Source organism: Streptomyces sp. ISL-87, from assembly GCF_018614095.1.
Taxonomy (GTDB): domain Bacteria; phylum Actinomycetota; class Actinomycetes; order Streptomycetales; family Streptomycetaceae; genus Streptomyces.
In genome coordinates this window covers 1-81,090 of sequence record NZ_JAGGOY010000047.1, presented here as the reverse complement: position 1 = coordinate 81,090, position 81,090 = coordinate 1, and the positions used below count along the sequence as shown (strand labels likewise).

Here is an 81,090-nt window from a genome sequence, read left to right as displayed (position 1 = left end):
GAGCAGCACCGTCGCCCCGTACCGCCCCGCAAGCTCCCGCACCGCCGCCAGCCGCCCCGCCTCCACCGACTCCCGCGACGTACCGAGCAGCGCCGCCGCCTCCCCCGCATGCGGCGTCAGCAGCGTCGCCGCCGGCCGGGCACGCAGCACCTCCGGGTCCAGCCCGCGCAAACCGTCCGCGTCCACGAGCACCGGCACTGGCACCGGGTCCGAAAGGACCTCGGCGACTTCCCCGGCCCGCCCCCCCCCCACCCCCGGCCCGACCACCCACGCCTGCACCCGCCCCCGCCCGATCAGCGTCTCCGGGTACCGCGCGAGCACCGCATCCGCCGCCGGCCCTACGTACCGCACCGCGCCCGCGCCGCCCCGCAGCGCCCCCGCCACCGCGAGCACCGCCGCGCCCGGGTACTGCAAGGACCCGGCGACGATCCCGACGACACCCCGCCGGTACTTGTCACTCGACGCCGTCGGCGCCGGCAGCAGCGCCGCCACATCACGGTGCTGCAAAGCCTCCACGGCGACGTCGGCAGCCCCCAGCCCGATGTCCACCAGCCGCACCACGCCCGCCCACGACGCCCCCGGATCAATCAGCAGCCCCGGCTTGTAGGCCCCGAAGGTCACCGTGACATCGGCCCGTACCGCCGCCCCCGCCACCTCCCCGGTGTCCGCGTCCACCCCGCTCGGCAGGTCCACCGCGACCACCACCGCGCCCTCGGGGATCCGCTCCACCAGCGCCGCGGCGGCCGGGCGCAGCCCGCCGCGCCCCCCGATCCCGACGAGCCCGTCCATCACCAGGTCCACGCCCCGCCGCGGAACGGACCGCTCCACCCGGCCGCCCGCCGCGAGCAGCGCCGCCAGGCCGCCGCCGTGGACCCGCGCCGGATCCATTGGCACCGCCGTCACCCCGGCCCCGCGCCGCGCCAGCCGGGCGCCCGCGTACAGCGCGTCCCCGCCGTTGTCCCCCGGTCCGACCAGCAGCACGACCCGCGCCCCGTACACCCTCCCCCGCCGCCGCGTGAGCAGCCCCGCGCACACGGCGGCCAGCCCGGCCGCCGCCCGCTGCATCAGGGCGCCTTCGGGCAGCCGTGCCATCAGCTCGCGCTCGGCGGCCCGTACGGTCTCCACGCTGTAAGCAGTACGCATGGGACCAGCCTGCCCGAAAGGCGGGCCCTACCCCTCGGCAATCACCACGGCGGATGCGACGCCCGCGTCGTGGCTCAGCGAGATGTGCCAGGACTTCACGCCCAGCGCCACCGCCCGCGCCTCGACCGTCCCGGACACCCGCAGCTTCGGCTGCCCGGTGTCCTCGACGTACACCTCGGCGTCGGTCCACAGCATCCCGGCGGGCGCGCCAAGGGCCTTGGCCAGGGCTTCCTTGGCCGCGAACCGGGCGGCGAGCGAGGCGATACCGCGCCGCTCACCGCTCGGCAGCGTCAACTCGGCGTCGACGAACAGTCGTTGCGCCAGATTCGGCGTCCGCTCCAGCGCCGCACCGAACCGGTCGATCTCGGCAACGTCAATCCCCACACCGATAATCACAACACCAAGCCCCTACTCCACCAGGCCGCTACTCCACCGTCACGGACTTGGCGAGATTACGCGGCTGGTCCACCTCGTTGCCCCGCGCCGTCGCCAGCTCGCACGCGAACACCTGCAACGGCACCGTCGCCACCAGCGGCTGAAGCAGCGTCGGCGTCGCCGGGATCCGGATCAGGTGGTCGGCGTACGGCACCACCGCCTGGTCACCCTCCTCGGCGATCACGATGGTCCGCGCCCCGCGCGCCCGGATCTCCTGGATGTTCGACACGATCTTGTCGTGCAGCACCGAACGCCCGCGCGGCGACGGCACGACCACCACCACCGGCAGGTCCTGCTCGATCAGCGCGATCGGCCCGTGCTTGAGCTCGCCCGCCGCGAAGCCCTCGGCGTGCATGTACGCCAGCTCCTTGAGCTTGAGCGCACCCTCCAGCGCCACCGGGTACCCGACATGCCGCCCCAGGAACAGCACGGTGTTCTTGTCCGCCAGCGACCGCGCCAACTCCCGCACCGGTTCCATGGTCTCCAGTACGGTGTCCACGGCCGCGGCGATGTCCGACAGCTCCCGGATCACCGACTCGATCTCGTCGCCCCACTTCGTACCCCGCACCTGCCCGAGGTACAGCGCGACCAGATAGCAGGCCACCAGCTGCGTCAGGAACGCCTTGGTCGAGGCGACGGCCACCTCCGGACCGGCGTGCGTGTACAGCACGGCGTCCGATTCGCGGGGGATCGTCGACCCGTTCGTATTGCAGACGGCCAGCACCTTGGCGCCCTGCTCGCGCGCGTGCCGCAGCGCCATCAGGGTGTCCATGGTCTCGCCGGACTGCGAGATCGCGATCACCAGCGTCCGCTGATCCAGGATCGGGTCGCGGTAGCGGAACTCGCTCGCCAGCTCCGTCTCGCACGGGATGCGGGTCCAGTGCTCGATGGCCAGCTTCGCGATCATGCCCGCGTGGTACGCCGTACCGCACGCCACGATCACGACCTTGTCGACCTCACGGAGTACCGAGGCGGGGATGCGCACCTCGTCCAGGGTCAGCGAGCCGTTCGCGTCGATCCTGCCCAGGAGGGTGTCGGCGACAGCCTTCGGCTGCTCGGCGATCTCCTTGAGCATGAAGTAGTCATAACCCCCCTTCTCGGCCGCCGAGGCGTCCCAGTCCACGTGGTACGCCCGCACGGACGCGGGCGAACCGTCGAAGTTGGTCACCGAGACCCCGTCGCGGCGGAGCTCGACGACCTGATCCTGCCCCAGCTCGATCGCGGACCGGGTGTGGGCGATGAACGCGGCCACGTCCGAGGCGAGGAAGTTCTCACCCTCTCCAACGCCCACCACCAGAGGGGAGTTCCGGCGCGCGCCGACCACCACGTCCGGCTCGTCGGCGTGCACCGCGACCAGCGTGAACGCGCCCTCCAGCCGTCGGCAGACCCGCCGCATCGCCTCCGCCAGCCCCCCGGCCCCGGCCGCCCCGGCCCCAACAGCCCCACTGGCCCCGGCCCCCATGTCCGAGAACTGCTCCGCCAGCAGATGCGCCACGACCTCGGTGTCCGTCTCGGACCCCAGCCGGTGCCCGCGCTCGGCCAGTTCGGCGCGCAGCGCGGCGAAGTTCTCGATGATCCCGTTGTGCACGACGGCCACGCGCCCCGAATTGTCCAGATGCGGGTGCGCGTTGACGTCGGTGGGCCCGCCGTGGGTCGCCCACCGGGTGTGCCCGAGCCCCGTGGAACCGCCCGGCAGCGGGTGCCCGACCAGCTCCTTCTCCAGATTGACCAGCTTGCCTGCCTTCTTCACGGCGGCCAGCGACCCGTCCGCGAGCACCGCGACCCCCGCCGAGTCGTAGCCGCGGTACTCCAGCCGCTTGAGTCCGGCGATGACCACATCGAGCGCCGACTGCGCTCCCACGTAACCCACAATTCCGCACATAGGCCGCAGCGTACGCCGTAGTTGGCCTCCCGCCCGGTACCTGAGCAAGACGAAACCCCGCCCCGGCAAACGCGCCGGAGCGGGGTTGACGCTCACTCCTGGAATTGCCCCCAGAGGGTCCCGCCGAAGGGGTCAGCCGAGCTTCTTGGCCTGCGCGTCGATGACGGCCTTCGGCTGCTCGGCGGTACCGGTCAGGCTCAGGGCGGAGAAGGTCGCCAGGGTGTTGCCCTTGCGCACGACCACGAGCTGCGTCGTGAACTTCTCGCCGTCCGCGTCACCCTCCACGGTGTAGGCGAGCGCCTCGTCCCCGGCGGTGACGGCGGTGCCGGCGGCGACCTTGGTGATCTTGCCGGCCTCGCCGCCCTGGGTGGCGGTGTACCCGCCGGCGCAGGCCGTGCCCGCGGCCTTGAGGCCCGCGAAGGCCTCCTCCGCGCCCTTGCCGTCGTACGACGCGAGGGTGACGGCGGTCGCGGTGGTGCCGAGGGCATCCATCGCGGCCTTCATCTTCTCCTCGGGGCTCGCGTCCGCGGCGGGCTCCTTCGGCTTGCCGACGACCTTGGTCCGCGCGACCCCGCCCGCCTTGCCGAACGGGGTCATGGACTGCGCGTTGACCAGCGGCAGGCAGGCGGGCTTGTCACTGGTGGCCCCGGCCCCGGCGGTGGCCTCGGCGGGCGTGGCCGCCTTGAACTGGTGGTCGGGCAGATCGGCCTGAGCCACGATCAGCCCGCCCAGCTCCGCGTCCGTCTTCGCCTTGGCGGCGGGCGCCGCCGACGCGGCAGCGGCCCCGGCGGACGGCTTGGCGTCCGCCTTGGTGTCCCCCTTGTCGGACCCACAGGCGGTGGCCAGCACGGCCAGGGACACCGCCGAAGCGGTCAGGACGGTACGACGGACAAGTGCGGTACGCACGATGGATCTCCCCCACAACTCACAACTATGATCATCAGCAAATCTACGGGCACATCCGATCACCACACCGCGATTTACCGCCGTGGGCCGCCAATCGTGACCCCGCCGAGATCACAGACCAGAGATCACAGACTCAGAGATCACAGATCCAGAGATCCGAGATCAGATCACAGCGCGAGGCATGCACGTCACGCTCCGCCACCCCGGCCCTGCGCCCCCACGTGACCGACCACACCACCCACAACCGCCGCCGAGCCCCGACAATGGGGCCTGTGATCACTTCGCCGCCACGAAGCACGTCGGACAGCGCAACGGCGCGCGCCGACCGGCCCGAGCGCCCCGCCCCCCGCAGGACGCCCGACGCCTCCCCGTACGTCGACCTCACCCGCGCAGAGTGGAGCGCCCTGCGCGAGCGGACGCCGCTGCCCCTCACCGCCGACGAGGTCGAGCGGCTGCGCGGGCTCGGCGACGTCATCGACCTCGACGAGGTCCGCGACGTCTACCTGCCGCTCTCCCGTCTCCTCAACCTCTACGTCGGCGCCACCAGCAACCTCCGCGGCACCCTGAACACCTTCCTCGGAGACGCCGGCAACGGCCACGGCGCCCAGCAGGGCACCCCCTTCGTGATAGGCGTCGCCGGTTCCGTCGCCGTCGGCAAGTCCACCGTGGCCCGCCTGCTCCAGGCCCTGCTCGCCCGCTGGCCCGAGCACCCCCGCGTGGAGCTGGTCACCACCGACGGCTTCCTCTACCCCATGAAGGAGCTCCAGCGGCGCGGCCTGACCGCCCGCAAGGGCTTCCCGGAGTCGTACGACCGCCGCGCCCTCACCCGGTTCGTCGCCGACATCAAGGCCGGCAAGGACGAGGTCACCGCCCCGGTCTACTCACACCTGATCTACGACATCGTCCCGGGCGAGCAGCTCGTCGTCCGCCGCCCGGACATCCTCATCGTCGAGGGGCTCAACGTCCTCCAGCCGGCCCTGCCCGGCACGGACGGCCGGACCCGCGTCGGTCTCGCCGACTACTTCGACTTCAGCGTGTACGTCGACGCGCGCCCCGAGGACATCGAGCGCTGGTACCTCAACCGGTTCCGGAAGCTGCGCGAGACCGCGTTCCAGAATCCTTTCTCCTACTTCCGCAAGTACACACAGGTCTCCGAGGAGGAGGCCATCGAGTACGCGCAGACCATGTGGCGCACCATCAACAAGCCCAATCTGCTGGAGAACGTGGCCCCCACCCGCGGCCGGGCCACCCTCGTCGTACGCAAGGGCCCGGACCACAAGGTGCAGAAGCTCAGCCTCCGCAAGCTCTGAGCCGCGCACCGGCTAGGGTGCGGCCATGCTGCACCTTCGGTTGATCACCCCGGCCGACCGGACCGAGGCCGCCGTCTCGGTCATCGAATCGACGGTCGGCACCACCCACCTGGTCGTACTGCCGGGTGCCGCCCGCGATCCCCAGGGCGACCTGGTGCTGTGCGACGTTGCCCGGGAGGCGGGCGACGAGCTTCTGCACGGGCTCCAGGAGCTGGGCATCGACAAGGAAGGCTCGATCGCCGTCGAGAACATCGACCTGTCGCTGTCCCGGCGGGCCGACGAAGCCGAGAAGGAGGCCCCTGGCGAGGCCGCCGACGCGGTGCTGTGGGAGCAGCTGACCGAGGCCACCCACGAGGAGTCCACCCTCACCATCACCTATTGCGCGTTCATGATCCTGGCGACCATGATCGCGGCCTGTGGTGTCGCCCTCGACAACGCCATCCTGATCGTGGGCGCGATGGCGGTCGGTCCGGAGTTCGGCCCGCTGGCGGGCGTCTGCACGGGGGTGGTGCAACGACAGCCGCGCCTCGCGCTGCGGTCGCTGAGCGCGCTCCTGATCGGCTTCGCCGTGGCGATCGTGGCCACCACCGTCTTCAGCCTGGGGATGGACGCGATCGGGCAGTTCCACGGGGGGATGCTGGACATGCCCCGCCCCAACACCGGCTTCATCTGGCAGCCGGACCCGTTCTCCTTCGTGGTGTCGCTGCTCGCGGGCGTGGCCGGAGTGCTCTCCCTGACCTCGGCGAAGTCCGGGGCGCTGGTGGGCGTGGCGATCTCGGTGACGACCGTCCCGGCCGGCGCGAACGCTGCCGTGGCCCTCAGTTACGGTGAGTTCGCCCAGATGTGGGGCTCGATGGAACAGCTGCTGCTGAACCTGGGCGGGATCATGCTGGCCGGCGTACTGACCCTGTACGGGCAGAAAGCACTGTGGCGGACCCAGCGGGGCCGCTGGGTCCGCCGGCCGAAGGCCTGAGCGCGCCTGAGCACGCCTGAGCGCGCAGCCCCAAAACCCATCGGCCCCGTCCTCCGGAAGCTTCCGGAGGACGGGGCCGACGTCTTCACACCAGCGCGGGACACTCCCTAGCCGAGTGCCGACTTCACGGCGTCCGCGAGCCGGCCCGCCACCGCGCGGGCCTGCTCGATGTCGGCCGCCTCGACCATCACCCGAACGAGTGGCTCCGTACCGGACGGACGGAGCAGCACCCGGCCGGTGGTGCCCAGCTCGCGCTCGGCGTCGGCCACCGCCGCGGCCAGCTCGGCCGAGGTGTTCACGCGGGACTTGTCCACGTCCGGGACGTTGATCAGGACCTGCGGCAGCCGCTGCATGACCCCGGCCAGCTCGGCCAGGGACCGGCCGGTGGCCGCGACACGGGCGGCCAGCATCAGGCCGGTCAGCGTGCCGTCACCGGTGGTCGCGTGGTCGAGGATGATCACGTGGCCGGACTGCTCGCCGCCGAGCGCGTAGCCGTGCTCCTTCATCGACTCCAGCACGTACCGGTCGCCGACCCCGGTCTGCACGACCTGGATGCCCTCGGCCTCCATGGCCAGCTTGAAGCCCAGGTTGGACATCACGGTGCCGACCACGGTGTTCTCGCGCAGCTGCCCCGCCTCGCGCATGGCCAGCGCCAGCACCGCGAGGATCTGGTCGCCGTCGACCTCCTGGCCGGTGCCGTCCACGGCCAGGCAGCGGTCGGCGTCACCGTCGTGCGCGATGCCCAAGTCGGCCCCGTGCTCGACGACGGCCTGCTTCAGCAGCCCGAGGTGGGTGGAGCCGCAGCCGTCGTTGATGTTCAGGCCGTCGGGCTCGGCACCGATGGTGATGATCTCCGCGCCGGCCCGGGCGAACGCCTCGGGCGAGACGCGGGCGGCGGCGCCGTGCGCCTCGTCCAGGACGACCTTCACGCCGTCGAGGCGGTTGGGCAGGACCCCCATGAGGTGGGCGACGTACTTGTCGAAGCCCTCGTCGTAGTCGGAGACCCGGCCGACGCCGGCGCCGGTGGGCCGGTTCCAGGGAGCGCCCGTGCGGTGCTCGTCGTAGACGCGCTCGATCCGGTCCTCCAGCTCGTCGGCGAGCTTGTGGCCGCCGCGCGCGAAGAACTTGATGCCGTTGTCGGGCATCGCGTTATGGCTCGCGGAGAGCATCACGCCGAGGTCGGCACCCAGCGCGCCGGTGAGATACGCCACCGCCGGGGTGGGCAGCACACCGACGCGCAGGACGTCCACGCCCGCGCTCGCGAGGCCCGCGACGACCGCGGCCTCCAGGAACTCGCCGGACGCGCGGGGGTCGCGGCCGACCACGGCCATCGCCCGATGGCCCGCGAAGGTGCCTGCTTCGGCCAGTACGTGCGCGGCCGCCACGGAGAGGCCGAGCGCGAGCTCAGCCGTCAGATCCGCGTTGGCAACGCCTCGTACACCGTCCGTCCCGAAGAGTCGTCCCACTGTTGGTCCTCCCGAGTTCACTCTTTGTCGATGCGCAGTCCATGAACGGTCCACGACCGCTGTGACAGGTATGTGCCGCTTGTGGCGGTAAACGAACCGCCCCGACAGCACGGAGAGTGCTGCCGGGGCGGTTTCGTTGCAGAACAGCAGGCGCAGATTAACGCTTGCTGTACTGCGGAGCCTTACGGGCCTTCTTGAGACCGGCCTTCTTGCGCTCGACCGCACGGTCGTCGCGGGAGAGGAAGCCGGCCTTCTTCAGCGCCGGGCGGTTGTTGTCGACGTCCGCCTCGTTCAGCGCACGGGCCACGCCGAGGCGCAGGGCGCCGGCCTGGCCGGAGACGCCGCCACCCGCGATGCGGGCGATGATGTCGTAGCGGTTGTCGAGCTCGAGCAGCTTGAACGGCTCGTTGACTTCCTGCTGGTGCACCTTGTTGGGGAAGTAGTCCTCAAGGGTGCGACCGTTGATCTTCCACTTGCCGGTGCCCGGAACGATCCGGACGCGGGCGATGGCGTTCTTGCGACGGCCCAGGCCGGCGGCCGGCTGGGGGTCGCCGAAGCGACCGGCAAGGGACTCGGAGGTGTAGTCGCCCTCGACGACGACCTCAGACTCGGTGCTGTACTCCTCGACGTTGCCCTCGAACTCGTCGACGGGGGTCGTCTCGGCGGTGGTCTCGGCCACGATGCTCCTCAGAATTTTCTACGTCTTAGGGGGTGGCCGGAACTACTGCGCGACCTGGGTGATCTCGAACGCCACCGGCTGCTGCGCAGCGTGCGGGTGGTTCTCGCCCGAGTAGACCTTCAGCTTCGAGAGCATCTGACGGCCCAGGGTGTTCTTGGGGAGCATGCCCTTGACGGCCTTCTCGACGGCCTTCTCCGGGTTGTTCGCCAGGAGGTCGTCGTAGCGGACCGAGCGGAGGCCGCCCGGGTAGCCCGAGTGGCGGTACGCCATCTTCTGGGACGCCTTGTTGCCGGACAGGTGAACCTTGTCGGCGTTGACGATGATGACGAAGTCGCCCATGTCCATGTGGGGGGCGTAAGTCGGCTTGTGCTTGCCCCGCAGGAGGGCAGCGGCCTGGGTCGCCAGACGGCCGAGGACAACGTCCTGGGCGTCGATGACGAGCCACTGGCGCGAGATGTCGCCGGGCTTGGGGCTGTACGTACGCACGCGTATGCCTTCGCTTCTTCAGTGGTGGTATCCCATAGGGCGCAAGCCCCGCGGGAAGGGTCCTGACAGGGTCACCACGGACGATCACGACAGCCCTCGTTCACATCGGGGACGCAACCCGTGTGAACCGCTGGTTATCGGCCCGGTGGACCGGCGTAAGGCCCTTTCACGTGAGAATGAGCAAGCCAATACGCATAACAAACCAGCAGAATACCCAAGAAGACCCGTACGGGTCAAAACGCGGTCCGCGATGCCGATTCTGCTGGCGTCGCGGCGCACTCCGGTTCGGTCCTGGGTGGGGACCCCGCAGTTGTTACGGGCTCTAGAGTAACCCGACCGGAGCGCAGCGCACGACGCGCCAGCAGAATCGCGAGCCCGCACAGGGTGGCGCAGTCCTTGAAGGCGCGCCGCTTGTGGGCCAGCTCCGAGGGCCACGGGATCAAGGCCACCTGGGGCGTCAGCGCCAGCCAGAACCAGGGCGAGCGCGGCATCGAGCCCGGCCGGACCGCCGAGGCCAGCAGCAGCGGCAGCACCACGAGCAGGTAGTGGTCGAAGGACGGCCGCGAGACCAGGAATGCGGCGAGCATCACCATGCAGGCCGTCTCTACCAGCCGCAGTTCGCCCTGGTCGCCGTCGTCTGTCCGCCGCCACCGCGCCCACGCCCCCCACAGCCCGGCCCCGGCCCCGGCGAACGCCACCAGCACGGCCAGCGGCTCCGGCACCCCCAGCCGCGGCAGCACCGCGATCGGCGAGGCGTCCCACGGCAGCGCGTAGGAGTCCTGGCCCTGGAACAGGAACGGCAGGGTCTTGGTGAAGAACAGCGACGGGCTCGGCATCATCAGCGCGCCGGCCAGCGAGGTCCCCAGCGGCACCAGCACGGCCGCGGCCAGCCCCCGCCACTGCCGGGCCAGCAGGAACAGCAGCCCGATCGGCACCAGCATCGGCTTGCAGGCGATGGCCAGCCCGACCACCAGCCCGGCCGCGCCCCACGCCCTGCGGTGCGCGAGCAGCAGCGCCACCGGCAGCGCGGCCGCCGAGATGGCCGTCCAGTTCCCGATCAGCACGAGGTTCACGTACGGCTTGTAGGCGAGGGCCAGGACCGCGAAACCGCCGACCGCCAGGCGCGAGCGCAGCGGCACCGAGAACAGCCGCAGCGCGGCCAGCCAGCCGGCGCCCAGCAGCCCGGACATCCCGACCGGCAGCAGCCACCTCAGGGCCGTCTGCGGAAGCATCGCCTCCGGGACCGCCATGAGCACCGCGCTCGGCAGGTACAGGAAGCGCTTGTCCTCGTACGGCGAGCCGCCCGCCAGCAGTGTCTGCGCCGCCTTGACCACGAAGGCGTTGTCCGAGCCCCAGTTCTCCCGCAGGCTCGTGGACACGGCGATCCCGAGGAGGACCGCGAGGGAGACGGCCTTCCAGGACCGGGGCGCCGGCTTCAGCAGCCAGCCGACCAGCCGGTTGCGGGAGCCCGGCTCGGCGGCGCCGGACGGGTTGCCCCATTTCATGAGCCAGATGCTAGGCCGCAGCCCCACAGCGCCTCTCCCCTCGGCCCGCCGGGAGGCGGTCTCCCCCGGCGCTTGCGTCTCAGCGCTTCCGTCTCAGCGCCTGCATCTCAGCGCTTCCGTCTCAGCGCTTGCGCTCCACACGGCGCTCGTCCCAGACCGGTTCCTGAGTCTCTCGCACAACACCGTCCGAACCGAAGACCAGGTAACGGTCAAATGTGCGCGCGAACCAGCGATCGTGCGTGACGCACAGCACAGTGCCCTCGTACGCCTCCAGCCCGTCCTGCAAGGCCTCCGCCGACTCCAGGTCCAGGTTGTCCGTCGGCTCGTCCAGCAGCAGCGCCGTGGTCCCGGCCAGCTCCAGCAGCAGGATCTGGAAGCGCGCCTGCTGGCCGCCCGAGAGCTTCTCGAACGGCTGGTCGCCCTGGCGCTCCAGCTCGTAGCGGCGCAGCACGGCCATCGCGGCGCCCCGGTCCTTCGCGCTCTCCGTCCACAGGATGTCGACGAGCGTGCGGCCGAACAGCTCCGGGTGGGCGTGGGTCTGCGCGAAATGCCCGGGCAGCACCCGTGCGCCCAGCTTCCAGGTACCGGTGTGCTTGACGTCCTCGCCCGCCATCAGCCGCAGGAAGTGCGACTTCCCCGAGCCGTTCGAGCCGAGTACGGCGACCCGCTCCCCGTAGAAGACCTCCAGCGAGAAGGGCTTCATCAGGCCGGTCAGCTCAAGGTTCTCGACGGTCAGCGCGCGTACGCCCGTACGGCCGCCCTTGAGCCGCATCCGGATGTCCTGCTCCCGCGGCGGCTCTGGCGGAGGTCCCGCCTCCTCGAACTTCTGGAAGCGGGTCTGCATCGCCCGGTAGCGCGAGGCCATGTCGGGGCTGCTCGCCGCCTGGTTGCGCAGCCGCAGCACCAGCGCCTTCAGGCGGGCGTGCTCCTCGTCCCAGCGGCGCTTGAGCTCCTCGAAGCGCGCGAAGCGCTCCTTGCGGGCGTCGTGGTACGTGTCGAAGCCCGCGCCGTGCACCCATACGTCGGTGCCCATCGGGCTCGGCTCCAGGCTGATGATCTTCTCGGCGGCGCGGGACAGCAGCTCGCGGTCGTGCGAGACGAACAGCACCGTCTTGCGGGTGGCCTTCAGCTGGTCCTCCAGCCACCGCTTGCCCGGGACGTCCAGGTAGTTGTCCGGCTCGTCGAGGAGCAGCACCTCGTCGGGCCCGCGCAGCAGCGCCTCCAGGACGAGCCGCTTCTGCTCACCGCCGGAGAGCGTGCGCACCTCGCGGAACTGCGCGGTGTCGTACGGGATCGCCAGCGCGGCCATGGTGCAGACGTCCCACAGGGTCTCCGCCTCGTACCCCTGGACGTCGGCCCAGTCGCTGAGCGCCTGGGCGTAGGCCATCTGGGCGGATTCGTCGTCCACCGTCATGATCAGGTGCTCGGCCCGGTCGACGGCCTTCGCGGCCTCCCGGATCCGCGGCTGGGCCACGGAAACCAGTAGGTCACGCACGGTCGTCTCGTCCCGTACCGAGCCCACGAACTGCGACATCACGCCGAGCCCGCCGCTCACGGTGACCCCGCCGCCGTGCGGCTGGAGGTCACCGGAGATCAGCTTCAGCAGGGTGGTCTTGCCGGCCCCGTTCGCCCCGACCAGGGCGACCACCGAGCCCTCCCCCACCCGGAAGGAGACGTCGGGGAGCAGGACCCGCCCGTCGGGAAGGTAGTACTCCAGGTGGCTGGCTTCGAGATGTCCCATGCGAGGCATTCAACAGCCCCGCACGGGACCCGCCCAAACGGATTCCCCCGAAGTCGCCCACCGGGGAATAACAACCGCACAACGATCACGAGGCCCGGGCGGGAGCCCGTCAGCAGCAGCCCGCCCCCGGCAGCGTCCGCATGTTCCGCGCCTCCTTGCTGCGCGCGGCCAGCAGCTCGTCCGTTGGGTAGCCGACCTCCTCCAGCGTCAGCCCGTGAGGCTTCACGACGTGCACCGAGGAGTCCCGTACGCCCGCGGCCAGCACCTGGCCGGGCCACTCCACCGGCCGGTGGCCGTCGCCGACGTGCAGCAGCGCGCCGACCAGCGAGCGGACCATGTTGTGGCAGAACGCGTCGGCGCGGACGGTCGCGGTGATGATCCCGTCCTCGGCCCGCTCCCAGCTGAGCTGCTGGAGCGTACGGATGGTCGTGGCACCCTCGCGCTGCTTGCAGTACGCGGCGAAGTCGTGCTCGCCGAGCAGCGCGGTGGCGGCCTGGTTCATGGCGTCCACGTCCAGCGGCCACTGGTGCCACAGCACGTGCCCGCGGCGCAGCGGGTCGACCCCGGCCCGATGGTCGCCGACGCGGTAGGCGTAGCGGCGCCAGATCGCCGAGAACCGCGCGTTGAAGCCCTCGGGGGCCTCGGCCGCCTTCCACACCCGTACGTCGTGCGGCAGCCGTCCGGCCAGGCGGCGCAGCAGCTTGTCCTGGTGCTCGGCCCACACCTCGTCGGCCAGGTCGAACTGCGCGACCTGCCCGCGCGCGTGCACGCCGGCGTCGGTCCGCCCGGCCACGGTCAGCTCGACCGGGTACGGAAGCCGCATCACAGTCTGCAGGGCCGATTCCAGCTCGCCCTGCACGGTCCGCAGCACGCGCTGCTTCGCCCAGCCGGAGAATTCCTTGCCGTCGTACGACAGGTCCAGCCGCACCCGGACGTGCCCGGGCTCCACCTCGTCACTCACGTGACAGATCCTCTCAGACATGCAGAACGGGCCCGCCCCGGAAAGGGGCGGGCCCGTTCAGAGCCGATCAAGCAAGCGAGATCCCGGAGGATCAGGCCTCCTTGGTCTCCTCGGCGGGGGTCTCGACAGCCTCCGCCTCCTTGACCGCACGCTTGGTGGCGGCCTCGGCCTCACCAGTGGCCTGCTGGGCGACCGTCAGGGCCTCGACCAGCTCGATGACCGCCATCGGGGCGTTGTCGCCACGACGGTTGCCGATCTTGGTGATGCGCGTGTAACCACCGGGGCGGTTCTCGTAGCGCGGGGCGATCTCGGTGAACAGCGTGTGCACGATGCTCTTGTCCGTGATCGTCTGCAGCACCAGGCGACGGTTGTGGATGTCGCCCTTCTTGGCCTTGGTGACCAGACGCTCGGCGTAGGGACGCAGGCGACGGGCCTTGGCCTCGGTGGTGGTGATGCGGCCGTGCTCGAAGAGCGCCTTCGCGAGGTTCGCGAGAAGGTGCTTCTCGTGCGCGGCGCTGCCGCCCAGACGGGCACCCTTTGCGGGACGCGGCATGGTGTTACTCCTTCATATCTGCACCGGCCGTGTCAGGTACCGGTGTCAGTTCCCCCGAGGCGGATGCCGCGGGAAAGTTTCATCAGGGCCCTGGCGGGCCCGGGCGAATCAAGCCCGGCCGGCGATTGAGGCCAAGGACCTCAGCCGCCGGCGACGGGAAGAATCAGTACTGCTGGGTCTCGACGTTGCGATCCCCTGGGCCGGAGCCCAGCCGACTAGTACTGCTCGGTCTCGACGAAACCGGCGTCCGCGTCGTCGTCGGCGCCGAAGGCGTCGGCGGCGGCGGTCGGGTCGAATCCGGGCGGGCTGTCCTTGAGGGCCAGGCCCATGCCGGCCAGCTTCGCCTTGACCTCGTCGATCGACTTCGCACCGAAGTTGCGGATGTCGAGCAGGTCGGCCTCGGAGCGGGCGACGAGCTCACCCACGGAGTGGATGCCCTCGCGCTTGAGGCAGTTGTACGAGCGGACCGTGAGCTCGAGCTCCTCGATCGGCAGCGCCAGATCGGCGGCCAGGGCGGCGTCCGTCGGGGACGGGCCCATGTCGATGCCCTCGGCGTCGATGTTGAGCTCGCGGGCCAGACCGAACAGCTCGACCAGGGTCTTACCGGCGGACGCCATGGCGTCACGCGGGCGCATGGCCTGCTTGGTCTCGACGTCGACGATCAGCTTGTCGAAGTCGGTGCGCTGCTCGACTCGGGTCGCCTCGACCTTGTAGGTGACCTTGAGGACCGGGCTGTAGATGGAGTCGATCGGGATGCGACCGATCTCCTGGCCCAGCTGCTTGTTCTGGACGGCGGAGACGTAGCCGCGACCGCGCTCGACGGTCAGCTCCATCTCCAGCTTGCCCTTGCCGTTGAGCGTGGCGAGGACCAGGTCCGGGTTGTGCACCTCGACACCGGCCGGGGGCGCGATGTCGGCAGCGGTGACCAGGCCGGGACCCTGCTTGCGCAGGTACATCACGACCGGCTCGTCGTGCTCCGAGGAGACGACCAGCTGCTTGATGTTCAGGATGATGTCGGTGACGTCTTCCTTGACACCCGGCACGGTGGTGAACTCGTGCAGGACGCCGTCCACGCGGATGCTGGTGACAGCGGCACCCGGGATCGAGGACAGGAGCGTACGGCGCAGGGAGTTACCGAGGGTGTAGCCGAAGCCCGGCTCCAGCGGCTCGATCACGAACCGCGAGCGGTACTCGTCGACGACCTCTTCGGTCAGCGAAGGACGCTGAGCGATAAGCATGTCTGTGTTCCTTCATTCGTGGACGCCCACTATTTGACGCCCGACGGGTACAGCACTTACAGCAAGGGTACGGGCGGCACGTCCCCCCGAAGGGGTTCGTACCGCCCGGACACTCAAAGACGCACAGGCGTCCGCTGCGTCAGACGCGGCGGCGCTTCGGCGGGCGGCAGCCGTTGTGCGGGGTGGGGGTGACGTCCTGGATCGAGCCGACCTCGAGGCCGGTGGCCTGGAGGGAGCGGATCGCGGTCTCGCGGCCGGAGCCCGGACCCTTGACGAAGACGTCAACCTTGCGCATGCCGTGCTCCTGCGCGCGGCGGGCGGCCGACTCGGCGGCCATCTGCGCGGCGAAGGGGGTGGACTTGCGCGAGCCCTTGAAGCCGACGTGGCCGGCGGAGGCCCAGGAGATCACGTTGCCCGAGGGGTCGGTGATCGAAACGATGGTGTTGTTGAACGTGCTCTTGATGTGGGCGTGCCCGTGAGCGACGTTCTTCTTTTCCTTGCGGCGCACCTTCTTGGCAGCGCCCTGACGACCCTTGGGGGGCATCTAAATCTCCTACGGGAGGTGGTCGGTCCTACAGCGCAAGACCGCTGAACAGGACTACTTCTTGCCCGGCTTCTTCTTACCGGCGATCGCGCGACGCGGACCCTTGCGGGTACGGGCGTTCGTGCTGGTGCGCTGGCCGTGCACGGGCAGGCCACGACGGTGACGAATGCCCTGGTAGCACTGGATCTCCACCTTGCGGCGGATGTCGGCCTGGATCTCGCGGCGGAGGTCACCCTCGGTGCGGAGGTTGGCGTCCACGTACTCGCGGATCTTGACCAGGTCCTCTTCGGCCAGGTCACGAACGCGGGTGTTCGGGTTCACACCGGTGGCCTCAAGGATTTCCTTGGACCGGGTGCGACCGACACCGAAGACGTAGGTAAGTGCGATCTCCACACGCTTTTCGCGCGGGATGTCAACACCGGAAACGCGTGCCATTCAATGGCTCCTGTGTGTTCGGGGGTCTTCCGCAGTGCCACTCCCGACCGCCGACCACGCCTGATGGGTGGTGGTACGTCCGAGTCCCCGGCCCCCGCCGGAGGTGCCGCCGGCCCCGTTCAGGGCTGGGCGGGCTCTGCGTATGTACGTTTTTCTTACGTCGCGCGAAGAACTGCGTAGTGCAGGTCGGTCGGCGTGCGTCAGCCCTGGCGCTGCTTGTGGCGCAGGTTGTCGCAGATGACCATGACCCGACCGTGACGGCGGATCACCTTGCACTTGTCGCAGATCTTCTTGACGCTCGGCTTGACCTTCATGTTGGTGAGGTTCTCCGGGTCAGTGCCACCACCCGCGCCAGGACAAGACGCCCCAGACGGAGTGAAGACAAGATCTACTTGTATCGGTAGACGATCCGGCCACGCGTCAGGTCGTACGGGGAAAGCTCCACCACAACCCGGTCATCAGGGAGGATTCGGATGTAGTGCATCCGCATCTTGCCGCTGATGTGCGCGAGGACCTTGTGACCGTTCTGGAGTTCCACCTTGAACATCGCGTTCGGGAGGGACTCGATCACGGTGCCCTCGATTTCGATGGCACCTTGCTTCTTGGCCACGCTTCGCCTTTCGAATCGGCTACCTTGATCGGCTACGCGCCCATGCAGGGCATGGAAATGCACGAGAGCCGACGAGTCAGTCTACGTCAGGGCACCCAGAAAGACGAATCCGGAAAGTTTGCCCCAGAGTGTAGATCACTACGCCAGCGGATCCGGCGCGGTGGTCACCCCGTACTCCGCCAGCTTCGCCTTGCCGCAGTCCGGACTGGTCAGGACGATGGGCCCGGCCTCGGTCAGGGCGATGGAGTGCTCCCAGTGCGAGGACCAGGTGCCGTCCGTCGTGATGACCGTCCAGTCGTCCGCCAGGACCTCCGTCTGGGCGGTGCCCAGGGAGACCATCGGCTCGATCGCCAGGCAGACGCCCGGGACCAGCTTGATCCCCTTGCCCCGCTTGCGCGAGACGTAGTTCAGCAGGTGCGGGTCCATGTGCATCTCGGACCCGATGCCGTGGCCGCCGTAGTCCTCGATGATCCCGTACTTGCCGGTGGAGGGACGGGGCTGGCGGCGGATGTACTGCTCGATCGCCTTGGAGATGTCCACGAGGCGGTTGCCGAGCTTCATGGCGGCGATGCCGGCCCACATGGACTCCTCGGTCACCCGGGAGAGCTCCAGCAGCTCAGGCGCGTGCCCAGTGCCCACGAAGGCGGTGTACGCGGCGTCGCCGTGCCAGCCGTCCACGATCGCGCCGGCGTCGATCGAGATGATGTCGCCGTCCTTGAGGACCGTCTTGTCGTCCGGGATGCCGTGGACGACGACCTCGTTCACCGAGGTGCAGATGGTCGCGGGGAAGCCGCCGTACCCGAGGAAGTTCGACTTGGCCCCCGCGTCGGCGATGACCTTCCGGGCCACCATGTCCAGATCCCGCGTCGTGGCGCCCGGAACGGCCGCCTCACGGGTCGCCGTGTGGATCGCGGCGACGACCAACCCTGCCTCGCGCATCTTCGCGATCTGCTCGGGGGTCTTGATCTGGACCATGGAGAGTGCCTGCCCTTCTCTGCGGCTAAACCGCCGCCGCTCTCGCGGAGGTGCTTGCTCTCCGCTGTGGTTCCTCAATTATTGGCTGAGGTCGTCACCATCCGCGTCACGCAGACGGCCGCGGCGTCCTGGGACACCGCGGCCGTACCTGCACAACAGGGGTACTACTCGGTACTACTTCTTGAGGGCGTCCATCGCGCGCTGCGTGACGTCCTTGACCTCGCCGAGGGCGGGGATGGTCGACACAAGACCCTGGGCCTTGTAGTAGTCGATGATCGGCTCGGTCTCCGTGTGGTAGACGGCCAGCCGGTTGCGGACCGTCGCCTCCGAGTCATCGCCGCGCTGGTACAGCTCGCCGCCGCAGACGTCGCAGACGCCGTCGGCCTTCGGCGGGGCGTACGTGACGTGGAAGACGTGCGCGGAGTCCTTGCGGCAGATCCGGCGGCCGGCGATGCGCTTGACCACCTCGTCCTCCTCGACCTCCAGGTCGAGGACGGCATCCAGGCTCAGGCCGGCGGCCTTGAGGATGTCGTCGAGCGCCTCGGCCTGCGAGAGGTTGCGCGGGAAGCCGTCAAGCAGGAAGCCGTTCGCGGCGTCCGGCTGCTCCATCCGGTCCTTGGCCATACCGATGGTGACCGAGTCGGGGACGAGCTCACCGGCGTCCATGTACGACTTCGCGCTCTTGCCGAGCTCGGTGCCCTGGCTGATGTTGGCGCGGAAGAGGTCACCCGTGGAGATGTGCGGGATCGACAGGTTCTTGGCAAGGAACGCGGCCTGCGTTCCCTTGCCCGCACCGGGAGGCCCGACGAGGACGATTCGCATCAGCGGAGGAACCCTTCGTAATTGCGCTGCTGGAGCTGGCTCTCGATCTGCTTCACGGTCTCCAGACCCACACCCACGATGATCAGGATGCTCGTCCCACCGAAGGGGAAGTTCTGGTTCGCGCCGAAGCCCGCCAACGCCATCGTCGGCACAAGAGCGATGAGACCCAGGTACAGCGACCCCGGCCAGGTGATCCGGTTGAGCACGTAGCTCAGGTACTCGGCGGTAGGCCGGCCGGCGCGGATGCCCGGGATGAACCCACCATACTTCTTCATGTTGTCTGCAACTTCCTCGGGGTTGAACGAAATCGCCACGTAGAAGAACGCGAAGAAAACGATCAGGAGGAAGTAGGCGGCGATGTAGTACGGGTGGTCGCCCTTGACGAAGTGCTTGTTGATCCAGGTCGCCCAGCCGGCGGTCGAACCGCTGAACTGAACGATCAGCGCCGGGATGTACAGCAGCGACGAGGCGAAGATGACGGGGATCACACCCGCCTGGTTCACCTTGAGCGGGATGTAGGTCGACGTGCCGCCGTACGCACGGCGACCGATCATGCGCTTCGCGTACTGGACCGGAATCCGGCGTTGCGCCTGCTCGACGAAGACCACCAGGGCGACCATCGCGAGGCCGACCAGGATGACCACGCCGAACTCGACCCAGCCGTCCGCGATCTTGCCCTGGAGCTTGATCCGCCACATGGCTCCGATGAAGCCGGCGGCAATCGAGATGAACATCAGGATCGACATGCCGTTGCCGATGCCGCGGTCGGTGACGAGCTCACCGAGCCACATGACGACACAGGTACCGGCGGTCATGGTGATCACCATGGTGATCATGGTGAAGATCGAACGGTCCGGCACGATCTGCTGGGCGGCCGAGCAAGACGGGAAGAGCGCGCCGGTCTTGGCGGTGGCCACAAGGCCGGTGCCCTGAAGAATCGCGAGCGCGACCGTCAGATAGCGCGTGTACTGAGTGATCTTCGCCGTGCCGGACTGACCCTCTTTTTTGAGGTTCTCCAGCTTCGGGATGACCACGGTCAGCAGCTGCAGGATGATGCTCGCCGTGATGTACGGCATGATGCCGAGCGCGAAGATCGTGATCTGCAGCAGCGCACCGCCGCTGAACATGTTGACCAGGCCGAAGAGTCCGCCGTTCTGGCCGGATGCCTGGTCTACACAGATCTGTACGGCCTTGTAGCTCACGCCGGGTACCGGGATGTGGGACCCGAGCCGGAACAGCACGATGATGCCGAGCGTGAAGAGCAGCTTCTTGCGCAGGTCGGGCGTCTTGAACGCCCGGGCGAACGCGGTGAGCACGGTGCCTCCTGCGACCCCCGCGCTACTGCGTCAGAGGTGACGGTCTGAGGGATCGACGAATACGTACAAGCAAAGGTGCAGGCCACCTTACCGGCGACTGCGCCCCCCGTGGAACGACCAACCGGGGATGCCCCATATGTGAGGCATCCCCGGTCGGGTTTCAGCTATTAATCACTGAGTTTCGTCTTAGACGAGCTCGGTGACAGTGCCGCCGGCAGCGGCAATCTTCTCCTTGGCGGAGGCGGAAACGGCGTCAACCGAAACCGTCAGCGCCACGGAGATCTCGCCCTGGCCCAGGACCTTGACGAGGCTGTTCTTGCGAACCGCGCCCTTGGCGACCAGGTCGGCCACCGTGACTTCTCCACCCTCGGGGTAGAGCGCGCCGAGCTTGTCCAGGTTGACAACCTGGAACTCGGTGCGGAACGGGTTCTTGAAGCCCTTGAGCTTCGGCAGGCGCATGTGGAGGGGCATCTGCCCGCCCTCGAAGCGCTGCGGGATCTGGTAGCGGGCCTTCTGGCCCTTCGTACCACGACCGGCCGTCTTACCCTTCGACGCCTCACCACGACCGACACGGGTCTTCGCGGTCTTGGCACCGGGGGCGGGACGGAGGTTGTGGGCCTTCAGCGGGCTGTTCTCAGCCATGTTAGTCAACCTCCTCAACCGTCACGAGGTGGCGGACGGTGTGAACCATTCCGCGGAACTCGGGGCGGTCCTCCTTGACGACCACGTCGTTCAGGCGCTTGAGCCCGAGCGAACGCAGAGTGTCGCGGTGGTTCTGCTTGCTGCCGATGTACGACTTCGTCTGCGTGATCTTGAGGCGAGCCATTACGCACCCGCCCCAGCACGTGCACGAAGCAGGGCCGCGGGGGCGACGTCCTCGAGGGGCAGACCGCGGCGAGCCGCGATCTCCTCGGGACGCTGCAGGCCCTTGAGGGCCGCCACGGTCGCGTGCACGATGTTGATCGCGTTCGAAGAGCCGAGCGACTTCGACAGGATGTCGTGAACGCCGGCGCACTCCAGAACGGCGCGCACCGGGCCACCGGCGATAACACCGGTACCGGGGGAAGCCGGTTTCAGGAGCACGACGCCAGCGGCACGCTCGCCCGTGATCGGGTGAGGGATCGTGCCCTGGATGCGCGGAACCTTGAAGAAGCTCTTCTTGGCTTCCTCGACACCCTTGGCGATGGCCGCGGGAACTTCCTTGGCCTTGCCGTAACCGACACCTACAGTGCCGTCACCGTCGCCCACCACGACCAGCGCGGTGAAGCTGAAGCGGCGACCACCCTTGACAACCTTGGCGACGCGGTTGATCGCGACAACGCGCTCAACGTAAGCGGTCTTCTCGGCGGCAGGGCCACCCTCGCGACCCTTCCGGTCCCGCCGCTCGCCGCCACCGGCACCGCTTCCGCGGCGCTGGGGTCCAGCCATTGGATTACCTCTCTCTGTTACGTCCGTGAGTCCCGGAACCGGGGCTTAGAACTTCAGCCCGGCTTCGCGGGCGGCGTCAGCCAGAGCGGCAATGCGCCCGGCGTATCGGTTGCCACCGCGGTCGAACACGACGGTCTCGACACCCGCAGCCTTGGCACGCTCGGCGACGAGTGCGCCGACGGCCTTGGCCTGGGCGCTCTTGTCGCCTTCGCCACCGCGGATCGAGGTGTCCAGGGTCGACGCGGACGCCAGGGTGTGACCCTGGAGGTCGTCGATGACCTGAGCAACGATGTTGCGGTTGGAACGCGTCACGACGAGGCGCGGACGCTCCGCCGTACCCGAGACGTTCTTGCGGATGCGGATGTGGCGGCGAGCCTTGGCAGCGCGCTTGTACGCGTCGCCCTTGGCGATCTTCACACCGTATGCCATGGCTACTTACCAGCCTTTCCGACCTTGCGGCGGATGACTTCGCCGGCGTACTTGACACCCTTGGCCTTGTACGGGTCGGGCTTCCGCAGCTTGCGGATGTTGGCGGCGACCTCGCCGACCTTCTGCTTGTCGATGCCCTCGACCGAGAACTTGGTGGGCGACTCGACCTTGAAGGAGATGCCCTCGGGCGCCTCGATCAGGATCGGGTGGCTGTAACCAAGCTGGAACTCCAGGTCGGAGCCCTTCGCGGCGACGCGGTAACCGACACCGCTGATCTCGAGAGCCTTGACGTATCCCGTGGTCACACCGGTGATCATGTTCGCCACCAGCGTGCGGGACAGGCCGTGCAGGGCCTTGTTCTGACGCTCGTCGTTCGGGCGGGTGACGTTCAGAACGCCGTCCTCACCCTTGACGATCTCGATCGGCGCGGCGACGGTGTGCGAGAGGGAACCCTTGGGGCCCTTCACCGCGACCGTGCGGCCATCGATGGTGACGTCCACACCGGCGGGAACCTGGATGGGGAGCTTGCCGATTCGCGACATTGCTTTTCCTCCGTTCCCGACTACCAGACGTAGGCGAGGACTTCCCCACCTACGCCCTTCTTGCCTGCCTGCTGTCCGGTGAGGAGACCGTGGGACGTGGAGATGATCGCCACGCCCAGGCCGCCGAGCACCTTCGGCAGGTTGGTGGACTTCGCGTACACACGCAGACCGGGCTTCGAGATCCGCTTGATGCCCGCGATGGAGCGCTCACGGTTCGGCCCGAACTTCAGCTCGAGGACGAGGTTCTTGCCGACCTCGGCGTCCTCGACCTTCCAGCCGGTGATGAAACCCTCCTGCTTGAGGATCTCTGCGATGTGCGACTTGATCTTGCTGTGCGGCATCACGACGGTGTCGTGGTACGCCGAGTTAGCGTTACGCAGACGAGTGAGCATGTCTGCGATCGGGTCAGTCATGGTCATGAAGTGGCCTTCGGCCTCTCTCGCCGGGGTTTCCTGTATGCGCCATCCCTCTCCCCACTCAGTGGCGGGACGGGTGCGGTGCGGGGACCTACGGCGTAGTAAGTCGTTATGGGCGGCGGACGCCCAACCACACAAGCCTAAGGCATGCGGGGCCGGGCATCCGCCGACCAGATGCTTACCGAGAGTCTCTGGTACTTCCCAAGTCCCGAAGGACGAGGGGGAGTTACCAGGAGCTCTTGGTCACGCCCGGCAGCTCGCCACGGTGAGCCATCTCACGAAGGCACACGCGGCACAGGCCGAACTTGCGGTACACGGAGTGGGGACGACCGCAGCGCTGGCAGCGGGTGTACGCACGCACACCGAACTTGGGCTTGCGGGCAGCCTTCGCGATGAGAGCCTTCTTCGCCATCTCGCTTACGCCTCCTTGAAGGGGAAGCCGAGGTGACGAAGGAGCGCGCGGCCCTCAGCGTCGTTGGTCGCCGTGGTGACCACGGTGATGTCCATACCCCGGGTACGGTCGATCTTGTCCTGGTCGATCTCGTGGAACATGACCTGCTCCGTGAGACCGAAGGTGTAGTTGCCACGGCCGTCGAACTGCTTCGGCGACAGACCACGGAAGTCACGGATACGCGGCAGCGCGAGCGACAGCGTACGGTCCAGGAACTCCCACATGCGGTCACCACGGAGGGTGACGTGGCAGCCGATCGGCTGACCCTCGCGCAGCTTGAACTGCGCGATGGACTTGCGGGCCTTCGTGACGGCCGGCTTCTGACCGGTGATCGTCGTCAGGTCCTTGATGGCGCCGTCGATCAGCTTGGAGTCGCGGGCGGCGTCGCCCACACCCATGTTGACCACGATCTTCACGAGACCGGGGATCTGCATGACGTTCTCGTAGGAGAACTCCTCACGCAGCTTGCCCGCGATGTCCTCGCGGTACTTCGTCTTGAGACGCGGAGTGGTAGCCATCAGATGTCCTCACCCGTCCGCTTGGCAACGCGGATCTTGTTGCCCTCGTCGTCGAAGCGGTAGCCGACGCGGGTGACGACCTTCTTGCCGTCCTTCTCCACAACCAGCTGAACGTTGCTCACGTGGACCGGGGCCTCGGTGATCACAATGCCGCCGGCCTGGTTCTGCGCAGCCTTGGTGTGCTTCTTGACCCGGTTGACACCCTCGACGAGGACGCGGTTGTCAGCGGGGAAGGCAACGATGACCTTGCCCTGCTTGCCCTTGTCCTTACCGGTGATGACCTGAACCAGGTCGCCCTTCTTGATCTTCATGCTTACAGCACCTCCGGCGCGAGCGAGATGATCTTCATGAACTTCTTCTCGCGCAGCTCACGGCCCACGGGGCCGAAGATACGGGTGCCACGAGGGTCGCCGTCGTTCTTGAGAATGACAGCGGCGTTCTCGTCGAAGCGGATGTACGAGCCGTCCTGGCGGCGGCGCTCCTTGACGGTGCGAACGATGACCGCCTTGACGACGTCACCCTTCTTCACGTTGCCACCGGGGATCGCGTCCTTGACGGTGGCGACGATGACGTCACCGATGCCCGCGTAGCGGCGACCGGAACCACCGAGAACACGGATGCAAAGGATCTCCTTGGCACCAGTGTTGTCGGCGACACGCAGTCGCGACTCCTGCTGGATCACGTCTATCTCCTGATTGTCTGCCGGTTCCCGGCGGGGGCTTCACTCCGAAGAGCGGCAGCCCCCACCGAGCCTGGCGGAACGAACCTGAGGGAAACCCCTCAGGCCTTGACTATTGGAATTCGCTTGCGCGAATTTCCTTACTTGGCCTTCTCGAGGATCTCGACGATGCGCCAGCGCTTGCTCGCCGACAGCGGACGCGTCTCCATGATGAGGACGCGGTCGCCGACGCCGGCAGCGTTCTGCTCGTCGTGAGCCTTGAGCTTGTTCGTACGGCGGATGACCTTGCCGTACAGGGCGTGCTTCACGCGGTCCTCAACGGCGACGACGACGGTCTTGTCCATCTTGTCGCTGACGACCAGACCCTCACGGGTCTTGCGGAAACCGCGCTCGGTCTTCTCAGTCACATTCTTCTCGCTCATCAGGCGCTCTCCACCGACTCGATACCGAGCTCACGCTCGTGCATCAGGGTGTAGATGCGAGCGATGTCCTTACGGACGGACTTGAGCCGGCCGTTGTTCTCCAGCTGACCCGTGGCCGCCTGGAAGCGCAGCTTGAACAGCTCTTCCTTGGCCTCGCGCAGCTTGCCAACGAGCTCCTCGTTGCCGAGCTCACGCAGCTCGGACGCCTTGGTTCCCGTCGCCATCACGACTCACCTGCCTCGCGCCGAACAATCCGGCACTTCATCGGAAGCTTGTGAGCAGCGCGGGTGAGCGCCTCACGAGCAATCTTCTCGTTCGGGTAGGACAGCTCGAACATGACCCGACCCGGGTGCACGTTGGCGATCCACCACTCGGGAGAACCCTTACCGGAACCCATGCGGGTCTCGGCAGGCTTCTTCGTGAGCGGGCGGTCCGGGTAGATGTTGATCCAGACCTTGCCGCCACGCTTGATGTGGCGGGTCATCGCGATACGAGCCGCCTCGATCTGGCGGTTCGTCACGTACGCCGGGGTCAGCGCCTGGATGCCGTACTCGCCGAACGAGACCTCAGTACCGCCCTTGGCCATACCGCGGCGCTTGGGGTGGTGCTGCTTGCGGTGCTTGACCCTACGAGGGATCAGCATGTCGGTCAGGCCTCCGTTCCGGTGCTCTCGGCCGGAGCGGCGGCGGGAGCGTCGGCCTTGGGGGCCTCGGCACCAGCAGCCTGCTGCGGCTTGCGGCCACCACGGCCGCCGCGCTCGCCACCACGGCCACCACGGCCGGCGGGACGGTCGCCAGCGCCCTGCGCGCCACGGGCCGGGCGGTTACCCGCACGGGCCGCAGCGTTCTCGGCGCGAACCTCGGCGATGTTCTTGACGTCGCCCTTGTAGATCCAGACCTTCACGCCGATACGGCCGAAGGTGGTCTTGGCCTCGAAGAAGCCGTAGTCCACGTTCGCGCGCAGCGTGTGCAGCGGCACACGACCCTCGCGGTAGAACTCGGACCGGGACATCTCGGCGCCGCCGAGACGGCCGCCACACTGGATCTTGATGCCCTTGGCGCCGGCCTTCATCGTGCCCTGCATGCTCTTACGCATGGCGCGACGGAAGGAGACGCGGGAGGAGAGCTGCTCGGCAACGGCCTGGGCAACCAGCTGAGCGTCAAGCTCGGGGTTCTTGACCTCGAGGATGTTCAGCTGGACCTGCTTGCCCGTGAGCTTCTCGAGGTCACCGCGGATGCGGTCGGCCTCGGCGCCACGGCGGCCGATGACGATGCCCGGACGAGCGGTGTGGATGTCCACACGCACGCGGTCACGGGTGCGCTCGATCTCAACCTTCGAGATGCCGGCGCGCTCCATGCCGGACGTCATCATCCGACGGATGGCGACGTCTTCCTTGACGTAGTCCTTGTACAGCTTGTCGGCGTACCAACGCGACTTGAAGTCGGTGGTGATGCCGAGCCGGAACCCGTGCGGGTTTACCTTCTGGCCCATTACCGGGAACCTTCCTTGCTGCTGACGACCACGGTGATGTGGCTGGTCCGCTTGCGGATCCGGTAGGCACGGCCCTGCGCACGCGGACGGAACCGCTTCAGGGTCGGGCCCTCGTCCACGAACGCCTCGCTGATGACCAGCGTGGAGGCGTCCGGGTGGTTGTAGTTGTGTGCGGCATTGGCAATGGCGCTGTCAAGCACCTTGCCAACCGGCACGCTCGCGGCCTGCGGGGCGAAACGCAGGACCGCCTGAGCCTCCGTGGCATCCATGCCACGGATAAGGTCCACCACTCGGCGGGCCTTCATGGGCGTGACGCGGATGTACCGCGCCTGGGCCCTGGCTTCCATGGTTGTCCCTTCGGTGTAAGTCATAGTCGTTACCACCCCGCCTTTAGCGGCGCTTCGACTTCCGGTCGTCCTTGACGTGGCCGCGGAAGGTGCGAGTCGGCGAGAACTCGCCGAGCTTGTGGCCGACCATCGACTCGGTGACGAACACCGGGACGTGGGTCTTGCCGTTGTGCACCGCGATGGTGTGACCCAGCATGCTGGGGATGATCATCGAGCGACGGGACCAGGTCTTGATGACGTTCTTGGTGCCGGCTTCGTTCTGGACGTCCACCTTCTTTACGAGGTGGTCGTCGACGAAGGGCCCCTTCTTGAGACTGCGCGGCATCTAAACCCGCTCCTAGCGCTTCTTGTTCGTCTTGCGGCGGCGGACGATGTACTTGCTCGAAGCCTTCTTCGGCGAGCGAGTACGACCCTCCTTCTGACCCCACGGGGAGACCGGGTGGCGACCACCACTGGTCTTGCCCTCACCACCACCGTGCGGGTGGTCAACCGGGTTCATCGCGACACCGCGGACGGACGGGCGAACGCCCTTCCAGCGCATGCGGCCGGCCTTGCCCCAGTTGATGTTCGACTGCTCGGCGTTGCCGACCTCACCGACGGTCGCGCGGCAGCGCGCGTCGACCAGGCGGATCTCACCGGAAGGCATACGAAGGTGGGCCATCGTGCCCTCCTTCGCGAGCAGCTGCACGGAGGCACCCGCGGAACGGGCGAACTTCGCGCCACCACCGGGACGGAGCTCGATCGCGTGGATCGTGGTACCGACCGGGATGTTGCGGAGGGCCAGGTTGTTACCGGGCTTGATGTCGGCCGTGGGGCCGTTCTCAATCCGGTCGCCCTGGTTCAGACCGCGGGGAGCGATGATGTAGCGCTTCTCGCCGTCCGCGTAGTGCAGGAGCGCGATGCGCGCGGTGCGGTTGGGGTCGTACTCGATGTGCGCGACCTTGGCCGGCACGCCGTCCTTGTCGTGACGACGGAAGTCGATCACGCGGTAGGCGCGCTTGTGTCCACCACCCTGGTGGCGAACGGTGATCCGACCGGTGTTGTTACGGCCGCCCTTGCTGTGCAGCGGGCGAACCAGCGACTTCTCCGGCGTGGACCGCGTGATCTCGACAAAGTCGGCGACGCTGGAGCCACGACGGCCCGGGGTCGTCGGCTTGTACTTGCGGATACCCATTTCTCAGTCCTCGTCCGATTCCGGACGACTCAGGACTCCGTTAGGAGGCCTGGCCGCCGAAGATGTCGATTCGGTCGCCCTCAGCGAGGGTCACGATGGCGCGCTTGGTGTTGGCACGCTTGCCGAAACCGGTCTTGGTGCGCTTGCGCTTACCCTGACGGTTGATCGTGTTGACCCCGGTGACCTTGACCGAGAAGACCGCCTCGACGGCCTGCTTGATCTGGGTCTTGTTGGCGCCGGGCGCGACGATGAACGTGTACTTGTTCTCGTCCAGCAGCGCGTAGCTCTTCTCCGAGACAACCGGCTTGATCAGCAGGTCGCGCGGGTCAGTGAAGGTCTTGCTGGTAACGGTCGCCTCAGACATCAGGCGTCGCTCCCTTCGGTCTCATCGTTCCGGCCAGAAGGCGCGCCAGACACGAAGGACTCGAAAGCGGCCTGAGTGAAGACCACGTCGTCAGAGACGATCACGTCGTACGTGTTCAGCTGGCCCGGCTCCAGGATGTGAACCTGGGGCAGGTTGCGGGCGGACAGCCACGCGGCCTCGTCGGCGCGCTCGACGACCAGGAGCAGGTTCTTGCGCTCCGAGATCTTGCCGAACAGCGTCTTGGCGGCCTTCGTGGAGGCGGCACCCTCGACCACGCCGGTGACGACGTGGATGCGGGAGTGACGCGCACGGTCCGAGAGGGCACCGCGGAGGGCGGCGGCCTTCATCTTCTTCGGGGTCCGCTGGGAGTAGTCACGCGGCTGCGGGCCGTGGACGACGCCACCGCCGACGAACTGCGGCGCACGGGTCGAACCCTGGCGCGCGCGGCCGGTGCCCTTCTGGCGGTACGGCTTGCGGCCACCACCACGGACTTCGCCACGACGCTTGGTCTTGTGCGTGCCCTGACGGGCAGCTGCCAGCTGAGCGACAACGACCTGGTGGATCAGCGGAACGCTGGTCTTCGCGTCGAAGATCTCCGAGGGGAGCTCGACGGTACCGGCCTTGTCGCCTGCCGGCGAAAGGATGTCAATGGTGCTCATTACCTCAAGCCCCCTTGGCCGCGGTACGGACCAGGACGAGGCCGCCGTTCGGACCGGGGACCGCACCCTTAATGAGGAGCAGACCCTTCTCCGCGTCAACCGCGTGGATGGTCAGGTTCTGGGTGGTGACGCGCTCGTTGCCCATACGACCGGCCATGCGCATGCCCTTGAAGACACGCCCAGGGGTGGCGCAGCCACCGATCGAACCGGGGGAGCGGTGCTTGCGCTGCACACCGTGACCGGCGCCGAGGCCCCGGAAGTTGTGCCGCTTCATGACACCGGCGAAGCCCTTGCCCTTGCTGTTGCCCGTGACGTCAACCTTGACGCCGGACTCGAACACCTCAGCAGTGATCTCCTGGCCGAGCGTGTACTCGCTGGCGTCGGAGGTGCGGAGCTCCACCAGGTGGCGGCGGGGGGTCACGTCGGCCTTGGCGAAGTGGCCCTTGAGGGGCTTGTTCACCTTGCGCGGGTCGATCTCGCCGAAGGCGATCTGGACCGACTCGTAGCCGTCGATGTCGTTCGTACGGACCTGGGTAACGACGCAGGGCCCGGCCTTGACAACGGTCACCGGGACGACACGGTTGTTCTCGTCCCAGACCTGGGTCATGCCGAGCTTCTCGCCCAGGACGCCCTTGATCTGCTTTGCCATCTTCTCGACGCCTCTCAGAGCTTGATCTCGATGTCAACGCCGGCCGGAAGGTCCAGGCGCATCAGCGAGTCAACGGTCTTGGGCGTCGGGTCGAGGATGTCGATCAGGCGCTTGTGCGTGCGCATCTCGAAGTGCTCGCGCGAGTCCTTGTACTTGTGCGGCGACTTGATGACGCAGTACACGTTCTTCTCAGTGGGCAGCGGCACCGGGCCCGCGACCGACGCACCAGTGCGCGTCACCGTCTCGACGATCTTCTTCGCCGACGAATCGATGACCTCGTGGTCGTAGGCCTTGAGCCGGATGCGGATCTTCTGTCCCGCCATGGCTACTCCGTAGTCCTGTCTGTTGTGGAAACGCTCTGGCTCCCGGGTGGCTGTGGATCTCTCCACCGCTTCCCTCCGACCCACGCGGTCGGGCGTGTCGCACTCCCTCTACAGAAAATTCCCATACGGAAATTCCCTCATCCAAGGGGGTGCGGTCCCAGGACCGCGCTTCGGGGGAGAAACACCCACCGGGTGCCTGGTCGGCGCCCTGCTGACACTTCCCAGAAGATTCCCGTACGTCCGCCCCCATTGCTGCCCCGAGGGACAGATAGAGGCGACGAGTACTGTGGGACTCGCTTCCGGTCCTCCCGGCGGGAGGCGCGCAGCATCGGCACTCAACCGAGCAACTTGAGTAGTCTGCCATACAAGACACGTACTGCGCCAATCGGGCGCAGAACAATACCCCGCCGCGCGGACACGTCAAACTGCGCCATCCCCCGGTATCCCATGCGGGGCCTCACCAGGACCGCACCACGACCCGCGCCACGGTCCGGCAGCCTTCTCCGGCGCCAACGATCACCTGAACGTCCGGTTCGCCCACGAGGACGGCCTCACCACCCACACGGCTTCCTTCGGCGACCGCACGCAGTACGTGATCACTGACCGCACGCGGATCACCACGAAAGCCGGCCCCACCGACGCGACGACGCGCTCCGAGTGCGAGCGGTACACCGGTACAGCCGCCGCCTCCTGCCCTGTACGGATCCCCTGGGCCGCAGGGTCCGCCCGTCGTACGACGAGGACGGCCGCCCGACCTCGTCGACCCGCCCGGACGCCCGCGTCTCGCGGGCGGAGTACGAGGCCCTGGGCCTGCCGACCCTCGTCCTGCACCCGGACGGCACAACGGCCCCCCAGACATACGACGCCCAGGGCAGCCCGCACCTCCCTGACGGGCCCGTCAGGCGCCACGAACCGATTCGCCCACGCCGCACGCGGTCACCTGGCATCCCTGACGAACACCCTCGGCCACACGACCTCCGGAACCGGCCGGCCGGTCTGGGCGCGACGACGACGTCCACCCGCGACGCCTTGGGCCGCCCGATCGCCATCACCGACCCCGACAGCACCCCGCGCCCTGGAGCGTGGAGGGCCGCCTCCTGCGCCGTGACGCGGTGGGCGGTGTGACGCTCTCCCGGTACGGCGACGTCGCTCTCCTCGTCGCCCTAACGGGCCCGGACGTCGCCCGTCACACCTTCACCCACGACACGGAGCTCCGCCTGACGGAGGTCACCAACCCCCAATGCCTGAACTGGAGTTAGCCTACGATCCGGCGGGCCATCCGGCCTCGGGGGAACGGACTACGACGCCCGCGTCCTACGACGCGGCGGGCTCACTGACCTCTTACACGAACACGCTGGGCGAGGCCGTCTCCTACGCCCGCAACGTGCTCGGCCAGGTCCTCCGCAAGACGACGTCCGCCGGCTCCACGACGTACGCACCGCCCCAGACCGGCCGCACCAGCGCCGCGGCGAGCGCTACCGCGCCGACCGCTACCTGCCCGGCATCGACGACTCCGCACCTTCACCCTCGACGCGGCGGCCCGCGTCACCGCTGTCGACGCAGAAAGGCGTGAGATGACACTCCCCTCCAGCAGGGTTCTACATTTCATCCGGCAGGCCACGGATCTGAATGCCGAACAGCGCCAGACCGCCGCAGACGAAGTGACAGATTGGGTCAGCGGCTGCTCGCCGGCAGTTGGGGGACTCCTGGCGGGCGTACTAACCGTATGCGCAGCTCAGGAGACGGACAGTGGCGCTCTGGAAGCCCAGCTGAACGCCCTGCTACAGCTCTCAGAGTTTCTCGATTCCGACATCGCCGCATACCTGAGAGGAGTCGATGCGAGCTCGCATCCAGGCGGACTCGGCGACTACCTTCACGACCTCCTGAACGACTAGCGCACTGGTCCTTCGGAGAAAGGAAAAACTCGCCGATTGTGCCGACACGCAGCCCGCGCCGCCGACCGCGGTGCGGCTGTCCGTGTATCAGGTCGCGAAGAGTTCCGCAGATGAGCTGGTGTGCGTCGCGGCGAGCTTCACCGGCGAGGCGCAGGTCGGAATGGTGTTCCGGGCCGTCGGCGTGCCAGGGGTCGAGGTGCGGCTGACCGCGCTCCGCTGGTATCCGCCCCGGCCGGAGACCAGGCGTCGTGCGCCCCTCGCCAAGGTCACCCTCGTCGGCGACGGGGCCGGGCGGATCGGTCGCAAAGAGCTGCTCGTCGGCGGCCCCGGCGGCTGAGTCCACCGGGTCGCGGGGGCCGCGATGCGGTGGGGCGGCCCCCCGATCCGGTGCCATCCACGTCAACGTCCGCCACAGCCGGTGCTTCACCGTGGTCCCCCATACGTCTAACCCCACCGCGCCCAAAGGACCCTGCCAAACCCCTCCAGCCTCCCGTCGGGGGGCCGTCGCTCACATGGGTGAACTACGCCAACTGGGCTGGCTTGGTGGGGGGTTGTCTGGCATACGCTCGCCGCGACAACTCCAGACATACCTCGGCCCCCGGCGGGACTCGCAATCCCGACCGAGGGCCTAGCCAGCAAGGAAGACACAACCTTCCCGATGGATAGCCCGAAGATTAGCGTGCTCTCGTGCGCCTCGGTTCGGAACCAGGCTGACGGCAACCACCTCGCCCAGCACGCCGAGCTCTCGCTCGTCGCCATCGGGCTCGCGGTGTACATCCAGTCGCTGCCGACCGGCACCCGCATCGGCATCAAGGACCTCGCAGGCCGCTTCCCCGAGAGCGAGCACCGCATCGCCCGCGCCCTGCGCGAGCTGGAGGTGCACGGGTACCTGGAGCGGACCCGCGTACGGCTCCCCGGCGGGCAGGTCGTCACCCGGACCGTGTCCTACAACCGCCCCGGCCGCCTCCCCGTGGACGACGAACCGCCCCCGGCGCGGCCACCGGCACCGCCGCCGACGGCGACGACCGCTCCGCCGAATCCGATGTCGCAGACGTCACCGGCGCCACCCATGCCACCGACGCCGCCTCGGGCGGGCCGGGCGCCGCTGCCCCGGCCCGTGAACCCCGACAACCACTGGCGCCGGGCCGCCGCGATCACCGTCCTCGGCGACCTGCGCCGTCTCGACTCCCGCCTCGTCCTCGGGCAGCAGGACATCGACCGCCTCGCGCCCGCCGTGGAGGCCTGGCTGGAGCGCGGGGTCAGCCCGGGTGCCGTCGGGGCCGCCCTCACCGCGAATCTCCCGTCACCGCCCCGCAACCCCGCCGGGCTGGTCGCCCACCGGCTCACCGAGCAGCTGCCGCCCGCCCTGCCCGCCACACCGCGCGCACCCGCCTACGTACCGCCCCATCCCTTCCAGACCTGCGAGGCCGAGTCCTGCGGCCTGGCCTTCCGCTCCCCCGCCCCAGGGCTCTGTGGGGGCTGCCGGGAAGCCGCCGCCTGACGACAAAGGGCCCCTCCCCCGCCGCCGAGGCGACAAGGGAGGGGCCCTTCTGTCAAACATGGTGCCCGCTCGCGCGAGCTACCAGGTCAGAGCACGAAATTACTTCGTGATCTTGGTGACCTGGCCGGCGCCCACGGTACGACCACCCTCACGGATGGCGAACTTCAGGCCCTCCTCCATGGCGACCGGCTGGATCAGCGCGACCGTCATCTCGGTGTTGTCGCCCGGCATGACCATCTCCGTGCCGGCCGGCAGGGTGACAACACCCGTGACGTCCGTGGTACGGAAGTAGAACTGCGGGCGGTAGTTGTTGAAGAACGGGGTGTGACGGCCACCCTCGTCCTTCGACAGGATGTAGGCCTGGGCCTCGAACTCGGTGTGCGGCGTGACCGAACCGGGCTTGATGATGACCTGGCCGCGCTCGACGTCCTCGCGCTTGATGCCACGGAGGAGCAGACCGACGTTCTCGCCCGCCTGGCCCTCGTCGAGCAGCTTGCGGAACATCTCGATACCGGTGACCGTGGTGGTGGTCTTGGTCTCCTTGATACCGATGATGTCGACGGTCTCGTTGACCTTCAGGACACCACGCTCGATACGACCGGTGACGACGGTGCCACGACCGGTGATGGTGAAGACGTCCTCGACGGGCATGAGGAACGGCATCTCGGTGTCACGCGGGGGGGTCGGGATGTAGTCATCCACGGCCTTCATGAGGCCGAGGAGCTTCTCGCCCCACTCCTTGTCGCCCTCGAGCGCCTTGAGCGCCGAGACCTGGACGACCGGCAGGTCGTCGCCCGGGAAGTCGTACTCGGAGAGGAGCTCACGGACCTCGAGCTCAACGAGCTCCAGGATCTCCTCGTCGTCCACCATGTCGGCCTTGTTCAGGGCGACAACGATGGAGGGAACGCCGACCTGGCGGGCCAGGAGCACGTGCTCCTTGGTCTGCGGCATCGGGCCGTCGGTGGCGGCGACCACGAGGATGGCACCGTCCATCTGTGCGGCACCGGTGATCATGTTCTTGATGTAGTCCGCGTGACCCGGGCAGTCGACGTGGGCGTAGTGACGCGCCTCGGTCTGGTACTCGACGTGCGCGATGGAGATGGTGATACCGCGCTGGCGCTCCTCAGGAGCCTTGTCGATCTGGTCGAAGGCCGAGGCCTCGTTCAGGTCCGGGTACGCGTCATGCAGCACCTTGGTAATGGCGGCCGTGAGGGTCGTCTTACCGTGGTCAATGTGACCGATGGTGCCGATGTTGACGTGCGGCTTAGTCCGCTCGAACTTCGCCTTCGCCACGGGGGTCCTCCTGGAGAGTGGTTCTGTACGCCTTACAGATCGGCGCCAGGTGATCTTTGCTGGAAAGCCGGCCGGTCCCCGGGGCAACGGGAGCGTGGCTCCTGTTGCCCCAGAGGCTGCCGGTGACAAGCCTAAAGCGTGTACTCGGAAGAGTTACTCGCCCTTGGCCTTCGCGATGATCTCCTCAGCGACGTTCCGGGGAACCTCGGCGTAGGAGTCGAACTGCATCGAGTAGCTGGCGCGACCCGAGGTCTTGCTGCGGAGGTCTCCGACGTAGCCGAACATCTCCGAAAGGGGCACGAGGCCCTTCACGACGCGAGCGCCGTGACGCTCTTCCATGGCCTGAATCTGGCCACGGCGAGAGTTGATGTCGCCGATGACATCGCCCATGTAGTCCTCGGGCGTGGTGACCTCAACGGCCATCATCGGCTCAAGGAGCACGGGGGACGCCTTGCGCGCGGCCTCCTTGAAGGCCTGCGAACCGGCGATCTTGAACGCGAGCTCGGAGGAGTCGACCTCGTGGTAGCCACCGTCGAGAAGGATGACGCGGACGCCAGTCATCTCGTAGCCGGCCAGGATGCCGAACTGCATGGCCTCCTGCGCACCCGCGTCGACCGAAGGGATGTACTCCTTCGGGATGCGGCCACCGGTGACCTTGTTCACGAACTCGTACGCCGGACCATCGGCGTCCGTGATCGGCTCGATCGCGATCTGCACCTTGGCGAACTGACCGGTACCACCGGTCTGCTTCTTGTGGGTGTAGTCGTGACGCTCGACGGCCTTGCGGATCGTCTCGCGGTAAGCGACCTGCGGCTTGCCGACGTTGGCCTCGACCTTGAACTCGCGCTTCATACGGTCGACCAGCACCTCAAGGTGCAGTTCGCCCATACCGCCGAGGATGGTCTGGCCGGTCTCCTCGTCCGAGTGAACGTGGAAGGAGGGGTCCTCCTCCGCGAGACGCTGGATGGCAACACCCAGCTTCTCCTGGTCACCCTTGGACTTGGGCTCAATGGCGACCTGGATGACCGGAGCCGGGAAGTCCATGGACTCCAGGATCACGGGCTGCTTGTCGTCACACAGCGTCTCACCGGTGGTGGTCTGCTTCAGGCCCATGACGGCGACGATGTCACCGGCGCCCACCGCGGCGATCTCTTCACGCTTGTTGGCGTGCATGCGGTAGATCTTGCCGATGCGCTCCTTCTTGCCCTTGACGGAGTTCAGCACCGCAGTGCCGGCCTCCAGGCGGCCCGAGTAAACCCGGACGAAGGTGAGCTTGCCGAGGTGCGGGTCGCTCATGATCTTGAACGCCAGCGCCGCGAGCGGCTCCTCGTCGGAAGGCTTGCGCTTCACGACGACCTCGGCGTCCTTGACGTCGTGGCCCTCAATGGCCTCGATGTCCAGGGGCGACGGCAGGTAGCGGACGACAGCGTCGAGCAGGGGCTGAACGCCCTTGTTCTTGAACGCCGTACCACAGAACACCGCGGTGATCGTGGGCTCGCCCTTGCCCTTGCCGGAGTTCAGGATGATGCGACGGACGGCGGCGTGCAGCTGCTCCACGGACGGCTCGTCGCCGTTCAGGAAGAGCTCCATGATCTCGTCGTCGTTCTCGGCAACGGTCTCGACCAGCTTGCCGCGCCACTCTTCAGCGGCCTCGGTGTGCGTGGCCGGGATGTCGACGATGTCGTACATCTCGCCCTTGGTCGCCTCGGCGGACCAGACGAACGCCTTCATGGTGACCAGGTCGACAACGCCCTGGAAGTCCATCTCGGCACCGATGGGGAGCTGCATGACGATCGGAACCGCACCGAGGCGGTCCTTGATCATGTCGACGCAGCGGTGGAACTCGGCGCCGGTACGGTCGAGCTTGTTGACGAAGCAGATGCGCGGCACGCCGTAGCGGTCCGCCTGACGCCAAACAGTCTCGGACTGCGGCTCCACACCGGCGACACCGTCGAACACGGTGACGGCACCGTCGAGGACGCGGAGCGAACGCTCCACCTCGACCGTGAAGTCAACGTGACCCGGGGTGTCGATGATGTTGATGGTGTGGTCGACGTCCTCGAGCGGCCAGTGGCAGGTCGTCGCGGCGGACGTGATCGTGATGCCGCGCTCCTGCTCCTGCTCCATCCAGTCCATCGTGGCAGCGCCGTCGTGGACTTCACCGATCTTGTAAGACACACCGGTGTAGAACAGGATCCGCTCGGTGGTGGTCGTCTTGCCCGCGTCGATGTGAGCCATGATGCCGATGTTGCGCACCTTGGCCAGGTCAAGCGAAGTGGTAGCCATAAGGCTTCGGTCTTCTCTCGGTCTCGATGTGGGGTTGGACTACCAGCGGTAGTGCGCGAAGGCCTTGTTGGACTCGGCCATCTTGTGCGTGTCCTCGCGCTTCTTGACGGCAGCGCCAAGACCGTTGGAGGCGTCGAGCAGCTCGTTCATGAGGCGCTCGGTCATGGTCTTCTCGCGGCGGGCGCGGGAGTAACCCACGAGCCAGCGCAGCGCGAGGGTCGACTGGCGACCCGGCTTGACCTCAACCGGCACCTGGTAGGTCGCGCCACCGACACGGCGGGACTTGACCTCGAGGGACGGCTTGACGTTCTCGAGCGCGCGCTTCAGCGTGATGACCGGGTCGTTGCCGGTCTTCTCGCGGAGGCCTTCCATGGCGCCGTAAACGATGCGCTCAGCGGTGGAGCGCTTGCCGTTCAGGAGGATCTTGTTGATGAGCGAGGTCACCAGAGGAGATGCGTAGACCGGGTCGATGATGACCGGGCGCTTCGGGGCGGGGCCCTTACGAGGCATTCTTACTTCTCCTTCTTGGCGCCGTAGCGGCTGCGGGCCTGCTTGCGGTTCTTGACAGCCTGGGTGTCAAGCGCACCGCGGATGATCTTGTAACGAACACCCGGCAGGTCCTTCACACGGCCACCACGCACGAGCACGATCGAGTGCTCCTGCAGGTTGTGTCCCTCACCCGGAATGTAAGCGGTGACCTCGATGCCAGAGGTCAGACGCACACGCGCGACCTTACGCAGCGCCGAGTTCGGCTTCTTCGGGGTGGTCGTGAACACACGCGTGCAGACGCCGCGACGCTGGGGCGAAGCCTCAAGCGCGGGGGTCTTTGTCTTCTCGACCTTGTCCTGCCGGCCCTTACGGACCAGCTGCTGGATCGTAGGCACTACTTCTCCGGTTTCTGTGTGCCGTGTAGTGAAGCTAACCTGGAACATTTGCCGACCCACGCGGTCGGGTGTGTCGGATCCGGCGGACCTCCGCGCAAGCACGGAAACGCATGGATCGCGGTGGCCGATGCGGCTCTAGTGCGGTTGATGGACACGCACGGGAGCCCAGGCACACCCCAGGCACAAGGTCTGAGCGTACCTACCGCATCCACTCCGGTCAAAACAAAAGCCCTGCCACGGCAACCACCACCGATGCGCGGCGGAGCCGCAGGCCAGGCGCCGCAGGGCCGAAGGGCGGTCCGACGCCCCTCGGCCACCCCGGAGCGGCAGCGCGGATGTGCGGAAGTCGCTCACATGTGGTACGGACACCAGCGCGACCGACACTCCGCGACCCCCGGCCTGGCGCCTCGGAGCACTACACTGCCTCAGCAATTCGGCCCAAACTGCACGAGCATCGGGGAGCGGGACATTGGGGACGGTCGCTTCTGGCACCTCGGAGACCTCTGGCGCCTCGGGCGGCTCTGGCAGCTCGGGCGGCTCTGGCGCATCGGGCGGCTCTGGCAGCCCCGGCCCCTCCGACACCTCGGAGCCGGTGACGGACAGCCCGCCCGCCCCCGCCGGGCGCCGGCCCTCCCGCCTCTACGGGCCCCTGCTCGCCTTCCTCATCACCTCGGGCGCCTTCTGCGCGGCCTGGGTGGCCCGCGGCACGTTCCCCTTCGGCGACACCGGCCGGGCCGTCAACGACCAGGCCAACCAGTACGTGCCCTTCCACCGCGCCCTGTGGGACCTGGTCCACGGCCAGGCCGCCGGCGACCTGCTCTTCACCTGGCGGGGCGGCTTCGGCCAGCAGTTCCTGTCCGACTACTACACGTACCTCGGCAACCCCTTCTCCTGGCTGGCCGTGCTGGTCCCGCGCGCCCACGTGGACCTCGCCGTCTTCGCGCTCACCCCGGTCACGATGGGCACCGCCGCCGCCCTCATGACGGTGTACCTCGGCAAGCTGCAACCCGGCCCCTGGTGGCAGCGCGGCGTCCTCGGCGCCTGCTACGGCCTGTGCGGCTGGGCGCTCAGCGACGCCTCGTACATCCCCATGTGGCTGTGGGGCCTGGTCGCCCTCCCCCTGCTCGGCATCGCCGTCGAGTGGTGCCTGGAGGGCCGCCGCTGGCCGGGCGCGGCGCTGTTCGTGGCGCTCGCCTGGTACGGGAACTTCTACACCGCGATGATGGCCACGATGGCCGCCTGCGTGCTGCTCGGGATCCGCCTGGCGACCCGGGACATGACCGGCCCGGAGCGCCTGCGCGCACTCTGGCGGGCCTCGACGGCCGCCGTGACGGGGGTCCTGCTCACCCTGCCCCTCCTCCTGCCGTCGTTCCTGTCCAGCGGGGCCGCCCAGCCGACCAAGGCCGCCGCCTTCGACCCGGTGCGGCTGGATGTCTTCCTCGCCGGGATGCTCCCCGCCACCCACCTGTGGGGCGGCCGGCCGCGGCTGTACGTGGCCTCGCTGGGGCTGATCCTGGCCGGCTCCTTCGTCTTCAACACGGCGATCGCGCGGAAGACCCGGCTGGTGTGGGCGGCGGCGACGCTGCTGGTGGCCGCCTCGTTCCAGTTCCCGCCGACCCAGTACCTGTGGCACGGGCTCGCCGTCCCCAACGGCAATCCGTACCGCGAGGCCTTCGTGTTCAGCGGCATGGTGGTGATCCTCGCCTGGCTGGCGCTGGCCAACCGGCCGCGCCCGCTCCACCTCGCGCTCACGGCGGGGCTCCTGCTCGCGGCCACCTTCGCGCTCCGCCACACCGACGACTTCGGCGGCTGGACCTGGCCCGCCGTCCTCGGCGGCGGCGCGGTCTCCCTCCTGGCCCTGCTCCTGCTCTCCCTGGCCGGCAAGCACCGGGCGCTGGTCCCCGTAGCGGCCGTGCTCATGGTGGGAGTGGTCTTCGCCGAGTCCACCGCCGCCGCGGCCAACGCGGACGCCCGGCGGGCCCGGGAACGCTGGGCGCAGCCTGCCGTCACCTCGAACCAGTCGATCACCCGCCACTTCGAAGCGGTCCGAGGCGTGGACGGCTGGCCCGCATACCGGACGGACTCGGGCGCGCCGCAGACCTCGTACAACGACGCCCTGGCCCTGCGCGCGGAGGGCCCGCAGTACTACAGCAGCTACCTGCCGCAGGCCACGTACCAGGCCCTGGAGCCCCTCGGCTACGGCTACAAGAACGACGGCCGGACCTTCTTCGGCGCCGACAACCCGGTCCTGGACGCCCTCTTCTCGATCGGCGCCCGGGTCCGCCCGGGGACCGCCCCGAACAGCTGGACCACCTCCCGCTTCCCCGCCCCACCCCTGGTCACGGTCCGCTCGCAGCCCTTCACCTCCCCCAACCCGGCCGCCAGCGTCTACGCCCGCCAGGAGAACGCCCTGGGCGCCACCGTCTACCAGGTCCCGCGGGTCACCCGCGGGGGCACCGCCACCGAGCAGGCCTACGGGGCCCGGTGCACGCCCGGCTCCGAGGCGTACTGGTACTCCCCCGCCCTCTACGGCACGGCCCTCTCCGCCGGCACCCGGCACCGCCTGGAGGACCGCATGACGGGCGTCCTGAAGCTGGGCCCCGTCCCCGCCTCGGGCAGGGTCGACGTCACCGTCAGGACCAAGAGCCGCGGCCACGCCCCCGACCACCCCATCGGCTGCCTGGACCGCACGAAGCTCGACGCGCAGATCGCCCACCTCACCGCCACCGGAGCCACCTCCGTCAGGGCAGGCGGCCACACCATCGAGGCCACCCTCCCCCGCGGCGCCACGGGCACCGCGGTCTTCGCCATGACGGACATCCCCGGCTGGCACTGCTCGGCCCCGCTGCGCGGCTTCCACGGCCTGGTCGCCATGGACATCCCCTCCGACGGCGGCACCCTCACCTGCACCTTCACCCCGAAGGGCCTCACCCCGGGCCTCGCGGCCGCCACCCTCGCCCTCCTGGCCCTCGCCTCGGCCACGGCCAGGTCCTTGGCCACCGCCCTGCGCCGCCGCCGGCGCGCCTGACGACCCGTACCGCAGGCCAGGGGCGTGGCCCGGGCCACTCAGAACACGAAGAAGCCCCCCGCCGCTCCTCTCGGAGCTGCGGGGGGCTTCCTCTTACGAGCTTTAGCCGTTGTACGGGCCGTAGTCGTAGTCCTCCAGCGGGACAGCCTGGCCGGAGCCGGTGCCGAAGGGCGAGTAGTCGATGTCGTCGTAGCCGACGGCCGAGTACATCGCGGCCTTGGCTTCCTCGGTCGGCTCGACCCGGATGTTGCGGTAGCGGGCGAGGCCCGTACCGGCCGGGATGAGCTTACCGATGATGACGTTCTCCTTGAGGCCGATCAGGGAGTCCGACTTGGCGTTGATCGCCGCGTCGGTCAGGACCCTGGTCGTCTCCTGGAAGGACGCCGCCGACAGCCACGACTCGGTGGCCAGCGAGGCCTTGGTGATACCCATCAGCTGCGGACGGCCGGAGGCGGGGTGACCGCCCTCGGTGACCACACGACGGTTCTCGGTCTCGAACTTCGAGCGCTCGACGAGCTCGCCCGGCAGGAGCTCCGCGTCGCCGGACTCGATGATCGTCACGCGGCGCAGCATCTGCCGGATGATGATCTCGATGTGCTTGTCGTGGATCGACACGCCCTGCGAGTTGTAGACCTTCTGGACTTCGCCGACCAGGTGGACCTGGACCGCACGCTGGCCGAGGATGCGCAGCACGTCGTGCGGGTTGGTGGCACCCATGGTGAGCTTCTGGCCCACCTCGACGTGGTCGCCCTCGTGCACGATGACCTTGGCGCGCTTGGAGATCGGGAACGCCGTCTCCTCGCTGCCGTCGTCGGGCGTGATGACGATCTTCTTCGTCTTCTCGGTCTCCTCGATCCGCACGCGGCCGGCGGCCTCGGAGATCGGGGCGACACCCTTCGGGGTACGGGCCTCGAAGAGCTCGACGACACGCGGCAGACCCTGCGTGATGTCGTCACCGGCCACACCACCGGTGTGGAAGGTACGCATCGTCAGCTGGGTACCGGGCTCACCGATGGACTGGGCGGCGATGATGCCGACCGCCTCACCGATGTCGACCAGCTTGCCGGTGGCCAGGGAGCGGCCGTAGCAGAAGGCACAGGTGCCGACCGCGGACTCACAGGTCAGGACCGAGCGGGTCTTGACCTCCTCGACGCCGTTCGCGATGAGGGCGTCGATGAGCACGTCACCGAGGTCCACGTTGGCCGGCGCGATGACCTTGCCGTCGATGACGACGTCCTCGGCCAGCATGCGGGCGTAGATGGAGGTCTCGACGTCGTCAGCCTTGCGCAGAACGCCGGCCTCGTCCTTGACACCGATCTTCAGCTTCAGGCCGCGCTCGGTACCGCAGTCCTCCTCGCGGATGATCACGTCCTGCGAGACGTCCACCAGACGACGGGTCAGGTAACCCGAGTCGGCGGTACGCAGGGCGGTGTCCGCCAGACCCTTACGGGCACCGTGCGTGGAGATGAAGTACTCCAGAACGGTGAGGCCCTCACGGAAGGACGCCTTGATCGGACGCGGGATGGTCTCGTTCTTCGCGTTCGACACCAGACCACGCATACCGGCGATCTGTCGCATCTGCATCATGTTTCCTCGGGCACCCGAGTCAACCATCATGAAGATGGGGTTCGTCTTGGGGAAGTTCGCGTTCATCGCCTCGGCAACCTCATTGGTCGCCTTGGTCCAGATCGCGATGAGCTCCTGCGTGCGCTCGTCCTTGGTGATCAGACCGCGCTCGTACTGCTTCTGGACCTTCTCGTCCATCGCCTCGTAGCCCGCGACGATGGCCTTCTTGGCCTCGGGCACGACGACGTCGGAGATGGCCACGGTGACGCCCGAACGGGTCGCCCAGTGGAAGCCGGCCGCCTTCAGGTTGTCGAGCGTCGCCGCCACGATGACCTTGGGGTAGCGCTCCGCCAGGTCGTTGACGATCTCGGAGAGCTGCTTCTTGCCCACCGAGTAGTCGACGAACGGGTAGTCCTCGGGCAGCAGCTCGTTGAAGAGCGCACGACCCAGCGTGGTCTTCAGACGGAAGCTGTCGCCCGGCTGGAACTCTCGCTCCCCGACGCCGTCGTCCCCACTCTCGGCGACCGGCGGCACCCAGCCACGCGGCGGGATGGTGCCCACCGGGAAGCGGATGTCGACGGACGACTGCAGCGCGAGCTCGCCGGCGTCGAACGCCATGATCGCCTCGGCCGTGGAGCCGAACGCACGGCCCTCGCCCTTGACGTCGCGGAGCTCACCGTCGGTGGTCAGGAAGAACAGACCGAGGACCATGTCCTGGGTCGGCATCGTGACCGGACGGCCGTCGGCGGGCTTGAGGATGTTGTTCGAGGACAGCATCAGGATGCGGGCCTCGGCCTGCGCCTCTGCCGAAAGCGGCAGGTGCACGGCCATCTGGTCACCGTCGAAGTCCGCGTTGAACGCGGTGCAGACGAGCGGGTGGATCTGGATGGCCTTGCCTTCGACCAGCTGGGGCTCGAAGGCCTGGATGCCGAGGCGGTGCAGCGTGGGCGCACGGTTCAGCAGAACCGGGTGCTCGGCGATGACCTCTTCGAGCACGTCGTAGACGACCGTGCGGCCGCGCTCGACCATCCGCTTGGCGCTCTTGATGTTCTGCGCGTGGTTCAGGTCGACCAGGCGCTTCATCACGAACGGCTTGAAGAGCTCCAGCGCCATGGCCTTGGGCAGACCACACTGGTGCAGCTTCAGCTGCGGACCGACGACGATCACGGAACGCGCGGAGTAGTCCACACGCTTACCGAGAAGGTTCTGACGGAATCGACCCTGCTTACCCTTCAGCATGTCGCTGAGGGACTTCAGCGGACGGTTGCCGGGGCCCGTGACCGGGCGACCACGACGGCCGTTGTCGAAGAGGGCGTCGACCGCCTCCTGGAGCATCCGCTTCTCGTTGTTCACGATGATCTCGGGGGCACCGAGGTCGAGCAGACGCTTCAGACGGTTGTTGCGGTTGATCACGCGGCGGTACAGGTCGTTCAGGTCGGAGGTCGCGAAGCGGCCACCGTCCAGCTGCACCATCGGACGCAGGTCCGGCGGGATCACCGGCACGCAGTCCAGAACCATGCCCTTGGGCTTGTTGCTGGTCTGCAGGAACGCGGAGACGACCTTGAGGCGCTTGAGCGCACGGGTCTTCTTCTGGCCCTTGCCGGTACGGATGATCTCGCGGAGGCGCTCGGCCTCCTCCTCGAGGTCGAAGGACTCCAGGCGCTTCTGCAGCGCCGCGGCACCCATGCAACCGTCGAAGTACGTACCGAAGCGGTCGCGCAGCTCGCGGTAGAGCAGCTCGTCGCCCTCGAGGTCCTGGACCTTGAGGTTCTTGAAGCGCGCCCAGACCTCGTCGAGGCGGTCGATCTCGCGCTGGGCGCGGTCACGGAGCTGCTTCATCTCGCGCTCGGCACCTTCGCGCACCTTGCGGCGTACGTCGGCCTTCGCGCCCTCGGCCTCAAGCTCGGCCAGGTCGGTCTCGAGCTTCTTTGCACGGCCTTCGAGGTCCGCGTCACGGCGGTTCTCGATCTGCTGGCGCTCGACGGAGACGTGCGCCTCCAGCGACGGGAGGTCGCGGGTGCGGCGCTCGTCGTCCACGAACGTGATCATGTACGCGGCGAAGTAGATGACCTTCTCGAGGTCCTTCGGCGCGAGGTCCAGCAGGTAGCCGAGGCGCGACGGGACGCCCTTGAAGTACCAGATGTGGGTAACGGGAGCGGCAAGCTCGATGTGGCCCATCCGCTCACGACGCACCTTGGCGCGCGTGACCTCGACGCCACAGCGCTCGCAGATGATGCCCTTGAAGCGGACACGCTTGTACTTACCGCAGTAGCACTCCCAGTCCCGGGTCGGACCGAAGATCTTCTCGCAGAAGAGTCCGTCCTTCTCGGGCTTGAGGGTGCGGTAGTTGATGGTCTCCGGCTTCTTGACCTCGCCGTGCGACCAGGTTCGGATGTCGTCCGCGGTGGCAAGGCCGATCCGCAGCTCGTCGAAGAAGTTGACGTCGAGCACTGTGCGTCAATCCCTCTTTCGGGGTCGAGTCTCAATCATGGTCTGAACGGTCCCGGGGATGACGGGGGGCTCTTGAGCGAGCCCCCCGCCAGGCCCGTCAGACCTCTTCGACGCTGCTCGGCTCACGCCGGGACAGGTCGATACCGAGCTCCTCCGCCGCGCGGAAGACGTCCTCGTCGGTGTCGCGCATCTCGATGGACATGCCGTCCGAGGACAGCACCTCCACGTTGAGGCAGAGCGACTGCATTTCCTTGATGAGCACCTTGAAGGACTCGGGAATGCCCGGCTCAGGGATGTTCTCGCCCTTGACGATGGCCTCGTAGACCTTCACGCGGCCGGTGACGTCATCGGACTTGATGGTCAGCAGCTCCTGGAGGGCGTAAGCGGCGCCATAAGCCTCAAGCGCCCACACCTCCATCTCACCGAAGCGCTGGCCACCGAACTGCGCCTTACCACCCAGCGGCTGCTGCGTGATCATCGAGTACGGACCGGTCGACCGAGCGTGGAGCTTGTCGTCGACCAGGTGGTGGAGCTTCAGGATGTACATGTACCCGATCGAGATCGGGTCCGGGAACGGCTCGCCGGAGCGGCCGTCGAACAGACGCGCCTTGCCGGACGGGAGGACCAGGCGGTCACCGTCGCGGTTCGGGATGGTGTGCTCGAAGAGGCCGGCGAGCTCATCCTCGCGCGCACCGTCGAACACGGGGGTGGCGACGTTGGTACCGGGCGCGACCTTGTCGGCGCCGATGACCTTCAGCCGCTCGGCCCATTCCTCGCCGAGGCCGGAGACGTCCCAGCCGCGGCTGGCGAGCCAGCCGAGGTGGATCTCCAGGACCTGTCCCGGGTTCATTCGGGACGGGACACCCAGCGGGTTCAGGATGATGTCGACCGGCGTGCCGTCCTCAAGGAAGGGCATGTCCTCGATCGGAAGGATCTTGGAGATGACACCCTTGTTGCCGTGGCGGCCGGCGAGCTTGTCACCGTCGGTGATCTTGCGCTTCTGGGCGACGTAGACGCGGACCAGCTGGTTCACGCCCGGAGGAAGCTCGTCGCCCTCCTCGCGGTCGAAGACGCGGACACCGATGACCTTGCCGATCTCACCGTGAGGAACCTTGAGCGAGGTGTCACGCACCTCGCGGGCCTTCTCACCGAAGATCGCGCGGAGCAGGCGCTCCTCCGGGGTCAGCTCGGTCTCACCCTTGGGCGTGACCTTGCCGACCAAGACGTCGCCGGCGACGACGTCCGCACCGATGCGGATGATGCCGCGCTCGTCGAGGTCCGCGAGGACCTCCTCGGAGACGTTCGGGATGTCCCGGGTGATCTCCTCGGGGCCGAGCTTGGTGTCACGGGCGTCGACCTCGTGCTCCTCGATGTGGATCGAGGAGAGGACGTCGTCCTGCACGAGGCGCTGCGACAGGATGATCGCGTCCTCGTAGTTGTGACCTTCCCACGGCATAAACGCGACGAGCAGGTTCTTGCCGAGGGCCATCTCGCCCTCTTCGGTCGCCGGTCCGTCGGCGAGGACCTGGGACTCGACGATCCGGTCACCCTCGTTGACGATGACCTTCTGGTTGACCGAGGTGCCCTGGTTCGAGCGGGAGAACTTGGCGACGCGGTACGTGGTGTACGTGCCGTCGTCGTTGGCGACGGTGACGTAGTCGGCCGAGACCTCCTGGACGACACCGTCCTTCTCCGCACGGATCGAGTCACCGGCGTCGACCGCACAGCGGTACTCCATGCCGGTGCCGACGAGCGGGGCCTCCGCCTTGATGAGCGGAACGGCCTGGCGCATCATGTTCGCGCCCATGAGGGCACGGTTGGCGTCGTCGTGCTCCAGGAAGGGGATCATCGCGGTCGCGACGGACACCATCTGGCGCGGGGAGACGTCCATGTAGTCGACGTCGTCGCCGGCGATGTAGTCGATCTCGCCGCCACGACGGCGGACCAGTACGCGGTTCTCGGTGAAGCGCATGTCGTCGGACAGGCCGGCGTTGGCCTGGGCGATGACGAAGCGGTCTTCCTCGTCGGCGGTCAGGTAGTCGACCTCGTCGGTGACGACACCGTCGATGACCTTGCGGTACGGGGTCTCGACGAAGCCGAACGCGTTGACGCGGCCGTAGGAGGCGAGCGAGCCGATCAGACCGATGTTCGGGCCTTCAGGGGTCTCGATCGGGCACATGCGGCCGTAGTGCGACGGGTGAACGTCACGGACCTCGAAGCCGGCCCGCTCACGGGACAGACCGCCGGGGCCCAGCGCCGAAAGGCGGCGCTTGTGGGTCAGACCCGACAGCGGGTTGTTCTGGTCCATGAACTGCGACAGCTGGCTGGTGCCGAAGAACTCCTTGATGGAGGCGACGACCGGCCGGATGTTGATCAGGGTCTGCGGCGTGATGGCCTCGACGTCCTGAGTCGTCATGCGCTCGCGGACGACGCGCTCCATACGAGCCAGACCCGTGCGGACCTGGTTCTGGATGAGCTCGCCGACGTTGCGCAGACGACGGTTGCCGAAGTGGTCGATGTCATCGGTCTCGACCACGATCGAACGGCCGGACTCGCCGGTCGTCTCGGTCTCGCCGGCGTGCAGCTTGACCAGGTACTTGATCGTCGCGATGACGTCGTCGGTGGTGAGCACGCCGGCGTCGAGCGGCTCGTCGGCGCCGAGCTTCTTGTTCACCTTGTAGCGGCCGACCTTGGCGAGGTCGTAGCGCTTCGGGTTGAAGTAGAGGTTCTCGAGCAGCGTCTGAGCGGCCTCGCGGGTCGGCGGCTCGCCCGGGCGCAGCTTGCGGTAGATGTCGAGCAGCGCGTCGTCCTGGCCCTGGGTGTGGTCCTTCTCCAGGGTGGCGCGCATGGACTCGTACTCGCCGAACTCCTCGAGGATCTGCTCGGTGGTCCAGCCGAGAGCCTTCAGGAGAACGGTGACGGACTGCTTGCGCTTGCGGTCGATGCGGACACCGACCATGTCGCGCTTGTCGATCTCCATCTCCAGCCAGGCACCCCGGGACGGGATGATCTTGGCGGCGAAGATGTCCTTGTCGGACGTCTTGTCGATGGAGGAGTCGAAGTAGACACCAGGGGAGCGGACAAGCTGCGACACGACGACACGCTCGGTGCCGTTGATGACGAAGGTGCCCTTGTTGGTCATGAGCGGGAAATCGCCCATGAAGACCGTCTGAGACTTGATCTCTCCGGTCTCGTTGTTCGTAAACTCGGCGGTGACGAACAGCGGCGCCGCGAACGTGAAGTCGCGGTCCTTGCACTCGTCGACCGAGTTCTTCGCCGGCTCGAAACGGTGGTCGCGGAACGTCAGCGACATCGACCCGGAGAAGTCCTCGATCGGCGAGATCTCCTCGAAGATCTCTTCCAGACCGGACTTGGTGGGGACGTCCTGTCCACTCTCAAGCGCCGACTCGACGCGAGACTTCCAGGCAGCATTGCCGAGAAGCCAGTCAAAGCTCTCGGTCTGCAGCGCCAGGAGGTTCGGAACCTCGAGGGGCTCCTTGATCTTTGCAAAGGAGATGCGCAGCGGGGCAGTGCTGGCACCGGTGTTCGTATTGGTCGAGGCGTTGCGCGAGGCGGCCAAGAGGGGGTCCTTCCGAGGGCTCGGACTCACTACGCGCGTACCGGTCCCAGCCGACACAGAAGACAGGCGCTCCCGATCTGGTCAAAAAGTCCAGGTCGGGGCGGATCAATCAAGTGTGCTCAAGCGTGGGCATGTCCCTGGCGACGGGCAGGGGACAGCTAACAGGCAGCGCAAAGGGTCAGTGTAGCCACTTGGCTCACTGATGTCCAGACCAGGTTTCCGGAAACCGGCAACAGGCCTTCCCCAGTCGTTTAAAACCCAACCCTGCATCCAACGCTGTCCAACGCTGCGGCCCTCGTGCTGCGGTCCTCGCACACAGAGCGCGTATCAGTACTGCCCTCTTCGTAGTCGTTCCATGCCTCGGATCTCCCGATCCGAGCCTCGGATCCCGGACCGCCCGGGGGCGATCTCACGACGGGTCTGAGAATTGCGCGCCGCGTGCCGTTCGTCAAGGCCCCCTGCTCCGAGCGGATCATCTCCAGACCCAGCTTCGGGACAACGAAGATCACCCTACTCCCCAACGAGACCAGGGCAAGTCAGGCACTCCGGGTACGCCAAAGGGCGACCACCCTTACGGGTGATCGCCCTTCGAAGAGGCCTCAGAGAGCCTCAGAGGTGTTACTTGACCTCGACGCCAGCGCCAGCGGCCTTGAGGGCCTCGGCAGCCTTGTCAGCGGCCTCCTTGGCGACCTTCTCGAGGACCGGCTTCGGGGCGCCGTCCACGAGGTCCTTGGCCTCCTTGAGGCCCAGGGAGGTCAGCTCACGCACGACCTTGATGACCTGGATCTTCTTGTCGCCGGCACCGGTGAGGATGACGTCGAACTCGTCCTGCTCCTCAGCGGCCTCGGGGGCGGCGCCGCCACCGACGGGGCCCGCAACGGCGACGGCCGCGGCGGCGGTGACGTCGAACTTGTCCTCGAACGCCTTCACGAACTCGGAGAGCTCGATGAGGGTCATCTCCTCGAACTGGGCGAGGAGGTCGTCCTGAGAGAGCTTCGCCATGATGGGCGATCCTTCCACTAAATCGGCAGGTGCCGGATGTATATAGAGGCGGGCGTAACGGCCCGCTACGACCCACGCACTAGGCGGCGTGGATCAATGCGCGAGCCGAATTACTCGGCACCGCCCTGCTCGGCGAGCTTGACGCGAAGCGCTTCCGCGGTGCGGACGAACTTCGACGGCAGCGCCTGGAAGAGCGAGGCAGCCTGAGACTGCTTGCCCTTGAACGCGCCGGCCAGCTTGCTGAGCAGAACCTCGCGGGACTCGAGGTCCGCAAGCTTCTTGATCTCATCGGCGGTGAGCGCCTTACCATCAAGGACACCCGCCTTGATGATGAGGTTCGGGTTGTCCTTGGCGAAGTCACGCAGGCTCTTCGCCGACTCCACCGGGTCACCGGTGATGAAGGCGACCGCGGTCGGACCAGCGAAGTGCTCGTCCAGCGCGGTGATCCCGGCCTGGTTGGCCGCAATCTTGGTCAGCGTGTTCTTCACCACGGCGTACTGGGCGTTCTCACCGAGAGAGCGACGCAGCGTCTTGAGCTGCGCCACGGTGAGACCCCGGTACTCGGTCAGCACGGCGGCGTTCGAGCTCTGGAACGCGTCCGTGAGCTCGGCTACCGCGGCAGCCTTGTTGGGCGTCGGCATAGTGCGTCGGCCTCCTTCCGGGTGATGAGGACCGCTCAGAAGGGGCTGACATACAAAACGCCCCGGCGCAGGCGCCAGGGCGTAGCTCAACCGGATGAAATCCGGGAACTTTCCACAGTCACCTACGCGGGTCGTCCGTAGTCAGCGGATCCTTCGGCCACCGCACCCTCGCGGGCACGGCAACGACCAGCGGTCTTTGGCTTCTGGGGAAGAGTACGTGAACGTCGCCGCATCAGGCAAATCGGTCAGTCGGGGCGGGCCGGTCAGGCTCCCGCGCCGCCGTCCTTGAGCTTGCCCAGCATCCCGAAGAGGTCGAAGGTCTCGTCGTCCGCCGGGGTCTCCACGGTGGCCGCCGCGCCGTAGTCCGAGTAGGAGGCGTCCATGGTCATGGCGCCCTGGGGGGTGTCCATGCCCACCTTCATACGGACCGGGTAGCCGTCCTTGTTGACCCAGACGTCCATGTCGTAGCCCTTGATGCCGGACTTCTTCATGTTGTCGGCCAGCTGCTTGCGCTCGTCCTCCGGCATGAGCTTGGCGGACTCGTTGGCGGCGAGTACCTGCTCGAAGGTCAGGGTGCCCCGGTAGTGGTCGGCGTCCACGCCCTCGGCCTTCTCGGAACCCACCTGCTTCAGGTTCGGCGAGTCGAGCAGGAGGGCGAGCTGCTTGGCCGGGTCCTGGCTCTGGTTCATGCCGCTCAGACCGTTCATGCCGCCGAGGCCGTTCTTGCCCTCGGCGCCGGCCGCCTCCATGGCCGCGTTGAGGTCCAGCTTCATCCAGCGCTTGCCGTCCATGTCCGCGGCGTTCTCGGCGCCCATGTCCATGTACATGACGTTCTTGGACATGATCGCGCGCATGGACTCGGGCGTCCCGGGCACCGCCGACTTGGAGAACTGGCCCTTCACCGTGACGTCCATGACGGCCGGGTCCCAGCCCTGCACACCGGTCATCTCCACGGTGCCGCCGTCGAGCGCGGAGGGCTCCTTGATCGTCATGCGGACTTTGACCGATTTCGCGGCCGAGGTCTTCTTGTAGGCCGCCGTGAGCGCCTCCGCGGCCTTGCCGTCCGCCACGGGCCGGGCCGGCTCCGCGGACGCCCCCGCGGCCTTGCCCGCGCCGTCCTTCTTGCCGCTCTCGTCCTTCTTGCCGCTCTCGCATGCCGTGGCCCCACCCACGAGCAGTACGGCCGCCAGCGCGGCACCGACGGTCTTCTTCTTGTACGTGATCATGGATCCCCACCCCTTTGGTAATCGATCGCAAACGGGCCCCTCGCCACCCTGTGAAGGGGGCGAGGGGCCCGTTCAGCCACTCAGTGAGCCATCAGGCTCAGACAGCAGCCGGGTCTTCCTCGACGAGGAGGTTCCGGGTGCGGTTGGAGTCCAGCTGGATGCCGGGACCCATCGTGGTGCTCAGGGCGGCCTTCTTGATGTAGCGGCCCTTCGCGGCGGACGGCTTCAGACGGAGGATCTCGTCCAGGGCCGCGCCGTAGTTCTCGACCAGCTTCTCATCGGAGAAGGAGACCTTGCCGATGATGAAGTGCAGGTTCGAGTGCTTGTCGACGCGGAACTCGATCTTGCCACCCTTGATCTCGGTGACAGCCTTCGCGACGTCCATCGTGACGGTGCCGGTCTTCGGGTTCGGCATGAGGCCACGGGGACCGAGCACGCGGCCGAGGCGGCCGACCTTGCCCATGAGGTCCGGGGTGGCCACAACGGCGTCGAACTCGTTCAGGCGGTTGCCCTTGGCGATCTCGTTGATCAGCTCGTCGTCGCCGACAATGTCGGCGCCGGCGGCTTCCGCGGCCGCAGCACGGTCACCGGTCGCGAAGACCAGGACCCGGGCGGTCTTGCCGGTGCCGTGCGGGAGGTTCACGGTGCCACGGACCATCTGGTCGGCCTTGCGCGGGTCGACACCCAGGCGGAAGGCGACCTCGACGGTGCTGTCGAACTTGGTCGCGGAGGTCTCCTTGGCGAGACGGACGGCCTCGAGCGGGGCGTACAGCTTCTCCCGGTCGATCTTGGCGTCCGCAGCGCGGAGAGTCTTGCTGCGCTTCACTTCTGCTCCTGTGTTTTGGCTTCAGGCATGGAGTCGTGGTGCGGACCAGCGCTTGGCCCTACCACTGGTGGTGCTGGGGTGGCTGGATCAGCCTTCGACGGTGACGCCCATCGAGCGCGCGGTGCCAGAGATGATCTTCATGGCGGCGTCGATGTCGTTGGCGTTCAGGTCGGGCATCTTCAGCTCGGCGATCTCGCGGACCTGGGCGCCGCTGAGCTTGGCGACCTTGGTCTTGTGCGGCTCGCCGGAGCCCTTCTCGATGCCCGCGGCCTTCAGGATGAGGCGCGCGGCCGGCGGAGTCTTGGTGATGAAGGTGAAGGAGCGGTCGTCGTAGACCGTGATCTCCACCGGCACGACCATGCCACGCTGCGACTCGGTCGCGGCGTTGTAGGCCTTGCAGAACTCCATGATGTTGACGCCGTGCTGACCGAGCGCGGGGCCGACCGGCGGAGCCGGGTTCGCCGCACCGGCCTTGATCTGGAGCTTGATAAGCCCCGTGACCTTCTTCTTCTTGGGAGGCATTGCTCTCTCCGGGTCCTAGTGAGAGTTTTTCGCCGCCAATCCAGTCATCCGGATGGAGGCATACCGCACCACGATAACGGGTATCGGAGCGGGGCTAAAAACCGAGCAGGTCAGACCGCCCTTTGCGGGGCGATCTGACCTGTCCGGAAGCTCTGGATCAGAAGATCCGATCAGATGATCTGGATCAGTTCTTCTGGATCTGGTCGAAGCTGAGCTCGACCGGGGTCTCGCGGCCGAAGATCTCGACGAGACCCTTGACCTTCTTCGAGTCCGGGTTGATCTCGTTGATGGTCGCCTGGAGCGTCGCGAACGGACCGTCGGTGACGGTGACCGAGTCGCCGACCTCGAAGTCCAGGACCTCGATGGTGCGCTTGACGGCGGGCGCGGGCAGGCCGGCCTCTTCCGCGGCGGCCTTGGCGGCCTTCTCCTGCGCCTCCGGGGCGAGCATCTTGACGATCTCGTCCAGCGTCAGCGGGTACGGGTCGTACGCGTTCCCGACGAAGCCGGTGACGCCAGGCGTGTTGCGGACGACGCCCCAGGACTCGTTCGTCAGATCCATGCGGACGAGAACGTAACCGGGCAGCTTGTTCTGCCGGACGTTCTTGCGCTCGCCGTTCTTGATCTGGACGATCTCTTCCTCGGGCACCTCGGCCTGGTAGATGAACTCCTCGACGTTCAGCGAGACGGCGCGCTGCTCCAGGTTCGCCTTCACGCGCTTCTCGTAGCCCGCGTAGGTGTGGATCACGTACCACTCGCCGGGGAGGAGGCGCAGCTCGTCGCGCAGGGCCTCGATGGGGTCGACGGGCTCGGCGGGCTCGACCGGGGCGGCCTCTTCGGCCTCCTCGTCGGTGTCGGTGTCGGCATCGGCCTCGGCGGCGGCCTCGACGTCAGCGGCCTCGGCCACCTCGTCGTCAGCAGCCTCGTCGTCGGGGGCCTCGACCTCGGCGTCGTCCTCGGCCTCAACGTCGGCGTCAGCGTCGGCGTCGTCCTGGACGTGCAGCGCGGCCTGTTCGGCGGCGACACCCGCCTTGGCGTCGGCGCGCTCGGCTTCGTCGGGGTCCACAGCGTCTGCAGCCTCGACGATGTCGAGCTCGTCCTCGACGGACTCGACGGAGTCGCGGCTCACGTTCAGGTTCGGGTCAGACACGGTGGCTGCTTCTTCCTGGATACAAAAGGTGGTCGAACATGCGAAAACGGGCGGCACCCATCAAGGCGCCGCCCTCCGCGGGGATCAGCCGAAGACGAACTTGATGGCTTCCTGGAACCCATAGTCAATCACGGTCACCAGACCGATCATGATGACGACGAAGACAATCACCACGGTGGTGTACGTCGTGAGCTGGTTGCGGGTCGGCCAGACAACCTTGCGGAGTTCCGCGACGATCTGGCGGTAGAACAGCGCGAGGCGGCCCAGAGGACCCTTCTTGCCGCGCTTGCCGCCCTTGCGGGCCTTCTTCTCGCGAGTATCGTCCTCGGCGTCAGGCATGTCGATGGAGCCCAGGGCGTCCGTCACGTCTCTCACCTGAATCCGGGTCGTGGCCGTAGCCGCGCCCGGTTGCGCCGCACGGCGTTGCATCGAAGTACGTACCTGCGCACACGTCCGAGAAGGAGTGTGGAGCAGGGCCGGAGGGACTCGAACCCCCAACCGCTGGTTTTGGAGACCAGTGCTCTACCAATTGAGCTACGACCCTTTGCGTTCCCCAACCTACCGCATCCGAGCGAGTGCACGGAGTGCTCACGCTCTGGGGCGGTCGGCGAGGACCAACGACAGGTGAGTGTACGTGTTCCAGGCCCTGACGTCGAACAGAACCCGTCCGGGAGCCGTCCGGGACCCGTCCGGAACTCGTCCGGCACCGATCCGGACGCATCCGCACCGCATCCGCACCTCATCCGCACGGCATCCGTATGCGTTCCGTCATTCGTTCCGTCCGGTAACTGAAACGGTGTGCGGCGCTTCTGGGGCGTCTGGGACGATTGGCCGCATGACCTCTGCAACGCCTTCCTCCGAGCGCCGGGTGTCCGCCCGTATCGGCGCCATTTCCGAGTCCGCCACCCTCGCCATCGACGCCAAGGCCAAGGCGCTCAAGGCCGCCGGGCGCCCGGTGATCGGCTTCGCCGCGGGCGAGCCCGACTTCCCGACCCCGGACTACATCGTCGAGGCCGCGGTCGAGGCCTGCCGCAACCCCAAGTTCCACCGCTACACGCCGGCCGGCGGCCTGCCGGAGCTCAAGGCCGCGATCGCCGCGAAGACGCTGCGCGACTCCGGCTACGAGGTCGACGCGTCGCAGGTCCTGGTGACCAACGGCGGCAAGCAGGCGATCTACGAGGCGTTCGCGGCCATCCTCGACCCGGGCGACGAGGTCATCGTCCCGGCCCCTTACTGGACCACGTACCCGGAGTCGATCCGTCTCGCCGGCGGTGTCCCGGTCGAGGTCGTCGCCGACGAGCACAGCAACTACCGCGTCTCCGTCGAGCAGCTGGAGGCGGCGCGCACCGAGCGGACGAAGGTCGTCCTGTTCGTCTCCCCGTCCAACCCGACGGGCGCGGTGTACACCGAGGCCGAGACCGAGGCGATCGGCCGCTGGGCCGTCGAGCACGGGCTGTGGGTCCTGACGGACGAGATCTACGAGCACCTGGTCTACGGCGACGCGACCGCCGTGTCCCTGCCGTCGGTCCTGCCCGAGCTGCGCGACAAGTGCATCGTGGTCAACGGCGTCGCCAAGACGTACGCGATGACCGGCTGGCGGGTGGGCTGGATCATCGGCCCGAAGGACGTCGTCAAGGCCGCGACCAACCTGCAGTCGCACGCCACGTCCAACGTGTCCAACGTGGCCCAGGTCGCGGCCCTGGCCGCCGTCTCCGGCAACCTGGACGCGGTCGCGGACATGCGGACCGCCTTCGACCGCCGCCGCCAGACGATGGTGCGGATGCTCAACGAGATCGACGGCGTCTTCTGCCCGACCCCCGAGGGCGCGTTCTACGCGTACCCGTCGGTCAAGGAACTGCTGGGCAAGGAGATCCGCGGCAAGCGCCCGGCGACCTCCATCGAGCTCGCCGCCCTGATCCTGGACGAGGCCGAGGTCGCGGTCGTCCCGGGCGAGGCCTTCGGCACCCCGGGCTACCTGCGCCTCTCGTACGCCCTGGGCGACCAGGACCTGGTGGAGGGCGTGTCCCGCATCCAGAAGCTCCTGGCGGAGGCCAAGGCCTAGGCCAAGGCCTTGGCGGCCGGCGGAACGGATCCGGAGCGGCGTCACCCTGCGGGGGTGACGCCGCTCCGGCGTTTCCCGCATGGCCCGTTCCTGCGTTCGGGGCGGCGCCCGATCGGGAAACACCCTCCCGCCGCGCCCGCACATACGGCAGGATCACCAGATGGAGCACGTACGCGATCTCACGCTTCTGCCGAAGGCCCACCTCCACCTGCACTTCACCGGATCGATGCGACCGTCGACCCTGCTGGAGCTCGCCGACAAGTACGGCGTGCGCCTGCCCGACGCGCTGACGGGCGGCGAGCCCCCACGGCTCCGCGCCACCGACGAGCGAGGCTGGTTCCGCTTCCAGCGGCTCTACGACGCCGCCCGCTCGTGTCTGCGCGAGCCCGACGACATCCGCCGCCTGGTCCGCGAGGCCGCCGAGGAGGACGTCCGGGACGGCAGCGCCTGGCTGGAGATCCAGGTGGATCCCACCTCCTACGCTCCCCTGCTCGGCGGGATCATCCCGGCCGTCGAGATCATCCTGGACGCCGTGGACGCCGCGTCCAGGGAGACCGGCCTCGGGATGCGGGTGCTGATCGCCGCCAACCGCATGAAGCACCCCCTGGACGCCCGCACCCTGGCCCGCCTCGCCGTCCGCTACGCCGACCGCGGTGTCGTCGGCTTCGGGCTCTCCAACGACGAGCGCCGCGGCATGGCCCGCGACTTCGACCGGGCCTTCGCCATCGCCCGCGAGGGCGGCCTGCTCGCGGCTCCGCACGGCGGCGAGCTCACCGGGCCGTCCTCCGTCCGGGACTGCCTCGACGATCTGCACGCCGCCCGCATCGGGCACGGCGTACGGGCCGCCGAGGACCCCCGCCTGCTCAAGCGGCTCGCGGACCGGCAGGTCACCTGCGAGGTCTGCCCGGCTTCCAACGTCGCGCTCGGGGTGTACGAGCGGCCCGAGGACGTCCCGCTGCGCACGCTCTTCGAGGCCGGGGTGCCGATGGCGCTGGGCGCGGACGACCCGCTGTTGTTCGGGTCCCGGCTGGCGGCCCAGTACGAGATCGCCCGCCGCCACCACGCCTTCACGGACGCGGAGCTCGCCGAGCTGGCACGCCAGTCGGTGCGCGGTTCGGCGGCGCCGGACGACGTACAGGCCAAAATGCTGGCCGGGATCGACCACTGGCTCAGTTCATGACCCTCAGTTCATGAGCGTCAGTCCATGGCTCAGTCCATGGCTCAGTTCATGACCCTCAGTTCATGGGCCTCAGTTCATGGGCCTCAGCGGGTGAGCCGCAGGTCGCCCTCGTGGCAGTCGGCCCGTACCCGGTCGCCGTCCGCGAAGCCGATCTCCAGGTGGGTGCGCCCGGTCTCCGGTACGGCGAATTCGGCGACGGTGGCCACGGTGTCGCCGAGGTGCCGCAGGAAGGCGTGGTCGCCGAGGTCCTCGCCGACCTCGATCCGGCCCCACTCCCCCATGTCGTACGGCTCGTGCGGCGCGGCGGATTCGACGATGAGGCACGAGTCGGAGCCGGTGGTGATCCGGGTGGAGTCACCCTCGCTGTCGATCAGCCAGACGTCGAGCGGGGCCTCGGAGCGTTCACCTTCGTAGATGTGCCAGGAGGCGACGACGCTGCTGATCGTGCGCCCCACCAGGCGGGTGGGGTCCGTACCGGCCCCGTGCAGGGGACAGAGCATGGCGGCCGGGACTCCTTCAGATGCTGACGCCGACCGTCACCGGCTCGTTGACAAGGGTGACGCCGAAGGCCGCGTGGACGCCCGCCACGACCTCGCGGGCCAGGGCGAGGAGGTCTTCAGTGGTGGCCTCGCCGCGGTTGGTGAGGGCGAGCGTGTGCTTGGTGGAGATGCGTGCGGGGCCGGTGCCGTAGCCCTTGGTGAAACCGGCCTTGTCGATCAGCCAGGCCGCGCTGGTCTTCGTACGGCCGTCGCCGGCGGGGTATGCGGGCGGGGCGGTGTCGTGGCCGAGGCGGTCCTGGACGCGGGCGAGGAAGGCGGCGTAGGCCTCGTCGCCGAGGATCGGGTTGTGGAAGAACGAGCCGGCCGACCAGGTGTCGTGGTCGGCGGGGTCGAGGACCATGCCCTTGCCGGCGCGCAGGCGGAGCACCGTCTCGCGGGCGGTGGCGGCCGGGACCCGGTCACCGGCCTCGACACCGAGGGCGCGGGCGGTCTCGGGGTACTTGATCGGCGCGGACAGTCCGCCCGCGTCCTCCAGGGCGAAGCGGACGCGGAGGACGACGTACCGCTCGGGCTGGTGCTTGAAGAGGCTGTTGCGGTACGTGAACGCGCACTCGGCGGCGGTCAGCGTGACCGTCTCGCGCAGGGTGCGGTCGTACGCGACGACCTCGGTGATGGTTTCGCAGACCTCCTGGCCGTACGCCCCGACGTTCTGGATCGGGGTCGCACCGGCGGAGCCGGGGATTCCGGCGAGGCACTCGATGCCGGCGAGGCCCGCCTCGACGGTGCGGGCGACGGCGTCGCTCCAGTTCTCGCCGGCGGCGAGCTCCAGGGTGGTGCCGGTGAGGGTGAAGCCGGTGGTCGTGATGCGCAGGGCCGTACCGTCGAAGCCGCGGTCGCCGATGACCAGGTTGCTGCCGCCGCCGATGACCAGGAGCGGGGTGCCGCTCTCGTCCGCGGCGCGGACGGCGGCGACCACCTCGGCGTCGGTGGTCGCGGTGACCAGGCGGCTGGCGGGGCCACCGAGGCGGAAGGTGGTCAGGGGGGCGAGGGGGGCGTCGTGGAGTTCCTGCACGTGGACAAGAGTACGGTCCGTGCCCCTCGCATCCCTGCGGGGCCACGGACCGTACTCGCTTGTCCCCCGTGCGGTGGGGCTCAGTAGCTCTGCTTCTGTTCGGCGAGGCGGCGCTCGGCCTCGGCCCAGGAGATGGGGAGCTCGCTCGCCGGGACGGTCCAGAAGGTGAAGGCGGATTCCCTCATGTAGGCGCTGGCGGCGCGGGAGCTCGAACGGTGCGGCTCGCTGCGGGCGAAGCGGTAGAGGGCGTCACGGTCCTCCCAGGCGGAGAGGGTGAGGAAGGTGCGGCTGAAGACGCGGGCCCGGAGGGCGACGCCGTGGGCGCCGGGGGCCTTGCGGATCTGGCCGATGATGCCGGGGGCCTTGAGGAAGAACTTGAAGGCTCCGGGGAGGGTGGCGGTCTCGAAGCGGGAGGCCATGACGTAGACCTCGGCGTCGGGGGCGGCCTGGGTGGGTGTGGACCAGGGGATGTCGGGCACGGCGAGCACTCCTCACGGACGGGTCACACGAACAGTCGAACGGTAAGGGCTGAATCGGCTCTTCGGGTAGTACATATGCGGGTGGGATCAGCCTGCGGCGGGAACCTTCTCCACGTTCTGCGGGTGCACGGCCCTGTCGGCGGCGGTGGCGGTGGCGGTGGCGGCTACGGCTACCGGCGAGGTCTTCGGCTTGCGGGGCAGCAGAAGGGCCAGTCCGGCGGCGAGGGCGACGGCGACCGCGCCGATCCACAGCGCGGGGACGGTCCCGTCGGTGAAGGCCTGGGGGGTCTCGTAGCCGCCCTGGGAGGAGAAGACCGAGGCCAGGACCGCGACGCCGAGGGCGCCGCCGACCTCGCGCAGGGCGTTGTTGGTGCCGGAGGCCTTGCCCTGGTCGGCGGGGCTCACAGTGGACATCAGGGCGTTGGAGGCGGGGGCGAAGTAGAGCCCCATGCCGATGCCGCTGAGGATCAGCGCGGGCAGCTGGGCGGCGTACGAGACGTCGGCGGCCAGGATCACCGCGAACCAGCCGAGGCCCACGGCCTGGAGGGCGAGGCCGGCGGCGACGACAGGGCGGCTGCCGATCCGGTCGGAGAGGATGCCGGCGATGGGGGCGACGATCATCGGCATTCCGGTCCAGGGGAGCATGCGCAGTCCGGCCTGGGTGGGCGAGTAGCCGGCGACGCCCTGCAGGAACTGGCTGAGCAGGAAGATCGAGCCGAACATGCCGAGGAACATCAGCAGGCTGGCCATGTTGATCCCGAGGAAGCCGCGGTCGCGGAAGAGCCGCATGGGCAGCACGGGGTTGGCGTTGTTGAAGCCGTGGTGGATGAAGCCGCCGACGAGCGCGCCGCCGACGATGAGGCCGGTGAGGACGGGGGCGCTGGTCCAGCCGTGTGCGTTGGCGTTGACCAGGGCGTAGACGATCCCGAAGAGGCCGCCGCTGATGAGCAGCGTGCCGGGGACGTCGAGACGCGCATTCGGGGCGGTGGACTCGGCCAGCCGGAGCCGGGCGAGCGGGATCAGAGCCAGGCCGACGGGGACGTTGAGCCAGAAGATCCACTGCCAGGAGATGTGCTCGGTGAGCGTGCCGCCGATGAGGGGGCCGCTGGCGACGGCGAGGCCGGTGACGGCTCCGTAGATGCCGAGGGCCATGCCGCGGCGGGCGGCGGGAACGGCGACGGTGAGCAGGGTGAGGGTGAGCGGCATCATGATCGCGGCGCCGACGCCCTGGACGGCGCGGGCGGCGATGAGCTCGTTGATGCCGGGCGAGAGGGCGGCCGCAGCGGAGGCGCCGGTGAAGATCGCGAGGCCGGTTATGAAGAGCCGGCGGCGGCCGAAGCGGTCACCGAGGGCCGCGCCGAACATCAGGAGCACGGCGAAGGTGAGGGTGTAGGCGTTCACCGTCCATTCGAGGTCCTCCAGCTTGCCGCCGAGGTCGGCGCGGATGGCGGGGAGGGCGGTGGTGACGACGAGGTTGTCGAGGGCCGCCATGAAGCTGGCGGCGCCGGTGAGGATGAGGGCCCAGACGGCGGGGCCGCGGAGTTTGGGGTTGCTGTCGGTGTTGCTGCTTCTGCTGCTGTTGCTGTCTTGCGTGGTCACGATGCCCCCCTGGGGGTTGTTAGTTATTGCTGACTAACTTTCGTGGACAGAAGAACGCGCCGCACATTGCCGGTCGAGCAGGTGGCGATCGGCGACGGGTTACGTCGAAACGGGGACCGGTTGCTGGATGGCGACGGCCGACGGGCTCTACTTCTCCAGGCGCCCCTTGACCCGGGCAGAGGGATACAGGCCTTCCCAGACGCGGTGGCCGGGCGGGAAGCCCATGGCGGAGAGCGTGTTGATCAGCATCCCGTACGCCATGAAGGTCGTGGTTTCGTCCACATCGCCGCCGAGGGGCACGTGAACGGTGTCCCACAACTCCATCCAGCCGGCCCGGACGAGCTCGCCGAGCTCGTGATCCCCGGCGGCCTCGGCGGCGGCGACGGTGACGTACATCTGAAGCTGCATCTGGAGCATCTCGGGCTCCTCGGCGATCATCCGGGTGTACGCGTTCGCGATGGCGTGCGCGGCTTCCTCGCCGTGCAGCCCTTCGGCGGCGGCGGCGAAGACATCGCAGGAGTTCTGCAGACACCGGGCGGCGGCGGCGAGGAAGATCGCCTGCTTGTTCGGGAAGAGGCGGAAGAGGTAGGGCTGCGAGACACCGACACGCTTGGCGATCGCCTCGGTGGAGGTCCCGTAGTACCCACCGCGAGCGAACTCGTGCATCGCCGCGCGGATGACGCTCTCGCGTCGCTCGTCTGCGCTCATCCTTGCCATGCCTCCAAGTTAGTGGCCAATCACTAACCCCGCAACCCCTACCTACCTCGCACCGGGCTGCCGAGATGGCGGGGGCGGGGGACGAGGCGGGCCTGCGCCGCTGCCATGGCGGTGCGGTGCCGGTGCCGCCGTGCCAGAGGGCCGCCGGTCTGCTGGCCCAGGGCCGGAGGCCGGAGGCCGGAGGCCGGAGGCCGGAGCCGGGGCCGGAGCCGGAGCCGGGGCCGGAGCCCGAGGCCGTTGCCGGGGCCGGGACGGGTGCCAGGGGGCCCACCGGTGTGCGGGCCTGGAGCCCGAGAGCCGGAGCCGGGGCCGGAGCCAGTGCCGGCCGGGACGGGTGCTGGCCGTTGCTGGGCGGTGCTGACGCTGGGCCAGTGCTGGCCCCATGTCGGTAATGGCGCTGTGCTGCTGGCCGCTACCCGGTGCTGGGGTCGGCGTTGGCACCCGTTCCGGCCGGCGTTGCCCCATACCCATGTCGCTCCCGGCACCGGCCGACGCGCGGCCCGGGGAGCCCCTGGAACCGGACAGGGCGCCCCGAGACTGGCCGGACGGGCGGCCCATCCCCCGGCGCGGAGCCGGGCCCGACCGCCGGGGCGAGCCAAGGACAAGCCCCCGGGGCAGAGTCGGGGTCCGACCGCCAGGGCGAGCCAAGGACAAGCCCCCGGGGCAGAGCCGGAACCCGACCGCCAGGGCAAGCCAAGGACAAACCCCCGAGGCGGAGCCGGGCCCGACCGCCAAGGCGAGCCAAGGAGGGGCCCCGCGGGGGAGCCGGGGTCCGGCGGCCGAGGGCAAGGCCCGGCCGTCGGGGCGAGGGAGGGCGTGGGCCCACCCACCGGACGCGGGCCCACCCCCGGACCCGGGGCCCGCCCACCGGCAGGGGGCCCGCCCACCGGCAGGGGGCCCGGCCACCGGCAGGGGGCCCGGCCAGCGGCAGGGGTCAGGCCAGTTGGACGATTGCGCGGGACATGCCCAGGACCTTCTGGCCGGCGCTCGTGGCCGTCAGGTCCACGCGGACGCGGTTGTCGTCCAGCTTGGCCGCGATCTTCCCCGACACCTCGATCCGCGCGCCCTCGTCGTCGTTCGGGACCACGACCGGCTTGGTGAAGCGCACGCCGTACTCCACGACCGCGCCCGGGTCGCCCACCCAGTCGGTCACCACGCGGACCGCCTCGGCCATGGTGAACATGCCGTGCGCGATCACGTCCGGCAGCCCGACCTCCTTGGCGAACTTCTCGTTCCAGTGGATCGGGTTGAAGTCACCCGACGCACCGGCGTACCGCACGAGCGTGGCGCGCGTCACCGGGAAGGACCCCGACGGCAGCTCGGTGCCGACCTCGACATCGGCGTACTGGATCTGCGCAGTCATCTCAGGCCTCCTCGGGGGCGCGGGACACGAGCTTCGTCCACGCCGTCACCACGTGCTCGCCGGTCTCGTCGTGGACCTCGCCGCGGATGTCGATGATGTCGTTGCCGGCCATCGACTTCACGGCTTCGATCGTGGAGGTCACCGAGAGCCGGTCACCGGCGCGCACCGGGCGGGAGTACGCGAACTTCTGGTCGCCGTGGACGACTCGGCTGTAGTCCAGACCCAGCTGAGGGTCCGCGACGACCTGGCCCGCGGCGGCGAAAGTGATCGCGAACACAAAAGTCGGCGGAGCAATCACATCCAGGTGTCCGAACGCCTTGGCCGCCTCAGGGTCGGTGTAGACGGGATTGGCGTCACCCACCGCGACCGCGAATTCGCGGATCTTCTCCCTGCCGACCTCGTACGGATCGGTGGGCGGGTAGCTCCGCCCCACGAAGGACTGGTCGAGCGCCATGGCTCACTACCTCCTGTAGAAGGAACACGAAAAACACAAAGACGGGCACGGAAACGACACAAGGCCGCCCCCCGATGAAGGGGACGACCTCATGACGGTGCCTGTATTCGAGACTTCGCTGGGGTCAGCGGGTCTCGCGGTGCGCGGTGTGCGACTTGCAGCGCGGGCAGTGCTTCTTCATCTCAAGACGGTCCGGGTCGTTACGCCGGTTCTTCTTGGTGATGTAGTTCCGCTCCTTGCACTCCACGCAGGCCAGCGTGATCTTCGGGCGGACGTCGGTGGCAGCCACGTGAGTGCTCCTTGGACGGACTATTGGACGGATGAACGCATAAAAGAGTAGCCGATCGGGAGACCGACCCCGCAATCGGCTACTGTGTGTAGCGGCGACCGGACTTGAACCGGTGACACAGCGATTATGAGCCGCTTGCTCTACCGACTGAGCTACGCCGCTTTGATGTGATCGGCTCCCCACCCGAGGGTGGGGAACTTCTCTCACCAGAGCCCCAATGCGGAATCGAACCGCAGACCTTCTCCTTACCATGGAGACGCTCTACCGACTGAGCTATTGGGGCGAGCGAGGAAGACATTACACGGTTGCCCGCCCATCGCCCAAATCCTTTGCGGGGACCGGGCTCGGAGGGGGTGCGCCCGGGATTCTTGATCACTGGGTGAGGCACTCGCGAGGCACTTCCGGCCGAGTCACCGGCAGTTTGTGGGCGGGCTCACACCCGGACGCGTGGGTGGCGCGCCCCTGGGTGACGCCCCCTGGGTCACACCCAGCTCACAGGCGCACTCACGCCCCGTCAGGCGGTCGGGCGCGCGCCGGAGCGCGTGGGCACCACACCGGTACGACTATTGCGCTCTTCCCTGAAGCGGGCAGCCCCGCGCCCTAGGCTCTGAGCACGCTGCGTGATCTTGGGCCGTGGGCCGCGGGCCACGGCTACGGCCACGGCCACCGCCACCGCCACCGCCCAGGAACCGCCCGAGCCACCGCAGGAGCGCGCGATGTCCGACAGCCAACCGCAGCAGCCGTCCCACTCCCCGCGTGGCGGCCGCGGCGAGGGCGGCGCCGATGGCCCCGAGCGCGATCCCGCCCACGGCCCCTGCGCCACCCACAGTCCTGGTCACAACCCCGCTCACGGCCTTGGTCACACCCCTGGTCACACCCCTGCCCACAACCCTGGTCACAGCCCCACCCGCGGCCCCGGCCCCGCCCACCCCCGCCCGGTCGGCAGCGGGTACGCGGCCGCCGCCGAGGCCACCACCCTGCTGCTCGCCGGGGCCCGCCTCACCGACGGCCGTACCGTCGACGTCCGGCTCAGCGGCGGCCGGATCCAGGCCGTCGGCACCGCGGGCAGCCTGCCCGCGCCCGCCCTGTCCCGCGTGGACCTCAGCGGCTACCTGCTGCTCCCCGCCCCCGCCGAGCCGCACGCCCACGGGGACACCGCCTTGACGGCGGACGGCGAGGGGCCGGTCTCGTACACCCCCGACGAGGTCCAGCGCCGGGCCACCGAGGCGGCCCTGCTCCAGCTCGGCCACGGAGCCACCGCCGTCCGGTCCCACGTGCGGATCGGCGACATGCACGGCCTCGGTCCCATGGAGGCCGTGCTCCAGGCCCGCCGCTCGCTGCGCGGGCTCACCGACCTGACGACCGTGGCCGTACCGCGGCTGCTGACCGGCGTGGCCGGCGCGGACGGGCTCGCCATGCTGAGGGACGCGGTCAAAATGGGCGCCTCCGTGATCGGCGGCTGCCCCGACCTGGACCCCGACCCGACCGGCTTCCTCGAAGCCGTCCTGGAACTCGCCTCCGAACACGGCTGCCCAGTGGATCTGCACACGGACGGTGACGATCCGGCCCGCCTGGCCCGGCTCGCGGCGATGGCCGGCGGACTGCGCCCCGGGGTGGCTATCGGCCCCTGCGGCGGCCTGGCGCGGCTGCCGCTCGACGCGGCGAACCGGGCCGCCGACCAGCTGGCCGCAGCCGGGGTACGGGTGACCTGCCTGCCCCAGGGCGACTGCGCGGCCCTGGAGCGCCGCGGCCTGCGCACCGCGCCCGTACGCCTCCTGCGCGCGGCCGGGGTCCGGGTCGCGGCCGGCAGCGGGGCGCTAAGGGACGCCGGGAATCCGGTCGGCCGCGGGGACCCGCTCGAAGCCGCGTACCTCCTGGCCTCCCAGGGCGGGCTCCGGGCCGCCGAGGCGTACGAGTCGGTCAGCGCCGCCGCCCGCGAGGCCATGGGCCTGCCCGAGGTACGGGTGGAGGCGGGCTTCCCGGCCGAGCTGCTCGCCGTACGCGGAGACCGGATCGCAGCTGTGCTGTCCCTGGCCTACAGCCGGATCGTGATTCACCGGGGGAGGGTGGTAGCCCGTACGAGCGCGGTACGGGAGTACTGCGACTCGGCCGTGGCGGTGGCCCTGGACCTGCCCCGACAGGGCCGTACGGAGCCCGGACCCTGAACGTTCGCCGGGTGTTCGCGGGCGTGGGAGCCCGGCTCGTCGTACGGTCGGGACATGCGCATCGTCATCGCGGGTGGACACGGTCAGATCGCGCTGCGGCTGGAGCGGCTGCTCTCCGCACGCGGGTACGAGGTCGCGGGCATCATCCGCGATCCGGCACAAGGCGACGACCTCAGGGAGGCGGGCGCCGAGCCGGTGCTCTGCGACCTGGAGTCGGCGTCGGTCGAGCATGTGGCGGGGATCCTTCAGGGCGCGGACGCGGCGGTGTTCGCGGCCGGCGCGGGGCCCGGCAGCGGCATCGCGCGCAAGGACACGGTGGACCGGGGCGCGGCGGTGCTGTTCGCCGACGCGTCCGAACGGGCCCGCGTACGGCGCTTCCTGATGGTCTCTTCGATGGGCGCGGACGCCTGGCACGAGGGCGATGACGTGTTCGACGCCTACCTGCGGGCGAAGGGCGAGGCGGACGACCACGTCCGTACCCGCCTGGGCCTGGAGTGGACGGTGCTGCGCCCGGGCTCGCTGGTCGACGACGCCGGTACGGGCCTGGTCCGGCTGGAGGCCCGCACGGGGCGCGGGGCGATCGCGCGCGACGATGTGGCGGCGGTACTGGCGGAGCTGATCGAGACTCCGGCGACAGCCGGTCTGACCCTGGAGCTCGTCTCCGGATCCATCCCGGTCGCGGTGGCCGTCAAGGACGTGGCGGGCAACTGAGCGCATCCGGGGCGGGCTGGACGGACCGAGCCGGGCCGGCCCGCTGAGTCACGGTCAGAACTCCGCGCTCACCTTGTCGTCGGACCGCCCGACCGAGTCCTGCTGGTACTGCGCCTCGTACGCCTGCCGGATCCGCTCGATGCGCACGCTGCGGTCCTCGGCCTCCTTCTCGGGGTAGAGGAGCACCACCTCGTACGAGGTCTCGCGGACGGACTTGCCGTCCTGCCCGCGCCACTGCCCGTAGCCGTCGTGGACGGTCAGCCCCTCGGGGAAGGCGGGGGTGATCTCGCGGTCCAGGAACCGCATGAACTCATCCTCCCCGATCGGGGGCCTGCCGTCGGGGCGCGCGGTGCCGAAGTACAGCCGGGTCTCCTCGTACGCCTCCCCCACATGGCTGTGCAGTGCCGCCCCCACCAGGGCCGGGAGCCCGGCGCCGAGCAGGGCGAGCAGTACTCCGCCCCCTACCTTGCTGCGCGTGTCAGAAGTCCAGTTCACGCCGGATGAACGACCGAATGCCCTCATTGGTACGGGCTGACCGCCCGATAGGGTCACAACGAAATCGACCGCAGGGGACGGTCGCACGAGGTGCCGGGGTGGGGCATGGGCGACGGTGATTGGCGCATCGACGAGGCGGAGGGCGGCCGGCTGGCCGCCCGGTGGTGGCAGTGGGCGCTGTCCGCGCCGGAGGACCGGAGCCCGGTCAGCGACACCACGGGGAGGTACGCCGACTGGCGGCAGCCCGAGGATCTCTGGTTCCTCGCGGGCACGTACGGCGGACGGGTGGTGCGGCGGTGCGGCATCCCCGCGGGCCGGCCGGTGTTCTTCCCGGTCCTGAACACCGAGCGCAAGGCGGTGCCGTTCGTGACCAGGCCGTGGCGGCTGGACGTGGAGCGGGCGGAGGCGGACCTGAACGGCTCGCCGCTGTCGCTGAGCGAGTTCTCCTCGAAGCCGTTCCCCGTCATGGGGATACCCCGGATCGCCTGGGGGCTGTGGTGCGGCCTCAGTCCACTCCCGGCGGGCCAGTTCGTGCTGGAGATCAAGGCGGCGGCCAAGGACGGCTTCTGGGTCGACACGACGTACCACCTGTCGGTGGAGTGACGCATGCGAGAAGACCCCCGTCACTGCGTTTCCGCAGTAACGGGGGTCTCACATCGCGTGGCGGCGCCAGGATTCGAACCTGGGTAGGCTAAGCCGACGGATTTACAGTCCGCTCCCATTGGCCACTCGGGCACACCGCCATGGGATGTCGCCGGTGAGGCCGCTTTGGGGCGGTGCTCTGTGGCAACGACGTAAACGATACCTGATGGCCGGGGGTGCTTCGCCACCGGATTGATCAGCGCTCCCGGCGGGCGCGGTGGCTAGGCTTTGTCGAGCGGTCCGGGGATGTCCGGCCGCACCCTCCGGGGCACACCACAGCCGACTTCAAGGAGCCACAGCACATGGCCGACTCCAGTTTCGACATCGTCTCGAAGGTCGAGCGGCAGGAGGTCGACAACGCCCTCAACCAGGCCGCCAAGGAACTCTCGCAGCGCTTCGACTTCAAGGGCACGGGCGCGTCGATCGCCTGGTCCGGCGAGAAGATCCTGATGGAGGCGAACTCCGAGGAGCGCGTCAAGGCCATCCTCGACGTGTTCGAGACCAAGCTGATCAAGCGCGGGATCTCGCTCAAGGCGCTGGACGCCGGCGAGCCGCAGCTGTCCGGCAAGGAGTACAAGATCTTCGCCACCATCGAGGAGGGCATCTCCCAGGAGAACGCCAAGAAGGTCGCGAAGATCATCCGGGACGAGGGCCCCAAGGGCGTCAAGGCGCAGGTCCAGGGCGAGGAGCTGCGCGTCAGCTCCAAGAGCCGCGACGACCTCCAGGCCATCCAGCAGCTCCTCAAGGGCAAGGACCTGGACTTCGCCATCCAGTTCGTGAACTACCGCTGACCAGCGACTCCAACCTGCGCATACGCCCGTAGGGCGACCCTCTCAGGGCACAACGGGGGCAGATCGCCGAGGACCGCCTCGACGGCTGCCCTCGTTGCGTCCCGGCCGTCCGGCCACGGATCTCCGGGCCGGCCCTTCCCCAGGGCGAATGGTGCGAGGTCGGCGCTCGGATGGTGTGTGCGGGGCGTGCGCGGCGCACGCCCCTCCCCGGCCCCCTGTGGTCACTAGGCGTGGGCGGATGCGCCCAGCACGCTGGTGCCATCCATCACCGCGTGGCAGGGGGTTCTCGCATGCCTGGGGCCGGCAATTTCCACGAAGACTTCGGAGCGTCCGTCGTCGTCGCACTGGTGGCGCTACCGCTCTGTGTCGGGGTGGCCGTCGCCTCCGGGGTGCCGGCCGAGCTGGGGATCGTCACCGGGGTGGCCGGGGGGGCTGGTCACCGGGTGGTTCCGGGGGAGCTCGCTCCAGGTCAGCGGGCCGGCCGCGGGGCTCACCGTGCTCGTCTACGAGGCGGTACGGGCGCACGGTCTGCCGGCGCTCGGGGTGCTGGTGCTGGCCGCGGGGGTCGTGCAGCTGGGCATGGGCGTCCTGCGGCTCGGGAGATGGTTCCGGGCGATCTCCGTCGCCGTCGTACACGGGATGCTGGCCGGGATCGGGCTCGTACTGATCGCCGGACAGCTGTACGCCCTGGGGGGTGTGCAGGCGCCGGGCAAGACCTTGGAGAAACTCGGCGGAGTGGCCTCGCTCGGCGGGGGCCGACTGGGCCGCCGTCGCTCTCGGGGCCGGGAGTTGTGCGTCCGCGTCGTGGGGAACGCCAGCTTCCTGCGGCTGCCCAAGCTCCTGGACACCCTCGACGCACTGCCTCACGGGCCATCGGTACGGCTCGATCTGAGCGGGCTGCGTCATCTCGACCATGCCTGCCTGACCGCCCTCGACGGGTGGGAGCGGCAGCGCTCGCCGCTCCCCGGACGGGAAGGCGTCATCTAGGCCGGTTACCCTCCGCCCGTGAACACAGAGCTGAAGCGCACCCTGGGAGTCTTCGACGCGGTCGTCGTGGGACTGGGGGCGATGGTCGGAGCGGGTATTTTCGCCTCGCTCGCCCCGGCGGCACGCGCGGCCGGCGGGGCGCTCCTGGCGGCTCTCGCGCTGGCGGCACTGGTGGCCTACTGCAACGCGCACTCCTCGGCGCGGCTGGCCGCCCGCTATCCGGCCTCCGGCGGGACCTACGTGTACGGGCGCGAGCGGCTCGGGCCCTTCTGGGGGTACTTGGCGGGCTGGGGCTTCGTGGTCGGCAAGACCGCCTCCTGCGCGGCGATGGCGCTCACCGTCGGAGCCTACGTGTGGCCCGGGCAGCAGCATGCGGTGGCCGTCGCGGCGGTGGTGGCGCTGACCGCCGCGAACTACGGCGGCATGCAGAAGTCGGCCCGGATCGCCCGGGTGATCGTGGCGGCGGTGCTGGCGGTGCTGGCCGGGGTCGTCGTGGTGTGCCTGTCCTCCGGCGCGGCCGACGCCGGGCGGCTCGGTGGCTCGGACTGGGGCGGCGCGGGGCTGTTGCAGGGCGCGGGGCTGCTCTTCTTCGCCTTCGCGGGCTACGCGCGGATCACCACCCTGGGTGAGGAGGTGCGTGATCCGGAGCGCACGATCCCGCGGGCGGTGCCGCTCGCCCTGGGGATCGCCCTGCTGGTGTACGCCGCTGTAGCGGTGGCGGCGCTGTCGGTGCTGGGCTCCGACGGTCTGGCGGGGTCCACTGCTCCGCTGGCCGACGCCGTGCGTGCGGCCGGTTGGCCCGGCCTGACCCCTGTGGTCCGGGTCGGGGCGGCTCTGGCCGCGCTGGGCTCGCTGCTCGCCCTTGTGCTCGGGGTGTCGCGGACCACCCTGGCGATGGCCCGGGACGGCCACCTGCCGCGCGCGCTGGCCGCCGTACATCCCCGGTATCAGGTGCCGCACCATGCGGAGCTGGCTGTGGGTGCGGTGGTGGCGGTTCTCGCGGCCACCAGTGATCTGCGGGGCGCGATCGGTTTCTCCTCGTTCGGCGTGCTGGCCTACTACGCGATCGCGAACGTCTCTGCGTGGACTCTCGATTCAGGTGTCAAGGGCCGGGCCGTGGCAGCGGTCGGGCTGTCCGGCTGTGTGGTGCTGGCCTGCGCGCTGCCGTTCGCGTCGGCGGTCGCGGGGGCGGCGGTGCTGGCGCTGGGCGCGGTGGCCTACGGGGTACGGAGGCGGCTCACACCCGGGATCTGAAGCCGGCCCAGGGCGTCAGCTCCAGGTCGTACTCCTCCCCCGCGCCGGAGTCCTCGCAGTACCAGGCGGTGCCGCCGAGCCAGCCGCGCAGCCAGTCGGCGAGGCTCCGGGCCTCGATGGACCAGGCGAGCTCCGGCGCCCCCGGATTCGGGTCGAACAGCAGGACTTGGGCGGTGTCCGACTGACAGTCGACGCAGGCGTACACCCCGCAGCCGTGGTCGGCTATCGGCAGCACGCCGGCCGGCCAGCGCCAGCCTGAGGCGCGCATGCGCTCGTAGGCGGCGATGCTTTCGGGCAGCGGCATCAGCCCGCCCTCCGGCCCGAGCCCGCTCACCCCGACGCGGGTGTGGAGACCGGCGAGCAGCGGGGGCAGGGCGAAGCCGAGTATGCACGCGGCCCGGGCCGGCTCCTCGGCCTCCAGCGGGGCCGGCAGGGGCTTTCCGTGCCCCTGCGCGGAGTTGCGTACGCGGTGTGCGACTTGCTCCAGCAACTGCTCGGTCTCGTTCATGCGTTCATAGTGGACGACCCCACTGACAATCGCCCTGACCTGCGCGAACCGTCCGAACCAGCCGAACCGTCCGAACCGTCCGAACCAGCCGAACCGTCCGAACCGTCCGAACCAGCCGAACCGGCTGAACCGGTCAGGCCAGGACGATCTCGACGTGCCGCTCGGCCTCGCCCCCCAGGGCGAACCGCGTCACCGAGAGGCGAACGGCGCGTCCGTCGGGACGATTTCGCGGCCCAGCGGGAGCAGCGAGAGAGGGACCATCTTGAAGTTGGCGATGCCGAAGGGGATGCCGATGATCGTGACGCAGAGGGCGATGCCGGTGACGATGTGGCTGAGGGCCAGCCACCAGCCCGCCAGGATCAGCCACAGGACGTTGCCGATACAGGAGGCGGCGCCCGCGTCGCGGCGCTCGACCGTGGTGTAGCCGAAGGGCCAGAGGGCGTACACCGCGATGCGGAAGGCGGCGATGCCGAAGGGGATGCCGATGATGGTGATGCAGAGGAGCACACCCGCCAGGCAGTACCCCAGGAACAGCCAAACGCCGCTGAGTACGAGCCATATGACGTTCAGGATTGTTTTCACTGCGCGTGGCCTGCCATCTGTTCGAGCCGGGCGATGCGCTCGGCCATCGGGGGGTGAGTCGAGAACATCTTAGAAACGCCTGCGCCGGGGCGGAACGGATTGGCGATCATCATGTGGCTCGCCGTCTCCAGTCGGGGCTCGGGGGGCAGCGGGAGCTGCTTGATGCCGGCGTCGAGCTTGCGCAGGGCGCTGGCCAGGGCGAGCGGGTCGCCGGTGAGCTGGGCGCCGGACGCGTCGGCCTCGTACTCGCGCGAGCGGCTGATGGCGAGCTGGATCACCGACGCGGCCAGCGGACCGAGGATCATGATCAGCAGCATGCCGAGGAGACCGGGGCCTTCGTCGTCGTCGGACCGGCCCACCGGGATCAGCCAGGCGAAGTTCACCAGGAACATGATCACGGAGGCGAGGGCTCCGGCGACCGACGAGATCAGGATGTCTCGGTTGTAGACATGGCTCAACTCGTGGCCGATGACGCCGCGCAGCTCGCGCTCGTCGAGGATGCGCAGGATGCCCTCGGTGCAGCAGACCGCGGCGTTGCGCGGATTGCGGCCGGTGGCGAAGGCGTTGGGGGCCTCGGTCGGCGAGATGTAGAGCCGGGGCATGGGCTGGCGCGCGGACGTGGAGAGCTCGCGCACCATGCGGTAGAGCGCGGGCGCCTCGAACTCGCTGACGGGGCGGGCGCGCATCGCGCGTAGAGCCAGCTTGTCGCTGTTCCAGTACGCGTACGCGTTCGTCCCGAGGGCGATGAGAACGGCGACGATCAGGCCGCCCCGACCGAAGAAGCTTCCGATGAGGATGATGAGTGCGGACAGCCCGCCCAGGAGTACGGCGGTCTTCAGCCCGTTGTGCCGGCGGTGCACGGTACGCCCTCCAAATGGTGCGGCAGGGGACCCCCCGTCAAGCATCTGAGGATCTGAGGATCTGAGGGTCTGCGGTCCAGTGGACCCTCCCTTCCTGGTCAACGCGAGGTGACCGCGTCTGGTTCCCAGGGCGTGCCGGGGCCGCCGCCCCTGTCGCGGGGGCGGCGGGGCGGCGGCAGCGTTACTCCGTACGGGTAAGGGCTACTGCGGGAAGAGGCTGCCCGCGGTGAAGCGCATGACCAGCTGGGGGGCGCCGGAGAGCACCAGCGCGGTGGCGGCGGTGAGCACGATCGCCGCGGTGACCGGCCACGGGGAGGTCGTACGGGCGGCCTCGCCCGAGGCCTCTGCCACGCCCTCCTCCGGTGCCCGGAAGAGCAGGGCCGTCCACCGCAGGTAGTAGTACAGGGCGATGACGACGTTGACCGCCATGACCACGGCCAGCCAGCCCAGGCCCGCGTCGACGGCGGCCTTGAAGACGGTGACCTTGGCGAAGAGGCCGATGAGGCCCGGCGGCAGTCCGGCCAGGCAGAGCAGGAAGAAGGCCAGCGAGAGAGCGGCGGCGGGGCGCTGCGCGTAGAGGCCGCGGTAGTCGCTGATCCGGTGCAGCGGCTTCGTACGGGCGACCAGCGCGGCCACGGCGAAGGCTCCGAGGTTCACGGCGCCGTACATGAGCGCGTAGGCGACGGTGGAGCCGATCTGGTCGCGCTCGGAGTACGCGGCCGCCGCGATCGGGACCAGCAGATAGCCGGCCTGGCCGACCGAGGACCAGGCCAGCAGCCGTACCGCGCTGTTCGTGCGGTCCGCGGACTGGCGCAGCGCGGCGGTGTTGCCCAGCGTCATGGTGAGCGCGGCGAGGACGGCGAGGGCGGGGCCCCAGATCTCCGAGTACGCCGGGAAGGCGATCACCGTGACGAGGATGAGGCCGGTGAAGCCGACAGCCTTGCCGATCACCGACAGGTAGCCGGCGATGGGCAGGGGCGCGCCGACGTAGGTGTCCGGGACCCAGAAGTGGAAGGGGACGGCGGCCGTCTTGAAGGCGAAGCCGACGAGGGTGAGCGCGACTCCCGCCATCGCGAGGGTGTCGAGCTGCCCGGGGACGTCTTCGAGCCGGTCGGCGACCTGGGTGAGGTGCAGGGAGCCGGTGGCGGCGTAGACGAAGCTGACGCCGAGGAGCGAGACGGCGGTGGCGGTGACGGAGGAGAGGAAGAACTTGAGGGCGGCCTCGGAGGAGAGCCGGTCGCCGCGGCGCATGCCGACGAGCGCGAAGGCGGGCAGCGAGGCGACTTCGAGGGCGACGATCAGGGTCGCGAGGTCGCGGGAGGCGGGCAGCAGGGCCGCGCCGGCGGCGGAGGAGAGCAGCAGGAACCAGTACTCGCCGGGCGGCATGCGCAGGTCGCTGACGGCGGTGACCGACAGCAGGGCGGTGACCAGGGCGCCGGCCAGCACCAGGAACTGGATGACCAGCGCGAAGTGGTCTGCGGTGTAGCTGCACGCGCCGGGGTCGCCGGTGAGGCAGAAGGTGGCACGGTCGCCGGCGCGCAGCGGCAGCAGGGTGGCGGTCGCGGCGGCCAGGCCGGCTACGGAGATCCAGCCGAGCAGCGGCTTGCGCTTCTCCGGTACGAAGAGGTCGGCGAGCAGCACGGCCAGGCCCACGGTGGCGGCGATGACCACGGGCGCGATGGCGAGCCAGTCGACGGACTGGACCAGGTTCGGGGTCTCGGCCGGAGCGGCGGAAACGCCCGACGCGGCGGAAACGGCCGAAAGGGCGGACAGGACCGTCATGAGGTGCCTCCGGCGAGGAGCTTCTGGACGGCCGGGTCGGTGAGGCCGAGGAGGACTGCGGGCCACAGGCCGGCGAGGACGGTGAGGGCGGCGAGCGGGGTCCAGGCGGCGAACTCGTAGTGCTGGATGTCCGCGAGGGCGCCGGTGGCAGCGCTCTGGGCCTTCGGGTCGCCCATACACACGCGCCGTACGACGATCAGAAGATAGGCGGCGGTGAGCAGCGTGCCGAACGCGCCGAAGGCCATGTACGTGAGGAAGGCGGGCCGGGACAGGCCCTCGGCCGGCTCGAACGCGCCGAACAGCGCCAGCATCTCGCCCCAGAAGCCGGCCAGGCCGGGCAGGCCGAGGGAGGCGACGGCCGCGAAGGCGAGGAGCGCGCCGAGGCGGGGGGCGCGGCCGTAGAGGGCGGCGCCGGTGGCCCCGGCGAGGGTGTCCAGGTCGGCGGTGCCGTAACGGTCCTTGAGGGCGCCGACCAGGAAGAAGAGGAGGCCGGTGATCAGGCCGTGGGCGATGTTGGCGAAGAGCGCGCCGTTGACGCCGGTGGGGGTCATGGACGCGATGCCGAGGAGCACGAAGCCCATGTGGCCGACGGAGGAGTACGCGATGAGGCGCTTGAGGTCGCCCTTGTTGCCCTTCCGCGCCAGCGAGAGGCAGGCGAGGGACCCGTAGACGATGCCGACGGCGGCGAAGGCGCCCAGGTACGGGGCGAAGGTGGCCATGCCGTCGGGGGTGACGGGGAGCAGGATGCGGACGAACCCGTACGTGCCCATCTTGAGCAGGACGCCGGCGAGCAGGACGGATCCGACGGTGGGCGCGGCGGTGTGCGCGTCCGGGAGCCAGCTGTGCAGCGGCCACATCGGGGTCTTCACGGCGAGGCCGATACCGATGGCCAGAACGGCCAGGATCTGGGTGGTGTGGGTCAGTTCGCGGCCATTGTCAGAGGCGAGTGCCACCATGTCGAATGTGCCGCTGTTCAGTCCGATCAGCAGCAGACCGAGCAGCATGACCACGGATCCGAGGAGCGTGTAGAGGATGAACCTCCAGGCGGCGGCCTGCCGCTGAGCACCGCCCCAGCGGGCGATGAGGAAGTACATCGGGATGAGGACCATCTCGAAGGCGAGGAAGAACAGCAGCAGATCGAGGACGGCGAAGGTCGCGAGGGTGCCGGACTCGAGTACGAGGAGCAGCGCGACGAAGGCCTTCGGGGAAGGGCCTTCGGGGAGCTTGAAGTAGCTGTAGAGCGCGCAGAGGAAGAACAGCAGCGCGGTCATCAGGAGGAGGGGGAGCGAGATGCCGTCGATGCCGAGGTGGATCCGGACGTTCAGCGCCTGGATCCAGCTGATGTCCGTCGTCGCCTGGAAGCGGGACGGGGCGTCGTGGTCGAAGCCCAGGGCGAGGGCGATGGCCGCGGCGAGGATCACTCCGGTCACGGTGACGCCGTGGCGCAGCACGGCCTGTTCGGGGCTGCGGCCCTTGAGCCCGGGCGGGGCCGGCAGGAGGGCCGCGACGGCGCCGAGGAGCGGTGCGGCCACGATGAACGCCAGAAGGAACTGCATCACGGACGGGCTGATATCAATCACGGCTGACTCACGGCTCACGATCCGGCGTTGACGTTGGCGAGGGCGGCGGTGGCGATCGCCAGGACCACGGCGCCGGCGAGCAGGGCGCTCAGGTAGCTCTGCACGTTGCCGGTCTGGGCGCGGCGCACGAGGCTGCCGAGCAGCCGGGGGCCGATGCCCGCTCCTTGGACGTACGCCTCCACGACCTCGCGGTCGAGGAAGCGGACGAGGCCGGCCGCGGCCCGGACGGGGCGGACGAAGAGCCGGTCGTAGACGGCATCGAGGTGGAATCCGTCGGCCGCGTGGCGGTACAGCGGGCCGAGGAGGGCGCGACCGGGGTCGGGCGCGGGGCCGGCCGGGACGGCGGGGTGGTCGTGGGTGACCTCGGCGACCTCGGGGGTCTCGGCGGCGGACTCCGCGGCGGCGACGGACGCGGGAACTCCGATGCCGTCCTTGGCCGCGGCGCGCTGCCACAGGGCGTAGGTGAGCATCACGCCGATGGCCGCCGCGCCGGTGCCGAGGATCGAGGTGGTCAGTGTGGGGCTGAGTTCCTTGCCGTCGAACCAGTCGGCGAGCGGGCCCGCGGCGAGGCCGAAGGCAACCGACGGGATCGCCAGCAGCCACAGCACGCCGGTCATGGCGAGGGGCTCCTTGCCGTGGTCGGGGGCGGCGGCGCCCCGGCCGCGGAAGGCCATCAGCCACAGCCGGGTGGCGTAGGCGGCGGTGAGCAGGGCGGTCAGCACACCGGCGACCAGCACCAGCCAGCCGGCCGCGCTGGGCGCCGAATCCGAGTGGCCGCCGGCGGCGTGCTCGGCGGCGACGAGGACGGCTTCCTTGGAGAAGAAGCCGGCGAAGGGCGGGATCGCGGCGAGCGCGAGGAGTCCGACCGTCATGGTCCAGAAGGCGTCGGGGATGCGCTTGGCCAGGCCGTCCATACGGGACATGGCAGCCAGGGAGTTCGTACCGGCGGCGTGGATGATCACGCCCGCACCGAGGAACAGCAGCGCCTTGAAGGCGCCGTGGGAGAGGAGGTGGAAGACGGCGGCCCCACGGTCGCCGACGGCCAGGGCCCCGGTCATGTAGCCGAGCTGGCCGATCGTGGAGTAGGCGAGCACGCGCTTGATGTCGTCCTGGGCCAGGGCGGCGAGGCCCGAGCCGACCATCGTCGTGGCCGCCATGACGGCCATGACCACCAGCGCGACCTGGGAGGCCGCGAAGACCGGGAGGAGGCGGGCGATGAAGTAGACACCGGCGGCGACCATCGTCGCTGCGTGGATCAGCGCGGAGACCGGAGTGGGGCCCGCCATGGCGTCCGGAAGCCAGGTCTGCAGCGGGAACTGCGCGGACTTGCCGGCGACTCCGGCGAGCAGGAGCAGCGCGATCAGCGTCGGGTGGTCGAGCCCGCCCGAGGCGACGGTGCCGAGGATCTTGGTGATCTGGAACGAGCCGGCGTCCGTGGCGAGCGCGAACAGGCCGATGAGGAAGGGGACGTCGCCGAGCTTGGTGACGAGGAAGGCCTTCAGGGAGGCGGAGCGGGCCGCCTCGGTCTCCCAGTAGTGGCCGACCAGGAAGTACGAGCAGATGCCCATGATCTCCCAGCCGACCAGCAGCACCATCAGGTCGCCGGAGTAGACGACGAGCAGCATGGCGGAGGTGAACAGTGAGACCAGAGCGGCATACGACGGGTAGCGCGGGTCCTCGCGCAGGTACGCCGTCGAGTAGAGCTGTACGCAGGTGGCGACGACCCCGACCAGGACGGCTACCACGACGGCGAAGCCGTCCAGGTCGAGGGAGAGCTCGATCGGCACCGAGCCGGTCGGGGTCAGTTCGGTCGCGGTCTCGATCGCCGGGCCACCTCCCTGGCGGACGGCGACGAACACGGCCAGTACGGCTGCGGCCAGCGTCGGGAGGACGGCGAGCGGCCGGACGAAACCGGGGGCGGCGCGGCCGAAGAGCAGCCCCGTCAGCGCACCCAGGAAGGGGAGGAGGGGAACGAGGACGGCGAGGGTCGTGGTGCTCACGCGGTGACCTCGCTGGGGGTGTTCGGGGCGGCCGTGGCGGTCGGGGCGGTCGGGGCGGGCTCGTGGCCTTCGGCGGTGTCGCGCAGCCGGTCGACGTCGGAGGTGCCTCGGTTGCGGTACACCATCAGCACGATCGCGAGGCCGATGCCGATCTCGGCGGCGGCGATGGCGATGGTGAAGAGGGTGAGGGCCTGGCCGGCGTGCAGGGTGTCGCGCAGCCAGACGTCGAAAGCCACCAGGTTGAGGTTGACGGCGTTGAGCATCAGCTCGACGGACATCAGCACCAGGATGGCGTTGCGGCGGGCGAGCACTCCGTACAGGCCCGTGCAGAAGAGGAGCGCCGCGAGCACGGCGGGGTAGGCGAGGTGCATCAGCGCTGCCCCTTGTCGCTGGTGTCGGTGTTGGCCGGGTCGTTCCTGCGGGAGAGCACGATGGCGCCGATCAGGGCCGCGAGGAGGAGGACGGAGAGCGCCTCGAAGGGCAGTACCCAGTGCTGGAAGAGGATCTCGCCGGAGACCTTCGTGGAGCCCTGGGCGGGGCCGTCGAGATCGATCCAGGTGGTGCGGAAGGCGTCGACGACGACCCAGACGAGCGCGCCGGCCGCGGCGGTGGCGACACCGAGCGCGACCCAGCGGTTGTGGGAGTCGGCGTCCGGGGAGCGGCCGATGGGGGCCTTGGTGAGCATCAGCCCGAAGAGGAGGAGGACGACCACGGAACCGAGGTAGATCAGTACCTGGACCCAGGCGATGAACTCGGCGGTCAGCAGCAGGTACTCGACGGCGATGCCGCCGAGCGCGACGACCAGCCAGAGGGCGGCGTGCACGAGCTGCTTGGTGGTGACGGTGATTGCGGCCGCGCCGAGGGTGGCGAGGCCGACGAGGACGAAGGCGATCTCGACGCCGGTCGGCGAGAGGAAGCCGTGGCCGTGGCCGTGGCCTTGGGCGGCGGCTGCGAGCTGGGCGGCGTACATCAGGCGGTGCCTCCCGCGGGGGCCTCGGGGGTACCGGTTCCGGGTGTGCCGTCTGTGCCGTCTGTGCCGGGGGCTCCAGGCGTGCCCGGCACGGCCGGGGGCGACGGCGTGCCCGGGGTGGCCGGATCGGTACCCGGCTTACCCGCGGTGTCCGGCATACCCGGGGTGTCCGGCTTACCCGGCGTGGCCGGCGTGGCCGGCGTGCCCGGGGCCGTCGGCGACCCCGGGGTGGACGGCGTGCCCGGATCGGCCGGGGTGCCCGGATCGGCCGGGGTGCCCGGGGTGTCCGGCTTACCCGGCGTGGCCGGATCGGCCGGTGTACCCGGCTTACCCGGGGTGTCCGGCTTACCCGGCGTACCCGAGGTGCCCGGGGTGGCGGGCGCGCCCGGATCGGCCGGGGCCGTCGGCGTGCCCGGCGTGCCCGGATCGGCCGGGGTACCCGGGGCCGGGGTGGCGGGCGCGCCCGGCGTGCCCGGGGTGGCCGGGGCGGCCGGGGTGGCCGGGGTGGCGGGCGCGCCCGGCGTGCCCGGGGTGGACGGCGTGCCCGTGGCCGGGGTGGGGGCGGGGGGTGTGGTGGCTGTGGCGGCTGCGGCCTTTTCGGCGGACTTGCGGGCGGCGGTGAGTTCCTTGGGTTCCTCGGCGGCCGGGTCCAGGGCGGGCGGGGCCGGCACGGTCCACATCCACTCGCGCAGCTTGTCGCGCTCGTGGGTGAGTTCGAGGATGTCGGTCTCCGCGTACTCGAACTCCGGCGACCAGAAGAGGGCGTCGAAGGGGCACACCTCGATGCAGATGCCGCAGTACATGCAGAGGGAGAAGTCGATGGCGAACCGGTCGAGGACGTTGCGGCTGCGCTCGCGGCCGCCCGGGGCGGCGGCCGGGACCGTCTCCTTGTGGGAGTCGATGTAGATGCACCAGTCGGGGCACTCGCGGGCGCACAGCATGCAGACCGTGCAGTTCTCCTCGAACAGGCCGATGACCCCGCGGGAGCGGGGCGGGAGCTCGGGCTGGACCTCGGGGTACTGGGCGGTGTGGGAGCGCTTCGTCATCGTGCGCAGGGTGACGGCCAGACCCTTGGCGAGGCCGGAGCCGGGGATGGGGGGCATTACTGGATCGCCACCTTCACGATGCCGGTGAGCGCGATCTGGGCGAGCGCGAGCGGGATGAGTACGGTCCAGGACAGCTTCTGGAGCTGGTCCTCGCGGAGCCGGGGGTAGCTCACGCGGAGCCAGATCACGACGAAGGCGAGGATGGCGGTCTTGAGGAGGGTCCAGACCCAGCCGTCGGCGACGGGGCCGTGCCAGCCGCCGAGGAAGAGGACGGTGGTGAGGGCGCAGAGGACGACGATGCCGGCGTATTCGGCGAGCAGGAACAGCGCGAAGCGCAGGCCGGTGTACTCGGTGTACGCGCCGAAGATGATCTCGGAGTCGGCGACGGGCATGTCGAAGGGGGGCCGCTGGAGTTCGGCGAGGCCGGCGGTGAAGAAGACGAGCGCGCCGGTGATCTGCCAGGGCAGCCACCACCACTGGAAGGCCCCGATGATGCCGGGGAGCGAGACGGTCCCGGCGGCCATGGCGACCGAGGCGGCGGCGAGCAGCATGGGGAGCTCGTAGGCGAGCAGCTGCGCTGCGGTACGGAGGCCGCCGAGCATGGAGAACTTGTTGGCGGAGGCCCAGCCGGCCATCAGGCTGCCGAGCACTCCGATGCCCATGACGGCGAGGACGAAGAACAGCCCGGCGTCGATGACCTGCCCGACCGCGCCTTCGCCGGGGCCGATGGGGACGGCGATGAGGACGAGGAGGTACGGGAGGAGGGCGACGGCGGGGGCGAGCTGGAAGATACGGCGGTCGGCGTTGGCCGGGACGATGTCTTCCTTCTGCGCGAACTTCACGCCGTCGGCGACGAGCTGGGCCCAGCCGTGGAAGCCGCCGGCGTACATGGGGCCGAGGCGGCCCTGCATGTGGGCCATCACCTTGTGCTCGGTCTGCCCGACGACGAGCGGGAGCACGAGGAACACGGCGAAGACGACGATCAGCCGCAGGGCGACGTCGAGGACGTCGTTCACGCGTCGCCTCCGTTGTCGGGGGTGGTCGGGTCGGGTTCAGGGGCCGGTTCGCCTGCGGCGGGCTTGGGAGGCGTGGCCGATTCGCCTGCGGCGGGCTCGGCGGGCTCGGCCGGTGGGGCGGGCTCCCCCTCCTCCTCGAAGGCAGGCTTCGGGTTGTGCCAGGGGGCGTCCGCGCTACGGGGTGCCGTGCGGCGGGGTCGCGGCGCTTCGGGTTCCGCCGATGGGGTGGGCCCGCCTGCCGATTCGGCATCCGCCGGGGCGGCCGG

Annotated in this window: 86 protein-coding genes, 4 tRNA genes and 3 pseudogenes; 16 read left to right on the top strand and 77 right to left on the bottom strand. The window is 69.0% G+C overall.

Annotated elements, in window-relative coordinates; genetic code table 11:
• From J7I97_RS19150 to J7I97_RS19135, 4 genes are all read right to left on the bottom strand, one after another.
• Positions 1 to 1,143 (bottom strand): NAD(P)H-hydrate epimerase (locus J7I97_RS19150; protein WP_214936460.1); only part of this gene is annotated, 1,143 nt, incomplete at its 3' end.
• A gap of 27 nt (positions 1,144 to 1,170) precedes the next feature.
• Positions 1,171 to 1,539, bottom strand: a complete 369-nt coding sequence (locus J7I97_RS19145) for a holo-ACP synthase (RefSeq protein WP_214936458.1) — start codon at positions 1,537 to 1,539, stop codon at positions 1,171 to 1,173.
• Between the two features lie 28 nt (positions 1,540 to 1,567).
• Positions 1,568 to 3,460: a glutamine--fructose-6-phosphate transaminase (isomerizing) gene (glmS, locus tag J7I97_RS19140; RefSeq protein WP_214936456.1), complete on the bottom strand. Its 1,893-nt coding sequence runs from the start codon at positions 3,458 to 3,460 to the stop codon at positions 1,568 to 1,570.
• 132 nt (positions 3,461 to 3,592) lie between these two features.
• Positions 3,593 to 4,366, bottom strand: a complete 774-nt coding sequence (locus J7I97_RS19135) for a hypothetical protein (RefSeq protein ID WP_214936454.1) — start codon at positions 4,364 to 4,366, stop codon at positions 3,593 to 3,595.
• Positions 4,367 to 4,629: 263 nt separating this feature from the next.
• On the opposite strand from J7I97_RS19135, the gene coaA reads away from it, so the two are divergent.
• Positions 4,630 to 5,676, top strand: coding sequence for a type I pantothenate kinase (coaA, locus tag J7I97_RS19130; protein WP_214936452.1), 1,047 nt, complete (start codon positions 4,630 to 4,632; stop codon positions 5,674 to 5,676).
• 25 nt (positions 5,677 to 5,701) lie between these two features.
• On the top strand, positions 5,702 to 6,649 hold the full coding sequence (locus tag J7I97_RS19125; protein ID WP_214936450.1) for a DUF389 domain-containing protein: 948 nt from the start codon (positions 5,702 to 5,704) through the stop codon (positions 6,647 to 6,649).
• Positions 6,650 to 6,756: 107 nt separating this feature from the next.
• On the opposite strand, the gene glmM is transcribed toward J7I97_RS19125, so the two are convergent.
• From glmM to rpsJ, 36 genes are all read right to left on the bottom strand, one after another.
• A complete protein-coding gene (glmM, locus tag J7I97_RS19120) occupies positions 6,757 to 8,115 on the bottom strand; it encodes a phosphoglucosamine mutase (RefSeq protein ID WP_214936448.1) in 1,359 nt (452 codons plus the stop codon).
• A gap of 157 nt (positions 8,116 to 8,272) precedes the next feature.
• Entirely contained in the window at positions 8,273 to 8,794 is a 522-nt protein-coding gene (gene rpsI / locus J7I97_RS19115; protein WP_214936446.1) for a 30S ribosomal protein S9, read from the bottom strand.
• 42 nt (positions 8,795 to 8,836) lie between these two features.
• Entirely contained in the window at positions 8,837 to 9,280 is a 444-nt protein-coding gene (gene rplM / locus J7I97_RS19110; protein ID WP_214936444.1) for a 50S ribosomal protein L13, read from the bottom strand.
• A 233-nt stretch (positions 9,281 to 9,513) separates the two neighbouring features.
• A complete protein-coding gene (locus tag J7I97_RS19105; protein ID WP_251049677.1) occupies positions 9,514 to 10,785 on the bottom strand; it encodes a glycosyltransferase family 87 protein in 1,272 nt (423 codons plus the stop codon).
• 121 nt (positions 10,786 to 10,906) lie between these two features.
• Positions 10,907 to 12,526: an ABC-F family ATP-binding cassette domain-containing protein gene (locus tag J7I97_RS19100; RefSeq protein ID WP_374195494.1), complete on the bottom strand. Its 1,620-nt coding sequence runs from the start codon at positions 12,524 to 12,526 to the stop codon at positions 10,907 to 10,909.
• Between the two features lie 109 nt (positions 12,527 to 12,635).
• Complete coding sequence (gene truA, locus J7I97_RS19095; RefSeq protein WP_214936438.1) at positions 12,636 to 13,487, bottom strand: tRNA pseudouridine(38-40) synthase TruA; 852 nt, start codon at positions 13,485 to 13,487, stop codon at positions 12,636 to 12,638.
• 91 nt (positions 13,488 to 13,578) lie between these two features.
• A complete protein-coding gene (rplQ, locus tag J7I97_RS19090) occupies positions 13,579 to 14,040 on the bottom strand; it encodes a 50S ribosomal protein L17 (RefSeq protein ID WP_030154710.1) in 462 nt (153 codons plus the stop codon).
• Positions 14,041 to 14,255: 215 nt separating this feature from the next.
• Entirely contained in the window at positions 14,256 to 15,278 is a 1,023-nt protein-coding gene (locus J7I97_RS19085; protein WP_008739666.1) for a DNA-directed RNA polymerase subunit alpha, read from the bottom strand.
• Positions 15,279 to 15,417: 139 nt separating this feature from the next.
• Entirely contained in the window at positions 15,418 to 15,822 is a 405-nt protein-coding gene (gene rpsK, locus J7I97_RS19080; protein ID WP_003956432.1) for a 30S ribosomal protein S11, read from the bottom strand.
• A 54-nt stretch (positions 15,823 to 15,876) separates the two neighbouring features.
• Positions 15,877 to 16,257 (bottom strand): 30S ribosomal protein S13, encoded by a 381-nt coding sequence (rpsM, locus tag J7I97_RS19075; RefSeq protein WP_214936437.1) that lies wholly within the window; start codon positions 16,255 to 16,257, stop codon positions 15,877 to 15,879.
• Between the two features lie 200 nt (positions 16,258 to 16,457).
• On the bottom strand, positions 16,458 to 16,571 hold the full coding sequence (gene rpmJ, locus J7I97_RS19070) for a 50S ribosomal protein L36 (protein ID WP_003956441.1): 114 nt from the start codon (positions 16,569 to 16,571) through the stop codon (positions 16,458 to 16,460).
• A 74-nt stretch (positions 16,572 to 16,645) separates the two neighbouring features.
• Complete coding sequence (gene infA, locus J7I97_RS19065) at positions 16,646 to 16,867, bottom strand: translation initiation factor IF-1 (RefSeq protein ID WP_003956442.1); 222 nt, start codon at positions 16,865 to 16,867, stop codon at positions 16,646 to 16,648.
• A 138-nt stretch (positions 16,868 to 17,005) separates the two neighbouring features.
• Positions 17,006 to 17,842 carry a type I methionyl aminopeptidase gene (map, locus tag J7I97_RS19060; protein ID WP_214936435.1) on the bottom strand — a complete coding sequence of 279 codons (837 nt, stop codon included), beginning with the start codon at positions 17,840 to 17,842 and terminating at the stop codon, positions 17,006 to 17,008.
• Positions 17,843 to 18,016: 174 nt separating this feature from the next.
• Positions 18,017 to 18,664 carry an adenylate kinase gene (locus J7I97_RS19055; RefSeq protein WP_214936433.1) on the bottom strand — a complete coding sequence of 216 codons (648 nt, stop codon included), beginning with the start codon at positions 18,662 to 18,664 and terminating at the stop codon, positions 18,017 to 18,019.
• Positions 18,664 to 19,980 (bottom strand): preprotein translocase subunit SecY, encoded by a 1,317-nt coding sequence (gene secY / locus J7I97_RS19050; RefSeq protein ID WP_214936431.1) that lies wholly within the window; start codon positions 19,978 to 19,980, stop codon positions 18,664 to 18,666. Before secY ends, J7I97_RS19055 begins: the two co-directional genes overlap by 1 nt.
• Before the next feature lie 186 nt (positions 19,981 to 20,166).
• Positions 20,167 to 20,622 (bottom strand): 50S ribosomal protein L15, encoded by a 456-nt coding sequence (gene rplO / locus J7I97_RS19045; RefSeq protein WP_030154704.1) that lies wholly within the window; start codon positions 20,620 to 20,622, stop codon positions 20,167 to 20,169.
• A 1-nt stretch (position 20,623) separates the two neighbouring features.
• A complete protein-coding gene (rpmD, locus tag J7I97_RS19040; RefSeq protein WP_005313525.1) occupies positions 20,624 to 20,806 on the bottom strand; it encodes a 50S ribosomal protein L30 in 183 nt (60 codons plus the stop codon).
• Positions 20,806 to 21,408: a 30S ribosomal protein S5 gene (rpsE, locus tag J7I97_RS19035; RefSeq protein WP_214936429.1), complete on the bottom strand. Its 603-nt coding sequence runs from the start codon at positions 21,406 to 21,408 to the stop codon at positions 20,806 to 20,808. Before rpsE ends, rpmD begins: the two co-directional genes overlap by 1 nt.
• A gap of 45 nt (positions 21,409 to 21,453) precedes the next feature.
• Positions 21,454 to 21,837 (bottom strand): 50S ribosomal protein L18, encoded by a 384-nt coding sequence (rplR, locus tag J7I97_RS19030; RefSeq protein ID WP_214936427.1) that lies wholly within the window; start codon positions 21,835 to 21,837, stop codon positions 21,454 to 21,456.
• A 2-nt stretch (positions 21,838 to 21,839) separates the two neighbouring features.
• Positions 21,840 to 22,379, bottom strand: coding sequence for a 50S ribosomal protein L6 (gene rplF, locus J7I97_RS19025; RefSeq protein ID WP_214936425.1), 540 nt, complete (start codon positions 22,377 to 22,379; stop codon positions 21,840 to 21,842).
• A gap of 20 nt (positions 22,380 to 22,399) precedes the next feature.
• Positions 22,400 to 22,798 (bottom strand): 30S ribosomal protein S8, encoded by a 399-nt coding sequence (gene rpsH / locus J7I97_RS19020; protein WP_007265911.1) that lies wholly within the window; start codon positions 22,796 to 22,798, stop codon positions 22,400 to 22,402.
• A 223-nt stretch (positions 22,799 to 23,021) separates the two neighbouring features.
• Positions 23,022 to 23,207, bottom strand: coding sequence for a type Z 30S ribosomal protein S14 (locus tag J7I97_RS19015; RefSeq protein WP_003956452.1), 186 nt, complete (start codon positions 23,205 to 23,207; stop codon positions 23,022 to 23,024).
• Positions 23,208 to 23,212: 5 nt separating this feature from the next.
• Entirely contained in the window at positions 23,213 to 23,764 is a 552-nt protein-coding gene (rplE, locus tag J7I97_RS19010; protein ID WP_030008469.1) for a 50S ribosomal protein L5, read from the bottom strand.
• On the bottom strand, positions 23,764 to 24,075 hold the full coding sequence (rplX, locus tag J7I97_RS19005) for a 50S ribosomal protein L24 (protein WP_030008468.1): 312 nt from the start codon (positions 24,073 to 24,075) through the stop codon (positions 23,764 to 23,766). Before rplX ends, rplE begins: the two co-directional genes overlap by 1 nt.
• A 2-nt stretch (positions 24,076 to 24,077) precedes the next feature.
• The gene (gene rplN, locus J7I97_RS19000) at positions 24,078 to 24,446 is read right to left on the bottom strand and encodes a 50S ribosomal protein L14 (protein WP_003956455.1); all 369 of its coding nucleotides are present in this window, start codon (positions 24,444 to 24,446) and stop codon (positions 24,078 to 24,080) included.
• 137 nt (positions 24,447 to 24,583) lie between these two features.
• Complete coding sequence (gene rpsQ, locus J7I97_RS18995; protein ID WP_079429300.1) at positions 24,584 to 24,865, bottom strand: 30S ribosomal protein S17; 282 nt, start codon at positions 24,863 to 24,865, stop codon at positions 24,584 to 24,586.
• Positions 24,865 to 25,089 (bottom strand): 50S ribosomal protein L29, encoded by a 225-nt coding sequence (gene rpmC / locus J7I97_RS18990; RefSeq protein ID WP_214936423.1) that lies wholly within the window; start codon positions 25,087 to 25,089, stop codon positions 24,865 to 24,867. Before rpmC ends, rpsQ begins: the two co-directional genes overlap by 1 nt.
• On the bottom strand, positions 25,089 to 25,508 hold the full coding sequence (gene rplP / locus J7I97_RS18985) for a 50S ribosomal protein L16 (RefSeq protein WP_030026326.1): 420 nt from the start codon (positions 25,506 to 25,508) through the stop codon (positions 25,089 to 25,091). The genes rpmC and rplP overlap by 1 nt, the downstream gene beginning before the upstream one ends.
• 5 nt (positions 25,509 to 25,513) lie before the next feature.
• Positions 25,514 to 26,356 (bottom strand): 30S ribosomal protein S3, encoded by an 843-nt coding sequence (gene rpsC / locus J7I97_RS18980; protein WP_008739710.1) that lies wholly within the window; start codon positions 26,354 to 26,356, stop codon positions 25,514 to 25,516.
• The gene (gene rplV / locus J7I97_RS18975; protein ID WP_037792011.1) at positions 26,356 to 26,703 is read right to left on the bottom strand and encodes a 50S ribosomal protein L22; all 348 of its coding nucleotides are present in this window, start codon (positions 26,701 to 26,703) and stop codon (positions 26,356 to 26,358) included. Before rplV ends, rpsC begins: the two co-directional genes overlap by 1 nt.
• Before the next feature lie 43 nt (positions 26,704 to 26,746).
• Entirely contained in the window at positions 26,747 to 27,028 is a 282-nt protein-coding gene (rpsS, locus tag J7I97_RS18970; protein ID WP_008739713.1) for a 30S ribosomal protein S19, read from the bottom strand.
• 12 nt (positions 27,029 to 27,040) lie between these two features.
• The gene (rplB, locus tag J7I97_RS18965) at positions 27,041 to 27,877 is read right to left on the bottom strand and encodes a 50S ribosomal protein L2 (protein WP_030154695.1); all 837 of its coding nucleotides are present in this window, start codon (positions 27,875 to 27,877) and stop codon (positions 27,041 to 27,043) included.
• Positions 27,878 to 27,917: 40 nt separating this feature from the next.
• Positions 27,918 to 28,241 (bottom strand): 50S ribosomal protein L23, encoded by a 324-nt coding sequence (rplW, locus tag J7I97_RS18960; RefSeq protein ID WP_037792012.1) that lies wholly within the window; start codon positions 28,239 to 28,241, stop codon positions 27,918 to 27,920.
• Complete coding sequence (gene rplD, locus J7I97_RS18955; RefSeq protein ID WP_214936421.1) at positions 28,241 to 28,900, bottom strand: 50S ribosomal protein L4; 660 nt, start codon at positions 28,898 to 28,900, stop codon at positions 28,241 to 28,243. The genes rplW and rplD overlap by 1 nt, the downstream gene beginning before the upstream one ends.
• 4 nt (positions 28,901 to 28,904) lie before the next feature.
• Positions 28,905 to 29,549 (bottom strand): 50S ribosomal protein L3, encoded by a 645-nt coding sequence (gene rplC / locus J7I97_RS18950; protein WP_007265899.1) that lies wholly within the window; start codon positions 29,547 to 29,549, stop codon positions 28,905 to 28,907.
• 14 nt (positions 29,550 to 29,563) lie between these two features.
• Complete coding sequence (gene rpsJ, locus J7I97_RS18945; protein WP_003948644.1) at positions 29,564 to 29,872, bottom strand: 30S ribosomal protein S10; 309 nt, start codon at positions 29,870 to 29,872, stop codon at positions 29,564 to 29,566.
• Between the two features lie 657 nt (positions 29,873 to 30,529).
• On the opposite strand from rpsJ, the gene J7I97_RS40345 reads away from it, so the two are divergent.
• The 5 genes from J7I97_RS40345 to J7I97_RS18920 all read left to right on the top strand — a co-directional run bounded on the left by J7I97_RS40345 (position 30,530) and on the right by J7I97_RS18920 (position 33,268).
• Positions 30,530 to 30,997: an RHS repeat domain-containing protein gene (locus J7I97_RS40345; RefSeq protein WP_214936419.1), complete on the top strand. Its 468-nt coding sequence runs from the start codon at positions 30,530 to 30,532 to the stop codon at positions 30,995 to 30,997.
• Entirely contained in the window at positions 30,955 to 31,131 is a 177-nt protein-coding gene (locus J7I97_RS18935) for a hypothetical protein (RefSeq protein ID WP_214936464.1), read from the top strand. The genes J7I97_RS40345 and J7I97_RS18935 overlap by 43 nt, the downstream gene beginning before the upstream one ends.
• Positions 31,113 to 31,445, top strand: a complete 333-nt coding sequence (locus J7I97_RS40340; protein WP_214936417.1) for an RHS repeat domain-containing protein — start codon at positions 31,113 to 31,115, stop codon at positions 31,443 to 31,445. The genes J7I97_RS18935 and J7I97_RS40340 overlap by 19 nt, the downstream gene beginning before the upstream one ends.
• Positions 31,446 to 31,849: 404 nt before the next feature.
• Positions 31,850 to 32,104: a hypothetical protein gene (locus J7I97_RS18925; protein ID WP_214936415.1), complete on the top strand. Its 255-nt coding sequence runs from the start codon at positions 31,850 to 31,852 to the stop codon at positions 32,102 to 32,104.
• 321 nt (positions 32,105 to 32,425) lie between these two features.
• Positions 32,426 to 33,268, top strand: coding sequence for a helix-turn-helix domain-containing protein (locus J7I97_RS18920; protein WP_214936413.1), 843 nt, complete (start codon positions 32,426 to 32,428; stop codon positions 33,266 to 33,268).
• Between the two features lie 99 nt (positions 33,269 to 33,367).
• Here J7I97_RS18920 and tuf read toward each other — a convergent pair whose 3' ends face one another.
• The 4 genes from tuf to rpsL form a co-directional block, all read right to left on the bottom strand.
• Complete coding sequence (gene tuf / locus J7I97_RS18915) at positions 33,368 to 34,561, bottom strand: elongation factor Tu (protein ID WP_214936411.1); 1,194 nt, start codon at positions 34,559 to 34,561, stop codon at positions 33,368 to 33,370.
• Positions 34,562 to 34,714: 153 nt separating this feature from the next.
• On the bottom strand, positions 34,715 to 36,847 hold the full coding sequence (fusA, locus tag J7I97_RS18910) for an elongation factor G (RefSeq protein ID WP_214936409.1): 2,133 nt from the start codon (positions 36,845 to 36,847) through the stop codon (positions 34,715 to 34,717).
• A 39-nt stretch (positions 36,848 to 36,886) separates the two neighbouring features.
• Positions 36,887 to 37,357, bottom strand: a complete 471-nt coding sequence (rpsG, locus tag J7I97_RS18905; protein WP_007265894.1) for a 30S ribosomal protein S7 — start codon at positions 37,355 to 37,357, stop codon at positions 36,887 to 36,889.
• A 2-nt stretch (positions 37,358 to 37,359) separates the two neighbouring features.
• Positions 37,360 to 37,731 carry a 30S ribosomal protein S12 gene (gene rpsL / locus J7I97_RS18900; RefSeq protein WP_007265893.1) on the bottom strand — a complete coding sequence of 124 codons (372 nt, stop codon included), beginning with the start codon at positions 37,729 to 37,731 and terminating at the stop codon, positions 37,360 to 37,362.
• A gap of 592 nt (positions 37,732 to 38,323) precedes the next feature.
• Between rpsL and J7I97_RS18895 the strand changes: the two genes are divergently transcribed.
• Positions 38,324 to 40,759 carry a YfhO family protein gene (locus tag J7I97_RS18895; RefSeq protein WP_214936407.1) on the top strand — a complete coding sequence of 812 codons (2,436 nt, stop codon included), beginning with the start codon at positions 38,324 to 38,326 and terminating at the stop codon, positions 40,757 to 40,759.
• A gap of 102 nt (positions 40,760 to 40,861) precedes the next feature.
• On the opposite strand, the gene J7I97_RS18890 is transcribed toward J7I97_RS18895, so the two are convergent.
• From J7I97_RS18890 to J7I97_RS18845, 10 genes are all read right to left on the bottom strand, one after another.
• Positions 40,862 to 44,776, bottom strand: coding sequence for a DNA-directed RNA polymerase subunit beta' (locus tag J7I97_RS18890; protein WP_214936405.1), 3,915 nt, complete (start codon positions 44,774 to 44,776; stop codon positions 40,862 to 40,864).
• A 97-nt stretch (positions 44,777 to 44,873) separates the two neighbouring features.
• A complete protein-coding gene (gene rpoB, locus J7I97_RS18885; protein WP_214936403.1) occupies positions 44,874 to 48,356 on the bottom strand; it encodes a DNA-directed RNA polymerase subunit beta in 3,483 nt (1,160 codons plus the stop codon).
• 618 nt (positions 48,357 to 48,974) lie between these two features.
• A complete protein-coding gene (gene rplL / locus J7I97_RS18880; RefSeq protein WP_214936401.1) occupies positions 48,975 to 49,358 on the bottom strand; it encodes a 50S ribosomal protein L7/L12 in 384 nt (127 codons plus the stop codon).
• 110 nt (positions 49,359 to 49,468) lie between these two features.
• Complete coding sequence (gene rplJ / locus J7I97_RS18875) at positions 49,469 to 49,999, bottom strand: 50S ribosomal protein L10 (RefSeq protein ID WP_214936399.1); 531 nt, start codon at positions 49,997 to 49,999, stop codon at positions 49,469 to 49,471.
• A 263-nt stretch (positions 50,000 to 50,262) separates the two neighbouring features.
• Positions 50,263 to 51,225 carry a hypothetical protein gene (locus tag J7I97_RS18870; RefSeq protein WP_214936397.1) on the bottom strand — a complete coding sequence of 321 codons (963 nt, stop codon included), beginning with the start codon at positions 51,223 to 51,225 and terminating at the stop codon, positions 50,263 to 50,265.
• Positions 51,226 to 51,322: 97 nt separating this feature from the next.
• The gene (gene rplA, locus J7I97_RS18865; protein ID WP_214936395.1) at positions 51,323 to 52,051 is read right to left on the bottom strand and encodes a 50S ribosomal protein L1; all 729 of its coding nucleotides are present in this window, start codon (positions 52,049 to 52,051) and stop codon (positions 51,323 to 51,325) included.
• 87 nt (positions 52,052 to 52,138) lie between these two features.
• A complete protein-coding gene (gene rplK, locus J7I97_RS18860; protein ID WP_214936393.1) occupies positions 52,139 to 52,573 on the bottom strand; it encodes a 50S ribosomal protein L11 in 435 nt (144 codons plus the stop codon).
• Positions 52,574 to 52,757: 184 nt separating this feature from the next.
• A complete protein-coding gene (nusG, locus tag J7I97_RS18855; protein WP_214936391.1) occupies positions 52,758 to 53,720 on the bottom strand; it encodes a transcription termination/antitermination protein NusG in 963 nt (320 codons plus the stop codon).
• An 84-nt stretch (positions 53,721 to 53,804) separates the two neighbouring features.
• Positions 53,805 to 54,086, bottom strand: coding sequence for a preprotein translocase subunit SecE (gene secE / locus J7I97_RS18850; RefSeq protein WP_030298162.1), 282 nt, complete (start codon positions 54,084 to 54,086; stop codon positions 53,805 to 53,807).
• A 105-nt stretch (positions 54,087 to 54,191) separates the two neighbouring features.
• A tRNA-Trp gene (locus J7I97_RS18845) sits at positions 54,192 to 54,264 on the bottom strand.
• Positions 54,265 to 54,555: 291 nt separating this feature from the next.
• Here J7I97_RS18845 and J7I97_RS18840 point away from each other — a divergent pair.
• Positions 54,556 to 55,782 (top strand): pyridoxal phosphate-dependent aminotransferase, encoded by a 1,227-nt coding sequence (locus tag J7I97_RS18840; RefSeq protein WP_214936389.1) that lies wholly within the window; start codon positions 54,556 to 54,558, stop codon positions 55,780 to 55,782.
• A 160-nt stretch (positions 55,783 to 55,942) separates the two neighbouring features.
• On the top strand, positions 55,943 to 56,962 hold the full coding sequence (locus J7I97_RS18835; RefSeq protein ID WP_214936387.1) for an adenosine deaminase: 1,020 nt from the start codon (positions 55,943 to 55,945) through the stop codon (positions 56,960 to 56,962).
• A gap of 83 nt (positions 56,963 to 57,045) precedes the next feature.
• On the opposite strand, the gene J7I97_RS18830 is transcribed toward J7I97_RS18835, so the two are convergent.
• The 10 genes from J7I97_RS18830 to J7I97_RS18785 form a co-directional block, all read right to left on the bottom strand.
• A complete protein-coding gene (locus J7I97_RS18830; protein WP_214936385.1) occupies positions 57,046 to 57,462 on the bottom strand; it encodes a hypothetical protein in 417 nt (138 codons plus the stop codon).
• Between the two features lie 16 nt (positions 57,463 to 57,478).
• Positions 57,479 to 58,618, bottom strand: a complete 1,140-nt coding sequence (locus J7I97_RS18825) for a UDP-N-acetylmuramate dehydrogenase (RefSeq protein ID WP_285441009.1) — start codon at positions 58,616 to 58,618, stop codon at positions 57,479 to 57,481.
• Positions 58,615 to 59,013, bottom strand: coding sequence for a DUF3291 domain-containing protein (locus tag J7I97_RS18820; RefSeq protein ID WP_214936382.1), 399 nt, complete (start codon positions 59,011 to 59,013; stop codon positions 58,615 to 58,617). The genes J7I97_RS18825 and J7I97_RS18820 overlap by 4 nt, the downstream gene beginning before the upstream one ends.
• An 87-nt stretch (positions 59,014 to 59,100) precedes the next feature.
• Positions 59,101 to 60,612 (bottom strand): MFS transporter, encoded by a 1,512-nt coding sequence (locus tag J7I97_RS18815; RefSeq protein ID WP_214936380.1) that lies wholly within the window; start codon positions 60,610 to 60,612, stop codon positions 59,101 to 59,103.
• 147 nt (positions 60,613 to 60,759) lie between these two features.
• Entirely contained in the window at positions 60,760 to 61,329 is a 570-nt protein-coding gene (locus J7I97_RS18810) for a TetR/AcrR family transcriptional regulator (RefSeq protein ID WP_214936378.1), read from the bottom strand.
• A 934-nt stretch (positions 61,330 to 62,263) separates the two neighbouring features.
• Positions 62,264 to 62,692: a MaoC family dehydratase gene (locus tag J7I97_RS18805; RefSeq protein WP_214936377.1), complete on the bottom strand. Its 429-nt coding sequence runs from the start codon at positions 62,690 to 62,692 to the stop codon at positions 62,264 to 62,266.
• A gap of 1 nt (position 62,693) precedes the next feature.
• Positions 62,694 to 63,146, bottom strand: a complete 453-nt coding sequence (locus J7I97_RS18800; RefSeq protein WP_214936375.1) for a MaoC family dehydratase N-terminal domain-containing protein — start codon at positions 63,144 to 63,146, stop codon at positions 62,694 to 62,696.
• 124 nt (positions 63,147 to 63,270) lie between these two features.
• Positions 63,271 to 63,435: a 50S ribosomal protein L33 gene (gene rpmG, locus J7I97_RS18795; RefSeq protein ID WP_030986111.1), complete on the bottom strand. Its 165-nt coding sequence runs from the start codon at positions 63,433 to 63,435 to the stop codon at positions 63,271 to 63,273.
• A gap of 89 nt (positions 63,436 to 63,524) precedes the next feature.
• Positions 63,525 to 63,597: transfer RNA gene (locus J7I97_RS18790), tRNA-Met, on the bottom strand.
• 48 nt (positions 63,598 to 63,645) lie between these two features.
• A tRNA-Thr gene (locus tag J7I97_RS18785) sits at positions 63,646 to 63,718 on the bottom strand.
• Positions 63,719 to 64,151: 433 nt separating this feature from the next.
• On the opposite strand from J7I97_RS18785, the gene J7I97_RS18780 reads away from it, so the two are divergent.
• Positions 64,152 to 65,600 carry an amidohydrolase family protein gene (locus J7I97_RS18780; RefSeq protein ID WP_251058946.1) on the top strand — a complete coding sequence of 483 codons (1,449 nt, stop codon included), beginning with the start codon at positions 64,152 to 64,154 and terminating at the stop codon, positions 65,598 to 65,600.
• A 54-nt stretch (positions 65,601 to 65,654) separates the two neighbouring features.
• Positions 65,655 to 66,311 (top strand): SDR family oxidoreductase, encoded by a 657-nt coding sequence (locus J7I97_RS18775; protein ID WP_214936373.1) that lies wholly within the window; start codon positions 65,655 to 65,657, stop codon positions 66,309 to 66,311.
• Between the two features lie 54 nt (positions 66,312 to 66,365).
• Here the strand turns inward: J7I97_RS18775 and J7I97_RS18770 are convergent, their stop codons facing one another.
• On the bottom strand, positions 66,366 to 66,806 hold the full coding sequence (locus J7I97_RS18770) for a DUF3574 domain-containing protein (protein ID WP_308366067.1): 441 nt from the start codon (positions 66,804 to 66,806) through the stop codon (positions 66,366 to 66,368).
• 105 nt (positions 66,807 to 66,911) lie between these two features.
• On the opposite strand from J7I97_RS18770, the gene J7I97_RS18765 reads away from it, so the two are divergent.
• Entirely contained in the window at positions 66,912 to 67,409 is a 498-nt protein-coding gene (locus J7I97_RS18765; RefSeq protein WP_214936369.1) for a hypothetical protein, read from the top strand.
• A 58-nt stretch (positions 67,410 to 67,467) separates the two neighbouring features.
• On the opposite strand, the gene J7I97_RS18760 is transcribed toward J7I97_RS18765, so the two are convergent.
• Positions 67,468 to 67,549, bottom strand: a tRNA-Tyr gene (locus J7I97_RS18760).
• Between the two features lie 201 nt (positions 67,550 to 67,750).
• Here J7I97_RS18760 and J7I97_RS18755 point away from each other — a divergent pair.
• From J7I97_RS18755 to J7I97_RS18745, 3 genes and pseudogenes are all read left to right on the top strand, one after another.
• The gene (locus J7I97_RS18755) at positions 67,751 to 68,239 is read left to right on the top strand and encodes a YajQ family cyclic di-GMP-binding protein (protein WP_214936367.1); all 489 of its coding nucleotides are present in this window, start codon (positions 67,751 to 67,753) and stop codon (positions 68,237 to 68,239) included.
• A gap of 290 nt (positions 68,240 to 68,529) precedes the next feature.
• Positions 68,530 to 68,986, top strand: a pseudogene (locus tag J7I97_RS38605) (SulP family inorganic anion transporter); the annotation flags it as partial.
• 258 nt (positions 68,987 to 69,244) lie between these two features.
• The gene (locus J7I97_RS18745) at positions 69,245 to 70,480 is read left to right on the top strand and encodes an APC family permease (RefSeq protein ID WP_214936365.1); all 1,236 of its coding nucleotides are present in this window, start codon (positions 69,245 to 69,247) and stop codon (positions 70,478 to 70,480) included.
• Here J7I97_RS18745 and J7I97_RS18740 read toward each other — a convergent pair.
• The 11 genes and pseudogenes from J7I97_RS18740 to J7I97_RS18690 form a co-directional block, all read right to left on the bottom strand.
• Positions 70,464 to 70,988 (bottom strand): SMI1/KNR4 family protein, encoded by a 525-nt coding sequence (locus J7I97_RS18740; RefSeq protein ID WP_214936363.1) that lies wholly within the window; start codon positions 70,986 to 70,988, stop codon positions 70,464 to 70,466. The two genes, J7I97_RS18745 and J7I97_RS18740, sit on opposite strands and share 17 nt — an antisense overlap.
• Before the next feature lie 189 nt (positions 70,989 to 71,177).
• A complete protein-coding gene (locus J7I97_RS18735) occupies positions 71,178 to 71,570 on the bottom strand; it encodes a YccF domain-containing protein (RefSeq protein ID WP_214936361.1) in 393 nt (130 codons plus the stop codon).
• Positions 71,567 to 72,430, bottom strand: a complete 864-nt coding sequence (gene htpX / locus J7I97_RS18730) for a zinc metalloprotease HtpX (protein WP_214936359.1) — start codon at positions 72,428 to 72,430, stop codon at positions 71,567 to 71,569. The genes J7I97_RS18735 and htpX overlap by 4 nt, the downstream gene beginning before the upstream one ends.
• 201 nt (positions 72,431 to 72,631) lie before the next feature.
• Complete coding sequence (locus tag J7I97_RS18725) at positions 72,632 to 74,212, bottom strand: NADH-quinone oxidoreductase subunit N (RefSeq protein ID WP_214936357.1); 1,581 nt, start codon at positions 74,210 to 74,212, stop codon at positions 72,632 to 72,634.
• The gene (locus J7I97_RS18720; protein ID WP_214936355.1) at positions 74,209 to 75,768 is read right to left on the bottom strand and encodes a NuoM family protein; all 1,560 of its coding nucleotides are present in this window, start codon (positions 75,766 to 75,768) and stop codon (positions 74,209 to 74,211) included. Before J7I97_RS18720 ends, J7I97_RS18725 begins: the two co-directional genes overlap by 4 nt.
• A gap of 38 nt (positions 75,769 to 75,806) precedes the next feature.
• Positions 75,807 to 77,792 carry an NADH-quinone oxidoreductase subunit L gene (locus J7I97_RS18715; RefSeq protein WP_214936353.1) on the bottom strand — a complete coding sequence of 662 codons (1,986 nt, stop codon included), beginning with the start codon at positions 77,790 to 77,792 and terminating at the stop codon, positions 75,807 to 75,809.
• The gene (gene nuoK / locus J7I97_RS18710; protein ID WP_214936351.1) at positions 77,789 to 78,163 is read right to left on the bottom strand and encodes an NADH-quinone oxidoreductase subunit NuoK; all 375 of its coding nucleotides are present in this window, start codon (positions 78,161 to 78,163) and stop codon (positions 77,789 to 77,791) included. The genes J7I97_RS18715 and nuoK overlap by 4 nt, the downstream gene beginning before the upstream one ends.
• The gene (locus J7I97_RS18705; RefSeq protein ID WP_214936349.1) at positions 78,163 to 78,762 is read right to left on the bottom strand and encodes an NADH-quinone oxidoreductase subunit J; all 600 of its coding nucleotides are present in this window, start codon (positions 78,760 to 78,762) and stop codon (positions 78,163 to 78,165) included. The genes nuoK and J7I97_RS18705 overlap by 1 nt, the downstream gene beginning before the upstream one ends.
• A 574-nt stretch (positions 78,763 to 79,336) precedes the next feature.
• Positions 79,337 to 79,865 (bottom strand): annotated as a pseudogene (locus J7I97_RS18700) (NADH-quinone oxidoreductase subunit I); the annotation flags it as partial.
• Positions 79,865 to 80,824: a complex I subunit 1 family protein gene (locus J7I97_RS18695; RefSeq protein WP_214936347.1), complete on the bottom strand. Its 960-nt coding sequence runs from the start codon at positions 80,822 to 80,824 to the stop codon at positions 79,865 to 79,867. The gene J7I97_RS18695 and the pseudogene J7I97_RS18700, both read right to left, overlap by 1 nt.
• Positions 80,821 to 81,090 (bottom strand): annotated as a pseudogene (locus J7I97_RS18690) (NADH-quinone oxidoreductase subunit C); the annotation flags it as partial. The pseudogene J7I97_RS18690 and the gene J7I97_RS18695, both read right to left, overlap by 4 nt.

Bases quoted from the DNA above. Each gene is read 5' to 3' on its own strand.
- rplK (WP_214936393.1), bottom strand. From the start codon at position 52,573: ATGCCTCCCAAGAAGAAGAAGGTCACGGGGCTTATCAAGCTCCAGATC.
- rplQ (WP_030154710.1), bottom strand. From the start codon at position 14,040: ATGCCGCGTCCCGCAAAGGGTGCCCGTCTGGGCGGCAGCGCCGCGCAC.
- J7I97_RS19125 (WP_214936450.1), top strand. From the start codon at position 5,702: ATGCTGCACCTTCGGTTGATCACCCCGGCCGACCGGACCGAGGCCGCC.
- rpsC (WP_008739710.1), bottom strand. From the start codon at position 26,356: ATGGGCCAGAAGGTAAACCCGCACGGGTTCCGGCTCGGCATCACCACC.
- rpsE (WP_214936429.1), bottom strand. From the start codon at position 21,408: ATGGCTGGACCCCAGCGCCGCGGAAGCGGTGCCGGTGGCGGCGAGCGG.
- J7I97_RS19105 (WP_251049677.1), bottom strand. From the start codon at position 10,785: ATGAAATGGGGCAACCCGTCCGGCGCCGCCGAGCCGGGCTCCCGCAAC.
- J7I97_RS18840 (WP_214936389.1), top strand. From the start codon at position 54,556: ATGACCTCTGCAACGCCTTCCTCCGAGCGCCGGGTGTCCGCCCGTATC.
- rpsS (WP_008739713.1), bottom strand. From the start codon at position 27,028: ATGCCGCGCAGTCTCAAGAAGGGGCCCTTCGTCGACGACCACCTCGTA.
- rplP (WP_030026326.1), bottom strand. From the start codon at position 25,508: ATGCTGATCCCTCGTAGGGTCAAGCACCGCAAGCAGCACCACCCCAAG.
- J7I97_RS18720 (WP_214936355.1), bottom strand. From the start codon at position 75,768: ATGCAGTTCCTTCTGGCGTTCATCGTGGCCGCACCGCTCCTCGGCGCC.
- coaA (WP_214936452.1), top strand. From the start codon at position 4,630: ATGGGGCCTGTGATCACTTCGCCGCCACGAAGCACGTCGGACAGCGCA.
- rplL (WP_214936401.1), bottom strand. From the start codon at position 49,358: ATGGCGAAGCTCTCTCAGGACGACCTCCTCGCCCAGTTCGAGGAGATG.
- rplO (WP_030154704.1), bottom strand. From the start codon at position 20,622: ATGGCTGAGAACAGCCCGCTGAAGGCCCACAACCTCCGTCCCGCCCCC.
- rpsH (WP_007265911.1), bottom strand. From the start codon at position 22,798: ATGACCATGACTGACCCGATCGCAGACATGCTCACTCGTCTGCGTAAC.
- J7I97_RS18810 (WP_214936378.1), bottom strand. From the start codon at position 61,329: ATGGCAAGGATGAGCGCAGACGAGCGACGCGAGAGCGTCATCCGCGCG.
- rpmJ (WP_003956441.1), bottom strand. From the start codon at position 16,571: ATGAAGGTCAAGCCGAGCGTCAAGAAGATCTGCGACAAGTGCAAGGTG.
- J7I97_RS19085 (WP_008739666.1), bottom strand. From the start codon at position 15,278: ATGCTTATCGCTCAGCGTCCTTCGCTGACCGAAGAGGTCGTCGACGAG.
- J7I97_RS40340 (WP_214936417.1), top strand. From the start codon at position 31,113: ATGCCTGAACTGGAGTTAGCCTACGATCCGGCGGGCCATCCGGCCTCG.
- rplR (WP_214936427.1), bottom strand. From the start codon at position 21,837: ATGGCATACGGTGTGAAGATCGCCAAGGGCGACGCGTACAAGCGCGCT.
- rpsJ (WP_003948644.1), bottom strand. From the start codon at position 29,872: ATGGCGGGACAGAAGATCCGCATCCGGCTCAAGGCCTACGACCACGAG.
- J7I97_RS18835 (WP_214936387.1), top strand. From the start codon at position 55,943: ATGGAGCACGTACGCGATCTCACGCTTCTGCCGAAGGCCCACCTCCAC.
- rplX (WP_030008468.1), bottom strand. From the start codon at position 24,075: ATGAAGATCAAGAAGGGCGACCTGGTTCAGGTCATCACCGGTAAGGAC.
- rpsK (WP_003956432.1), bottom strand. From the start codon at position 15,822: ATGCCCCCCAAGGGTCGTCAGGGCGCTGCCAAGAAGGTGCGCCGCAAG.
- J7I97_RS18725 (WP_214936357.1), bottom strand. From the start codon at position 74,212: ATGACGGTCCTGTCCGCCCTTTCGGCCGTTTCCGCCGCGTCGGGCGTT.
- J7I97_RS18920 (WP_214936413.1), top strand. From the start codon at position 32,426: ATGGATAGCCCGAAGATTAGCGTGCTCTCGTGCGCCTCGGTTCGGAAC.
- glmS (WP_214936456.1), bottom strand. From the start codon at position 3,460: ATGTGCGGAATTGTGGGTTACGTGGGAGCGCAGTCGGCGCTCGATGTG.
- rpsQ (WP_079429300.1), bottom strand. From the start codon at position 24,865: ATGAGCGAGAAGAATGTGACTGAGAAGACCGAGCGCGGTTTCCGCAAG.
- J7I97_RS18870 (WP_214936397.1), bottom strand. From the start codon at position 51,225: ATGATCACGTACAAGAAGAAGACCGTCGGTGCCGCGCTGGCGGCCGTA.
- J7I97_RS18800 (WP_214936375.1), bottom strand. From the start codon at position 63,146: ATGGCGCTCGACCAGTCCTTCGTGGGGCGGAGCTACCCGCCCACCGAT.
- J7I97_RS19100 (WP_374195494.1), bottom strand. From the start codon at position 12,526: ATGGGACATCTCGAAGCCAGCCACCTGGAGTACTACCTTCCCGACGGG.
- J7I97_RS18740 (WP_214936363.1), bottom strand. From the start codon at position 70,988: ATGAACGAGACCGAGCAGTTGCTGGAGCAAGTCGCACACCGCGTACGC.
- J7I97_RS18805 (WP_214936377.1), bottom strand. From the start codon at position 62,692: ATGACTGCGCAGATCCAGTACGCCGATGTCGAGGTCGGCACCGAGCTG.
- rplB (WP_030154695.1), bottom strand. From the start codon at position 27,877: ATGGGTATCCGCAAGTACAAGCCGACGACCCCGGGCCGTCGTGGCTCC.
- rplF (WP_214936425.1), bottom strand. From the start codon at position 22,379: ATGTCGCGAATCGGCAAGCTCCCCATCCAGGTTCCCGCCGGTGTGGAC.
- J7I97_RS19055 (WP_214936433.1), bottom strand. From the start codon at position 18,664: ATGCGAATCGTCCTCGTCGGGCCTCCCGGTGCGGGCAAGGGAACGCAG.
- rpmD (WP_005313525.1), bottom strand. From the start codon at position 20,806: ATGGCTCGCCTCAAGATCACGCAGACGAAGTCGTACATCGGCAGCAAG.
- rpsM (WP_214936437.1), bottom strand. From the start codon at position 16,257: ATGGCACGCGTTTCCGGTGTTGACATCCCGCGCGAAAAGCGTGTGGAG.
- map (WP_214936435.1), bottom strand. From the start codon at position 17,842: ATGGTCCAGATCAAGACCCCCGAGCAGATCGCGAAGATGCGCGAGGCA.
- J7I97_RS18765 (WP_214936369.1), top strand. From the start codon at position 66,912: ATGGGCGACGGTGATTGGCGCATCGACGAGGCGGAGGGCGGCCGGCTG.
- nuoK (WP_214936351.1), bottom strand. From the start codon at position 78,163: ATGCACCTCGCCTACCCCGCCGTGCTCGCGGCGCTCCTCTTCTGCACG.
- rplC (WP_007265899.1), bottom strand. From the start codon at position 29,549: ATGGCAAAGCAGATCAAGGGCGTCCTGGGCGAGAAGCTCGGCATGACC.
- rpsG (WP_007265894.1), bottom strand. From the start codon at position 37,357: ATGCCTCGTAAGGGCCCCGCCCCGAAGCGCCCGGTCATCATCGACCCG.
- rplD (WP_214936421.1), bottom strand. From the start codon at position 28,900: ATGAGCACCATTGACATCCTTTCGCCGGCAGGCGACAAGGCCGGTACC.
- J7I97_RS18830 (WP_214936385.1), bottom strand. From the start codon at position 57,462: ATGCTCTGTCCCCTGCACGGGGCCGGTACGGACCCCACCCGCCTGGTG.
- rpmC (WP_214936423.1), bottom strand. From the start codon at position 25,089: ATGGCGACGGGAACCAAGGCGTCCGAGCTGCGTGAGCTCGGCAACGAG.
- fusA (WP_214936409.1), bottom strand. From the start codon at position 36,847: ATGGCTACCACTTCGCTTGACCTGGCCAAGGTGCGCAACATCGGCATC.
- rplW (WP_037792012.1), bottom strand. From the start codon at position 28,241: ATGTCTGAGGCGACCGTTACCAGCAAGACCTTCACTGACCCGCGCGAC.
- J7I97_RS19015 (WP_003956452.1), bottom strand. From the start codon at position 23,207: ATGGCGAAGAAGGCTCTCATCGCGAAGGCTGCCCGCAAGCCCAAGTTC.
- rplV (WP_037792011.1), bottom strand. From the start codon at position 26,703: ATGGAAGCCAGGGCCCAGGCGCGGTACATCCGCGTCACGCCCATGAAG.
- J7I97_RS18755 (WP_214936367.1), top strand. From the start codon at position 67,751: ATGGCCGACTCCAGTTTCGACATCGTCTCGAAGGTCGAGCGGCAGGAG.
- J7I97_RS18780 (WP_251058946.1), top strand. From the start codon at position 64,152: ATGTCCGACAGCCAACCGCAGCAGCCGTCCCACTCCCCGCGTGGCGGC.
- J7I97_RS18775 (WP_214936373.1), top strand. From the start codon at position 65,655: ATGCGCATCGTCATCGCGGGTGGACACGGTCAGATCGCGCTGCGGCTG.
- J7I97_RS18705 (WP_214936349.1), bottom strand. From the start codon at position 78,762: ATGTACGCCGCCCAGCTCGCAGCCGCCGCCCAAGGCCACGGCCACGGC.
- rplE (WP_030008469.1), bottom strand. From the start codon at position 23,764: ATGGCTACCACTCCGCGTCTCAAGACGAAGTACCGCGAGGACATCGCG.
- rplJ (WP_214936399.1), bottom strand. From the start codon at position 49,999: ATGCCGACGCCCAACAAGGCTGCCGCGGTAGCCGAGCTCACGGACGCG.